The following is a 115,343-nucleotide window of genomic DNA, read 5'->3' as shown; positions in this document are numbered from 1 at the left end:
TATAGCCTCATGCGGGTATTAACCATGTGGTCCCTGTCGCTGCCACAGGTTGCCGCAACGCTGGCAGCTGCCTTAGTTGGCCTTCAGGTGGGCTTGATCACAGCTCAAGTCTTTAACGCTGTCATTGTTTTGATGTTGGTAACTTCGTTATTAGGATCGATAAGCACTAGCCAGTTCGCTAGTCGCTTGCCGCTTCCTCAGCGGATCTCGGGTTCTAGCAGTGACTGGGAAGCATGGTTACAGCCGCTGTCCTCTGCAGAAAGTCCGTTTGCTGTAGTAGTACCAGTCTCAAATCCGCTAACTCAGCGTTATCTCATCGAGATGGCAGCGTTGATTGCCCATCGCGAGAATGGGTATATCGTGCCGTTGACGATCGCTCCTGCTCGCGTACACATGGACGATCCTACGCTCTCAGTCACCCTTGCCAATAGTCAAAGGCTCTTACAGACGGCTGAGGAGATTAGCCTCCACTGTGGCGTCAAAGTCGTAACCCAGACCCGCATCGACGATGATATTGCTGAGGGTATTAGCCGCACCGCACGAGAACAGAATGCTCAATTAATTGTCATGGGCTGGAGTTCGACCGAGGGTTTACGGGCAAGACTGTTTGGAACGTTGATCGACAGTGTTTTTTGGTCGACTCACTGTCCGGTAGCTGTCACTCGCTTACGAAAAGCGCCGGTTGATATGCGGCGAATCCTGATTCCGGTGAAGGTACTGACCCCGCAAACCATTCGGACGATTCGCTTTGGACAATTGTTTGCCGATACCCACGCAGCTTCAATTACCTTGCTGCACGTGAGCGATCGCCGTAGTCAGCCCGAGGAGCTTAAACAGTTCAAAAGCGCGCTTAGGGCGATCGTTAAAGAGGGACCAGCCGTGGAGCACGCTATCAAATGCGTGCGTCATGACGATCCAGGTGCCGTCATTCTCAAAGCAGCCCGCCATGTAGATTTGACGATCTTGCGGTCCATGCGCCGTCGAACTGCGGGTGGTCTTGCTGTCAGCGATGTCACCCATCAAGTGATAGACGGTTTAACCGGATCTGTTGTTCTGTTTGGAGAACCCCATTCGTAAATCCAAATCTAAAATCTGGTGAGGCTACAGGTCTGTCCCATAGCGCTTAGGAAATAACTAGTGGTCTATCACCATTAACGCTCAAATGCTTTATTAGAATGGGTTTCAGCCCTTAGCTGATCAATTAAGAATGGGCGTAGCAATGCTCATATTTCAAGGCTTCTAGAACTATAGCGACATGCATTTGAGTCAAGCACACCCCATTCCCTATTCCCTACTTCCTTAAGACACTGAGATGGACTTGATCAAGCTGCACAGGGCTGGAATCAATGGAGGCGACTTAGGGAACGTGAGATTCGCCTGGGCCAACAATGCCGACTTTATGACGAAACATAAGTTCACCACCGTACCAACCACTAGCCATCAGTAATCCCGCGACGACCCAGGACAGTGTTAAGCCTATCGGTAAGATATTGGCTTCAGGGCTGGCTAGTCGCAAGAAGAAGTTACCGATGCTCAAGACCAGCACTATGACGTTTAAAATCATGTGTGCCCATCCTGCTTGACGACTGCGAGACCGGGGAATCCGAACAAAATCAAACATGCCTGTGATGGCAGCCCCGGCCCCAGATAACAAACCGACTCCAAGTAACCAAATAGATGCCTGCGCCCAGAATTCTCCTTTAGTCAGCCAATACCCAAGATCGGTCCCTGCTGCCCCACTTAAAAAAGCGATCGGGAAAATGACAATGACTGGATGAATGGGATGACCCAAGATAGCGACAGAGCTAGTAATACCTGTCCCGTGGTATTCCGTTGAGCGACTATCAATGACGAACGGGATGTTGGGATGAGGAACATCGGCGCCTTGTCGGTTTTGTTGAGATTCTTGCGTTTCCATAATGCCTCTTGGGGATTGAGTTGGCCCTTTCTGTGTTCAGAACCAGTAGCGCGTCATGAGAGGTGTGTCCTTAAAGACTCTACTGACGCCAGACAAGCGCTAACTTGACTCGACTCAGGATAGCTGCGCCATTTCAAGATCAGAAGACAAGGGCGTCAACTCAAGAACGCTTGTTTGCACTACGGCTTAGTCTATTTAGCCAGCCTCAAACTCATACCTATCCAAAGCAGTAGAGTGGCTAGACAGTTAGGGAGATTTTGAGCTACCGCAAGAAGGGTGCTATAGCCTTCTCTATCCGGACAAGACGTGGCTATGTGCTAGCAGACTACGGCAGAAATAAGCTCACCATTCAAAACACTACGCTATACATCACTGCAACAGGATAGCCACTTCAAGAAGTTACCCTAAAGCATGATGTACGAGGACTTTGTAGAAAAGGATGGTGGGGTTAGTTCTGCGTAAATGTTCTCAACCTGAGACACGTTGGTTGTTAAGGTATAGCGTTCTAAAGCCCGTTGGCGAGCTTTTTGTCCTAAAACTCGGGCCATTTCAGGGTGATCTCGCAAGATAGGCAGGATCGTTTGTAGCTGGTGGCTTACGCGCTGAGTATCAATCACAATACCGGCACCATCTTCCAGCACTTCACCGTCTGCTCCAGCATCAGTGGCGATGCAGGCAGTGCCACAGGACATCGCTTCTAACAAGGACAGCGAAAGACCTTCGACCAGAGATGGGAGTAGGAACGCATCTGCCCCCCGCAAAATATCGATTCGGCGGGCTTCGTCTTTCACAAAGCCCAGCCAGTGAATGGAACTGTCGCCGCCATAAAAAAGCCGCAGTGCCGACTCCAAAGGACCATTGCCCACGATCGCCAATTTGCAGTCTGACCCCATCTTTGCGTGGCGCCACGCTTTAAGCAGTGCTTCCACGTTTTTTTCTGGTGATAGCCGTCCCTGATAGACAAAGAGCTGTCGGGCTTGCAATGTGGATTTGATTGCCGAGGGACCGGGAGAATACTTGTTGACGTCTACACCATTAGGGATGACAGCAAGCGTTTTAGGGGGGACACCTAGGCGAATCAGCAAATCGCGCTGTAGCTTTGAAAAAACGATGACGCGATCGCACTGAGCCAGCATAGGCGCATACATCTGATAGGTAACGTGCTGAGTGCCTGAACTCAACGTTCTCAGTTTGCGATCAAAGGCTGGATGAAAGGTCACGACCAACGGTAATTTGAGCTGTGCACACAGGCTAGGTAACCGGAAATCCAAGGGGGATAGGGTTAATGATGCATGAACAATATCAGGTTTCAACTGTGCCAGAGCGTCGACTAACCGCTTGCCAGATTTAAAGGAAGGAATTGTAAGAATCTGAGACTTGAACAGAAAAGGGAGTGTTACTTCATGACAGTGATGCCAAGAAAAACCCCGAACCTTGCCTAGTGTCGAAGGAACGTTCTGACTTGATTGGCCTCGGTCAAAGTGGACAAACGTAACTTGATGACCACGCTCTATCAGTGCCTGAGTGATTTCTTGACCGTAGGTAACATTTCCACAAAAGGGAGATTTTTTGCCAAGCCATGCTACATGCATCTACTGGGAAGAAGCCTCTTTATCCGCAGATTAAGGGCGACTGACCATATTCACCTAGAAATTAGGCGCGATCGCCCTCTTGCTTAGCGAGAGAAGCGTTTATCGTACTGTCATCACCCGTATCGGAACTATACCAGGTCAGTAGACCTCCCGTGACGACAACTCCGCCGAGAATACTTAAAACGACAGATAGCCCCAACCAACTTTCTGCCACGCTAGCAAGCGCCAGCGGCAAGCTCAGGGCAATATTGACCACATTGTTCTGTAGCCCAAAGACCTTACCGCGCATTTCTGCGGGCGTTTCTTCTTGAATAGTAGTCTGCATAGGAATGCCAATTGCGGCTGCAAAGAACCCCAACAAAGCTATTAGTCCGAGTGTAGGCCAGAGCTGTTGAGTCACAAATGCCATAGCTATCAGCACTCCTGCCATACCGGTGGATCCCAGAAGACTCAAACGACGACGGTTTATCCGCTGACCAAACTGTCCGATAAAGGCAGCTCCGACTGCCATGCCGACACCGCCAGCTGCGAGTAAAAAGCCAAACTGGGATGACTTGAGCGATGGCATGACTTCAGCTAATCGGACTGCCAGTACTGCTAAAGCCGCAAATACTGAGAACAGAACGACAAGCTGCACAATAGCGTTGCGGACAGCAGGTTTTTGATTGAGATATCGTACCCCTTCTTTAATGTCTTCCCAAGGGTGCGGAGGCTCATGTTCTGGCACAATGTCGTTGCCAACCCGGACTACCATGAGCAACAAGCCCGCCACCAGATAACCACCTCCTACCAAGAACGATTTGCCCCAACCAGACCCGCCATCGACTGTCGCCAGTAAGGAATCTGCCAATGCCAGCAGCGGCTCTCCGATCGCGAAACCGATGATGACAGACGCCATCATTGTGGTGGTATAGAGAGAATTGGCTGATAGCAAGCGCGACATTTTGACGATGAGCGGAATCATGGCCTGCTCTGCAGGTGCAAAAAACTGCGTCAGGGTAGACACTGCAAAAGTCACCGCTAGCAGCAAGCCAAAGCCGACCGGAATGTTGCCAATTGTTCCCCAATCTTGAGAAGCCCAGAGAAGAAAGGGCAATGCGATGACAAGGACACCCCGGAGCAGATTGGTGAGCACTAAAACAGCTTGTTTGCTCCAGCGGTCAACATATACGCCTGCTAATGAGCCGAACAAAACAGCAGGAATGGTAAATGCCACCATCACTGCCGACACCCAGCCGCTAATAGAGCGGTCAGGCGTGTCGAACTGACTCCCGATGATCGCAATCATCAAGACGAGGTAGACCTTATCGGCCAGCTGTGAGAAAACCTGACCACTCCACAGCACCAAAAAATTGCGGTTCTTCAAAACTGGCAAAAATCCAGTTGGAGCAGGGGTCGCTGCTGCCGTTCCCTCTTGTGAAACGGTTTTTGCCTTTTGATGTGGGGTATCCTCCCCGTTTAGGTCCTCTGCCAATGAGTCAGTCTCAGGCTCGCGTAACATTGTCTAAAGGCCACTTATATACAGTGCAAAGTTAACGGTAAAAAAGCCGATATAAGCTAATGAAACAGAATAGGTAACAAAACAAAAAGCGCTGTCAGCCTCGTGCTGTTGTTTCATCTTGGTGTACAGACTGCTAGACAGCGTGTTCCAAACGCTAGTCCTTAGAAGGTGCCGCTGCTGGAAAACACGTATCTATCAGAGCTGCTGAACGGATGGGACGGTCAAAATGATACTCAGCATATCGACGCAAAATACGTTCGATACGCTGCCACACAAACTGCATAGATTCAGCATCATCAACTGGTCTAAAGGCAGACCGTTGAGTAATCAGCTCTGAGTCTTCTAAATATCTCAACAATACCAGCTCTTTTGCACTAAGCAGAATTGGCTTGGGAGGCTTTTGGGGCGATCGCCCTCTCTCCCTCGTGGTATCGTAACCGCCTTTCACAGCGTAGCGTCCTTCCGGCGTTTTTGCTCTTAGTGAAGCTGTTGCAGCGGGCTCTAAGTGCGCCAAACTGACAATGCCACCCGAAGTAATACTAAATCCAGTTTTCCAGTCTGGGTTAGCTGAGTCAGGCTCAATCTCAACTTCACTGACATTACACCGTGCCAACTCCGGAGCAACTCCAGCTAGTGTCAGAAGGTGAAAAATGCCGTGGCTTAGGCAAGGCAAAATAGCCTCTTGAGGCGCTTTCTCTAACTGCTGTAGCTGTTCCACCAAGAGAGTAAACAGTTTTTCTTGAGGCTGTTCGCTTAAGGCCTGACAAAGCACTAGTTCGGCTAAATATTGGCTGGCAGTTAATCGAGCCAAGTCTGCTGACAATCCTGGAAAGGAGGTGATGGTCTCTGCCTGCACCAGCTTGTCTAACCGCTTGCCTCGGATAATAAAGACTTCGTTGACGACAAACTGACTACTGCGTCCCCCCAAGCGAGACTTATGCTTTCGCGCTCCTGGGACAATCACTCGGATAAGACCATGTTCAACGGTCAATATCGTTAACAGGCGGTCCGTTTCGCCCATCGGCATGCTTTTGAGATTAATTCCAGTGTCTTTATAGGAACGGCTCATGCAAAGAGAGAAGGGTGAGCTGTGACTGCTAGCGCCTTAACTAATAACGCAAGTAGACCTTGTAATGGGATTGAAAAATCTTGACAGCTGGTGAATTGTGCGATCACCCATAGCTCTGCCGGCGGTAGGCACAATCTTTCAGCAAGCCCATGACGAGAATTGAACTCGTGACCTCACCCTTACCAAGGGTGTGCTCTACCGCTGAGCTACATGGGCGAAGCGTGGTGGGCCGAGCTGGATTCGAACCAGCGTAGGCATAGCCAGCGGATTTACAGTCCGCCCCCATTAACCACTCGGGCATCGACCCGCCATCCACGGGCACTTATAGTAACACACTGTGACCACTGCCCGGAGAAATTTCCGCGAAATTTGGAAATTCAGATGAACCACTAAGGCGGTGTAGCCAATTGATCGACAGCACCTGCCATCCCAACAGTCGAACCCTACGTCGGGGAGTTGGCGGCCTCAACCTTTCAAAGACAGGCAAAGAAGACCTTCACCTCTAGTCATCAGTGATAGCTGTCGCGCTTTTCAATTTGCTTTCTGATGGTATTGAGGTCGATATAACGATCAGTTGCATTCCTCAGCTCACGGGCAATCATCCCATCAGTGGACACAACGGTGATATGAGTATTTTTTGATCGCAATAGCTCGATCGCTCTTTCAAAATCTCCATCGCCGCTGAACAAGACGACGCGATCGTACTGCTCAACCGTGTTGAACATGTCCACGACAATCTCAATATCTAGATTGGCTTTCTGAGAATAGCGACCTGAGTTATCGTCGTAATACTCTTTGAGAATTTTGGTGCGTACGGTGTACCCTAAGCTGATAAGCGCGTCCCGAAAACCTCGCTGATCTTGGGGATCTTTTAGCCCCGTATACCAAAACGCATTGACTAAACTCAGTCCACCGTCTTCAGAGGTGAAGTGCTCAATTACTCGCCTGGGATCAAAAAACCAGCCGTTCTTTTGTTGGGCATAAAACATATTATTGCCATCAACAAATATAGAAAGACGTTGCGTTGCGACGGATATAGGCATAACGTTTCAAATTTCAATTAACAGGGAAGTTTCACACGTCTTCGATCTTTAAATTGGAGACAGCTTGGGCAGCTCAAAATAAAGACACCCAAGGAACAGCCTCCACTCTGGAAATAGCTGAATAGAGCAGTGTAGCACTGAGTAAGCTACAGCCCACTTAACAGAACTCTACTGCAACCACAAGACAATCTAACGGTTAAGAGGGATAGCTATCCCGCAGTGATGAAGCTAAAAAGATAAGCTTCTAACGGGTGAATCCAGATAGTTTAAACAAAATCTATAGGGGTACGAACATAACCAAAGAAATAGTTCAAATAATGAATCAATATAGCGAACAACCAAGAGAGCAGATATTCATCCCTTAATTATAGTCACTTACTGTAGAATTCAGCGTCATCCAAAGGTAGCGCTTTTATTTGAAAGATTATTAGCTATGCGAAACTGATAAATTTATACGAGGTTTTCGTTAGTGACGAGGGTACTGAGGGCACCAATAATGTCTACACCATCAAGATTCGACAGTTCCTTCCACAACAGATAACAGTTAACCTAAGCACTTCGAAGCAGATGACTCAGCTATACAAATTAGTTCTTCTTGAAACCTAGCGACAAAAACGATTCGTTGAGGGACAGCATCGGTTCTTATGAATTGATACAGCCGTTTCCACCGTAAGCCAGGTCTACTGGCTTACCTGATCCCAGAAATGACATGATTAGCCTCTAAAAAAAAGGTTTCATAAAACATTAAGAATTACTTCAGCTTATGTTGCGGTGGCTACCGTTTTGTTGTGTTAAATTACGAAACTGAGACATTGAAGCTTTGCTGGTGATCTCGCTCAAGGTCTGGATATGTCAACAAGGGGATAGGGGTTGCCTGCGATGGATCTCACGACAGTTTTGGGGTTAGTTGCTGGTTCGCTGACAACAATCGCTTATTTTCCGCAGGTCTTGAAGACGTGGCGATCGCGCTCAGCGGAGGGGATGTCATGGAGTATGCTGATTGTCCTCTGTGCGGGCATTGCCCTCTGGCTAATTTATGGTTTGTATGCCCACGATGCTCCTGTCATTTTGGCGAACCTCTTCACGCTGATATTCTCTTCGACTATTCTTGTGATGAAGGTCTGGTATGAGGTCGTGCCTCATTGGAACGTCAAAGCGCAGGTAGTGACGCTCAATTCAGCATCCTCGGAAACATTGATAATGCCGGAAGCTCCCATGCAAGAATGGTGCTTGGAAACCGACATTGCGTTCATCCCGCCTGAGCCGGAGCAGACTTCGCCCGCTGCTTAAAGCTTTCGAAATCGACGAGGGTAGAGTTCGCTGCCGCATTCCAGATTTCTTGAATCACCGTTTTGAGGGGAGGGAGAACCAGCAGCACGAGTTGTCCAAGTCCTTCGCCGTCGCGATCAGCGACTTTCATGACCTGAGGCATATCAGACCAATCTGGCATCACTAAAAAGACTTCATTGGGAGTCGCAACCAAATGCTTGTCGTGCAAGGTGATATCCAGCCCATGCTCATCTAGAAAACTCACTAATTTACGGACCATTTGCAAAGAAATTTGCTTGCGTAAATTAGCGATGGTGCGAATTTCAAGGAGTTGTTCCCAGGTGTAGATAACAGTGGGTTTCTTAGAGTTGCCATATTTTTTCGGCACTACAACGCTGGTGCGGTCGAGGTAAGCCAACCGACTTGACGTGATCTGCGTTAGAGCTAATGTTTCTTGACGAGTGAAACCGTCCATTCCGAAGTACTGTGAATCGCATTTTTGTTAGCAGGCTGAATCAGGGTGATCGCTATAGGTATTCACAAGGGTTCAACCAGCTTGCTCCCTTACTCTAGCGCACGTACACTTTTGTAAACGTTGTGCTACCTTATAAACGTTTTCCCTCAGGACACTGTTTGTACCTCCACAGATAGCGTAAACTTTGTTCTATCTTTTTATCAAAGCCCTAGATGTGACTTATGATTGTTGCTCACTTGGGGTGTAAGTAAGTTAGCCTCACTCGTCTAGCGCTCATATTTCTGTTGTTTGCACTCGCTCTTACAAGGTTGGTCTCATGGTTCAAGAAATTCCTCGTATTCGGTTTCAAGGTACATTTCCTGAAACGGCTCCTACTGCCTATCCAGTGTTTTATCGCACGTACAGTCGGAAAGATGAGACGGCAAACGGTGAGCGAGAAACCTGGCAGCAAGTCTGCGATCGCACACTTGCCGGTTTGACTGAACTTGGAAAGCTAACCGAAGAGGAGCAGCGACTGATTTCTCGCTGCATGCGAGAAATTAAAGCATTACCATCGGGGCGCTGGCTCTGGGTTGGCGGCACCGACTGGAGCAAACGCCCTGAGAATTTTTCAGGAGCCTATAACTGTACCAGTACCAATGTGGTTGATTGGCGTGCCTTTGGCTTAATGATGGATTTAGCCATGATGGGATGCGGTACGGGAGCTGTGCTAGAGCCAAAGTACATCAACCAGTTGCCGATGATTCGTAATCGCCTTGCTGTGAAGCAGGAAGGCACAATTGGCACAACCCCTATCGACCAACGCCGAGAAGAAACTGCCGTTGAAATTAACCATAATCAGGTCTGCATTCGGGTGGGTGACAGTCGCCAAGGCTGGGTAAAGTCATATCAGACCATTCTGGAACTTGCAAGCAACGATCGCTTTACGGATGACGTCGAGATTACGGTTGATCTCAGTGATGTTCGTCCAGCAGGGGAAAAGCTTAAAGGATTTGGTGGTGTGGCCAACCCGGTCAAATTGCCAACGCTTTATGAGCGCTGTGCCAAGATTCTCAATAAAGCGATCGGGCGTCAGCTCACTTCTGTTGAATGCTGTCTGCTCATTGATGAAGCAGCAGCCTGCGTGGTTGCCGGAAACATTAGGCGCAGCGCGGGAATGAGACAGTTCGCTAGCGACGATACCCTAGCTGCTGGAGCTAAAGAGAATCTTTGGCAGCAGGATGAAGCAGGTAACTGGCGCATTGATCCTGAACGCGATGCGCTTCGTATGGCTAATCACACCCGAGTTTTTCATCATCGGCCAACTTTAGAGGAAACAACGGCTGCCGTTCGCAAACAGTTTTACTCTGGCGAGGGCGCAATTCAATGGGCCAGAGAAGCTGAGCGTCGGGCCGGAGGTGAAGGACGCTACGGTCTAAATCCCTGTGTTACCGCCGATACGTGGGTGCATACCGAACATGGGGCGCGCAAAGTGAAGAGCTTGATTGGATTGCAGCATGGCACATATGTCAATGGAGAGCTGTTCAGCACTACAGAAGCTGGTTTCTTCCACAGTGGTGACAAGCCTGTAGTGAAGTTAACCACTAAGGAGGGCTACGAGTTACGGCTGACGAAAAACCACAAGCTACTGAAAGTTACTTCCCAGACCCAAAAGGCTCAATACACCGAGTGGGTTGAAGCGGGTGAGTTGAAGCCAGGCGATCACGTTTTAGTGCACAATCATCGTGATCTGACTCCATGGGATGGGGAAGGAACGTTTGAGGAAGGCTGGTTGCTAGGAAATTTACTCGGTGATGGTAGCTTAGCGAAAACCCAATGGAGTGATACTGCTGTCCTTCGCTATTGGGAAGATTCTCAAGTGGAAATGAGCCAGTATGCGGTTCAGCTCTTGCAGACTACAGTTGGGTATGAACCTACTCGACCAGAAGCTTGCTACCACGAACAACACAAGCATCGAGTTGTCACTTCCAGTGGTTTAGCAAAATTGGCTGCTCAGTTTGGTGTTCGTCCAAGGCATAAAGACATCACTGATACGATAGAGCAAGGTAGCTATGGATTCTATCAAGGCTTCCTACGAGGCCTCTTTGATGCGGATGGTAGTGTTCAAGGGGGTCAAAGGAAGGGAGTCAGTGTACGGTTGGCTCAAAGTAATTTAGAAACCTTGAAAGCTGTTCAGCGCATGTTAGCTCGATTGGGTGTTCTTTCGACGATATATCAGGAACGCCGACCATCTGGCTATCGGATGCTACCAAACAGTGATCGCGAACCAGCGCCTTACTACTGTCAAGCTCAACACGAACTGATCATTAGTAATGACAATCTCAGCTACTTCGAGCAGATAATCGGTTTTCAGGAGCCTGCTAAAGCAGCAAAACTCGAAACGGCTTTAAGCGGCTATCGTCGCCAGATGAATCGAGAGCGGTTTGCCGTGACGGTTGAGTCTATTACCCCTAACGGTATTGAAGCCGTCTATGATTGCACGGTGCCAGGACCAGCTTGTTTTGATGCTAACGGATTAGTGGCTCATAATTGCGGTGAAATTATCGGACAAGATTTCCACTGTAATTTAGCCGAAATTCATCTAAACCAGCTTGATCCCAACAACGATCGCGATCAGAAAGATGCCTTCACCGCTGGAGCACTGGCCGTTGCGAGTCTGCTCAACCATGAATTTATCGAACCCCGCTATCGCCAGTCTCGCGAAGATGATCCCATTGTGGGCGTTTCCTTTACCGGTCTGTTCGACTTCTTTGTCAAAGCTTTTGGCGTGGAGTGGCTGAAATGGTGGGAAGCAGGTCGTCCCAATACGATGCAGGGACTAGAATTCAAGGCTCAGGAACAAGCTTACTTGAGCCGTTGGAAAGCGATCGTCCACGAGACCGTATGGGATTACTGCGATCGCCACAATCTCCAGCGACCTAACCGCTGCACCACTGTTCAGCCAGCGGGTACCAAATCCCTCCTCACGGGAGCAAGTCCGGGCTGGCATCCTCCCAAAGCGCAGCGCTACATCCGCCGCATCACGTTTCGCAAGAACGATCCGGTTGCCTTAGCCTGCATTGATTATGGCTATTCCGTCGTTCCTTCTCAATCTGACAAGGACGAAAATGGCAATCTACTCACCGATCCATTTGACCCGCGCTGTACCGAGTGGCTGGTGGAGATGCCCGTGGAGGTATCTTGGGCCAACTTGCCGGGCGCCGATGAGATCGCGATCGAGCAGTTCACAGCTCTAGCTCAGTTCGATTTCTACATGCAGGTGCAGACGCACTACACAGCCCACAACACGTCTGCCACGATCGAGCTGCGAGAAAACGAGATCGACGGCCTGAGTCAGCGTATTTCTGATGCCATTCAAAACGACGAAGGCTACATCTCCGCTGCCCTCCTCGCTCGCTTTGATAACCTACAAACCTTCCCTCGCCTGCCCTTTGAACCCATCGACAAAGTTGCCTATGACGACTTAGTCCAGCAGGTGAGCGAACGCCGTACCATTGACGATTTTCATACTGCGTTGTCGAGAAGCGATCGCGGCGATCTCATCGAAGCAGGCCCCGCAGGATGTGACTCTGATAAATGCTTACTGCCGGAAAAGAAGCCTGACTAGATCTAAGCAAACTCTGGCATCGCAACCACCCCTGACTTTCTCGGACCAGGGGTGGTGCTTTCAATTATGGATAGGAGCATCTTTGGCTCAATTTTGTTTTGTGGTTATTCTTTGGGGCGCTATGGCCGTGATGCCTGAAATCCTCACAAAATCCTGTGTATTGAAGGTCAATAGATTGGTTATTCCATGGGTCAACATAGCAGCTGCAATCCGAACATCATGGGCTCGCTTTCCTCTAACGTTTTGACCCGTAACAAGTTCAAGCCAAATTTGAAATGTTTGTGGAGTCTCTTCCAGCAAATGGAAAGTTTCGCATAGAGCATTCACGAATTCACGAGTCTGTGAGGGAGGAAATCCTAATCCGTTTACTTGCGGCGAACGAGTTGCCACAACCCAGAACTCAGCCAAAATCTGTGCTGTGAAAACGCAATCATGTCCCGAGCGTAGTAGCTGAGCAACTGCTGTAGTCGTCAGCAAGTGGCGATCATCCAGAGTGTTGCAAAATCGCAAGACAATGTTCGTATCAAGAAAGTAAATTGACATCAATCATATAAGGCGGCTCGGTCAAAGGCTTCATCGGGTAAGCTGTGGCCGACTTTAGGCAAGTTTGAGATCCACGTTAAGAATGTCTCAGCTTTTTCTTGGGGTGTTTGTTCAGAATAGTAGTTATTCCAAGGTTGCTCCATATCTCCCTCTAACGAATGGACAAATCTAGCGACTAGCTGTAGTTGAGTATCATCAAGATGCTCAAGCTTTTGTTTGAGTTCTTCTAAGTGCATGATGACTGTCCTCTGAACGCTTTTGCTGAAGTTTTAGTGTACTGAATGAGGAGGTTGTAGAGTTTGGACAACTGGGCTGCTCAAACAAGGTTTAAGCTATGAAGAGAATGAATAGTGATCGGAGATCGCCTATTAAGCCAAGACGTGTCCGGAGTCTTTATCGAACAAGTGAAATCTATCGCAGTCTAAACTTAAGCGCACGACTTCGCCAGGAGTGTAGCGCGATCGCGGATCAACTCGGGCAAGAAACTCTTGACCATCTGCTAGAGATAGGTAGACGATGATCTCATGGCCCATCATTTCTATGACGGAGATGGTAGCGTCGATTTCGTAGGGGTTGATGCCAGGGGGCGAAAACTCAGGATTGTAGATTTTCTCAGGGCGGATACCGAAGATAAGAGGCTGACCGATGTGTGGTTCATACCGCGATCGCTCCTCACGAGGAACAGGAACTCGTAAAGCACCCGCCATCACAAACACATCCTCGCCCTCGGGTTTCAGGGTGGCGTCAAAGAAGTTCATGGCAGGACTTCCCATGAACCCGGCAACAAAAACGTTGTTAGGGTGCTCGTAGAGATTTTGCGGCGTATCAACCTGCTGCAGGATGCCCTTGTTCATAACAGCGATGCGGCTACCCATCGTCATCGCTTCAACTTGGTCATGGGTGACATAGATGAAAGTGGTGCCCAATTTTTTGTGCAGGCGACTCAGTTCGGCTCGGGCCTGCACTCGCAGCTTGGCATCTAAGTTTGACAGCGGTTCATCCATCAGAAAAGCAGCCGGATTGCGGACAATCGCTCGTCCCACAGCTACCCTTTGTCGCTGTCCCCCTGAAAGCTGTTTGGGTTTGCGGTCCAGCAACTCTTCAATCCCTAACTGAGCTGCCGCTGCCTGTACCCGCTGTTGAATCTCCTCTTTGGGGGTGCCCTGAAGGTTTAGGCTAAAGGCCATATTGTCAAACACGCTCATGTGGGGATACAGCGCATAGGACTGGAAAACCATAGCAATGTCCCGCTCCCGAGGAGACATCTCGTTGACCCGCTTGCCGTTGATATAAATGCTGCCCTGGCTGATGCTCTCCAAGCCTGCCAGCATTCGCAAAGAGGTCGTTTTGCCACAGCCCGAGGGACCTACCAATACCAAAAACTCGTCCTCGCCGATATCAAGATTGAGGTCTTTGACTGCGACGAAGCCGTTGTCGTACTGTTTCGTTACTTGTTCAAATACGATGTGTGCCATTATCCCTTCACCGAACCTGCCAACAATCCCCGGACAAAGTACCGCTGCAAGGCAAAGAAGACTAATAGTGGCACAATCATTGAGATAAATGCTCCAGCGGTGAGCAAATGCCAGTCTTGACCCCGATCGCCCACCAAATTTCTTAAGACCAGGGTTACAGGAGCGACATCCTGGTTTCCACCCAAATACACCAACGCCACCAGCAAATCATTCCACACCCAAAGAAACTGAAATACGGCAAAGGACGCGATCGCTGGCGTGGAAAGTGGGACAACAACCTGGGTAAAAATCTTCAGATGGGAAGCACCATCGACTGCCGCTGCTTCGATGAGATCGCGAGGCAGTGTTCCGATGTAGTTTCGCAATAGGTAAATGCCCAAAGGAAGACCATATCCCGTATGAGCCAACCAGACTCCCAAAAATGTGCCCGCCAGTCCTAAGACGTTGTACACCCGCAGCACAGGAATCAAGGTCATCTGCAGCGGCACCACCAGCAGCCCCACAATCGTGACGAAAAGCAACTGCCGTCCAGGAAACTCCATCCAAGCAAGGGCATAGGCTGCAAACGTCGCGATCGCAATAGGCATGACTGTAGCAGGAATGGTGATAATTAAACTGTTGAGAAACGCCTGTCCCATTCCCTGTCCCAGCAGGACATCAGCATAGTTACCCAGATGGAATTGACTGAGGTTCAGAGGTGGGGCAAATACAGTCCACCATCCCGTCTGAGACAAGGCATCGCGGTCGCGAAAGGAGCTAATCAGAAGTCCTGCTGTTGGGATGGTCCAGAGAACCGCAATAGCAATTACCGCAGCGTGTACTGGAGCAGCCGTGAGCCAGCTTTCCATACGATCTAAAAAGCTGCGGGATTGAGGCGATCGCTTTTTGGGAAGTGCTGTCATCGGGTGAGTTCCTGCTGACGAAAACGTTGAATGTTAGCTACCATCACCGGGATGACTGCAAGTAGAAGAATAACGGCGATCGCGCTACCGCGTCCAAAGTTGCGAAAGTTGAACATCTCTTTGATCATGCGGCTAGCAATTACATCGGTATCTAGGTTGCCGCCAGTCATGACAAATACAATATCGAATACCTTGAGCACCAATACGATGATCGTGGTTGAAACGACCACAATCGTAGAGCTGATCATAGGGATTGTAATCCGCCAAAAGATCTGAATTTCGTTCGCCCCATCGATGCGAGCGGCTTCAATGACATCTTTGGGAATGCCTTTTACCGCTGAAGATAGCAGCACCATCGCAAATCCAGTTTGCAGCCAAATCATAATGGCGATCAGCGCAAAATTATTGACGGCTTTATTGACCAGCCACCCTACGGGCTCAAATCCTAAGGCAACCGCGATCGCATTCAACAATCCAATCTGCTCTACGCCGGGCGGCTGATAGGCATACATGAACCGCCAGATAACGCTGGCCCCCACAAAGGAAATTGCCATCGGCAGAAAGATCAGCCCTTTTGCCAGTGGTTCGTAAGGTACTCGGTCTACCAGCACGGCAATGATTAGACCTAGGCCGACACTAATACCAGTCACCAGCACTAGCCACAAAATATTGTTGCGGAAGGCCACCAGCATATCGGAATTGGTGAACGCGAAGATGTAGTTATCCAGTCCTACAAAGGTCTCTGACCGCTGCCCCATAAAGCTAAGAATGAGGGTGCGAATTGTGGGCAAAATTAGAAAAGCGGTCAGCACTAACAGGGCTGGAGTGATGTAGACCCAAGGCAAGACACGTGACCGCGCTTTGAAGGGCAATCGATTGACAAGGATATTTGCTAAATAAAACAGCGCTATCACACCACCAGAACCAAGAATGATTGCGGCGATCGCGCTCAAAAGTCTTACTGCGTTAGAAGTATCCATAGAGACACACTAGCCCTGCACACAGAACAGCTTCAATATTTCCCTAGATGGAAATCGAGAATTGAGCTTACTCAACAGGCACTCTTGTAAGGTGTACTCTCATAGCACACCCCTTTGTAGGCATAAGTGCGTTTGCTGAGTTGTTCTGACTGTACTTTACATGACTCTACAGGATTCGCTCATCTCAAAGACACTGCTTTCGGCAGCGCCAATTCTGGATCCGACATGACAGGTATAGCCGTTGCCGGTCCCATTAGAACAAGACAGCGAATGGCTATACGAAAGGTTCGATTCGTCCTTTGCCTGCGACCATATCAGCAATTATTCTGTTTGTTCAAACTGCAACAAGTTTTTGAGTTCTTGTACAGAAGTGTCATTGCTCCAAACCCTAGCTCCCATATATAAAGAGCCACATAGGATAGCTAGACCTAGCAGTAGCTTGCTGTAGTTAACCAAAGTTCGAACGGTAGAACCAGTGTAGACACGCATTTCAAAATCCCTCCATCTGCTTTAAGCAATGGATAAATGAGTTATTTGACAAAATACGGGCGACTAGACAGGGGCTTGATAGCAAAAGGCAGCAAGGAAAACTAAATCCCTGTTACACATGGGTTTCAGAAGATCGAAGTTGTCTTAACCCAAGCTGCGATTTGCTCTATTCACTGTCGGTAGATGGCAGAGAATGTCGCACCAAAATTAGGGCCTGATAGCGGATTTCGCTTTTAAGAGTTGATAATCCTGCTTTTTTAAGTATGAATGTCGATTTTGAGAGTGCGATCGCTCCTAAAAACCTTTAAAAATACTTCACTGAATACCCGCGACTACGTGAAGTCGAGATAAGCATCCCTGCTGATCTATTTCAATTTATTGACAAATCGAGATAGGAAAGAGGGTTTCTATCGCGTTTGGAAGATGTTCTGAACCATCTGCTTATCGCTTTGAGAAACTGCATTATCGAGTTCCAAAATCTCCCCGCCATCGAGCCGCCAGCCCAAAGCACCGGTGTTTTGTTGAGCCTGCGCAACGGTTTTAGCCCCGGGGATCGGGATGAATCCCTTGCAAATGCACCAGTTGAGAGCGACCTGAGCCAGTGTTTTTTCACGGTAACGGGCGATCGCCATCAAGGTATTCAGAATCGGCTGTACCCCTGGCAATAGCTGTCGAAACAGAAATCCACGTAAGCCAGAAGGTAACTTCTTTCCCACCTGATATTTGCCTGTGAGAATGCCCAGCGCTAGGGGACTGTAGGCAATCAAACGAATGCCGAATTCGTCGCAAACGTCTTTAATGCCCAACTCAGTCACGGGATAGGTTGAGAGTAGGGAATATTGCACTTGCAGGAGCGTAATGGGGATGCCGCGATCGCGAAATTTGGGATAGATTTTTTGCAACCGTCGCGGCCCAAAGTTCGACAGTCCAATTCCTTTAACCAGCCTGCGCTCATAGAGATCTGCTAGGCCATCCAACAGCGCTCCCTCTTGCCAAGGAGCGTAGTTTGCCGTGGACCAGTGCAGTTGGGCGATATCGACATTGCGACTCAATCGTGCCGCAGACGCCTGACACGCTTTGACCATTGAGTTGCGAGTCAATCGCCATGGATAAGCTGCTAGCTTCGTCGCCAGACAAATCTTATGCTCGTTCGTCCCCTTGTAAGCGTTGGCAAATTCTCCTAATAGGCTCTCGCTACGCCCGTTGAGCCGCCCGGTCCCATAGGAATCGCCTGTATCAAACAGCGTCACGCCTTGATCGACGCAGTGGTTGAACACAGCCTGTAGCTGCACATCCATGTCTGGCGTGTAGCCCCATAGCAGTCGGTTACCCCAGGCCCAGGTACCGCAACCCATCTCAGGTAGGGCGATCGCATCTGCTGGAGTCTGTGACTGTATTTCAACCATTCACTTGCCGCTACGAATGTCTAGAGGCCAACTAATGTCTGACCTTTTTGACCGTAACACTTTATTGCTGTGGATTTGGCTCAAGACGGTGGACGATGCTGGTCTAAAGATTGGGATAATAAGGTGCTTGCTCTTCAGACAGGACAGGGATTGTGGCGAAATGGTGTGTGGTGGTGGGAACAATCTCGCAGGGTTACCGGGTGGCATCGGGACTAACGGCCAATAGTCCTTACCCACAGGGAACTTTAGCAATGCAGCTGCCGCATTTCTTATCGCGAGGATTTGATTTACGCCCTTATTTTCTGGGCACGCTCAACGTTGCGATCGCTCCCAAGCACTTCCAGATGGTCAATCCTGAAATCACGCTGGAATTGGTATCGTGGACACCAGCTCATGGACCAGAAACCTTCTCGTTTTCCCGCTGCCAGCTTACCTGGAAAAGTCGAACGTTTGAGGGATGGATCTACTATCCGCATCCTGAAACCAAACCTTTGCACTTTCAGAAACCTGATTTAGTCGAAGTGCTGATGCCTAAAATTGAGGGACTTCAGTATGGTGATCGCGTGCAGCTAGCAGTTCTGACCAACGAAATTCAGCTCATTGACTCTGAAGATCAGTAACCTCGTTTTTCTTCTGGAACGACATAATATAGCTTCAGCCATCACCCAATAGCATTCGGGTGCTTAGCCTATAGCTTAATGGTTCGCTGTCTTGTTCTGACGGAACTGGCGATCTCTATTAAGCAAGAAGGTATGTTATCCAAGCTTTCTAAAATCCGCGCTCTAAAATCGAGAATCGACGTGCTTGACTAAAAAGCGATCAAGCTGATTGGCAAAGGCTTCGCGATCGCGCTGGCTGAGGGGCGGTGGTCCGCCCGTCTCAACGCCACTGGTGCGTAGTTCATCCATAAAGTTTCGTAGAGAAAGGCGCTGACGAATGTTGACTGCGTCATAAAACTCACCACGAGGACTAAGAACATATCCACCTTGGGCGATCGCGGCTGCCGCTAGCGGAATGTCAGCCGTGATGATGAGGTCGTCGGCATTTAGATGCTGCACGATGTAGTTGTCGGCAACATCTAAACCTGCCCTCACCTGAACGGCGTCGATATAGGACGATGCTGGAATTTGCATTTCCTGATTGGCAACCAGCGTGGTTTTCACTTCGACCCGTCGAGCGGCTCGAAAAATGATCTCCTTGATGACCTTGGGGCAGGCATCGGCATCGACCCAAATTTGCATCTTATTTGTCCCTAGTCCTTGAGGTGGAGTCATTAACTCCAGGTTCGACCTTCAGAATAACCATCATTGATGTAGTGCCGTGTTGCTGCGATAAAATCGTTGCCGAAAGCAGCACGGACATCACTGTGACTATTCAAGTAGGCAGCCGGATCGAACAGATTGACGTCTCGATTTTCACCGATACCATGATTTAGGTAGTGCTGGGTTGCCCCTTCCAAGTCATATTTGAAGGCGTTGATCAGGTCGCCGTGAGAGGCGATATAGATATCTTCGGCGAAAGTATCTATGGCTCTATTTTCCCAATACCCTGACTCAACGTAGTGCTTTCGAGCAGCGTCGGGATTATTGCCAAAGGCCGTCAGGAGATCCCTATGGGAGGCTAGATATTGGGATGCAGAGAAAGCATTCAGGCTTCGACCTTCAGCGTAGCCATGAAGAATGTAGTGTCGGGTAGCTGCCTCAATATTGCTGCCGAAAGCTTGGATCAAATCGGGGTTAGAGGCTAGATAAGCCCATTCGTCAAACCGATCTACCTCTCTTCCCTCTTGGCTGCCATGGTTGTTGTAATGATCGGTGAGGGCGGCTACGTTGTCTCCTAGCCCCACAATCAAGTCCGAATAAGACGCTCCATATTGAAGAGGATCAAAGTTTGAGGGTGTTCCGAAGCCAGCAGGTGTGCCCGTTGGGTCAGCTTCTTCACCAAACCAGATCACCGCGTAATCGTCGTATATGCCAACGCCCAAGGCATTCCAGTCGTTATCGTTCCAATTATTCAAATTCAGGATAACGGCATTGTGAGGGGCGCTGTTTCTCCAACCGTTAAATGCACCTTCTGCCGTGGCACCCGCACTAGAGAAAAACGCATTTTCAAATCCTATTCCGGGATACCCCGTATTGAATCTCTGAGGGGCATTCCACATGGAAGAGTAGGTCGATGGATCACCAGAGTTGTAGGGAGCGTCACTCCAACCATGAGTCAGCGTGCCAATGTTTTCAGCTAAATCCCAAACATGCCGATTTGCGACAATACTTAAGGCTTTCGAAGCTGGAATAGAGGGCAATCCATTTTGATTTCTGTATTCGTTAATTAGGTCATATAGCTCGATTTCCTCACTACTAAAGCCGTCTCCAGGGAGGTTTGAGTAAATATCAACCATCGCTATTATCTGTTGTGTTTTCTTGAATCAGTGGCTGTCGTAACGATTGGCAAGTCCATCAAATGCCAGCCAATATAAAGACAGTATTCTTAGGTAGATGTTCCAAGAGTAGATACTCTGAAAACTGTAGCTAAACGGCAAAAGATGAAGTACGGTAGACGATCAGTTTGTCGACCGCAGTATTTTGAGTAATCCTCGCTTTCTTAAGCCCTATGAACATAGCTTTAGCGGGCGATCGCAGTAACCCTAAAGTGTATTTTCTCCAAGAAAATGAACTGCTTTAAAGCAACCGCTGTGTATTATTAAAACCTGGCAATTTATCCTAACCAATAGGCAATTAAATTGTAGAAAAGGGGAGTGTTGAACTGTTAAAAGTTCACATAGCTCGCAAGATATTTAAGTATTAGCTGATTTAAAGTAAAGGTAAGCTAAACATCCGGATACGGCATCGGAAAGATTGCGGTAAAACCACTGTGTCCTGCTCAAGTTTTGAACTGCTGGGTATAAAACTGGGCGTAGCGCTGACCATAGCTCAGAAGTTCATCATGAGTACCAGATTCGACAATAGTTCCTTTTTCTAAAAAGAGGATCCTATCTGCTTCACGAACTGTGCTGAGGCGATGAGCGATCACAAACACGGTGCGGTTTTTCATAGCTCTGTCCAATGCGTCCTGGACGAGCGCTTCTGACTCAGAATCCAGGGCTGACGTCGCTTCATCTAGAATGAGGATGCGGGGGTCAAAATAGAGCGCTCGGGCGATCGCAACTCGCTGCCGCTGTCCACCGGACAGATTGACGCCGCGTTCACCTACCCAAGTGTGATAGCCCTGAGAGAACTGGCTGATGAATCCATGAGCATTGGCGATTTTTGCAGCCTCTTCAATCCGCTCAAGACTAGGGTTGATTTCACCGTAGGCGATGTTCTGAGCAATATTGCCGGAGAACAGGGTAATGTCTTGAGGAACAAGGCCGATCTGTCGTCTTAGACTATCTAACGTCACTTCTCGGATATTGATACCGTCGATTAGAACCTGTCCGTCTGTCGGGTCGAAAAACCGCATCAGCAGATTGACAAGAGTCGTTTTTCCAGCTCCTGAAGATCCCACAAGTGCAATGACTTCGCCTGGATGAACCCTCAGATCCAGATGTTGCAGAACGGGCTTGCTGGGTTCGTAGGCAAAAGAAACATTGCTGTATTCTACTCGGCCTGTCACGGCAGGAAGCGGGCAGGCGTTCGGCTGGTCCACTAGCGTTGGAATGACACCTGTCAGCTCAAATATCCGCTCAACGGATGCCTCCGTTTGCTTGAACTCGTTGTAGTGTTGGGTCACCAGGTCAATGGGATGAAGCAAGAGCGCGATCGCTGCTAAAAAGCTCACAAAAGCCTGGGGCGTAAGGTTGCCTTGAGAAATCTGCCAGCCTCCCAAAAAGAACAACAGCATGATGCTGATGGCTTCTAAAAACCCCACTGCTGGATACTGAATAGCTTTGAGCTGTTCAGCTCGATAGCGGGCATTGCGGTTGTGGACGGCCTGTTGATTGAAGCGCTGTTTCTCGAAAGCTTGAGCGGCAAATGCTTGGACAAGCCGCATGTTGCCAAACACCTCTGTCAATAGAGCAGATAGGCTGGATATTTGGCTTTGGCTTTGACGCGACAGCTTGAGCAGGCGATTTCCAAATTCTCCGATTAGCCAGGCCATCAGCGGAGCCAAAACAAATCCCGCCAGTGTTAGCTGCCAATTGAGATACAGCATGTAGAGGGGAATTGCAATAAGCTGAAGCACGCATGAGACAAACTGCTGCGTCATTTTGTGCATAACTTCGCTGATGCGATCAATATCCTCTGTCAGGCGATAGCTCAAATCTCCTGTTTTAGCCTGCTCGTAGTAATCCAATCCCAGTCTATGAAGATGCGCATAGACAGCCTTGCGTAGATCCAGCGCTACGTCCAGGGATGCGCGGATCATGATGATGTTTTCCCAATATTGGAAAACGCTGCGAACCAGAAAAACGACTGCTCCCAGTCCTAGCCAGTATCCGATTAGTCGAACATTACCCTGACCGATGTAAAGCGCGACCTGTCCAGCCATGTAGGGCAGCACAAGCGTTGAAAGTACGTAGCCTAAAATGCAGGCAAATCCTAGGATGAATCGGCTGAGATGGGGTCGGACAAACGGAATGAGTTGCCGATAACTGGATCGCTTCTGAGGGGCAGCTAGGGTCACGGCGTTATCGTTCCTCTCTTCTGTTTCATAGCATTAGCAGATACCCGCATAGGCTCAACCTGCAAATGGTCCAAAATAAGCTGAGCAATCCGCTTGGAAGCACCTGGAATGCCTAATCGTGCCCGCCCATTATCGACACAGGCGGAGAGGTAGGCTTTGTCGTAAAGCGTTTTTTGCAAACATTGGGCAGCCTCCTTCAAGGTCTCATGATTTGCGGGACCGGTGCCAATTGTCTGTGCTGAAAGCCCTAACAGTCGATCCTGAGCTTCCGCAAAAGCATAGTTGAATTGGGGACCTTCACCGGGTATTTGAATGACGGGTTTACCGATCGCCACCGCCTGATCCACCGCCAAACCTGCCATGCCAATCACCAAAGTTGTGTGGTAAACGATGTCGTTGAAGGCATCGTCGTAACACAAAATTTCAGCGATCGTCCCATCTTCCAACTGCCGCCACAGCCGTCCTGTCTTATAGTTCCAGTTGACTTCTGCCGCTAAGGCTCCAATTTCAGCCATCAGGGCAGGAACAAGAGCTGCTCTGAACTGAACATCGTGACCGATGAGCCGAACAGATTCTTCGACAAACTGGATCTGGAGCTTGAAGTTGCGGACGGCTTCTGGCATTCGTGAGCCTGGCAGCAAAGCCACCATCGGAACTTCAGGCTTGAGGGACAGGTCTTTACCATGCGGTAACAGCCAGTCCAAAGAAGGAATGCCGCCATAGTGAACCTTGTCAAACCCCTGCTTTGCCAAATCCTCTGCGGTATAAGGATCGCGGGTGACAATGGCTTGACAGCGAGACGATCTGACCACAAAGCGCATGACAAAATCGGTCTGCAAACGCCCTTCATACAGCGCTGATAGACAGGAGATGAAAGAGATGAAGGGACGTCCAGTAAGGTAAGCACAGGTCTGGCCGACGGAGTCTCCAGTGGCGTGAACCAAATCGTACTGAGGCCCGTAGTGCCGAATGGCTCTGAATTGTCGCCAAGTTAGCCCCAAAAGCCCGGCTCGAATATCTCTGACCAACAACCAGCGGTTGACGTAGGTAAAACCACCAGACGGCAAGACTTTTGTCGGTCCCAAGATGGGGACACCTAAGCGACGATAGGCGTTGCCCTCACCCACAATTGGGATCGCTGCAATCTCGACATCGGGGGCAAGTTCTCTCAACGTACGAATAACGTAAGCAGAGTGATTATCTTCCCCGTGACCATTACTGATAAATAAGACCCGCTTAGGCATGGGTGCCAGCAGTCCAACTAAAGCGCAGATGCCAGTTTAACATCCCACTTAAGCCACATTTAATGAAATATGGCGCTGGTCGTTTTGGCAGGATGCTGAGTGTCGCTCTTGCTCTGATGCTGGATGCAGCATCGAAACAGATTATAGTCTTGCTGGCATTGAATTGGTGACTGCTGTATTGACAGGGAGGCGATCGCTCTGCTTGGTATAGGTTGCATTGTTCTAGAGGGGTAATTGAACCGATCAGATCTTTTGCCGAACTTCAGAGTCCTAATTGAATGAAGTCTTCATGAATTTTAAGTCTGACGAAGCCTAGAGAAGACTGTATAAGGACGAGTAAAGCCTTTTAAAGATATTCTTGAGCAGATTTCCAGGATTGACTCTTGTGTTCCCACACTGACGATCACCGGGAATTGAACCCAATGTCGAAAAAACTCACAATCTTGCCGTCAATGGCCTGATAACTGCTATAAAGTTTCTGCAAATGTCACAAGCAAACGGATATACAGGATTGAACATTTCAACATCCCATTGTTCTTTCTGCTTGTCGCCTACCTTGAAAGGGCGATGGCTATTTTGGATAATGATGAGCGTCACTGTGTTTGCTGGCGTTGAGCTATGGGTTGGGTTGATGAGTCACAGCCTGACTTTGCGAGCAGATTCTGGCCACATGCTCACCGATGGAGCGGCTATTGGACTCGCCCTGACAGCAACTTGGATTGCCCGACGATCGCCCGCTCCTACCCAGGGGAATCACCGTATTGAACTGCTGGCTGCCCTAATCAACAGCTTGGCTTTACTCGCAATGGCAGCTTGGATCAGCCGTGAAGCGTTGTCCCACTGGCACGGAGAAACGACTGAAATTCTTAGTACGCCGATGCTAATTACGGCCCTCCTTGGCTTATTGGTCAATGCCCTCAATCTTTACTGGTTGCATGGTGACATTCGGCAGGACTTAAATTTGCGAGGGATTTTCCTGCACATCCTGGCTGATTTATTAGGGTCGGTAGGGGCGATGTTAGCCGCGATCGCAGTGACGTTCTTGCAGTGGGCCTGGGCCGATACGGTCATTGGAGCGATTGTCGCAGTGGCGATCGCTGTGAGTGCACTACCCCTACTGTGGCAGACGCTGCATGCACTCTTTCGCCGCCCACAGGCAACTTTATTGCCTCAGGAGACGCTACAACAGCATGGATGGTTTGAAGTTGGAGAAACGAAGCTTTCAAGTTTGATAGACCCGTAAAACTGCCGTTAATCTGCCGAGCACAGATTATGTCGGGTAGGCTTCATACCGAGTAGCCGGTCACTTCAGGCATTCAAATAAAGCACCTTAAATCTTTTGGTAATTTTCTAAGGGCCTGGTGTTCATCGTCACAGTCTGCTCTGCAATATGGATTTAGCTCAGGGTCTAAAGGGTACTTGAACTGCCTTTGCAGCAGGGGCTATCGCTCCAAGCATCGAGGAGACTGTCACGGCGATCGCAGCGTTTGACACATTAGATATAGGCTGAGATGTTCTCATAGACGGGTTGCGACCAGAGTTTCAGCCTGATCTTTTGGGCATCCTGACTACAAAAACAAGAATTGAAGTTATCGCCAAAGGCAGAACGTCAAAGTCAAAGACGGAAGGATGAAACATGTCCTTGTCCAGTTTGGGTTTCCACGTTTTCAATTGCCTCGGCTACGAGGGCTGTTGTTATGACTGCTGAGTTCAAATATGAGTGAGCAGAAAGGCTACTGACCCTCGCGATGGATTCTTTTTCAAAAGTTTGTATGCGTTTAAGTAAATTACGCCATTCAGCTTGTTGACTACAGCAGAGGTATTTACCTAAGCGATGGGTTTGTGTTTCCTTATGTCACTGAAGGCTTATGACTATGAGCGATCGCCTATTCAATCTATCTGTTGCGGCTCTGGCCGTGCTAGGACTGTCCGCTTGCAATAGTTCTGGCACGAGCTCAGAGGCGGATTCACCTAATTTCCCAGGATTTGAAGTGAACGTACTGGTTGGCAGTGCGCTCCATGATTTTTGTGATCAAACTGCTGAAAGGTTCAACAATCAATCCCCTTCGTTAGAGTCTGGCGAACAGTTCTATATCGTTTGTGACGCCGCAGGCAGCGGTGATGTCGTCAACCAAGTTCTCAATCAAACTCAGCTACTACAATCTGGTGCAATTTCAGAGAATGATGCTGGGCTGCCGTCCTTGATCTCTGTCGATGGCGAAATCTACCATAGCCAGCTGATCTATCAAATGCAGCAAATTGCTCCCGGACAAAACTATATTCCTCAAATCACAGACGCCCCACTGGTGGCCTACAGCCCGATGGTTTTTATGACCAGAGAGGATTTGGCTTCCAGCTTGGAATCGGTTGACGATTTGTTTATTGCCTTGACAGAGGCTGAAACTCATCAGGACTTAAATGCTGCCAGTCCCCCTCAAAATATCTACTACGTCCATACCGCTCCAACTCGATCAAACTCAGGCTTACAGACGCTGGTGGCACAATTTGCGTCTGTTACAGGCAAACGTCCTGGAGAGCTAACTGCTCAAGATGTTGCTGATCATCAAGCCGATATTCAAAAGATTCAAGAAAAAATTACTCGGTATGGAACTTCGACTAGTTCCCTAGCTGAGGCGATGGTGCAAAATGGTCCATTCTGGGCGTCGATCGGATCCGTCTATGAGTCTTCTGTCATTGCTGCGAACACCCAACTACAGCCGGGGCAGCCGAAATACGTGGCTGTTTATCCTCAAGCAACATTCACTTCAAATATGAGAGGGATTTTGCTTGATATACCTTGGGTCAACGATCAAGAGCGTGCTGCTGCTACCGAATTTTTGGATTATCTGCAAGAACCAGAAGCCCAGGCAATAGCGACCGAGCTAGGATTGCGGCCTGGAAGTCCCGGAGTGGCTCTCAGCAGTAAATTTAGTCCTGAATTTGGAGTTGACCCTAACGCCAGCTATGACTCTTATCGTCCTCCAGAGGCTGCCGTTGTGGAGACGATGATTAAGGCTTGGACTGAGTTTGCTAAGAAGCCTTCGCTGGTGGTCATTGTGGTAGATTCCTCTGGATCAATGTCAGGCAATAAACTACCGTCTGTACAGAACACGCTCCAGACTTACATCGACACGTTGGGTCCCCAAGATCAGATTGCTTTGGTCGACTTTGATGATCAGATTCGGCCTCCAGTCATGGTTGATGGCTCCCCAGAGGGATTGCAGCGGGGGTACGAGTTTATCAACAGCTTGCGTCCTAGAGGGGGAACTCGTCTCTATGATGCTTCTTTAGATGCGCGAGATTGGTTACGCAACAATTTGCGGGAGGGGGCTATCAATGCGGTCTTAGTCCTTACGGATGGTGAGGACTCTGGCTCCAATGTACAGCTTAATAATCTCCTGACTGGGCTGAAAGAGTCCGATTTTTCAACCGATGAGCGAATTGCTTTTTTCACGATTGGATACGGTAATGAGGGTGACTTCAACCCAGACATTCTGAACCAAATTGCTGAATCCACCGGCGGCTACTACGCTAAAGGCGACCCGGATACGATCGCCCGCCTCATGCAAGATATTCAACTGGAGTTTTAAGAGGGAGACTTGTGAAACTCGCTAACCCACTTGCTTATCCCCTTGCAGTGCTAGCTGGTGGCCTTTTTCTAGTTGTTGGAGTGCGACTAATACGGCTACCTAATATGATTGCCTTACCAGGAGCAGTCGCGATCGCGATCGCGGGTTCAGCTTTTCTCAAAGAAAAAGAACCAGAGACGTTGGGTTTAGACAACCCCAATCTTGAACAGGAACTGCTTCAGGCAAAGCAGCGGGCAGCACAGCTTGCTGTTCAAGCCAACGACTTGCAGGCTGAGTCTATTAAGCTGCTGACGGAGACCAGCCAGGTTGAACTATTAGGTATTGTTCAATACGCCTGCGATCGCACTCGCGAACTTCCCGACAAGCTGGATGACTTAGCTCAGCGTCTACATCGGCGCGGCTCTCTCTTGGCGGTTGATGATTTAGAAAAGCAACTTAAGGAAGCCCAACACAAGCAGCGGACAAGTTCCGGGGTGGCCCAAGCTCAGTGGCAGCGACTGGCCGATAGCCTGGAGCGCAACATTGAATTAGCAAAACAAGGGCAAGATGCCCGTGAAGCGCAGGTGGTCAGCCTGTCCACGTTGATTGTGGATGCTGGCGGCGTCCTGCAACAGTTGCAGAACAAGCTGCGCTCTGCTGATCTTGGCAGTACGGACCAAACAGATGAACTGAGAGCACTGGGACTAGAGCTGAACAACATGCAGGAAAGTATGGATGTGCTGATGACGGGAAGCTGAAGGCACAAGTGCTTAAAGGATTGGAATAGAGACAAGTTAGCGTATTAGAGGATTGAAGATACCGCCGATGAAAAAGACATCTCGCATGGTCGTCTCAACCGCGATCGCGATCGGTTCTCTCGGGCTAGCTTATGCCCCGCTGCCCGGCGTTAGTCAAACGCTAACAGTGGTTAGTGGTTCAGAATTGCAGGAGCCACTAGCGGTCTTAGAAGAGCGGTTTGAGGCGGCAAATCCCAACATCGATCTCAAAATTGAGATTCAGGGATCACAAGACATGGTGAATAACTATGTGGATGACCAAAACGATTTCACACCGACCGTTCTGATTCCTGCGAACGGGCAATTGCTGGATGAGCTAGCACAGCGGTGGACAGCTCAGTCGGGTGAGGATCCGTTTTATGATGCTCCTCAGCCCGTTGCTAAAACGATGCTGGTTGCAGTTGTCTGGCCTGAGCGGGGACAGGCATTATTTCCTGACAATCAGTTTCGCTGGTCTCGTCTGGAGGAAGCGGTGAGCCAAGGTAACTGGTCCGATCTGGGCGGCAATGCCGAGTGGGGGAGTTTTGACTTTGTGACGACGGATCCGGAGCGCTCTAATAGTGGTCAGCTCACACTGACGCTTTGGTCTCAAGCAAAACTGGGTTCTCAATCCCTTACCTTGGCTAATTTGAATACCTCGCCTATTGAAAATTTGTTTGGCTTGGTCAAGCAGTCAGTTTATCAACCCCCTCGCTCAACCGATATTCTGCTGCAAGAATTTATTGCGCGGGGACCCAATGACGCCGATATCGCCATGGTTTATGAGAGTGTTGCCCTATTGCGTTGGGACCAAGCTGCCCAAAGGCAGGGGAAGCCGTATCAGATCTACTATTTGGATCCGACCATTGAAACGATTTCAACAGCTGCGATCGCTCGCCGTGATGTCAGCGCAGCAGAGGCCAGGAATGGGCGTCAGTTTATTGACTTCCTACTTGCTCCAGAGCAACAAGCCGTTTTTGTAGAGCATGGATTTCGACCAGCCAACGCTGACGTCGATCTGCAAGCCAATTCAAACAGTCCTTGGCAGCAAGGTATTCCAGGCGTTGAACTCCAGCCATCAGTAGAGACGACTCAGCCTCCAGATCGCGAGGTGGTGACTGAGGTCATTCGCCTGTGGCAGCGATCGAATTAATCAAATTAAGGGTGAAGCAAGCTTAGGGTTGGTTGAGACGAGCCGTATTAGGAGGAGGATAGACGGCTTCGGCTACCATGCCCGGCTGTCCTAATTGCTTAGACGTTCCTTCATTAAAGGACACTATGACACCGCCTGCATTGCCTGCTCGGATCCTCAGCTGCTCCTCAGCTGTCCAGATTTTAGAATCCCCTTCCTTTAAGATTCCTTCAAAAGCAACTTCCCCGTCCGCAGTGACACGCAACCAAGATTGCCCCTGCAATTCCACAGCAACCCGTACAGGTGACCCTGCTACCTCAGGAGGCAACTCCGTGCCTGACTGCTGAGAGTTGTTTGGCGGGTTCTCGCTGTCAGTACCAGGCCCCGCTTCCGGCATAGTGGCATCTTCAGCAATTTCCCCTTCCAAGACGGGTAGCGTACTGGTTTGATAGGACATCCGCTGCAGTGTGTAAGACAGGGCGCTAATGGCAACCCCAATCAACACGACGTAGGTCAAATAGAGGTGAACCGGACGTAGCTGAGGTGTAACAGGAATGCGCCAGAAAGAGCGAGAGGGACGCCTATCAGCGGGCGTAAAGTATTGGATGGCAAGTGCTTCGCCATCTAGTCCTAAACTGTCGCCGTAGCGAAGAATCAGCCCGCGCGTATAGACCGGTTCTGGAAGCTGATCAATGTTGGCCGTTTCGATGGCTTGCAGAAGGCTAGAACGAATTAACGTTTTGGCAGCTAGATCTTTGTGAGACAGGCCCTGTGCCTCACGAGTTTCTTGCAGAATCCGCCCTATGTGAACCAACTGTTCTTGGTGGAGTCGGTTGATGTCTGATAACTTTTTCTTCATCAATCCTTTCGAAGATGCAAAGTCAGTAGAGTTCAGGAATAGTTGAGCAAAGACTAAGGCAGTTTTCGATTGAGCCTTCTATTATTTATCATCATTTGTCCATCCCTGTCCGTCGGTTGCCCGTCTTAGCTCGGTGAGTTCTTGCTCTGTCACTGGGCGCGCTTGACCTAACTCCAGATTGTCCAGGCAAATAGGACCGATGGAAACTCGGTGGAGACTTTTGACCGGATACCCCAAATAATCGGCAGTACGGCGTATTTGCCGATTCCGTCCCTCCCACAGAGTAATGGCCAATTCAGTTTGCTTGGCACCAGTAGAAATGACGTCCACCTTGGCAGGTAGAGTTTGATAATTTCCGATGGTTAAACCTTGCTTCCACAGACCGATACTAGCAGGACTCGGTCTGCCTGCTACAACAACTCGATAGGTTTTTGGGATGTGATGCCGAGGGTGTGTCAATCGATAGGTCAATGCTCCGTCGTTGGTTAATAGAAGTGCTCCTGTTGAATTGTAGTCGAGGCGTCCGACTGGGTGTATTCCTACACCTCGACGGACGTGTCGAGGGAGAAGATCCAGTACCGTTCGCCGACCTTGGGGGTCTTGACAAGTTGAGATCACGCGTAGTGGTTTATTCAACAGGAAGTAGTAGTATTCAGGTTGTTTTTGAACAGAAAGTTTTTGTCCATCCAGTTGAATGCTGTCAATGGCTGGGTTCGCTTTTTGCCCTAGCTCGGCAACCTTGCCATTGACTGAAACTCGCCCTGCATGGATCAGCTCCTCAGCGCGGCGTCGAGAGGCTATTCCCCATCTTGACAACAGCTTTTGCAGTCTCTCCTCCATAATGATTCATTTTGCTCTTACGCCGTTTCTATCTCAGTCTAAAAGCTATCAGAACAGACCTATACGCCTTTCAAAGTCAGTTTGGGTTAAGGAAAACCCTATTACTTTCCTCTCTATGAAGGATGAATGAGGTAGGGTTTAGGTCCTCCAAAAAACTAACCCTGTGAGAGTCTACAAGTTTAGCCATTTAAGCGAATGCACTTAGTGGATCACCTGCTTTACACGTATAGCTGTCTTGTCCTACGGAACTGATGGTGGCTATGCCGAGGAATAGAAAACAAATTGTTTTTATAAAGGCAGCTTATAGACAATAATTTGCTAACACTCTAGATACTAGAGCATACCGAGCGTTTAGGCGATCGCACATAAAAGACCATCAATTTTAAGCGATTCCATTACTACTAGCCTTCATACGTTTTTCAAATTTCTCCTAAAGTACAGTCTCTATAATGGGAATCATTTAAAGCAACTGCATAGTTTAGGATCCCGTAGTCCCATTTACTTAATAATTACGTAAAGCATCTACAGATAGGGCAGCAATAGTCTGCCTCACACTATTGCTATCGGTTAAATCACCTGCTTTGATTCCGTTTGCATAAGTCCCAGCCTTAATTTTATTACATCTAGGAAAAGCTCATGTCCCGCGTAGATGGAGTGTTTAGCAAATCTCTTTTCGCAAGCTTTCAGTCTCACCAGCTGAATAAAGCGTTTACTTCGGAAGCTGCTCCCTGGAAGTGGATGCCGCTGATTGTTCCGATCGCGATCGCCTTTATCCTGCGTCTTTACCAAATTTCTGCAGAAAGCGTGTGGATTGATGAGCTCAATAGCTATGAAGATGCCATTTTGATGGAGTCTGGCAATCTAGGGATCCGTCCCTTGTATTACCTGCTTCTTAGGGTCTGGATGTTGGGTGGCAAGAGCGATGCTTGGCTGAGAGGGTTTTCAGTGCTGCTCGATTTGGGAGCGATCGCAGTTGCCTACCTGCTCTGTCAGTATGCAATCAGTCGTCGGGCAGCCTGTCTAACGGCTTTGATGATGGCGTTGTCACCACTTTTGATCAATCATGCCCAAGAGATCCGTATGTATCCACTCATCACGCTGCTGACGGTGAGTGGCACACTGATGCTAGCCTACGCGCTAGAGCGACCTACCAAGGGTCTCATAGCCCTCTGGGCTGTACTGCGACTGGCGGCGATGTTCACCAGTCCACTCATGATCATTATGTTCTTGCCAGATTGCGTGCTGTACGGTTTGAAGTACTGGCGCAGGTGGCCTCAGCTCAGACTGTTTTTTTATGGTCTGTTATTTGTGGGAGTTGGCTGGGCACCGCTCGTCCTTAGGGAAGTTTTTTCAGCTACGGAGAACTATGTTGCTGAACATTCTGAGTACGAAAGCTTCAGCGTCCCTATCACGCAGATTTTTGCCAAATTAACGACCTTTACGGTTTATTGGCCTTTAGTCGGGCTGGAGAATATACCGAATCCTGTCCCTCAGCTGTTCTACAAAGCTTTTACACTGCTGCTGGTGGGCCTTTTGATCTTTGCGATTATCAAAATTAGGCCATCCCTAGACAACAAGGTGCTTTGGATTGGAGCTTGGGCTTTGTTGCCGACCCTGGCCCAATTTTTTGGGTCTGAGCTGTTCCTGTCAGGCACTCTTTTTAGAGCCCGGTATTTCTTGTATACCGTTCCTTATCTAATGATGCTCTTAGCCTATGGTTTTGACCAAATTCGAGCTTGGAAGCCTTTAATCGCAGGGTTAGTAGCTGCGCTTTACTTGGTTGCGGTAGGCGGTGGCCTCGCTCAGTATTACACCCAAATTTACAGAAACGATTGGCAAGGGGCCGCTGAGGTTATTGAAGCTCAGGAACAGTCTGGAGACGCGATCATCAACTTCACGATGATGGCCGATTACAACTTCCCTCGTTACTACAAAGGGGACTTAACGGTATCGTCTATTCACTTGCCCCGAACCTTATCACGGTGCGTTATTGCGGAACCTTCGGCAACGGAAACAAGCGAAGCGATTACCGCTTGTCTACAAGACCGAGGCGATCTGGTGCAGGAGTCCGTAGTGGATTTACCTGAAGCTGATCGTTTGTGGTTGGTGTGCTATGTCGGCTGTCGCGAAAGCGAAGATTATGATCGAATTACCGAGGCGGTTCTGGGTGAGAATTTCCAGGAAACGTCTTTTCAGCGCTTCGATGCCCTCACCAAACACGACTTTGAAGCTGTTGAACTGCATCTGCTTGAGAGCGAGGCCGGTTAGATGGCTGGAAAGGATTCTGCAACAAAAGGCCTGGATAAGACACTAAAGATCACAGGAATTACACTGCCAGAAATTCCTGAATAACGGCATTGCTGAGTTCAGATGTTGCTCCAGAGGCAACAATTCCGCCTTTTTGCATGGCGTAATAGAAATCAGCTTGGCGAACGAAGTGTAGGTGTTGTTCAACTAGCAGTACAGAAATGCCAGTTGTTTGAATGATGCGGCGAACGGCAGACTCAATATCCAAAATGATGGATGGCTGAATGCCTTCGGTCGGTTCATCCAGGACGAGGAGTTTTGGTCGACTCATCAGGGCACGGGCGATCGCTAGCTGCTGTTGTTGTCCTCCACTAAGGTCGCCTCCCATCCGGCTCAGCATAGTTTTGAGGACGGGGAAAAGCTCGAAGATTTCGTCGGGAATCGTCGTTGACTTTTTGCCGCGATCGCCAAGTGCCTCTTGTCCAATAATCAAGTTCTCTTTAACGGTTAGACGAGGAATAATCTCACGGCCTTGGGGAACGTAGCCAATGCCCATTCGAGCTCGCTTGTCGGCAGAGAATTTGAGAATAGGCTGCCCTTCATAGTGGATATTCCCCGTACGAGGAGACAGTAAGCCCATGACATTGTTTAAAAGGGTCGTCTTACCGACGCCGTTACGGCCAATCAGACAAACCATTTTTCCTTTGGGTACTGTCATATCTACATCACGCAGGATATGACTTTCTCCATAAAAGAAATTGAGTCCAGAAATTTTGAGCATCGGCACCGTAGCGGCGGTGGAATCAACGGGGGAGGCGATCGCTTGAGTCATGCTTAAAAGGTCTCCACAGTAGTGGCTTCTAGTCGATTCACGATGTCAGGTGGCAGATTCAGCAAAGAGACAAGCTGTTGATATGAGGCCGCTTCTGCTTTGTTGATGCCATTAGAGCGAATGACTTCATAGCTCAATAGGAGTGTCTGCTCCCTCTGAGCATCCGATGTCAATTGAGGGACGAGCTCCTCCAGAGGAATCTTTTTGGCCAACAAATTACTGAGTTCTTCTTTCAACGGAGCTTGTTCTTCCGGTGTGTGGGCAAACTTCCGGCTCAGCTGATCTAAAATCAGGCTTTGCTCGGCCGAATCAAACGAACCGTCTGCCCAGGCCATCGTAGCGGTGATTCTCAGCAGCAGTAGTTGCTCTGGAGTAATACTGGTTTCTTGGCCGAGATAAACCTCAATTACGCGCGGATCGTTTTGTACCTCATCCATCGTGCCTTCGCAGAGCACCGAACCTTCATGCAGTACGGTGACCTGCCGAGCAATCTGTCTCACAAACTCCATGTCGTGCTCAATCACGATGATGGAATGGCTCTCAGCTAGAGACATCAGCAGATTACCCGTTTGTTCGGTTTCTTCGTCGGTTAGTCCGGCAACGGGTTCATCAACCAGAAGTAAGTCGGGGGACTGAGCGACTAACATGCCGATTTCGAGCCATTGCTTCTCTCCGTGAGAAAGTAGCTCGGCAGGCATATCAGCTTTGTGGTCTAGACCGATGGTCTCTAATAGTCCCCCGACCGTTCGTTTCTCAGCTGTGGGAGTCTTCTTAAAAAGAGTCGCGAAGACATTCTTGTTGCGATTACAGGACAGTTCCAGATTTTCTCGGGGAGTGAGATTGAGATAAACACGCGGGGTTTGAAACTTACGACCAATGCCGAAACGAGCAATCGTATGTTCGGCGTGTTTTTTCAAGTTTTTGCCTTTGAAGCGGGCTTGGCCGCTTGTCGGCTGAACTTTGCCCGTAATGACATCTAAGAAGGTGGTTTTGCCAGCACCGTTAGGGCCGATGATGACGCGCAGTTCACCCGCATTCATCGAGAAGTTGAGGTCATTAAGGGCTTTGAATCCGTCAAAACTAACGGTGACGTTTTCGATTTCAAGAAGAGCCGTCATGGAGATTGGGTCAGATAGGTGAGTGTTTATAGCAGAAAACAGAAGGCAAAAGTTGAGTCAGTTCCTAGTTTGATGGAGGCTTAGCGTTTTCAATTGTGCTCGCTAAAAGTAGAGGAGAAAAATTTCACTATTTGGGTCGCATCATCCTTCCTGCGGCATCTCGCTGATAGACAAGGCCGAGGGATCGCGCTAAAGGGTGTCCCTTTCCTTTTGAATGTCGGGATCGAGTTCAACTTGGGGATAGGTGAGCAAAGATTCTGGTTTACCCAACCGCGATCGCCCAAGGCTCTGTTTACGGAGCCAACCCACAATGCCGTCTGGCAGAGCAGTGACGACCAGCAGAAACAAAGCTCCTTGGAAGAAGAGCCAAACCTCTGGAAAGCTTTCACTGAGAAGCGCCCGTGCCCAGTTAACAAGTAGGGCACCGAGGATGGCACCGACCAGTGTGGCTCGTCCTCCCACCGCCACCCAAATCACCATCTCAATAGAGAAAGCGATGTCCATAAACTGGGGAGACACAATGCCGGATTGCACCGTATACAGAGCGCCAGCAATACCTGCGATCGCGCCTGATACGGCGAACACCAATACCTTAAAACCCGTGGGATCATACCCCGAGAAACGAACTCGGTTTTCGTCGTCTCGAATGGCAACCAGCAGGCGACCAAAGCGCCCACTTGTTAACCAGCGGCACAGCAAATACATGAGCACCAGCATGGCCACGGTAGTCAGATAAAACACCATTTGCATGGACCCACTGCCCACTTGTTGCCCTAGAAAAATACTGGTGTCTGTCTTCAATCCGTTAGTGCCATTAATCCACTTCTGCTGACCGTTAAACAGGTTGAAAAACACAACCAGCGCAGCTTGAGTCAGGATGGAAAAGTAAACTCCTCGAATTCGATTTCGAAAGACTAGATAGCCCAACAGGCCAGCAATGAGGGCTGGGATTGTAAAAATGGCAATGAGGGTAAACGGCAATGAGTAAAACGGTTTCCAGAACCATGGAAGTTCCGATACGCCGTAGAGACCAAAGAATTCGGGAATCTGACCTTCGCTTAAGCTGTTGAGCTGAAGGAACATGGCAAAGGCATAGCCCCCCAAGGCAAAGAAAATGCCGTGACCCAAACTCAAGAGACCTGTAAAGCCCCAGATTAAGTCGATCCCCAAAGCTACGATCGCAAGCGATAAAAACCGCCCTAAAAGACCTAGTCGAAAACCACTCAAAAGCAGCGGCATGACAACGACGAGCAACACCACAAAGGCGACAATAGCAGCAATTTCCAAAGTGCGCCGACGAGATTTCTGCGCCTGTGCTTCTTTACGAGGTTGAACGGGTGCTTCTATAACCATAGCTGTTGTTTACGCCTCCACCGTCCGACCTTTTTGCGGAAACATCCCGGCAGGTTTCCATTGCAAAAAGGCGATGATTAAGGCAAAGACCATGACTTTTGCCATGCTGGTGGTCGCGAAAAATGTAAAGAAGTCTACAACGGGCTGAAGTCCTTCGGTAGGAGGCAGTAAGAGCGCTAGGGTTCCAGACCCCAGCAAATAAGTGATGATGCCAATAACCAGCGCTGCCACAATGCTGCCAACGAGTTTTCCGACACCGCCAACCACCACCACCATGAAGGCGTCCACAATATAGTTGCCGCCTAGATTAGGGCCAACGGATCCCAACAGCGTAACTGCGCAGCCAGCGATACCAGCCAATCCAGACCCTAGGGCAAAGGTCAGGGCATCGACTCGATCAGTTGGAATTCCGAGGCAAGCACTCATTGTCCGGTTTTGGGTGACGGATCGAATGCGAAGCCCCCAAGCCGTACCGTTCAGAAACCAATAGACCCCAATGAGACAAATTACTGTCAAGGCAATGATGAAAAGTCGAGCGTAGGGAAACTGAAGAGTGGTGCCAATGGAAAGCCCTCCTCGCAGCCAGCTCGGAGCGGTGACATCCACATTGCGAGCACTAAACCAAGCTTTACTCAATGCTGCACCGCCATTTTGATTCAGCAGCAGTCCCGTGATAAGCGCGATCGCGCTCGACAGCATGAGAATGACTGGGTTAGCCACCCGACGCATTCGTTCCCAATTGGACTGCTGTTGTAAAACCCAGCGTCCCCCAAAGAACAGAACGCAAAAAACGATTAGTCCAGCGATCATGGCCCAGTTCACGCTGCGCACAAACTGCCGCAGGATTAAACTAACGCCCCACGTCGCCAGGAGTGTTTCCAGGGGACGACCATAGAGATGGCGAATAACGCCGCGTTCTAGCGCCAGCCCCACTAAAGCAGCTACCAGAAACGATAGCGGTAGCGCCGCAAAAATATAGAACTCCAAGGCTCCGCTACCTATTGCCTTGGCTCCGTTTTGGACCACATAGGTTGTATAAGCCCCTAGCATCATCAGCTCTCCGTGAGCCAAGTTGATGACTCCCATCAGGCCAAATACGATTGCCAACCCCAGCGCTACGATCAGTAGCACGGCTCCAATGCTGATCCCATTAAATAAGCCGTTAATCAGTCCTTCAATCACGCCATTACCTGTGTTTTTTTGAAATGTGCTCTGAGCGATCGCTTGCCCCAACGGTGTATCCAACAGCCCATAGCTTATGAATCCAAATGATTCACTGGTCTATATCAGCGAGGTCCCTTTGTCTTACCAAAGAGGTCGTACCATACCGCCGCCAGCGTTTGTTCTACAGTCTTCCGTATAGGTACAAAACACTGTCATATCGGCTACTGAAAAAGATCGGATTTGCCACCCAAGAAAAAAGGAGAACAGAAACCTGCCTATTGTTGGCGCAGTTCCGCTCTCCCCTTCGTCAGGTTGCGTCTCGGTCAAACTCATCCATATTTGAGCCGTGATTGAATCGCTCAAGCCAGCTAACCGATTACGTTCTAAGCTCCTTCAACTTCGTACTTACCGCCCTTCTCGGGGTCAGACCAGTCGCAGGCGAAACCCTTTGTATCGGGGACATATTGGTTCCAAGGAACGGGATCAACGGGACCATCCGTCTCAGAAAGGATGTTGAACAGGCCGTCATCCCGAACCTGACCAATCCGAACTGTCTTGGAGATATGGTGATTCGGATTCATGGTGACTGTCCCCTCAGGGGCTGCGAAGGTCTGACCATAAGCAGCCTCTCGAACAGCCGCAATATCAGTGCTACCAGCTTGCTCAACCGCTTGCTTCCAGAGGTAGACCATGATGTAGGCCGCCTCCATGGGATCATTCGTCACGCGATCTTCACCGTATTCAGCCTTAAAGTCAGCGACCCACTTTTCGTTCTCGGGGGACTCAACAGTCTGGAAGTAATTCCAAGCTGCCAAGTGATCAATGAGGAATTCTTCACCAATCTGGCGCACTTCCTCTTCCGCAATACTGACCGACATCACGGGGTATTTGTCTGGAGTCATCCCAGCACCCTGTAGCTGCTTGAAGAAGGCAACGTTGCTATCACCGTTCAAGCTGTTGAAGATAACGCCACCATCGGGCAAAGCAGCCCTAATCTTCGTGATGATTGGGGTGACCTCAGTGTTACCTAGGGGCAGATAGTCTTCGCCAACTGTTTCTCCGCCTTTAGCAGCCAGCTGCTCTTTGATGATGGTGTTTGCCGTACGAGGGAAAACGTAGTCTGAACCCACTAGGAAGAACTGAGTTCCTCGGTTCTCAAGCAGCCAATCTACAGCAGGCTCAATTTGCTGGTTAGGAGCGGCTCCTGTGTAGAAAATGTTCTTCGAGCACTCTTGCCCTTCGTACTGTACGGGGTACCAAAGCATGTGATCTTTGGACTCGAATACCGGCAGTACAGCCTTACGGCTTGCCGATGTCCAGCAGCCGAAGACGGTTGCCACTTGGTCTTGATCGATCAGCTTCTCAGCTTTCTCTGCAAACGTCGGCCAGTCAGAAGCGCCGTCTTCCTCAACCGCTTCAATCTGCCTACCTAAAACGCCGCCAGCCTCATTAATTTCCTTGATTGCTAGCTTTTCAGCGTCAACGACGGTAGTCTCACTAATCGCCATTGTTCCGCTGAGGGAGTGGAGAATACCCACTTTGATAGTGTCGCCACTATCGGCCGCTGCAACCTCTTCCCCCCCGTCCTCAGCGGGTTCGGTAGTCGCTGCTTCATCGGAAGGAGAACCGCAAGCCTTAAGCAGCATTGCTGTGCCCATTGTTGCTGATCCATACAGCAAAAACTTCCGTCTTCCAAATCGATTTGTCATTCGTGCGTTGCTCCTGACCTAAAGGTTCGTTTGCAGCGATACAGGTGTGAAGCAACCCTTCAAGGTGCAGCTAGGTACACTAGCCGATCGTACATCCACATCCGTCTCAGACTTCGGGCAGATGACACGATTCCACTTTCGTCTACTGCAATCGTACGTGATACTAAAGTTAGGGCAGGGAAGGGATTTGTATCAAGTGATACAAAATTGTTTTTTTAGGGTAAACTTTTCTACATTTATCAAGGGAAAGCCTGTTGAATGTTCAATGGTTGTGGGGATGAGTATGGGCGTGCGCAAATTCTTTGTCTGCGATCGCGACCGCAGGACTAGGTCCCAGCTTATATTGATGATTGATTAGATCAATGAGGGTATGTAGCCCCTCTTGAGTTTTGAGATTTGTGAAGATGAAGGGGCGATCGCCTCGCATTTTTTGCGCATCCCGTCGCATCACATTCAGGTCCGCTCCCACGTAAGGGGCTAAGTCGATCTTATTGATAATCAACACGTCAGACTTCATGATCCCCGGTCCACCTTTGCGCGGAATCTTATCACCGGCGGCGACATCGATAACATAAATAGTCATCTCTACCAACTCAGGGCTGAAAGTTGCCGCCAGATTGTCGCCACCGCTCTCCACAAATACCAAGTCAGGAGAGAATTGGTTAACCAAGCTCGCGATCGCCTCCAAATTAATCGAGGCATCGTCTCGGATCGCTGAGTGGGGACAGCCTCCCGTTTCGACACCAATGATGCGATCGCGTTCTAGAGCCTCACTTCGAACCAAAAACTGCGCGTCTTCTTGTGTATAGATGTCGTTAGTAACGACAGCAAGACTATAGTCCTCGCGCATGACTTTGCAGAGGGCATCAATCAGCGCAGTCTTACCAGAACCTACGGGGCCTGCAACACCAACTCGAAAGGGTTTCACCACAAGATCACCTCAAGGTTAATAAGTCGTCCTGATTTGAAGGGCATTATAGCGATCCCCATCAAGGACTGGAGTCAAGATTCATCAACAGCCACGAGACCTAATACGGTCAATAACCTACACGGGGATCATTCAATATGGAAACCGTTGACCTAGAGAGGCAGCCGATTCAGTTTAGGTGTGTCTAGCGTGGAAAGGGGTTAGCGAAGCCCCTAGTGCACCGTCAAGCTCGAAATTGTGAGTCAATCCAGATTTTGCAGTTGAGTTGAGACTGACTGTTTTGGCCCCCATCTCCCATTCTGGGGGAGCCAATCCTCGGAAGTCCCCCAGGATGGGGATTGAGAGGGCGGATCACGCTATTGGCTGAACCAAGAGATCAGAGCAACGTATGTCTGTCGCAACACGTGCAGGGATAACCCACTCACAATTGCAAAATTGGCCGCCCCCTAGTCTCTAGCTTCGAAACAACCGGCTATATAGGGTCTCGTGTTGCATACAGGCAAGAGAAACCCCCCAGCTGCAAGCCATGAAATCATCCTCAGTCATCTTTTCAATATCGGTGTGGGCTTGACTAATGGGGATCGCTAACTGTCGCAGCCGCCGCTGTCCTTCCGTCTGTCCCAATGGAACTGCACGCACTGCAGCGCTAACTAAATTAGCTGCCCAACTGTGAAGATAAGCCAAGCTCACCTCAGCCAAAGGAATTTTCCAAGCCTCGGCGACTAAGCCATAGGCGATCGCAAAATTGCAGTTCCCTTCATGAACTGATGCTGGAAATGCGCTAGCTCTTTCAGGTTCCAGATCAGCAAACAGTCGCAGCAGCGATCGCCCCATCTGCCAACTCTGCGATCGCAATTCCTCCGCATCTCGAAAAGCAGATATCCATTGATTCCAATAATCGATGGGTTCAACCTGCGATTGATCCGCAAGTTCGTAGACTCGACGCATCACAGCGGTCTCTATCCGAATACTGCCCCACATCAACTCTTGAGAAAGCCATTGCAACAGATCTTCTCCGGCAGAGACAGTTCCCTGTGAGGTAAGTGATTCAATCCCCTCAGAGTAGCTGTAGGCCCCAATCGGTAACGCTGGACTGGCCAGTTGCAGCAGGGTCAAGAGATTGTGATCAGTCGCTGGGATATTGGTCATTAAAATAGACAGCTGTGGCCTTCTATTTACCCGTACCTAAATACGGCGGGTAATGGACTTACCGTGCGTATCAGTCCCGCAAGTTTGCAGGAGATTGAGCTTATGGGCAAGCTGCTGCATAGAGGGTGTCTTTTTAGGACAAGGTCGCCAAGTTTTAGGGTTATCGTAAGCGTAGTAGACCTCGATCCCATCAATTCCATGACGCGCAGCTTCGACCACTAATTCCTCAGGCGATCGTCGATAGCGGCAAGGATGAGCTAACACTGCAATTCCCCCAGATCGTTGAATGGCTCTGATAACGGCTTCAGCTTTCTGTTCAGGACCTCTAGGTGAATGACCCTTAATGTAAGGACGAATTGCTTTGTGGTGAGGCCTAAAGGCGTAACCCAAAATATGAACTTCGACGCCGTTCAACAGAGATGTAATCTCAACGCCGGTCCACAATCTAGGTAGCTTATTGACCTTTTTTCCACCCCCCTTGGAGCGGATAGAAGCAGGGTTTTTCCATTGCCAGTCTTCTAGATATTGCTTCGCAAGGCGATAGCCATTGACGGTGTGATGGTCAGTAATTGCGAACTCCTGAAGTCCTAGCTGAATAGCCTGTTCGATTAGGGTCTCTGGGGATAACTGTCCGTCAGAGTGAAAAGTGTGCATGTGGAAGTTTAATCTTCCAGGACAACTCGACTCATCAACTGTTTTGAAGACTCCCCGAAGTTCCAGCGCATCTCTCGCCGATGCTCCAGTTGGAACGCCTGCTGTGGCGGGGACCTGTACCATGATCTTTCTTCTTAACCACCTTTCCTTCTACTTTTCTTTATCTAATATAACTGTCTCAAAAAGTTTAAGAACACTATTTTTTATGCTATGGAAAATGAAAAATCGCTGACTCAGATGCCCAAAACTCTTGATGTAAAAGGAATCTACTGCGATCGCGGCATAACTCAACTTTGCCCTCTCGACTCAATAACCGTACGTACTCCAATAGATTGAGGCCATCTGAAAACTTTCTGAAGATTTGGTGAAGGTCTTAACATATCCGTAATTTTGCTGACCTCCATCGACGGGCAGCAAATTACGGGTGAAGCCAAATTGATTAATGTCTGACCCAGATTTTCATGTCAGGCATTAAGACCGTTCTGTTGATAAAGCTTCTCTTCAAACGGTGATATCAGACGCGACCCACTCTCTGTTAGGTGCCTCTCGATCCTATTTTGATGAAAAAGACTCTTGAATTCAAAGTCTCCACATCAATGGGATAAACCTGAAAAAGCGTTCAAAGTAGAGCTTGTGCTGTCATATTCTTCAGCAATATTTGGGAGTGGATATCAACAGTGATACGATAACAGACGGTGTTTTTAACCGAAGCTATTCTCATTAAGGAAAACTGGTGATGTACAAAATAACGCGCCGTTCATTCTTGGTCACAGGTGGAGCCGCAATGGCTCTTGCCGCTGCCCAAGTTAAGCGTCCTCGCCTCGGCTATGCCCAAACGGGTTCAATTAATCTATATTCGTCGCGCCATTACAATACCGATGACGCCTTGTACGAAGGTTTCACAGAGCAGACTGGAATCGGTGTAAACCTGATTGAGGGCAGCGCGGATGAATTACTAGAACGTATCCTCAATGAAGGTAGCAATAGCCCTGCGGACATCTTCATGACAGTGGATGCTGGGCGTCTCTGGAGAGCAGCCGAAGAAGGTGTCTTCGCACCCATCGATTCTCCTGATTTGGAAGCAAAAATTCCCGAAAACCTGCGTCACCCGGACGGATTGTGGTTTGGCTTTTCTAAACGAGCCAGGGTGATTATGTACAACCGCGATCGCGTCAACCCCTCTGAGCTATCGACTTACGAGGATTTAGCAAGTTCCCAGTGGGATGGTCGAGTTCTGGTGCGATCCTCGGGCAACATCTACAACCAATCCCTCATAGCTGGCATGATCGAGACTTTGGGTGAAGAGGCTACTCAAGAGTGGGCAGAGGGACTGGTTGCTAATTTTGCTCGGCCTCCTGAAGGCAACGATACGGCTCAGATTAAGGCCGTTGCTGCTGGGTTAGGAGATGTGGCGATCGCGAATAGCTACTATCTTGTTCGCCTAGGCAAGTCTGACGATCCTGCTGATCAGGAAGTCTTCAGCAAGGTCGGTGCTTTCTTCCCCAATCAGTCTGGTCGGGGCACCCACGTCAACATCAGCGGTGCAGGGATGTTGAGTACTGCCCCCAACCGTGAAGGTGCAGTAGCTTTCTTAGAATATTTGGCGACCCCTACGGCTCAGAAGTTCTTTGCTGAAGGCAACAACGAATACCCTGTTGTCGAAGGCACAGATCTAGATCCAATGCTGAAGGAAATGGGCGACTTCGTTGAGGATGATGTAGACGTTGAAGCCTATGGCAAATATGCCCAAGACGCGGTTCAGCTGATGGATCGTGCTGGTTGGGAGTAGTCCCGAACGTCAGCAACTTCTGAACCTTAACGGTGGTGTAAGGCAGACACTGTCGCCTTACCTAATACATTGAACTGGCGCAGCGTATATGTGGAGAGGTGCGGTTATCGCATCTCTCCATTCCTTTATTAGGCTAAGGGCTGTAATGACTTAGTTTGAGGAACACCCGACAGCAGATCTTCACTAGCGGTAATGATGTGATGCTGGTTAACCCAGACTAAAGATGCTTGCTGCACACCTGCCTGATTCAGGGTGACCAAAGAAAAATTTCGCTGGCAAGTCATTTCGGTTTGAACAATGCGCGGCACGCAAGCCGCATTTAAATAAACCGTTTCAGCGGCGTCAATACTCAACCGTTGGCGTTGAATGTCTTTGCGGTGACGGAGGCTATGGTGCATGTGCCCAAAGGTGACAAGCGGGACAGTCTTGCCCATTTCACGAGCGTATGCGATCGCCGCTGCCAAATCAGGATCTCCAAAATCGCCGCCGGTCGGTTTCCAGTCGCGTCCACAGGGGGATTCTGGCAGTGCACCCAACCCTGCTGGACCACAATGACCAATGAAAATAACCGTGTTGAAAGTTGCCTCATCAACGGCTTGCTTGATCCGTGCGGTGGAATCTTCAAAATTGTAGATACCGTAGCGATCGCGATAGAAAGACTTGTGTTTCCACTTATGGCCGCCCCAGCTAAAAGGGCGTCCGCCCACCACAGTCAAACGCAGTTCAGGAAAATCAAGCTTGCCATAGCCCACATGAGCCTCGCCTAAAAGATCGATTTGCAGTTGTACTCGGTCTTCGATTTCGCGGTTGTAAGGACATTTTTTTCGTCCCCAAGATGTCGCACTGTACCAAGCGTCATGATTGCCAAAAATAGCCGCTTTGGGTAAGGAAAGCTCAGCGATGGAGCGCACTACCCCTACAGCTTCATTCCCAAAATCGCCGACGAATAGAACCAGATCAACTCCCAAAGCCTGAAGCGCGGCCTTATCTTCTTCATCCCATTGATCATGAACATCGCCAATTACCGCAATCTGCAACGTTCTGGTCTGCGTCGAAGTGTCGCTCATTGATCTCCTAATTCTGATGCCATTTATTCAGGATAAAGGTTTGGCGCAGTTAAAGGCATGACAGACAATATCGCTACAGTGGTGTGACTTATAGCGGCCTGCACTTGAGGCAAGCACACCCTATTCCTTAAGACACTGAAATGTGCTTAACCAAGCTGCATAGGGCTGCTGCATAAGGCCATAGAACAGTCAGAGGCTTAAAGCTATCGCTTTAGCCAGAGATGGTTCACTGCCTTGTCTTGATGGAACTAGCGACGGCGATACTACTGAATAAAGGATTGAGTCTGCCTTCTACTTGCCGCTTTCCGCCTTTTGCTATATCTCTACGAATGCTCTCGAATTGCACTAAACTCATCCTGTCACCCCTTACAGAATGAGTCTTATGGCAGCGCAATCAACAATTCCAGTGGTCGTCAATGGAGCTTGCGGCAAGATGGGGCGTGAGGTGATTAAGGCGATCGCGGCTACCGAAGATATCACCTTAGTTGGAGCCATTGACAAAAATCCTGCTGTTCAAGGACAAGATATTGGTGAATTAGCCGGCTGTGGCCCTGTCGAAATTCCGATCACATCAGATCTCGAAGCTGCCCTGGTGATGGCCCAGAGTGAGGGTACAGCCGTCATGGTGGATTTCACCCATCCCGATACGGTCTACAATTCGGTGCGAGCGGCGATCGCTTACGGAGTTCGCCCCGTTGTTGGGACCACAGGACTCAGCCCTGAACAAATCAAGGATCTAGCTGAGTTTGCGGACAAAGCCAGCATTGGCTGTCTGATCATTCCTAATTTTTCCATTGGCATTGTTCTCATGCAGCAAGCTGCGCAACAGGCTGCCCAATATTTTGAGCATGTCGAGATCATTGAACTGCATCACAATCAAAAAGCGGATGCCCCTAGCGGTACAGCTATTCAAACTGCCCAGATGCTGTCTGAGCCGAATAAATCCTTTAATCCTGCTCAGGTTGAGGAAACTGAGAAAATGGCTGGTGCTCGTGGAACGACTACGGCAGACGGCATTCACATCCACAGTGTGCGCTTGCCGGGCTTGATTGCCCATCAAGAGGTCATCTTTGGCGCATCCGGGCAAATCTACACGTTGCGCCACGATACGAGCGATCGCGCTTGCTACATGCCAGGTGTACTGCTGGCGATTCGCCGAGTCATGCCCCTGAAGTCTTTAATTTATGGACTGGATAAGATTTTGTAGCGGTCCAGCCACTAGAAGAGGAAATAGCCTGACCCTAAAGCCCCCAAGGGTCAGACTTTCACCTGTAAGGACGCTAATCGCAGAATGCCGTTCTACCCTAAATTGCCCCCAAAGAGTAGCTCGACTAGCCCTGCATGCGTTCTCCAGAATTGTTTCTATTCTGCGCTGTAGTTTCTATCCTGACTTCGCAAAAACCACGCAAACATAGAGAGATTTGATTTGAAGATCCCTTTAAGCAATCCGTGGATTTACGTCTACATTTTCGAGGTGTAGAGGGTAGGTGATAGAAAACAATGGATTAGAACAAGCGTTTCTGCATCACTCCTCGGCTCATTCACCCTCCCCTATTGAGCTATGGTGAAAACGTTGTACTTGCCTACACTGCTTGGTCATGACCACCGTTCCTTTGAGTTGGGAAGAACTTGATGCCTTTGCGACTTTTCAGACTGATCAGGTGAATGGTCCCACAAACGCTCAGTCTCGTCTGCGGCTGTTTGGGCAGGATGAATCTCAGGTGCGGGTAACCCTGTATCGAGACAATCATGCTTGGTGCCCCTACTGTCAGAAAGTTTGGCTGTGGCTGGAAGAAAAGCAAATTCCTTACCGCATCGAAAAGATAACGATGTTTTGCTATGGCAAGAAGGAGCAGTGGTATAAGCGCAAAGTCCCTTCGGGAATGCTGCCAGCTTTAGAGTTAGATGGCCGCTTAATGACCGAAAGCGACGATATTTTGATGGCGTTGGAGCAGGCGTTCGGTCCATTAGCATTTGGTATGGAGGACCGTAAGGTGCTGCCCCTTCGCAAACTGGAGCGTCTGCTGTTCAGAGCATGGTGTGCTTGGCTATGTTATCCATCGCGATCGCAACGTGAGGAGCAGCGTAATCGTGACCAATTTGCTCGGGTTGTGGCTGATGTGGAAAACGCTCTTAGTCTGACCCCAGGGCCTTACCTTTTAGAAACCTTCAGCACTGCCGATGTTGTTTTCACACCCTATGTTGAGCGGATGAACGCTAGCCTTTATTACTACAAAGGCTACTCGATGCGGGAGGAAAATCCTCAACTATCAGACTGGTTTGACGGATTGGAGAACCGTTTGACCTATCGAGGAACTCAGAGCGACTTTCATACCCACGTCCATGATTTGCCGCCTCAGATGGGAGGCTGTTACGAGAACGGTACGCCTGAGGCCCAGCGGAATCAAAGGCGGGTCGATCAGGGTCCCTGGTTTGGTTTACCAGATGTGACTTATCCAGAACCGGAGACCTCTCGTGTAGAGGCGCTACAGCGGGTCCTCAAGCACCGTGTCAACATCATTCGGGTCAATCCAGCAGACGATGCTGCATTCGATACGGCTCTGCGCTGTGCGTTAACTCAGATGATGACGGGTGAGGCTTGCACACCGCCTGATGGAACGGATCGAGGGTTGAGATATTTGCGCGATCGCATCAATGTTCCCCGGGATATGTCAATTTATGCGGCTAAGCGACTGCGGACAGCACTCGAAGAAACGGCTGCTTTGGCAGGAGATGCTCAAGGCCCAGCAATTCCCGTGCAGCATCGTCGCGACCAGGATCCTTTGAATTTTGTGCCAGTCTGACATGACAGGGCACGATGTATACCTGTTGCACTTTCACACCGCTATATATCTCTCCAAACAAAGGTGCCGCTCACTGAAGGATAGCGACTATTCTAGGACTCCGGAGGAATTTGGTCAGCGTAGGGCGCAGGGACAACAATATAGCCCAAGCTAGCGTCTCCTAATACCCAATTTCGTTCTAATCCCCACCACCACCAATGTGCTCCGGCATAGGCGCAGGTCAGGCTATCTAATTGGTCTTCAGCCACTTTGAGGGCTTTGCCACCCGTTGGAATGTCAGGCAAGTCGGTGTCTTCCAGCCGAAGTGGCGGGGTGAGCTTTGGGAAAGTAGAAAGCTGTAAGCTGCGGAGTTGTGCGAGAGCCTGCCGGCGATCGGCAATGCGGCCTTTTTTGTACTTCAAAATTTTGTTCAGCCGAAAGAGATGAATGGTTGCGGGATGTGGAAAAAGCTCAATTTGATATCTGCCTGCTTGTCGGGGTGTGATATTGGCGGCATGCTTAAAACCGTGAGCCTCCAACGCTAAGCCAAACTGAATTAGGTCGTTGGCAAAGGGGCGACCTTGATTGGCGGGATAACAACCTGCGTCGTATTTGCCAAAGTAGCGGTGTGCTAGGCGATCGCATAGTCTCATCCCAGTTTTATTAGGGATAAGCGTCGGTGCGTCTACAGCAACCAGTGCAGGCTGATCATCACCCACCCAATGCTCTATCCAGTCGATAACATCCTTTCGGGTATCACAAATATCAAACTGATGTAGCTTCAATCCGTTTTCTAGCGCTTGCAAACAGCAAACCCCGCTCTTCCCGGACTGCCACCCTAAATCAATGCCCAAAAAATACATACTGATCAATCTACAAAATCAAGCTTGACAGACCACTAGACTAGTGCACTCAGTACATCCAGATGCACTAGCACCTCGCCAAATGGCTGGTCCTTTTGTCCTACAGAACTGGCAACGGCTATGCATAATGACGGTGCTTCATGTCGGTCCTGTACTTGTTTGATTTCAAATTTGAAGTTGCCCCACCTCGTCGCGTCTTAGGTTTTGCGAACGAACTCGGTAGATTGTCCCGTGCTCAGTTAAATTGATCAGATACGGAGGCAGTTCTCAGCAGAATTTCCTTCACGGATTATCTCTCGAAGCTCCCAAGCGGATACACGCTATATGGTTACGCTGCTACTACTTCTGGTTGCGATCGCACTCCTCGTCTGGGGATTTGTTCGCGCTCGCCCCTATGGCAAGATCGGCATTTTTGCTTGGCTCCAGTCAGTCGTCTTGATGTTGCCCTGGCTATTATTTTTCGGTTTATTCTCACTGGGCATCTACTTCAACCTAGTCGGTGTTTTGTTTATGGTGCTGGTATCAGCTGGTATCTACATCTACCTTGGGCGCCGCTTGCGAGCGATGGCTCCCGATACGGTGACTGCTCAGCGACTGGAAACCCTTTTGACGGGGGATAAAACGAAAGATCAGGAGACCGTTTCAGCAACTGATAATCTGTCTCAGACGCCAGATGCTGCTGCTGAATCAATGCCTTCAGATAGCGCTGCCCCTGATGCTCAAGACACAGCCCAACCGAATGACAGCGTCAAAGAGTTGACTATCTCGGCAGATGATCAAGCTGCGTTGGAGGGGATTTTTGGAGTTGATACGTTTTTTAGAACTGAAACGGTTCAATATGCTCAGGGGGCAATCTTTAAGGGCAATCTGCGAGGTGAACCTGAAGAGACCTTAGCAAAACTGACGGAACTGGCTGAAGAGCGTCTAGAAGGGCGGTATCGGCTCTTTTTAATTGAGGATGCTAAAACTAAGCCTGTTGTGGTCGCGTTACCAAAGAGTGCAGATCCTAAACCACTCACACCCTTTCAGAAAGGAACAGCAGTTGTTTTGGCATTAGCGACTCTGTTGACCTGTTTGGAAGCTAGCGGCATCCTGATGGGATTTGATTTACTAGCAACACCTGAACAGTGGAAGACAGCCCTGCCCTTTGCAATTGGCATCTTTGTGATTCTAGCTATTCACGAAGTCGGTCACTGGATTGCCGCACAGCGTCACGACGTGAAACTTAGCTGGCCCTTTTTTATCCCCACTTGGGAGATCGGTTCGTTTGGCGCACTCACTCGAATACAGTCGGTACTGCCCAATCGTTCAGTCCTGTTTGATATTGCTTTGGCAGGACCTGCTGCTGGTGGGCTGCTGTCTTTCGGCATGTTGGTACTAGGTTTGGTGATTTCTCATCCAGGAAGTCCGTTCCAACTGCCGGTTGAATTTTTCCAAGGGTCTGTTTTGGTAGGCACTTTGGCAAGAGTCGTTCTGGGCTCAGCGCTGACAGAACCCTTGGTGGATATTCACCCTTTGGTATTAGTGGGGTGGTTAGGGCTGATTATCACGGCGCTTAATCTTTTACCAGCGGGCCAGCTGGATGGCGGGCGTATCGTGCAATCCATCTACGGGCGCAAAATCGCAGGCCGTGCCACTGTGATTACTTTGATCATCTTGACGGTAGCTTCTTTCGCCAATCCTTTGGCTTTGTACTGGGCAGTCCTTATTTTGTTTTTGCAGCGGGAACAGGAGCGTCCTGCGATGAATGAGTTGATAGAACCGGACGATGCCAGAGCTGCTTTAGGGCTACTAGCGCTGTTCCTGACGCTGGCAACGTTGTTACCGCTCACACCTTCTTTGGCGGGTCGTTTGGGCATCGGTTGAAGCATTGAATATCTCTGAAGCATTGAATATCTCTATAGTTCACTTAGCTCTGTTGAGATACAGCTTTAGCCATAGAGACTGGTGCACCAAACGGCATTCATGCGCTTAGTCCATGGTTAGATAGCTCGCTGACTTGTTCTAGCGGAACTGGACGACGGCTATAACTGCAGCGGTTCAGGGTCGGTTATTGCGACTTATGTCGTCCTTAGTTAAGAGATAAGGTATGCGGGTTAGCACTCGTTACTGATGAGTGCTAGTGTTTCATTTGCAGAGAACAAAGAGACGGGACATGGCGAAACTAGTCATTTTTGATGAGGCGTCGCGACAGGCCCTGGAAAAAGGGGTAAATGCCCTTGCCGATGCGGTAAAGATTACGCTCGGGCCTAAGGGTCGCAATGTTGTTTTAGAGAAGAAATTCGGTGCTCCTCAGATCGTGAATGACGGAATCACGATCGCTAAGGAAATTGATCTTGACAATCCCTACGAGAACACAGGAGCCCGTTTAATTCAAGAAGTAGCTTCCAAGACCAAAGATTTGGCGGGTGATGGAACCACAACTGCTACCGTCTTGGCTCAAGCTTTGATTCGCGAGGGGCTAAAGAACGTCGCTGCGGGAGCAAATCCGGTGAGCTTGCGTCGAGGTATCGATAAGGCCGTAGCGCACATTGTGGGAGAGATTGAAGCAGCTGCTAAACCCGTTGAGGGTAATGCGATCGCTCAGGTAGCGACGGTCTCAGCTGGAAGCGATGAAGAAGTCGGTCAGATGATTTCTGAAGCGATGGACAAAGTCACCAAAGACGGTGTGATTACCGTTGAGGAGTCCAAATCGCTGACGACTGAACTAGAAGTCGTTGAAGGGATGCAGTTTGACCGAGGCTACATGTCTCCTTATTTTGTAACCGATCAAGAACGAATGGTTACGGAATTAGAAGGTGCCCACATCTTGATCACGGATAAGAAGATCAGTTCTGTTCAAGACCTGGTCGGCGTTCTAGAACGTATTGCTCAGGCTGGAGCACCCTTGCTCATCGTGGCTGAAGATATTGAAGGTGAAGCATTAGCAACCTTGGTTGTCAACAAGGCGCGGGGTGTTTTGAACGTCGCGGCTGTTAAAGCACCTAGCTTCGGCGATCGTCGTAAAGCCATGCTGCAAGACATCGCTGTGCTGACAGGTGGTCAAGTCATTTCTGAAGATGTGGGACTAAGCCTAGAAGCAGCGACCCTTGACATGTTGGGGACAGCCCGCAAAGTCACCATTACCAAAGACACGACTACGCTTGTGTCCGATACGGGTAATGAAGCTGACGTTCAGGCTCGCATTGGTCAAATTCGTCAAGAATTAGACCGTACTGACTCTGACTACGACAAGGAAAAACTCTCCGAACGTCTGGCAAAATTAGCAGGGGGCGTTGCTGTCATCAAAGTGGGTGCAGCGACTGAGACCGAGCTTAAAGACCGTAAGCTTCGCATCGAAGATGCTTTGAGTGCGACCAAAGCAGCGGTCGAGGAAGGCATTGTTCCTGGTGGTGGGGCAACACTCCTGCATTTGTCTTCCAAGCTAGAGGGCATCAAGTCATCTCTATCTGAGCCTGAAGAGCAAGTCGGAGTTGATATTGTTATCAGAGCGCTGGAAGCTCCATTGCGTCAGATTGTTGACAATTCCGGGGGTGAAGGTAGCGTGATTGTCGAGAAGGTGCGTGAACTCGACTTCACTATGGGCTATAACGCTTTGACGAATGACTTTGAGGACCTCATTGCCAGCGGCATTATTGATCCCGCTAAAGTTGTTCGCTCGGCGTTACAAGATGCAGCCTCCGTTGCTGGAATGGTGCTGACGACTGAGGCATTAGTTGTCGAAAAACCTGAACCCCCTGCACCTGCTGGTGCCGATGCTGGTATGGGCGGCATGGGCGGCATGGGTGGCATGGGTGGTATGGGCGGCATGGGCGGCATGGGCGGCATGGGCATGATGTAGTCCTTACCGCTATTGAGGCTCGTGTAGCTTCAGGTATAGCCGTTGCTAGTTCCGCTAGGACAAGACGGCGAGCCCTTTGGCTATGAGTTAACACTCATATAGTTTGGTGCATAAGCCTAGATGGCTAAAGCTATATCTACGCGAGCCGCCAGTTCACATGCTCCCGTCAAAAGCCTTCGGTCCAACTGTCTGAAGGATTCTCTGACTCTGACCATGCGTGGTTGGAGTCATCTTTTTTAGGGAGCTTAGCTGTAGGGTAGGTTTCTTCAACCCAAATTTGAGTACGGAGCGGACCATACTGCAACCGTAAGGCGGCGTCAATCCGTTCTCCCACAATATGGGCAACGCCTAAAAAATCAGGATGAATAACCACATGCAGCTCGACCCAAACCTGACGCCCAACTAGGCCCCGAGAACGAATGCGAACGCAGCGAGTTACGCCCTCTACTTGAGTGACAATGTGTGCTACGGCTTCAGGCGCGATCGCCATTGGTCGCACGAGTGCTGGTAATTGGTCGTACAGCACCTTCCATAGGCTCCGGATAACAAAGAGAGTGAGTAAAAATGCGAGACAGGGATCGACCCACGTCTGCTGCTGCCAGATGGCGATGATGCCAGCCAAAGTAACTCCAGACAACCAGGCATCTCCTAAAACATGCTGGCTGTGAAGGACAAGCGCTAGACTGCCCAGGTTTCGACTACGAGAATAGGCGTATACCGCAACCATGAGAGAAAGAACAATGGCAGCGACAATGAGATAGACAACTGAGCGATCAATCATCGCTTTGAAGGGATCAGGCTGCCTAGAGAAAGCATTGATGGCCTGTTGTAGCGCTGCTAATAGCAGGCTTAGTCCTGTGAATCCTAAAAACGAGACAATTCCCAGCGTGCTGGCGACTTCTGCCCGTCCGTGTCCCCAAACTTCACGACCCAAGGGTCGCTGAGGAGAGGCCACTGCAATTAAACTTAAGCCCGTGCTAAAGGCATCGACGAAGGTATGTAGAGCCTCAGCCAAGAGCAATAGTGATTGTGTGATCCAGCCTGCGATCGCTTCAATACCGAGCACCAATAAGGTCACCCATAGCCAGGTCAGCAGCAGTCGATAGCAATTGCGACGATCGCGGTCTACAGCAGAAATCACTATGCACTCTACTCCAAGTTTTGATCTATCGGTAGGCAGCAAGCCTTAGGGTACTCCGAGGTGAGTAAAATTTCGAGCCGGGGTTTACAGACCTCTGTCGTCATCTTGCGCTTTCTCAATGACCTTTAAAGCAAATTACTAATTAACTGTATCTCCGTAGTCTCCTCAGCTTTGCCAGTGTTCAGAGTATCGTTGAAAGGGCAAGGGGCGATCGTCCTGAATCTTTCTGCGGTTATAGACGACATAGTAAATAACGAGAAACTTATAAACTACTGAAACTACGGATGAGCAATAACGGCATGGTTATTAAAGCAACGATCAGGTCTGCGTGCTTGAGCGCTGTCGTTTTAAGCGGTCTTCTAGGATGTGGTCGAGCCAATCAGGTAGAAATCGAACAGGGGGACCTGGCAACCTACGAATGCAATGATGGGGCGGTATTGATAGTCAGGCTAAATGAATCGCAGGCGATCGCTGACTTGCCAGAGCAGCCCAATATTTCCTTGCTGCCAATAGAGTCAGAGTTTGGCGAAAAATATACTGACGGGGTGACGACGCTACAAATTCAAGGCCAAGTCGCCTCGGTTGAGAAAAATGGGATAATGCAACATTCTAGCTGTAAGGCTACCACCGAGCCAGAACCCCAGGCTCAAAACGTATTTGCAACTCTCGAACGCGACAAGAACCTGCCTTACGCTGAACGCTGTGAAATCTATGCCGCCGGCTCGAATGACCCCTTCATCGTTCCTTGTCATTTCATCCAGCAGCAAGGATACATTTACATTGCTCGTGCTGATGGCGTTGCTTACCAACTCGAACCAACCGGCACTCAAACCGGTATCTATATTGACGCAGTTGGCAACGAAGCTTACCGTCAAGCAGGATTAGGAGACCAAGGCCAGATTTACAAACTGGCGGAAGAAACCGTCTACGTGTATTGGAATACCGCTGATAATGACGATTCGACCTCAGCCATTACAGTCACCTTTGCGGATGATACTGAGGCGGGATTAGCTAGCTTTATTCCTCAAACAGCCATTCAAGTTTTGGATGCAGAAACCATTGCGATGCGCATTGTCGATGAGGAGTTTGAGTTTGATGGTCTTCTAGAACTAGGAGAAACGGGGTTTATGGGGCAAGTTGACGGTATTACTGTGCTGTTTGACCCTAAGGCTAGCAGTGTAACTGTTGATAGTAATGATGCAACCGAAGCGCTTTATGAGTACTCAGTTGGTCCCCTGGATTTAGAGTCACTGGCGGAAGATACGCCTGAAGGGGAAACGCCTGAAGGGGAAACGTCTGAAGCAGCAACACCTGAAGAGGAGACAGCTGAAGCAGAATAGTCTGATTCGACAGAGTAGTGCAGTCCAACGGGGGCGCGATCGCGCTCACGTCATTCCCTAGCCCCTGCTTCCATTTAGCAAGTGGACCAAGGGAGTCGAAGTCCCTCTCTCAAACTTAGGCAAGAGAATTAAGGTTGAGAGCTAAGAGGCGACGGTTCCCTATTCTAAGCAAATCTCAATTCTGTTGTCGTTATTGTTCTGCCTTCAGCCGTAGCTCGGGTTATTAGAGGAATCAGCCTTGATATCACGCAAATCTGTGATGCTCAAAAGACTCAAATTCAGCATCAATACGGGGATCACCTATATATGATTAGATGTATTGGGAATCCTGGAGTCGTGGACGAGGGATGGTTACATGGGAAATACGTACGAGCGTGTATTGCTAAAGTTAAGCGGTGAAGCCCTAATGGGCAATCTTTCTTACGGTATTGATCCGGCTGTTGTGCAGTCAATCGCTGAAGAAATTAGTGAAGTTGTTAAAAATGAAATTCAAATTGCCATCGTCGTCGGCGGTGGCAATATTTTTAGGGGGATTAAAGGCTCAGCCGCTGGGATGGACCGCGCTACGGCTGACTACATTGGCATGTTGGCAACCGTCATGAATGCAATGACACTGCAAGATGCGATCGAGCAAAATGGTATTCCAACCCGCGTCCAAACCGCTATCACGATGCAGGAAGTTGCAGAGCCTTACATTCGACGCCGAGCAATTCGCCACCTGGAGAAAAATCGAGTCGTCATTTTTGGAGCAGGATCAGGCAATCCTTTCTTCACAACAGACACCACAGCAGCCCTACGAGCAGCCGAAATCGGAGCAGATGTCGTCTTCAAGGGAACAAAAGTAGACGGGATTTATGACTCCGATCCCAAAATTAATCCTGATGCCAGACGCTTTAAAAGCCTCACCTATGGTCATGTATTAACACATGATCTAAAAGTTATGGATGGCACAGCGATCGCCCTGTGCAAAGATAACAACATCCCTATCATGGTATTTGACCTATCGGTCCCCGGTAATATCCGTCGGGCAGTGATGGGTGAATCTATTGGCACAATCGTGGGAGATTCCTGTGAAGTTAGCTGACTTAAGCGATATCGAAGAAGCAATGCAGAATGCTGTTGACGCAACCAAGCGGGCATTCAACACTATCCGTACTGGACGAGCCAACACGTCCCTGCTGGATAAAATTATGGTGGACTATTACGGTAGCCCAACGCCTTTGAAGTCACTGGCCAACATCAGCACCCCTGACGCCAGCACGCTGATGATTCAACCTTTTGATCCCAGTTCGTTGAGTGCGATCGAAAAGTCGATTTCAATGTCTGACATTGGCTTGGTACCCAACAATGACGGCAAGCTTATTCGCCTGAATATTCCTCCTCTGACTAGCGAACGCCGCCAAGAATTCGTCAAGGTTGCCAGCAAGTACGCCGAAGAAGGGCGAGTATCTGTGCGAAACGTTCGTCGAGACGGCATCGATCTGTTTCGCAAGCAGGAAAAGGACAGCGAAATTTCTGAAGACGAATCTCGCGATTTACAAGAGAGCGTTCAGTCCTTGACGGACAAGTACGTTGCCCAAATTGACGAAGCTCTAAAGGCCAAAGAAAAAGACATCATGACTGTCTAACACGCCATCAATCGGGCAAAGCATAAGGGCCATCTCTGCTCATCTGCTCCGGCATCAGAGTAGGCCGTTCTAGCCAAGAGTGTGAGCTGTGTCGTAGTTGACATAGCCCATTGGGTGATTTGCAGAAGCCGGTGTCAAACGGAGTGTAGGCCTTACTTGCAGAAAGACTCAGCACTTGCAAGTGTTTCTTTAGGTGGTATTGATACTGAGCCAACCTACATTTTTAACAGCGCTATGCGAGCAAGGTGGGCATGGCCCACCTTGAGCCGATTGAGCGATCGCCCTGATTTTCCACAGAACAGCCTCTCCTCCTTTTTAAGCCACTCCAGCAAAGAGTTCTTCATAGGGTTTTTCAGTGGCGTTTTCCTCAGCCACAATCTCCACAATCTTATTTTTGCCCTCTGGATTGGTAAGAGCAGCCACACACGTTTCTGCCACTTTTAACCGGGGGATGTTGCCTTCAAATAAAGTATCTGCCGGAGCCATTACTAGCGCTCGATCATCAGTATCGTCGCTCTTGAGTCCTCCAGGACGGACAATCGTGTAAGGCACTCCACTCTTGATGAGATAGTCTTCAGCCTGTTTCTTCCACCACAGCACCAGCCAAAATAGATTCAACGGGTGCAGGAATCGAGAGACACAGAGCGAGGACACGATGACGAAATGGTCAATCCCTTGAGCTTTGGCGACATCCACCAGATTTTTAGTGCCTTCATAGTCAACTTTATAAGGTCCTGTGGGATCAAAGCTGGGGCGTGCACCTGTGGCACATAATAAGACTGTGCAATCTGCGATCGCTGACTCAATGCTGGTCCGATCAAGGACATCTCCAACAGCAAACTCGATAGAGTTGGGGAGTATTTCTTGGGCAGTTTGCAAATCGCGTACCAAGACCCTAACTGGGATGCCTTTACTCACTAATACTCGAACAATGCGTCGCCCTGTTTCGCCTGTTGCACCCACAACTAATGCTTTCATCGTGCCTCCATTTCCAACTCAAACAGAAAATGCCTATCGTAAAGATAGATGAAAAGTTATGTCTACGACGTCGAACCGTATCGGTTGATTCAACGTTGAGGACGAACTCCTTCATAGGCTAACGATACTCCTGTAATTCTTGTTGAAGAAAGACTGACTCCTTTGCAGAAAGCAACTTTTCTCCGTATATTTTCGACTGATAGAGAGAGTTCGGCTAAGCTAGGCTCTTAAGTAATTGACGCGGCTTCCTCTACCGTTAGAGGACACACGACAGTCCGTCAGCTAGAATAATTGCTGGCGAGTCTTGAGTTATGATCAGCTGCTGATTCTTGCCTTTAGGCATTGACGTAGCACATTAGTGATGAGTGGCTAACGCATCTATGCAAACACCGATTTCTAACCATCAATCCAATGAGCTGCCTAACCAAGCTTTTGGGGCTGTTTCTGGTTTGGTGAATGCTAATGATGGCGACCCCAGAAATGAGCAGATGGATGACACCTGTTCGACTCCTTTTGTTTTCCGAGGTGAGTATGCCGGACGTATGGACATGTCTGCTGATCGGCAGACTGTTACCCGCTACTTAGACGATCATCAGGCTTGGTTCTTGCGGTGTGCTCATCCGATGACGGCGGTTCCCCTTGGGGATAACGGCTACGACCTGACGGTGGGGAATTTTGGCGCGCTGGGCTATGATGTCGAACCTAAAATCGGTCTACACTTGTTGCCTCAAGATCATGGCATTTATCGCATTGAAACGATTCCTGTGCCCGGCTACGAACCTCCCGGCTATGATGTTGATTTCAAAGCGTCTTTGCAGCTCAATGAAACGACAGTCAAGTCAGGAGATTCATCCTATATAATTACGCAGGTTGACTGGGAGTTGGACTTAAAAGTCTGCGTTAACTTTCCCCGATTTATCAATGCCCTTCCTAAGCGTCTCATCCAGCGAACGGGCGACCACTTATTAAGTCAAATTGTGCGCCAGGTTTCTCGTTGCCTAACGCACAAAGTCCAAGAAGATTTTCACGAGACCTTACAGCTTCCGCTTCCTGATAGCTATCGCAAGCGTAGTCATCACTTCTTCGACAGGTTTTCAAAGAAGGACTGATACGGTTAATTCGTAAGCTGCTGTCTCGAACTATTCCGAACTAGCGTAGTCTGGAAATAGACCAAGAACTGATAAAGCACATTGAGAATGAATGCGCTGCAGGCGTCACCAACTCCCTCAAAAGACGATATTCAGGCTTTATTTGATCGGATTGCGCCAGTCTATGATGACTTCAACCAACAGTTGAGTCTGGGGCTGCATCGCATTTGGAAGCAGATGACCGTTGATTGGAGTCAGGCTGCCCCCGGAGACACCTGTTTAGATATCTGTTGCGGTAGCGGTGACTTGGCTTTATTGCTGGCTCAACGGGTTGGACAGAGCGGGCACGTTTACGGCCTTGATTTTTCGCCAGCTCAATTGGCGATCGCTCACCAAAAAGCTGCCCACTATTCAGGTATTGCTACTTTGCACTGGGTCGAAGGGGATGCGCTTAATTTGCCTTTTGAAGACAACCGGTTTGATGCTGTCACTATGGCTTATGGCCTACGCAACCTGATCGACATACCGCAGGGATTGAAAGAAGTTCGTCGAGTCCTGAGCAATCATGGCAAAGCCGCAATTCTAGATTTTCATCGACCTCAGAGTGCACTGATGAGTCGCTTTCAGCAGTGGTATTTAGACACAGTTGTGGTGTCTGCTGCCGAGCGGTGCGGTCTGACTGATGAGTATGCCTACATCAACCCCAGCATAGAAAGATTTCCAGTGGGGAGCCAGCAAGTTCAGCTTGCCTACGAAGTTGGGTTTGTAGAAGCGATTCACTACTCCATTGCAGGCGGAATGATGGGCGTTCTGGTGCTCACTTAATAGACGTTAGCCAGAGATCTATCGGCTGTCACTTCACCCATCCCTCCTTTTACCCATACGATCTTTTGGCAGTTTTGTTATGATGGCTCGGCATATCGCCGTCGGTGCGATCGCTTCTGATTTTTAAAATGGCTTGGTCTGACGCTTGGTTGTTACTAGCTCCGCCTTTGGTGGGTGGAGTCATCGGATATTTTACAAACGATCTAGCCATCAAGATGCTGTTTCGCCCGTATCGTCCGTACTATCTCTTCAAACGGCGATTGCCTCTAACACCGGGACTTATTCCCAGCAATCAGGCCCGTTTGGCGCAGCGAGTTGCCGATACCATTATGGGATCACTCTTGACGCCTGCAGAGCTTGAAAACTTGGCTCGTCGTCTATTGCAGACGGAGCGAACCCAACAAGCAATCAAGTGGCTTTTAGAACTGGCGCTTGATCAAATTCAGTCAAGGAATCAGGCCCGGACAGCTGAGATTGTCGGAAAGGTATTGCAAGATTTATTTGGTACCTCTCTGCCTCGCTTACTACGAGTTTGGGCACGACGCGATGATTTTCTACAGGCACAACTGGATCAGATTTTTGATCAGGTGCTGTTGGAGTTTCAATTCTCGCCTGAACAGGCACAGCAGTTGTCTAGCTGGCTGCTAATCTCCGTCATTCCTCCAGACAGGATTCGGCGGCTTCTGATTGATTTTTTGACAGACCGTAATATTCAAATTATCGATGAGATTTTTCGGTCTAAAACCAGCGGCACCTATTGGGTAGTCGCCAATCTGTTTGGTGTACGTAACGCGCTGACGCGATTGCGGGCGTTTTGCTTAGATGAGCGAGAGACCAGTAATGTCCGCATTGCTGAGCTGATCGAAGCGCTAAACCTGAATGCGCGACTGCAAGAAGCGTTTCAACAGCTTACATTGCAGAGTTTGCCCGTTTCAGCTGTCCGAGAGTTGCGTCAGACCATTCGAGAAACAGTTCGCAACTACATCAAAACGTTAGGACCGGAACTGTTGAAAGGCTTGAGTTCCACAATTAATTGGCAAACGCTGGCAACGCAGTTGCTTAATCGTCTACGGAACTCAAGTGTCATTACGGATTCTCTCGATCCCGTCAGCGAGGAGTTAGCGTTGATCTTGGAGCGATATCTAGAGAAAGATTTGGAATCACTCGTTGCACAGGTCATTCCTATTCTCAACATCGATCAGGTGATTATCGAGCGAGTCAGTGCCACTAATCCACAGGAACTAGAGCTTGCTGTTCAAGGAATCGTTCGCAATGAACTGCAGGCGATCGTGAACCTTGGCGGTGCACTGGGCTTTCTCATTGGTGGATTACAGGCAGCCTTTTATTACTTCCGCTAGATACTCTCGGGTTGTTTACTTCCGGAGGTTTAGGAACAACTCTATTTATGCAGCGTTTGTGTGGTCGGCGTCGCAGACCTTGCCTGAGAGCGTCCGTTGGTTGCTGAATCTATTTGAAATTTAGTAGTAACCAACTTTTGAAAAGTTTCAAAATCAGATTGGCAATTGTCGAGAATAGTCTTTAGCTGACCTAAACGCGCTTCTGGCGTCTCTTCATCGAGAGTATAGGCAAAGGTGCCTGCGAACATGACTGTCATGACTGGCTCATGATTAGGTCTTTTGAGTTGAGCTTCGGTGATGGTGACCCTGAGTTCAGAATCCTTCAGCGGGTAGATGAGCTTAAGGGAGGCTCTCATGGGCTTAGACAGGGGTTGTTTCCAAGGTCCCTCAGCTAGAAGAGTATTTGTGATGTATTTGCGAGCACCATCAGGCTGCGTCTCAAAGGGTAAAAAACATTTGGGCTGAATACTGACAGCTTGGTACTCAAGATTAGTAAGCGTCTTAGCGTATTTATAGGCAATCTCTGCAATAGTAATGGGCGCGGTGGTATCTGCTTCGATCGCCTGAGCAAAGTTGATAGAGCCGGGCTGGGCAACAAAAGTAATATCGTTTTGAAAGACGATGCGGCTACCTTGGCTATTAACAATCGGTGGAATTGCCAACTCCCAATCTGCAGGAACAATGCCAGTCCCAACTAGAAAATCTGGTGTGAGAAGGGCCGGGTTGTGGTTTGGCACAGCGAGAGCAATTGACAGATCTTGAATTAGAGGGGGAGTTGCCATAGTTGAGGCCGTTTGTAGATAGGTATTGCTTTATCCCCCTTTTCATCCAAAAATTTCGTCAATCCGTAAAGTTTGCGATCGCCCCTTCCCCAGAATCATCTCGCAAGAAAAAACATTCTGTTATCAAGAGCCTTTTTGATTTGCTGAGCGAAATCGACCGGCAAAGAAATCACGCTGCTGTCGATGCTTCGTCTGGCGACCACTCACACGCTTTCGCCACATGCGGAAGCTGCTTGGTTTCATCTCTCGTCGCATCAGGGTAATAACGTCTTTTTCTTTAAGGCCAAACTGAAGTTCGATCGCGTCGAAAGGAGTGCGATCCTCCCAAGCCATCTCGATAATGCGATTACGATCAGCACTGCTCAGTTCTGGCAAAGATTTTCCCACTATCAGTTCCTCATCCAACTTTCTGTTGTCTTGCTCTATGGCGACCCTTTTCATCCTAACGAGTTGGTGACGAACGAGATTGTGAAACCCAAGAACAGGTAAGGTTTATTAGGGATTTTATTGATGGGGGCGATCGTGTCGGCAACTTTTTTCGAGCTAGACCCTGGGCTGCAATCAGTCTTAGACGCAACGCTGGAGGGGGTCTGGGCTGAGTTTCCACGGTTAGCACGAAACCAAATTGCAGCTACCTGGATGGTATATACTCCGCCCTTTCCTGTGAATACGGGAGGGGCTATTAGTGCCCCCGATTTTTGGCAGCAGAAACCTCAAGGTGCCAGTTACCGAGGTGTAGAACTGGTTTATCCTGCTAGCGTGGTGAAACTCTTTTATCTTGTCGCGGCTCACGAATGGATGGAGCGTGAGATGGTCACGACGACGCCCGAGTTTGAACGGGCGCTGAAAGATATGATTGTAGATTCCAGTAACGATGCGACAGGGTTTGTTGTTGATGTGCTGACCGGAACAACTAGCGGACCAGAACTTCCCGCAGGTCCCTTCGAAACTTGGAAATCTCAGCGGAATATCGTGAATCGGTATTTGCAGTCGCTTCAATGGCCTGAGCTGGAGACGATCAACGTTAACCAGAAAACGTGGTGTGATGGTCCCTATGGCCGAGAGCGCCTGTTCTTAGGCGATACCTACGAAAATCGTAATGTGCTGACGACAGAAGCTACGGCAAGGTTACTGCACAGTATTGTCGGGGGCGTTGCTGTGACGGGTGCGCGATCGCAATCCATGATGACATTGATGCGGCGATCGCTTGATCCCGACCTTTTGGCAGCTGATCCAGAAAATCAGGTTGCGGGTTTTTTGGGGGCAGGTTTACCGTTGAAAGCCATGCTTTGGTCAAAAGCGGGATTGACGAGTAAAGTCAGACACGATGCCGCTTATGTGGAACTGCCGAACTATCCCCCTTTTCAGCTAGTGGTGTTCACCGAAGGCGAGGACCACAGTAAAAACGAGGCCCTGTTGCCCTTCTTTGCTCAAACACTCCTGGCACGTTGGGCAGAGGCAAACACTAAAGAGGTCACTGGTGAATAAACGAGTGTTCCAGTGTGATGTCCCCGGGTGAACTGTCAATCCTGCTGCTAGGGACGAGATTTAACAATGGTAAAATCTGTGTGATTTTTTTACAGTTGCTTTAAGAGGTGATGGCAAGCTCGACAGGCCAAACATAGGGTGCTTGCGGCTCAAAGTCTCTCTAACAGAGCTGTTTTCAAATCTACATGGTGATTGAGGAGTGATTGTAGACATGGCTTTATTTCAGCGCATTTCTTTGTTAACAAGTGGTGCTGTAGCTATATTGATTGCGGTCCCGGCTCAGGCTGAAGAAGCCTTGACTCAGGTTGATATTGCAGCTGACATGCCTGATGTCTTAGCTGTTTCGTTGGAAGCCAAAGCTTCCGAAACGACCCTTGAGGTGAATCCATCAAAAGACGCCGAGGCGATCGCGGTCGCGGAGCTTGAATCGGACGTAACCGCCGAAGAAAATGTCCTATCTGAGAAGGTTGCGACACAAGAGGAAACGACTCGACAAACCTTAGGCGAGTTCTTGGCTGAGTCTGATGAAGTCATCTCGAATGAGTCAGTCGAGGCTGTCCCCGTTGAGCAGGTTGCTGTTGTCAGCGAGCCTGTTGCGACGTCTGCCGACTCTTTCTTTAGTGAAACTATCCCTGCCGAGGTTCCTGAAGTCACTACAGAAAGTCGAGAGGTTGCCCAAGAGGATAGTCAAGAAGTAGCCCAGGTGACGCGACCCCTTTACCGAGGCGTATCTCCTTTCTATGTGGGGATTGGTGGCAATATCGGTATCATTGACAGCGATAAGAGTGCCGTTGGCGACTTTGGCTTTAACGTGATTAGTAAAGTCTCTTTAGGACCTCGCTTCTCGGTGCGCCCAACATTGCAGTTCTCTGAAGATCATTTCAACGTTACTTTGCCTGTGACGTACAACTTTAATCCTCTTGAAGTGCGTGATTTCAGTATCTATCCCTTTTTGGGTGGCGGCATTGATATTGGAGATGATGTCGGGTTACTGGTGAATGGCGGCGTCGATATTCCCATCTCACGCCAATTCACCCTCAACAGTCAGGTAAATTGGCGTGTTTCTGAGGAAACTGGCCTGGGAGTTTCTCTCGGCGTTGGCTACAATTTCCCCGTTTTCTTTGAATAAACGAGCGTTTGTTCGAGAGCACATTGAATGCTGATGAGAACCGAGTGGGCTATGCTCGCTCGGTTCTATGCTGAGAAGTGTTGCCTATTAGGGCAATGGAGCGCACCGTAAAAGCTCAGGGGATCAATGCTCTCCTAATCCTTCTGGGCATGCTTGAGGTAGGTGCATTTTCGGCTTGCTTATGACTGCGTCCTCACCGCCCAATATGGCGATCGCCCAAGCTCGTCTCCAGAAAATTTGGGGATATTCTCACTTCCGTCCGCCTCAAGATACGGTCATTCATTCTTTGCTACAGCGTCAAGATGCCCTGATTATTCTGCCAACTGGAGGCGGCAAGTCCCTCTGTTTTCAACTGCCAGCGTTGCTGCAAACCGGGTTGACCTTAGTGGTTTCCCCACTAGTGGCTCTGATGGAAAATCAGGTGCAGGATCTTCGCGATCGCCGTTTGCCTGCGGCTACTTTGCACAGTGAACGTCCTAAAAGAGAGCGATGGCGGGTTCTCAAAGCGCTCAAGCATCAGCAACTCCGACTCTTATATCTGTCTCCAGAGACGCTGCTGAGCGAATCTATTTGGCAAGAGCTGATATGCCCTGACTTGAAACTAAACGGTCTTGTTTTAGATGAAGCTCACTGTCTGGTGCAATGGGGAGAAACCTTTCGTCCTGCTTATCGCAGGTTGGGGATCGCCCGGCAGGCCCTTCAGCAAGGTAGGGCTACAGCGATCCCTATTGCGGCTTTTACCGCAACTGCTGATCCCATCGCCCAGCAGATTATTCGTCAGACGTTGAGGTTGCGATCGCCAACAGTCGTTCGGCTCAGTCCTTACCGTGCCAACCTACACCTGTCTGTGCAAACCGTGTGGACGCCACGAGGCCGACAGGAAAGATTGCTGAAATTCGTCCGGCAACATCCCCATCAAACAGGGCTGATATATGTGCGCACCCGTCGAGATAGCGAGGGCCTTGCTGATTGGCTGCGGCAGCAGGGGTATCGAGCCACTAATTATCATGCTGGTTTGACAGCCTGCGATCGCCGTCAGCGAGAACAGGACTGGATTCAAAATCGAGTTCAAATCGTGGTTGCCACAAATGCGTTTGGTATGGGGGTGAATAAACCCGATTTAAGGTGGGTGGTCCACTACCATGTTCCTAGTTTGCTAACCGAGTACGTGCAGGAAATTGGCCGAGCTGGCCGAGACGGTAAACCTGCTCAGGCTATGGCTCTCGTGAGCGAACGGACAGGATGGTTTGACCCAACCGATAAGCAGCGATCGCTGTTTTTTCAGACCCAAGCCCAAAAAATTCAGCAAAAGGCTATTCAGATTAGTCGACAAATTCCACCCTACGGAAGTTTGGATCAGGTGGAGCAGCAGTTCAAAGACGGCGCGATCGCGCTCTCCTATCTGCATAGTCAGGAACGTTTGGAGTGGACGGATCCCTTTCACTATCGCCTGCGATCCCACACATCTATTCGCAAGCCTCATGCAGGGCAATCAGACAGCACCATGCCAGCTTTTCTACAGTCTGCTAACTGTCGCTGGCAAACCATTGTCCAGCAGTTTGGTTTTCGGCAAGCGGCACAGCAGCTAGGTCAATGCGGCCATTGCGACAACTGCCGTTAACCGTATACCGCAAAAGGCTGTAGCTTACTTCTGCTTCCTACCTTCAGCGATACAATGGGCGATGCTGAGCAAGAACGTGTCATGGAAGTCATTCCCGCGATTGATTTGTTGGAGGGGCGCTGTGTTCGTCTGTATCAAGGCGATTATGACCAGTCCCAAGTGTTTGACGAGAATCCAGTCGAGGTGGCTCGTCGTTGGGCGGACGAAGGGGCAACTCGACTTCATTTGGTGGATTTAGACGGAGCCAAAGCTGGGAAGCCTGAAAACTGGCAGGCGATCGCCGCGATTGCAGAAGCTGTAACGATCCCCATTGAAGTTGGTGGGGGATTGCGCGATCGCGATCGGGTTGCAGCGCTATTCGATTTGGGCGTCCAGTATGCCATTTTGGGAACTGCCGCCGTCGAAAACCCTAGTTTGGTCAGCACCCTGAGCACGGAATTTCCGGGAAGAATTATTGTGGGAATTGATGCTCGTGATGGCCGGGTTGCCACTCGTGGCTGGCTGGAAACGTCTGATGTAGAGGCGATTGCCCTTGCTCAGGACATGGTACAGCGAGGAGCCGCCGCTATTATTTACACCGACATCAAGCGTGATGGCACACTCAAGGGACCTAATATGGCTGCTCTGCGATCGCTCGCCGAAGTCATACCAATTCCTGTCATTGCTTCGGGGGGGATCAGCTCTGTCACTGATCTTCTCAGCCTACTAACGCTGGAAAGACTGGGTGTGACGGGAGTTATTGTTGGCAAGGCTCTTTACACCGGTGATGTGGTTTTGAAAGAGGCTTTGCGAGCGATCGGTCCGGGACGATGGCAAGATGTCCCAACTGATCTAGGCTCTTCGTTTGCTTAAAGACCGCAACAATTGACTGGCACTGTGCCATCCCCCCAATGTATTCTGCACGAGCGTTATCGGCAGTCATTGAGGGGAATAAAGAGCATCACATGTTTTTCTGAGCCTTTAAAGTCTCAATTTCCTGACGAAGCGTCAACAGTTCTTGGGTCAATGCATCCAGTTCTACCTGTACAGATGCATCAGCAACAGGACTTGCATAGGTATCGACTGTAGCCTCAGAGGCTGGAGTGGGTGCAAATGGATTCGGCATTTGACTCATTTGACCCATCATAGAGTCAACGACGGCACGGGCCTCTCGCTCAGTGTCAGTCCCCTTAGCCTCTAACTCTTGAGTTAACAGGTCGAAATCGTTTCCAATTGCGGAAAACTTTGCTTGCGATCCCTGAGGATCTTGAATTGCCTCGACGAGGGAAGCGGTTGCGCCAAGAGTGACGCGAAAACTTTTTTGAATTGCTTCAGTAAGCGTTTCTGGGTTCATTAGAAATCGTCGAACCTCTTTAACCTGCTAGTACTCAATCAGGAATTACGCAACTCTGTCTCGAAAATCATTTCAAGTGGCTTTGAGTTGGTCGCCCCAAAAACCTGGAGCAAGACTCTAAAGCCAAGTGTTGGCTGCGTAGATCCCGCTATTGACGCATTTATCTTAGCGTGGAGTGGTCGATGGCAGCTTGATGTTCGATATATCAGAATTCGGTGTCAATCCTGGAACAGCGTTGGGATTAAGGTCAATCATTTCTTTGATAATTCTAGGCTGGCTAAGACGAGATACCGTGTCGATCAGTGTTTTGTGACGAATTATGATCTTTGATGCGTAAACAATTTAACGATAAGTTCTAGCTAACTTAACTGGGCTGTGATGGTTTCTTCCAGCAAAAGCGACAAAGCTACGAATTTGTAGGCTTTTGGAGAGCCGCAGGACTTTCAAAAAATCCTTGATCAGATATTTTGTACTATCTAATATCTATCTCTAGGAGGACGAAGAGATCCGTTTTTTGTTTGGGAGGAGTGGTAGGTAATTTGTTTATAAGGCTACAATCGTGTGAGACAGGTCACAAATACTGAGGACAAGTATTGGCCTGTGGTTTAAGCAAAAGGTTTTCGAAAGCTTAAATACTCATCCATGTCTCAGATACGGTTGTCTATTACACTTTTTTGACATCCTCCCCTGAGGTGATGACAGAAACAGGGTGTTAAGCTGAACAGACCTTTTTGACTTTTGACAAAGCATCACGCACGAAGGAGCACGAGGAACGCGGCATGACTCAAGCGAAAGAACTGCTCGGCGCAATTAAGCCAGAGAGCGAGCTGGAACTCTTGATTGAAGGAGACGGGGGTTCATCCAAATTTGACGATTCAGACGAATCTTCGGGGGATAAAGCTTCAGCAAAAGCAGCAAAAGGAAAAAGCACTCGCCGGGGTCAAGCTAAGAAAAAGCACTATACCGAAGACTCTATCCGCCTTTATCTTCAGGAAATTGGGCGAATTCGCTTGTTGCGTGCAGAGGAAGAAATTGAGTTAGCTCGTAAGATTGCTGATTTGCTAGAGCTGGAGCGAATCCGTGATGACTTGATGGACGGGCTTGACCACGAGCCAACCGATGCTGAATGGGCCGAGGCTGTCGATATGCCTCTGCCGGCATTCCAGAAGCGGCTTTTCCTGGGGCGCCGGGCGAAGGACAAAATGGTTCAATCGAACCTCCGTCTGGTCGTCTCGATTGCCAAAAAGTATATGAATCGCGGCTTGTCTTTTCAGGATTTGATTCAGGAAGGAAGCCTAGGCTTAATTCGAGCTGCGGAGAAATTTGACCACGAGAAAGGATACAAGTTTTCTACCTACGCTACTTGGTGGATTCGGCAGGCAATTACCCGTGCGATCGCAGACCAGTCGCGTACCATTCGTCTCCCTGTTCACCTTTACGAAACCATCTCTCGCATTAAGAAGACCACCAAGCTTCTATCTCAGGAATTGGGTCGCAAACCTACTGAAGAAGAGATTGCGACTCGCATGGAAATGACGATTGAGAAGCTGCGCTTTATCGCTAAGTCTGCACAGCTCCCCATTTCCCTAGAGACGCCGATTGGTAAGGAAGAAGATTCTCGCTTGGGTGACTTCATTGAATCGGATGGTGAGACGCCTGAAGATGAAGTTTCTAAGAGCCTGCTGCGGGAAGACCTGGAAGGTGTTCTTGGGACTCTAAGCCCTCGTGAACGTGACGTTCTTCGCCTGCGCTATGGGCTAGATGATGGCCGGATGAAGACCTTGGAAGAAATCGGTCAAACCTTCAACGTCACTCGTGAGCGGATTCGTCAGATCGAAGCAAAGGCGCTGCGTAAACTGCGTCATCCCAACCGCAACAGCGTTTTGAAGGAATACATCCGCTAGGAATCAGTTTTTGTGGGTGACTTTTAGGAAATGAGGCTCTGGGCGTAATGTCCCAGAGCTTTTTTGGTTGAGTTGGTTTTTGAGGAGCTATAGCTTTAGTCATCTAGGTCTGTGCACCCAGCGCATTCAGGTGCTTAGCTCATCGCCCAATGGCTCGCCGTCTTGTCTTCACGAAATTGGCGGCGGCTACATAGCCAAGAGCAAAGTTTTGTACCTTAAGAGAAGCTGTTTTTGACATTGAGCTATCTCAGAATGATGCATGGTGATCTTCCTGCCCATCGCTTTTTCCCGTATCTTACCTGGCCAATGGTTGAGGCGATGCCAGATAAAGACAATGTTGTTATCGTTCAACCGATTGGGGCGATTGAACAGCATGGTCCCCATTTGCCATTGATTGTGGATGCGGCGATCGCAACGACGGTTGTTGGTAAGGCGCTTACCCTTTTGCCAGAAACGATTCCAGCCTATGCTTTACCACCGCTTTGCTATGGCAAATCCAATGAGCATTGGCATTTTCCAGGCACTATCACGCTCTCAGCTCAAACGCTACGACAGGTATTGATGGAATCAGCAGAAAGTTTTTATCGGGCTGGATTCCGTAAGTTGGTGTGGGTTAACGGGCATGGCGGACAGCCTCAGGTTCTGGATATGGCTGCGCGAGATTTGCATCAAATGCATTCTGATCTTAGTGTGTTTCCGCTCTTTGTCTGGAACGTTCCCAACCCAGCAGCCGAGATGCTGACACCGAAAGAACTTGAATTGGGTATCCATGCTGGCGACGCAGAAACTAGCCTAATGTTGTCGATTTTGCCTGATCAGGTCTGCATGGACAAAGCTATCTGCGAATACCCGCAGGGTCTCCCCCAAAACAGCCTTCTCAGCATGGAGGGAGCGCTTCCGTTTGCTTGGGTGACTCGGGATTTGACTCGCAGTGGCGTTTTGGGTGATGCAACAGTGGCAACTCGGCAAAAGGGCGATCGCCTCTTAGCAGCATTGGCACAGGGATGGGTTGAGGTGATTCAAGAGGTCCATCGCTTTCAACAGCCTAGCGCATGGACTAAAGGGAAAGAGGGGGGAGATTGAGAACTTCGCGTTCTCAGTCTGTCGGTCTTCTAATGCTGCAATTTCACAGGATTTGTCTGCTTGGAGACACGAATTTTTTACACAGTTTGGTTTAGATTGAAGATAGTTTGAAACAAAGGTACTCCATCTAGGCGATTCAATTGGGGTGCAAAAATAATGGGTTTGTCGTGAGACATTTAGTGAGGCCCCCATGCAGGAATCTATTCAAAAGTCCTGCCAACTTAGAGAAGCGAGAATTGAGGCTTTATATGTCAGTCTGTCTGAGGTCAAAAACGCTGACGAAAAGCTGAAGATTCTGCAGGAAATCGAAACGGTTACTGGCGTGAAGCTGATTTACGGTCAGTCATCAATTGATATTTGAACGCGAAGCTGTTTAAAGAAGGTCAATAGCCAAAAGGGTGTTCGTTTTTCCTGACACCTATCAATGAAAGCTATAAAGATATTTTCTATTCAGCAAAGCTATCCTCAAAATCATCCACAATTTCTGTTGTGAACCTAAGTTTGTTTCAGAAGATCAAATATTCTAAAGGTCACTTGTACTTAAGATCGCGCGTACTGCTATTTTAGAGAAAGAGTATAACTGTTTCGTGCATGATCCCCAGGCAGTTAGCGCTTCGCAACTTTTTGAGTTACCGAGAAGCGAATTTAAACTTCGATGGTCTCCAGGTGGCCTGTGTTTCTGGTCCTAACGGGGCTGGTAAATCATCTTTGCTTGAGGCCATTGGCTGGGCCATTTGGGGACAAAGTCGAACTGTGGCTGAGGATGACGTGGTTCATCTGGGCGCGTTGGAAACTCAAGTCAATTTTACTTTTGAGCACCAGCAGCAGATTTATCGAGTCGTGCGATCGCGACGACGCAATCAGGGGGCTTCCCTAGAGTTTCAGGTGCAGACAGAGCAAGGATTTCGCCCTTTGACCCAGCGGGGAATACGGGCCACGCAACAGCTTATTATTCAAACGCTGCGCCTGGATTACGAAACGTTCGTTAATTCTGCCTATTTACGTCAGGGGCGCGCTGATGAGTTTATGCTGAAGCGCCCCAGCGAACGCAAGCAAATTTTGGCTGATTTACTTAAGCTCGGTCAGTATGACGATCTGACTGAGAAAGCCAAGGAACGTACGCGAGAGGCCAAAGCTCAGACATCTGTTTTAGAAACCTCGCTGATAGCGCTGGAGGAACAAGTTGATCAGCGGAGTGCGATCGCTCAGGATGCTAAGGCGCTGGAAGACCGTCTGATAACGCTTCAGAATGAGCACGACCAGGATCAACAGTTACTGTCCCATTTGCAACAGCAGCGGCAGCAACGGCACCACGTCATTCAGGCTCAGGTATTGCTCCAGCAGCAGATTGTCCACGTGACTGCTGACCAAAAACGATTGCGAGATGAACAGCAGAAACTGAAGCAGCATATTCAGGACCTAGAGCAAGTTGTCGCCCAGACTGAGGCCATTGAAAGCGGATTGGCAAAACTGCGCTCTCTGGAAGCTAAAGATGAAGCGCTTTCAGGCAAGTTTCAGCAGCAGCAAACGCTTCAACAGCAGCGCGATCACCTCTATCAGTCGCATCAAGTGCAAGCGCAAGCGTTACACAGCCGATTACAGCAACGTCAGCACGATCTGGCGAGTTTGGACAAACAACTGTCTGAGTTGAGGCCAATTCTTGAGAAAGAACCTCAGACGGAAAAAGCAGCCTTGGCGTTGGTCTCGGCTCGCGATCGCCTCAAAGCGTTAGATCAACTGCAACTTCAAGTGAGTCCCTTACGACAACGGCAACAGATATTGCAGCGGCAGCTTGATCAAACCCAGGCAACTCTTGCTGCACGACTTTCAGCCCTAAACCATTCGGAACTACAGCTTCAGGCGCAGCAGGCACAACAGCCACAGCTTCAGCGAGCTGTTTTAGAAGTCGGTCATACTCTAGAAACGCTAACAGCAAAACGGGCTTATCAAGAGCAGGTGAGAGAGAAGGGGATAGAACGGCGGCATTTTATGGAACGGCTGCAAGCGGAGCAGCGGAGCTACGAAGTGCAATTGGGACAAATTGATCAAAAGCTTCAGTTGTTGAACCAGCCTGATGCGCCCTGCCCGGTCTGCGATCGCCCTCTCTATCAGCATAATTGGGAAACTGTGTTGGAGAAGCATCACCAGGAACAGGAGGATCTTCAGCGCCAGATTTGGGTGATTCGTGAGCAACTAGCGGTTTCTGAACGTGAAATTCAGGTTCTGCGACAGGAGTATCGCGAACTGGAGGAAGCGCTGGCTCACTACGGAGATGTCTTGGAACAGCGAGGTCATTTGATGGCTAAGCTCAACTCCAGCGAATCAGTTGCTAAACAGTTGCAGTCAGTTGCAGAGGAGCGATCGCACCTGGAACGCTGTTTGCGGGAACGCAGTTACGCTCAGGAGGTGCAAGCTGAACTACTACAAATTGAGAAGCAGCTAATTCAGCTGGCCTATGACGAACGGGACCATGCTCTGGCTAGAGGGCAGGTGGATCGTTTGCGCTGGGCTGAGATTCGTCAAGCTGAGATTCGTCAAGCAGCCCAGAAAACGGCACAGCTCTCCGCAAAACGGCCCGAGTTTGTTCAAGAGATGGCTAACTTAGAGGCTGAAATAGCGGCTCAAGCCAGGTCTGAGACAGTGCAGAAAATGCTTGACTTGGATGCTCAACTGACGGCCTTGGGCTATAGCTTGGAAGAGCATCAGCAGACCCGCATTCAATTTAAGGCAGCTCAGCGCTGGGCCTTACGGTTCCAAAAACTGGAGCAGGCTCGACAAGAAAAGCCGCCCCTTGAAGCGCAGCTAGAATCGGTCATTCAAAAACTCCAGAAAGTCGAGCAGCAACACGTTTCCTTGACTAATCAAGCTGAAGAATTGGCCGAGCAAATTAAGGCCTATCCAGATTGCCAATCTGATATTGAGCAGGTGCAAAGCCGGATGAACGATCGCCAGCAGCAGCGGGAACAGATTCTCTCGCAAAAGGGGGCGCTTCAGCAGCAGCTATCCCATTTGGAACAAGTGCAGGCGCAATTGACTCAGCAACGACAAACGCTGCATCAGACTCAGCGGAGCTTGCGAGTGCATCATGAATTGGCGATCGCCTTTGGGCGCAATGGCCTACAAGCCCTTCTGATTGAACACATTTTGCCGCAGCTAGAGGCTGAAACGAACCATATTTTGGGACGGCTCAGTGCTCACCAACTTCACGTTCGTTTCGTAACTCAACGTGCTGGGCGTAGTCGTCAAAGCAAGCTGATTGACACGCTTGATATTGTTATTGCAGATGCTCAGGGCACTCGCCCGTACGAAACCTATTCTGGTGGTGAGGCATTTCGAGTTAATTTCGCCATTCGATTAGCGCTAGCCCGTCTTCTTGCTCAGCGCTCGGGAACGCCGTTACAAATGCTGATTATTGATGAGGGATTTGGTACCCAAGATCGAGAAGGGTGCGATCGCCTGGTTGGTGCCATTAATGCGATCGCCGCAGATTTTGCCTGCATCCTTGCGGTTACTCACATTCCCCATTTTCGTGAAGCTTTCGACACCCGCATTGATGTCCTCAAAACGCCAGACGGTTCTCAGCTCACTATCTCTGTGTGAGGGGATGTGTTTCAGGTGAGGCAGTCCTAATGGGTAGGGAGTCAGAGGGCAGGGTTCAGAATAGAGTCCTGTGTAGGTTGGTTAAGTCCATCTCAGTGTCTTAGGGAGCAGGGAACAGGAAATGGGGCGTGCTTGATTTAAATGCATGCCGCTATATTCTCGATTTTTTATCGTTGCCAAACTCGTGGCAAGGCTTTCAGCGGTTCTGCATAGCGAGGACGCAGTTGTTTCCAAACGGTTGTGAACCAGCGTCGAGCTTGGTTGGTGGAGTGTCCCCGGTAACGACACAGCAGGCCCTTTTGTAGACGGGTCACTCCAACTTCGCTTTGAGCAATGAGTTGAGGATTGGGCAGCGTCTCCCAAGCGGCTCTGGCAGCGTCGATCCAATCTGCCTCGGCATGGGTTCCTATCCAGGCCATCGTTGCAATGACGGGACACTCTTTGAGTGCATGGGGACTTCGCCACAGGTTCTCGCTACCGACTAGGCGTTGGGGATCAATCCAAATTGGTGTGCCATCCTGCCAAACTTCAAAGCGAGATCGCACTTCTCCTCTATAGAATCGTTCTCCTCTGGCCGTGCGCCCTAGCCGCAAGATGTCCCATCCCAACCAATGAGCATCTACTGCCAGGTCCACACGCCAAGATTGGTGATATTGTGCTCCTTCAAAGATGATCGCTTCTTGGGGCAGCCACTCCAGACAGGCTCCTGAACTGACGTAGATTGTGCCGTTGACTTGAGCAGGCTGAGGGTGTCTACTATAAATTTTGGCAGCGGCAGCCGTGGTGATCAAAGCATGGGTTTCTTCTGCAAGGCGAATGTTGTAAGTCAGGCGATCGCCTCCCACCATTCCTCCTGCTGTGTGCAACAGGACGGATTGACAAACACGCGATCCGTCTTGATAAAAGGGACGCTGAACCTTGAGGGGAGACTGCGTTTGAACTTCAGGTAGCGTGCGATCGCCCTGTTTATGAAACGTCAGAGCCGCTTTGCCCTGCCAAAATCGATCTGCTGCTGAGGGGGAAGTCCTGTCACCGTCGAGAGTTGTTAGCGCCAAAGCCCGCACCTATGTCTGCATGGGTGACAGAATAGCTGAAGTCGCCTATGCGCGGTAGTCAATCACAGATTTTCTTTTAAGAGACCTTACTCAGAGTTCACTAGATTCCTGCCAAAGCGCTGTGATTTGACGAAGACTACAAAAATCTCCGTTCCCTAAAATCAAGTGATCGAGAATCGGGATACCCAAAATTTTGGCCGCTTCTAGCAGTTGTTGTGTCAGGTGGATGTCCTCTTGACTGGGGTCTAAGCTACCGGATGGATGGTTATGGGCGATGATGACGCGGGTTGCGCCCTGCCGAATGATTTCTTTAAAAATGTCGCGAGGATGGGCTAGCGTTTCTGTCGCTGTCCCAATGGTGATGACTTTCGTCCCTAAGATGCGATGTTTGATATCAAGAAACAGGACGGCAAACCGTTCCTGAGACTGCCACATTAATTCGTGGCTGAGGGCGGCAGCGGCCACGCTGGGATCATCAACGACGGTCTGCTCGGGAGGACGAGCCTGCAATACCCGTTTACCGAGTTCGATCGCCGCCAGAATACTGGTTGCTTTGGCCGGCCCGACTCCGGAGATATTCATCAGCTCACGAGCAGAAACATCCCGCATCATACTCATGGCGTCTCGCTGGTTCTGGCCCAGCGATTGCAAAATGTATTGTCCTAAACCGACTGCCGATAGCTTCCCAGGCCCCTGCCCTGTCCCTAGCAAAATCGCCAGTAACTCCGCTGTCGCCAAGCTTTTCGCGCCTTGTGCTAGTAGCCGCTCGCGGGGGCGATCGCTAGACGGCATGTCGGTTACACGCACTTGGTAGGTCATCGTAGAGGCACCAGGACAGGCAGGGTTAAAGAGCAAATGTTGATTGCCTTTAGTAAGCCCAATCTGAGGGAGAAATAGCCGCGCAACTGTTGGGCACCCTGGTTTGGCAACGCAATTGCTAGGATTACAGCTTCCGCGACCAGGATGCCCTAAACGCTGTTCAACGATTGCTTGAACCAGTTCTTGAAAATGGCACAGCGATCGTCTCCATCGCCCCAATTCTCCCAGGCCTTAAGGAGATTTCTGAAAATAGAAAACCCGGCTATGGTGTATTACGCTGCGCTAATGACACTCCACCAGCGGTAATGCTGTCCCAAAAATCCCCTTAAGATGTACCGTTGGCACGCCTTTAGAGAACGAATTGATGAAGATCAAGAACGCTAGCTATCTGTTCTAAGACGAGGCCTGTTGCAAGGTAACGGTGGGCTGCTCTAGCCTGAATTTGCTGAGAATGGTTTCTGTCATTTGAGAGGGAGTGAGACCGAGTGTCGCCTTTGATTGATCAGGGGTTGCGTGGTCTACTAATACGTCTGGCACACCCAACCGAACGACTTTCGCAGAGATCTGGGCATCCAGTAGCGCTTCGGCAACACCCGTACCAAATCCACCCATAATGCAGCCTTCTTCCATAGTGACAACGCGGCCAATTTGTTGTGCTAGGGGCAAGATTAGCTCGTCATCGATGGGTTTCGCGAATCGAGCATTGACCACTGTTGCTTGAACACCATGTTCGCTCAAGATTTCAGCCGTTTGCATTGCCGGATAGACCATGGAACCGTAGCCTAAAATCAACAGGTCATCGCCTCGCCGCAGCACTTCAGCTTTGCCGATAGGCAGTTCTTCCCAGCCTTCTTCCATCAACGGAGCACCGACCCCGTTACCACGGGGATAACGGACCGAGATCGGGCCGTCAGTGTAGTTGATTCCCGTGACAATCATGCGCTGTAGTTCGGCTTCGTCTTTAGGTGCCATGATGACCATGTTGGGAATGCACCGGAGATAGGCGATGTCATACATTCCCTGGTGCGTTGGGCCATCAGCTCCCACAATGCCTGCTCGGTCTAGACAGAAAAAGACGGGCAGCTTTTGAATGCAGACATCGTGAATGATTTGGTCAAAGGCCCGCTGTAAGAAGGTGGAATAGATTGCAGCAACGGGACGCATCCCTTCAGCGGCGAGTCCGGCAGCAAGAGTGACCGCGTGCTGCTCGGCAATACCGACGTCGATGTACTGCTTGGGCAGTTTCTGACACAGGGTCGTTAGCCCGGTTCCCGTTGCCATTGCAGCGGTGATGCCTACCACTTTGGGATTGTCTTCAGCCAGCTTGGTCAAGGTTGTGCCGAAAACCTTGGCATACTTGGGGGGCTTGGGTTTGTTAGATGGCTTAGCTTTGCCTGTTGCTAAATCAAAGGGATTTTGAGCGTGATAGCCGACTTGGTCTTCTTCGGCGATCGCATAGCCCTTTCCTTTCACCGTGACGACATGAACCAGCACTGGGCCTTCAATCTTATGAGCTTCTTTGAAGGTGTGGGTTAGTTCAGCCAAATTATGACCATCTACGGGGCCCATGTAGGTGAAGCCCAATTCTTCAAAAACAGCTCCCACTTTGGGAACAGCTAGCCGCTTCATCCCCTCTTTGACACGGCTCAGTTCAGGAGTCAAAGACTCACCAAAGGGCAGATGTTTGAATTGCTCCTCCAGATTGTCTGTGAGGAACTGCATGGGTGGGCTGAGTCGAATCTTGTTGAGGTATCGAGGAATTGCGCCAACATTGGGCGAAATCGACATCTCGTTGTCATTGAGAACAACGAGTAAGCGAGTATTTGGCAGGTGTCCAGCATGATTGATGGCCTCCAGTGCCATCCCTCCAGTGAGTGCACCGTCGCCAATAATAGCAGCCACCTTATAGTCATCCCCTTGAAGGTCACGAGCTAGAGCCATACCCAGAGCAGCTGAGATGCTGGTGGAAGCGTGTCCAGCTCCAAAGTGATCAAACTTGTTTTCGGAGCGCTTGAGATAGCCGGCAACACCATCTTTTTGGCGTAGGGTGTGGAAGTCGTGGTAGCGTCCGGTGATGAGTTTATGAGGATACGCTTGATGGCCTACGTCCCAAACCACTTTGTCAAAGTCCAAATCGAGGGTTTGATAAAGTGCTAGGGTCAATTCGACGACGCCCAAACCAGGACCTAAGTGGCCCCCACTGGTGGCAACGGTTTCCAGATGCTTTTCTCGGATCTGACGAGCGATCTGTTCGAGTTGATGAATCGTCAAACCGTGAAGTTGGTTCGGGTGGGTTACGTCACTTAAATGCATATCGAGATACCCTCAGGTTTACGTAGGTAACGTTTGAGCTATCTTCTACTGTAGAACGATTGTCCCGTTGCTCTCATTCCTGAAAGGCTGGATTATGTAGGAATATCGTTAGGGGTTCTATAGAGAAGACTTCAGAACAATCGTAAATCGGTCTTAATTTTTCTTGTCAGCGCTTATTGCACCGTTAACCAACTGATATAACCGTTTATCTTCTGTCATGATTCATTTTTCTCGGTTTCCTAAACTTCTCCAGTGGCCTGCGATACCGTTTGCCGCAATTGGCTTTGCGGCGGCGGCTGCATTGCCTTTGATGTCAGCACCTGCCCATGCCATCAATGATGTGAATTACGAAGGCTGCACGGATGAGCTAATCGATGCCGGAATCGCTGCTGATACTGCTGCGGTCGCTTGCGCCCTTTCCTTAGAACCTTCTCAGGTCTCCAGTTGCGTGACGAACGTCCTGTCAGTGGCGTCAGTTGTGCCCGAAGATGCGCTGACAGCATGTAGTCGCGATCGCCGTCCTGATGAGGTTGCGACCTGTGTAAGTAGTATTCATCAAACGCTGGCGGTCGATGACTCCCAGGAAGTTCTTCTTCACTGTCATCGCAGTCTTTTGCCACAGCGCTATTCTGCTTGTGTTGTTGGTGTGGCTGATGCAGCTGGCTATGCTACGGATGAAGCGCTGGCACGATGCATTGCTGCGGGCTATCAGCCTGTCGACGTTGCACCAACCTACATCCCGGTCAATTAACGTCCAGTTTGGGTTAAGACAAAACCCCAATCAACATAAAGGTAGGGTAGACATACGCCTACCCTACCTATTGCTTACCTTACTTATGAGGGTGGTTGAACACGGTCAGAATAGACGACCTAGCCCAGAACAGCGAGGCTACCACCAATTGCAGAGACGATCGCAGAGACGGCGGCTGTCGAGAAAATCCACCAAGCGGCTGCTTCAGCTGCCTTGCGAGTATCTTCGACCTGCTGCTGTGCTTGATGTTTCAGTGCCTGAACCCGGTTTTCAACCTCTTGCTCTAACCGCTCTGCCTTACGAATAGCGCTGTCGCGCGCCGACTCCACTTGACCAATAATGCGGTGCGCATCAGTTTCTGAGATGGAGTCATGGGAACTCATGACAGCAATTAAGGTATCGCGATCGAACTGAGAGAAGCGCTGTTTCAAGGCTTCGAGACCCGACTGCGGATCATCAAACAGCGTTCTAAGATCTCGACGAATACCGTCGTAATTGAGTTCAGGACGATCCAAAGAATCCAGGTAAGCCTGAATGCGAGCCAGCACACTGCGGATCATGCCCTTCACTTGCTCTTGAACATTGCGAATCTGAGCCAGAATTTCATCCCGGACAGCAAAGACTTGATCAACGGCGGCCTCGGCTTCCTGCTGAGTCATGTCAGGACGCTGAGCTAACAGCGCAACCGCAGTACTGCGGTCCATTTGAGCTAATCGCTGTTGTATGCGACGTCCACCAGCCCGAGGATCGTTCATCAAGATTTGCAAATCACGCTTGATGCCTTCGGGATGAAGCTCAGCCTTGTCAGTATTCCGTAAGTAATCTTCCAACGATTGCTCAAAGGACATGACTTGAGCCTTGGCCCGACGAGCCAGTCGCTGAGGAGATTTGAGGATGCTGCGGATCGTTTCAAGAATGTCATCAATGATCTGATTGACTTCTTCCTCGCTCAGGTCGTCCCGCTGACTAAGCAGCTGAACCAAAGTATCCCGGTCCATCGCAGCTAGACGCGCTCTCATCGCCCGAGTTCCAGCCTTAGGATCATTCAGCAGCAGATTGATATCACGCTGAATGCCCTCGGGATTAAGTTCGGGCTTGCCGGTCCGACGCAGGTAATCCGAGATCGCGCTAGTCGCCTCATCATACTTAGCTTGAGCTTGAGCCGACAGCTTACCAGGTGCATTCACAACCTGCTGATAGTTAGACTCAACATCTCGTGCAATGCGACGCACTTCAGTCTCACTCAAATCCTCTCGCTGACCCAATAGCCGAATCAACGTTTCGCGATCGAACTGAGAAAAGCGCTGTCTCAGCCTTTGAACCCCAACATCCGGCTCATTCAGCAAAATCTTCAGGTCACGCTTGATACCTTCGGGATTCAACTCAGGCTTGCCCGTATTCCGCAGGTGATCTTGGACACTCTGCCATTGCTCTTGAGCACGCATCTTAGCCCGGTCTTGAAGGTTGTGGGCATTTTGCAGCGTCTCGTTTTTGATTTGTTCAAACTGAGCTGCAAGCAGCTGAATCTCACCTTCATTGAGATCATTACGAGTTCTTAGATGGCGAGCAAAGAAATCATAAGTCAGTTCAGAAAAGCGAACCTGCAAATCATCAAAACTAGCATCGTCATCTTCAACAAGTGCATGGAATGCTTGCTTGCCCATATCTGACATCAACTCAGCTTTGGGCGTCGTGCGTAAGAAGACCTCCACCTGAGATTTCAGAGCTTTTGCTTGCTCAAATCGATCAATATCAATCACTTCCTTGAGTACCTGAACCCGCACGGCTTCCAGCACATTAGAAGTGCGCTCAATTTCACTGGGTGTCAGTAGGCCACGATCGCTCAACAGCGTTTCAAAGTAATCGCGGTTTAACCGATCAAGCTCCTGTCGCAAGAGACCCGTATCCGCGTTGGCGTCATAGAGAACTTCTCTAAACTCAGTTCGCAAACGCTCTGGCTTCATCTGCCAAGGATAGGTGTTCAGCAAATAGCTTTCGACATCCGCTTTAACAACACTGTAGCGCTCTTCGTCACTGCCCAGCTGTTGAGCAACGCTGCTGCCCTGATCGACCAGCTGATTTTTGACCTGCTTCACTTTGTTGGTGACGGTCTCAACGTCGAGTTCTGACAAATCAGTGCTGCCCATCACGGCTCCCATGAGGGCGTTGAAGCCTTGGGACACAATACCAGGGGTCTGCTGCTGAGATTGTCCTTGCTTACGATACTCATCCAAAAACTGATCCAGGCGATCGCTCAGGCGGTCAGCAATCTTATCGCCAGGACGAGCACTCTGAACGTATTCAACCAGTTCAGCTAGAGGCTGCCGACCCGACGAGCCACTCAGCTCTCGCTGCCAAATACGGTGCAGGCGCTTGGCCACCCGACGAGCTTCCTCACGAGAAAGATCGGTACGTCGGCTAACCAGCTTTTCAAATGCTGCTTGATCAACTTGGTCCAGAATTTCGGGAGTCGCTGTTGAGGACAGATTGGACGTTTTAATGAGACGCTCAAATTCTGCCTCCAGACTTTCTGTTTCTAGCTGAGGCGATCGCAAGGTGACAACATAGTCTTGAACTGAGTCAAGAAGATTGGTGTTGTCAATCCCCTGGACCACCTCTTTGCGAACCGCTGCTGCAACCGCTTCAGCCGTTTCATAAACCTGATTGCTAGCAGCCTTGGCCCCAAAGGCAGCCGTTGCGGTGCCAACCAAGGAGTTGAAGCTAGAGGTTGCTGTACGAACAACGGAACCGATGAGCGAACCTACAGTCGTAGAACTAACCCAGAACAAGAGGGAGAAATAGGTGCCCCAGATGACAAGTCCTGTGATAGCGCCTAACAAAGCACTGTTATAAAGACTGAGTTTGACAGCTAACCAGCAGGCAAAAAACAGCGCCAAACTAACCGTAATCAGAGTCCAAATCCCAACGGCTACGCTAATTTTGCCTATTCCAGAGCCGCTGGAAGACTTGCTGGATGAGGATGAGGACGAAGAGGAATGCCCAACGTAGGAAATGCCCGCTGCGACGGACAGATTAGTCAACAGCAGCTGAAATCCAAACGCTAGGACCAAACCCGACAGCAAAGCAATAAAAAATTGCGGCCCCGAAAAAATCAGGGCAGCTTCCTCAGGGGTATCAATTCCAGGATCCTCTAGCTGAGCTAACACACTCAGCAGCTGACCCATAAAAAGTAGGTTCATGGTGGTTTCCTTGATTCGTAACAGCTAAAGGGGTGCTTAGAGAACTGTTTATGGGAAAGCGCAGCCCATGTTGCTAGTTATTGTGGCTCCACTGTCTCGAAAGTCCACATTCCGAAACATTGTCTACGCTCTAAAACCTTGTTGGGGTAAAGCGGCCCGATACCAACGCTTGCGCGTACAGCTACAAGCGCTAAAGCCTCACTAACCCAGCAAGATTGCTCTGCACAACTGCCCAGTACAACAGACTTTTGATGGAAATACGTCTTCCGAAGAAGGCCGAAACCCGCATTTAGGCGAATGCAAAGTAAAGAGTTGCGACATCCAGAGCACCAATTGTATTTTCAGCCTCACGGCCTGAAAACCCCGCATTAAAACGGATGATGTCAAAGTCAGGAATAGCGTTCATAGCGATTAGGTTCTAAGCACCAACCATTTCTAATAAACCGATTTCTTGAGATTGAAACATCTAGCTTGGGGCGTACTCCGAAGGTAGAGTTCCTCGCTATGAAAGCGTCTAAAGATAGAGACACGTGAGTGTTTTACAAACGTTCCAAATACTTCAGAATCAAGTTGTCATCTATATAAACAATTAGATTACCTGATCAGCAATTTAAATTGATTTCTAATCTGTTTTGCAATTCATTTGACGGCAAGATTTCCATCCAAAGCGCGCATCGTGCTGAAGTTAATAAAATTGGACAGATTGAATGTTCGGTGCAGCGATCGCGTATGGTTTGAGGTGCAAGAACGCTGGTTGCCAGCATCTTTAGCACCGCAATTTTATATCACCGCTATGTCTCAACCGACGATCGAATCTATCCTAAATGAGAAGCGCTTGTTTGAGCCGCCTGCTGACTTTGCTGCTGACGCCCGTATCAAGAGCATGGCAGAGTACGAAGCGCTTTATCAGAAAGCGGCAGCTGATCCGGCTGCCTTTTGGGCAGAACTGGCTGAGAACGAACTGCACTGGTTTGAGAAATGGGACACTGTACTGGACTGGCAGCCCCCTTTTGCAAAATGGTTTAGCGGCGGCAAAATCAACATTTCTTACAACTGTTTAGATCGTCATTTGACCACTTGGCGACGCAACAAAGCAGCCCTCATTTGGGAAGGGGAACCGGGTGATTCTCGCACGCTGACTTATGCGGAATTGCATCGCGAAGTATGTCAGATGGCGAATGTTTTGAAGGACTTGGGCGTGCAAAAAGGCGATCGCGTTGGCCTTTACATGCCGATGATTCCTGAAGCGGCGATCGCCATGCTGGCCTGTGCCCGCATTGGTGCTCCTCATACTGTTGTTTTTGGTGGGTTTAGTGCCGATGCGCTGCGCGATCGGCTCAATGATGCCGAAGCTAAAGTCGTCATCACGGCAGATGGTGGGTTTCGCAAAGATAAGATTATTCCGCTTAAAGCCGCAGTAGACAAGGCGCTGGAGAGTAATGCTGCCCCCAGCGTACAAAACGTCCTGGTCATCCAACGCACGAAAGAAAAAATTCCGATGGTGCCCGGTCGCGACCACTGGTGGCACGATTTGCAAAAGACAGCATCGGGCCACTGTCCGGCTGAGGTGATGGACGCCGAAGACATGCTGTTCATCCTCTATACCAGCGGCACCACAGGCAAACCCAAAGGTGTTGTCCACACGACAGGCGGCTATAACCTGTACACTCACATGACCTATCAGTGGACCTTTGACCACCGCGATACGGATGTCTACTGGTGTACTGCCGACGTGGGGTGGATTACAGGCCACAGCTATATCGTCTATGGGCCTCTATCGAACGGGGCGACTAGCCTCATGTACGAAGGCGTCCCCCGTCCATCTAATCCCGGCTGTTTTTGGGATGTTGTAGAGAAATATGGTGTCAACATCTTCTACACTGCGCCGACCGCGATTCGAGCCTTTATCAAAATGGGAGAGCACGAACCTAAAGCCCGCGACCTGTCCTCTCTACGGATTCTAGGAACAGTAGGCGAACCCATCAATCCTGAGGCATGGATGTGGTATCACGAAGTGATCGGAGGCGGCAAGTGTCCCATTGTAGACACTTGGTGGCAGACGGAAACAGGCGGTTTTATGCTGACACCGTTACCCGGTGCAACGCCCACGAAGCCGGGTTCGGCAACAAAGCCATTCCCTGGCATTTTGGCCGATGTGGTCAATCTTGAGGGGCAACCCGTTGGTGATAACGAGGGCGGCTACTTGGTGATCAAGCACCCCTGGCCGAGTATGATGCGGACCGTTTACGGAGATGACGATCGCTTCCGCCGCACTTATTGGGAGCATATTCAGCCCCAAGATGGAAACTACCTGTACTTTGCAGGAGACGGCGCTCGTCGCGACGAAGACGGCTATTTTTGGGTTATGGGTCGTGTGGATGATGTCCTCAGCGTCTCTGGTCACCGCCTGGGAACGATGGAAATCGAGTCCGCGTTGGTCTCTCATCCAGCCGTCGCTGAAGCAGCCGTCGTAGGCCGGAGAAACGAGATTACTGGAGAGGAGGTATTCGCCTTTGTAACGTTGGAAGGGACTCAGAAACCTAGCGACGACTTGAAGAAGACCCTAAAACAGCACGTTGTGGAAGAGATTGGCGCGATCGCTCGCCCCGCCGATATTCGCTTTGCCGATGCTCTGCCTAAAACTCGGTCTGGCAAGATCATCCGACGCTTTTTGCGGAATCTTGCTAGCGGAGAGGCGATCGCGGGCGACGCCACCACAATGGAAGATCAAAGTGTCCTTGAAAAGCTTCGTGAAGGGGCTTAGTATAAGCTGCTGTTTCGGCTAAAAGGGGATGCAGCATAGGCATCCCCCTTTTAGTCAGAGCTTCGCAGTCCAACCCTGATCACCAACTAAGCCGTAAAACTAAGCCGTAAAACTAAGACGTACACGATGCTGCTCCAAGCATTGCTTCGCAAAAAGCTTGCTCATCAGCGCTAATTTCCGTTTCGTCTACATCACGCCGCAGTACTCTGCCGTTGTGCCCAGTTAGGAAGCGGGGTAAATCGCTATACTCGATCACCTCCATTGTTTGAATGTCGTAGGTGGTGTAGCGAGTTGGGTCAGGCGCATCAAAGTCCACATCTAATACGGTGAGTACTTTCCGGGGTGGTAAGTCACTGTCAATCAAAGGGCGGGGTCCTGATCCGATGACGCCCATGTGTAAGAGCTGAAGATTGCCGCGATGGCCTGGATAATAGGCATGATGATGCCCACTGATGTAAGTGTGAACGTCATACTTTTCCAACATGGCTTGAAGCTGGTCAGCATTGTCCATGACTTCGCCAGGTTCGTCGCGGCCTACAGCAACGGCGTACAGCGGCAAGTGTCCTAACAGAATTCGCATGCGAGCGTTCTGAGCCGCTTCACTTGCCAGTGCCTCTTCTACCCAAGCCAGCTTGTCCTCTGGGATTTGACTAGAGGAAGCATCCCAAGACACGAAAAAGATATCGCCGTGACGAAAGGCGTAATAGAAGGGGAACTCGAAGCGATCAACAAAATCCACCCCCGGATCGTGTTCAGGAGCTTGCCAATAAGCAGTTGCCAAATCGCGCTCCTGCTGGAACAAATGAACATCGTTAATGCCCAATGCGCTGGAAGCATCGTGATTGCCGATGGTGAACCCATAAGGCAAACCCGCTGCTCGCAAGGGAGCCATAACATGGTCATCAAAAGCGGTCCACATCGCCTGAATCTGGTCAGGGGTGAGGGTCAGATCCTGTCCCGCTACCATATCGCCGCTACACACCACTAAGTCCGGATTCCAAAAGGGAATCAGGGCCATCGTCTTGTCAATTTCAGGATCGTAGTCTGTAGAGCCGTAGACGCCATTCAGATCGCTCATCACCACCATGCGGAGGTCTCCACGGGGTGGATCGACTAGCTCCTGACCCAGACTGGCCAGCATCTGCTGAGTTGCCTGAGGTAGCGCCTGGGGTGTTGGGTCTGGTTCTGGAGCAGCGGCTGTCGTTTCAACCGTCTCTGTTTGCTCTATCGAACTGTCCGCAGGGGATGAAGTCGTGGTCGATGACTGTAGTGCAGTCTGTGTGCAAGCGATGCAGAAGCTTGCGATCACTCCCAACATTACCCCAGTTAAAAATCGCTTCCAGCGCATATCTCCCCACAGATAGTCCAAAATCTACGGCCTACTTTACCGCAACAGAATGGTTGTGCAACAACCCAGGGACGATTTCATTAAAGGAAACAAGAAGATCAAGGGTAGATTCATGTTCCAGTGTTTGAGTTATCAAACCTTAGCGACGGCAAAAGGCAGGAAACCAAAGGTAAAAGGTCAAGGTTAGCCAGAAAAAGCGAATCTCTTTCCAGTCTAAAACTTCCTGCTGCTAAAGGGCTTAAGCCAAATGAGTGCAGCGCTTAAATTCGGGACTTGGATGAATAGAAATCAATTTCAAATAATTGACTGCCGAAAACTTCAAGGGCTTGATTTTTTCGATTACTTTAATTTCAAGGAAATGTCAATATTCCGTTAGGAATAAATTTCTGCTTGATGGCTTTTTTGCGCCTAACCAAAAGTTGAAGTTGCTTCATAGAGATGGAGAAGATGTCAATGTGCTCTCCGTATTTGAAATTTAATTTGTGAAAATGTTGTCAAAAAAAACACAGAATTTGTGTCAGTTTTGGAAGAATATGAGCGAAATGGTTAAGTTCTATTTTTACGATGAAACCTTTATGCTTACTGACAGTATTAATATTGGCAGTCTATTCTGCACTATTCTTTGGGGTTGATCAGCTTCAGGGTTTACCGTGGGCAGATGAGTCATCTTTTTTCGAGACGAGTCGACAGTTTAGTCACTCATTGTTGCCTTCATTAGAGCAAATCCGTAACTACGATCAACTTAATACTCCGCTACCATTCGTCTTCTATGGAAAACTACAGCAAATATTCCCTGGGGAACTTTTTTGGGGTCGTTTAGCCAATTTCGTATTGTCAATAGCGATCGCCCTTATCATAGGCTGGCCGGGAAATAGAGACGGTATGACACCCATTAAGGCACTGTTTGGGCTTTTTCTCTGTCCATACTTTCTTTGGTTCAGCACGCTTTACTACACAGACATCATCGCAATTTTTTTTGTTCTGCTTGGGGTTAGTTTTTATCTGCGGCATCGAGCCTTAAGCAGTGGGTTGAGCTTCATATTAGCGATCGCATCACGGCAATACATGCTAGCCTTTCCACTTGCCATTTCGGCTTATGAACTATTCAATGCAGTCAAAAAACGTCGGCAGCTGAATACAAGCTTTTTCAGTAGCTCTGTCGCCGCTTCGACGATCCTAGTTTGGCTTCTAATTTTTAACGGATTTGCTCCTGCTGCCGCCTTTGAGCATCGTTCAGTTCCCCCGGTACAGCAGGATTTACAAAGCTTGAACCCAGAGCAACTGTTGCAGTTCTGGAATATCTCCGCTTTCCTAGATCGCTTGGCAATTGACAGCAGCCTGTATTTTCTAGCCTGTATAGGTTTTTTTTACGTCCTTCCCGAATGTTTTCTATTTCCGCAAAAATTTAGGAAGCAACCTTTTTGTCGTTCCAAAGCTGTCATTGCAGCCATCCTGCTTTTTCTGTTAATTGTGTTTACGCCAACGAATTGCAAAGGCGTCGTCTGGGAAATCGCTCAGGCTATGCCTGTTAAGCAGCTCGCCAATGTGCTGTTTTATGGATTAGCTTTATTAACTTGTTGGCGTTTCTATTCTGTCAATCTGACTTTTTGGATGGTTCTATTCAATGCTGGCATCATGCTCAAAGCCTTTCCATGGGACAAGTATGCTCTGCCCTTAATCGTGATTCTTTGGTTTCTCAAGGCCAAAGAACCCGCTCATATCGTAGAAATTAGGCCAGAACAATCTCAAAGCAACTCATCTGCAGAGCAACTCGTTAGCCAATCTTGATGATGTGTCAAGCCTGCTGGAAGCAGGCAACACATCAATCGGCGCAGTAATGAGTGACTTTGTATAGATTTGCTCAAAAATCAAACGTCAGACCACCGTCTACCAAGACTCCCTCATCTCGGGCAAACACATCCTCAACCCGTAAATAGACTTTGGGGCCTACAGGTCGGCCAGTACCAACTGTCTGAGGAATACGCTCTCCTGCTTCATTTAGAACAAACTCAGAAGTTTCCACCTCCATAGGTTGACCAGAGGCATCTGTTACGGCTGCCATTACCGGATTGCCATCCTCATCCAGTACCAGTTGGGTTTGATAAATCGGGGTTAGCGTGCCGTCTTGATCATAGCTATAGGCTGGACGGTGTTCTTCTCCAAAAGGGTTAATCACTGCTTCAACACGCCAACCTGTAGTTTCTCTGGTGTTTTCACGCCCTAAAACGGTTGCCTGAGCAAACAACTCTGCTCGTACAGTATTCGCCGCAGGCGTCCAAGGAGTCTGTCCTAAATTCAGCACACCACCTACTGCCAATTCACCGATGACCGGGGAAAAGTTTGGGTAGGCGTCTTTGTCAACAGTAATTTGCTGATCAACCAAACGAACACTGTCTTCTACGAGCACAGCATCGGTGGACGTTTCTGTTATCGAACTTGCCAGATATTCAGTCCCCAGTTGTACCGAGGTATCTACGACGGTGGGAGATTCTAAAAATTCTGAGACAGGTGACGTTATAACAGGCGCGTTGAGCTGTACGTCGATATTACTCAAGATACCGTCAGCATCGATATCAAAAGTGGTTCGCCCGGTTTGCAGTCTTGTTTCACTGGTGCGGTTAATGAGCTCTGTCGTCCGGGTTTCGACCTGCGTTTGAGGAGTCGCAAACACGTTGGTCGTTACTTGCCGAGAGGTTACATCAACTTGGCCCTGCAATGTAGACGTGGTAGTTGTAACGCTATCTCGCTGATTGCCTAGCCCTACTGCGAGTGCACCTCGGACATAGAGACCGCCTGCTACTGTTGTGGTGAAGTAACCTGTTTGACCTGGATCTGCCGGGATTATAGTGTCTGGGGTTGAGAGCTGGTTTCCAACACGGGCATCAACGGCATCCGGCTGAGTGACATCGAACGTGCTGATCAGGGGTCCTCCTGGTACCTGACGATAGCTTCCGCGAATGCCATTGAAGCGTTCAGTTGAGAAATTCTTTCCTGCTAGCGTATCCTCGACGGCATAGACGTCTAGAAGCTCTTGTCTAAAGTTCTCAGGATACTGGTTCGCGGCAATGATCTGGTAGCCGCCATCCAGAATTTGATACCCATTCGCAGACTGGTTAAGAACAGCGTAAGACTGTCCTAGCTGTAGATTTTGGTCGGCCTGTTGAGGAACCAAGGCATAAATCACCTGACGGGCTGAACCTGCGGTCAGCGTGAAGGGTTCAGTTAGGTATCCCTGCTGATTCCACTGCGGAACAAATTCCAAAGTGCCATCGTTCTTGACGACAATTAATCCGCCTACGTTACGCAGGTAGGCAGAGTCCCCCGATCCCACTTGATCAGGTTCAGGAGGCGCAATGATGATGGTCTGATTGTCCGGTAAATCGAACACGCCATCGATGGAAGAAAGGCGATCGCCCGGCACTGTCTGTTCAGGTGTCGGAGGGACAAACCCAACTAAACGAGTGTTATTGATCAGTCCTGTGGGCTGGAGGAGAGTTGGCCCATCAAGATCAGGATTAACCAGCGTCTGACCATACATATCAATCGCTGCTCGGTGAGTGGGAGCCAAAAATTGAGTTAGGCCAAGGGTGACATTAATACCCGCTCGATTGTCTTCGACCGTAGGGTCAACCTGGAGGCTGCCAGTCAGCAAGGTGGGTGGACTATCCGGATTGCTGACCAGCGGAGGCAACTGTCCGACTAAACTAGCGCCATCGCTGCCCAGGCGCACTTGGGCCGCATCCGTATATTGGCTATAAACAAGCTGCTCATCGTCAGCTGTGCTAATACCAGCAGCATGAGGTAAGAGATGAGGAGCGATCAAATCGTTCTCGATGTAACCAAACTCTCGTTCTTCTTCAACCTCAGTAAATGTTTGCTCTACGCGCATGGAACGTTCATCCACAATTTGCTCTTCGCGCAGCAGTGGCATCAAAGGCGTTTCAACGATCTCTGTACGATAAGTAACGGTGTCTGAAACGGCTTGAACCTCTTGAAAGACACGAGTGGCGCCCTGCCCGCCAGACAACTCAAAATAATTGCCATCGTCAAAATCCAAGTCGCCTCCACCAGGTAAGTCTTCCACAGCCAATTCACCAGTGGTTGTGAAGTAAACACCGGATTCGCGGGGTTGACCACCATCACGCTGAATGTTCAAGACTCGCAGTTCGACGGTATCTTCAGTCCCATACACGGCGGTGATTTGAGCAACTCTAGGCAGCGCTTGTCCATCAGGACCAATACGTACAATATCACCCCGCACAAATCCTCGTTCTACCGTCTTAACGCTACCGTCTGGACCATAAACAGCAACTTGAATACCTTCGCCATAGCCGTGATCGCCAGGAATATATTGCAGTTCAAATTGAGTTGAGAGTCGGAGGGATTCTTCACGAATTTCGAACCCTGGCAGTAGTGGCTGTAGCTGTCGATTAATGCTATCGGCATCGGTTCTAAACTCGATAGAGTTGGGGGCGAGTTGGTCACGACGAACAGGTTGAGCAACGCCTTCTTCACGCTGCTGAATCAAACTGCGAGGCATGGGAATATTCGATGAATTTCGGTTGGGACCTGTTGATAAGTCGAAGGCATTACTATCAACTTGAACGGATCCGTCGCTATCAACCTGAATGGTTGGCATGGCGTGAGCGATCGCAGCATTGACTACGACAAGACTAGTAGAAGCCAGCACGACGGTGGACAGGGTAGAAGTACCCTGAAAAACAGCGGAAGTGACAATTTTCATGACTAGAAATCTGTTCGGGGGCGTTACAGGAACTGATTTACCAAGTCACCCTGATATTAGATTGGCATGCTTATGAAGCGACAGCCTGTTTTAAGCAGAGCATTACGAAGCAGTATGTAGATGTAGGAAGTACTACGGCTTGAGGCGGAAAATATCCGACACACGGGAGAGCAGCCATATCAGGAAAAAGTGCAAACAGGGAAGCAATACAGATGGTCTTGCCAAAAAAACATATTACATCTGTATCATCGGATAATTAGTCCGTAGAAAGATACCGTAACGCAATATGCTTTGAATTTCGAGAAAAGGTTATGACTGATTTGTAGCTGGCATACTTGCACATCCCTACATCTAACACGCGACCAGCACAGGTACTCAGCAGAAAATTTTGATGCGTTTCGACAGATGCTTGGTGACATTCCTCACATTTTGCTTTGGCAGCTACTGGTCTGCCAATTTTGCAATTGTGAGTGAGCTATCCCTACAAGTTCTGACGCTAGTCATCATGATTGTGACCTGTTCCCCTAAACGTACTTTAGTGGGTGCTCCTGGTGCCCTCGGCAAAGAGGATTCGACATAGCGTTCGAGACGCCATGATTCGCGTTCAATAGGGGGGGCGATCGCTGTTGAAGTTTAGGATGTTCCGCTAGCAGGATTAGGAAAAATTTCAATGCAGGAATCCCTAGGGCTAGCGATAGGCAAGGTCAAACTAGCCGATGTTGAGGTGGTTCTAGGCGTCATCGACGAGATCATGACGGTCGATGGCAAACAGGAAATTACGAAATTCGGTGGCTGGAGAGCTTATTACAATCAGCTGATATGACGTAAGACAACTTGGAACAGGAGCAGCTCTGGACTTAGCCAAACGGGGTCACCACATCTTCAGCTACTACATAGGCCGTTGCATGGTGCCCGATCGCGACATCGTATCCGCCAGTAAACTCTCCAAATGACGGCAGGGTCAGGCGATTCAGCTGCTTCTCCCAGTAAAAGCAGGGCAATCGCAGGCGATCGCTGCCGCGCCCAATCCGCACACAAGGATGAATATGCCCGCAAATATTGACGCCAGACGACATCGGCAACGGTTCGTGGCTCAGCACCCAAGGCCCAAAATCAATCGGTGTTGTGTAGCAGGTCACCGAGAGCTGAGATAAGAAATCCAGCAGGCCGCGATCGTGGTTGCCCAGAATCAGATGAGCCTCCAGCTGCGTTTCCGCTAAAAACTTAAGCCAGCTATCAATCACTTCGTCAACCATGCCGACCTTCGCGTGAAACAGATCCCCGAGGATGAAAAGCTGCTGTGCACCTGTGCGATCGCAAGCCTGCCGCAACCGATTCAACGTCGCCTGATTCACCTGGCTTGAAATCGGAATGCCAAACCGCTGAAAGGTTTCCGACTTGCCCAAATGCACATCCGAGATTAGAAGCGCCTTTTGGTCAGGCAGATGAGCCGCTTTTTCAGGCAGCAATTCCAAGGACTGGTCGTGAATGACTAGCGTTTCCATAGCGATCGCAAAACGTCGTCTTTCACTGTGCCACAGCCTGTTGTTTTTAGGGATCAAAAGCGTATTCTGAAACAACACTCGACACGACGGCACCATGTCACAGACGATTCCAGTGCTGACCTTGACGGACTTTGTAAACGGGTCCGCGATTCAGCAGCGACAGTTCGTTCAAGAATTGGGCGAGGCTCTAGAGCAGGTTGGGTTTCTGGCCCTAACCAACCACGGCATCAGCGCGGAGTTGATCCAAGCTGCCTATGCCGCTGCCAACATACTGTTTTCCCTACCCGACCCGGTTAAGGCCGCTTATGAAGACCTGACATTGAAGGGCCAGAGGGGATTCACCGCCTTTGGACGAGAACATGCCAAATCATCTCCCCATCCTGACCTCAAAGAGTTTTGGCACATCGGACGGGAAACGGCGGTTCCTGGCAATCTCTGGCCTGAGGAAGTGCCTGCTTTTCGACCAGCCATGCTGACGCTGTTTGAACAGTTGGAGCAGTGCGCGAACGTGCTGTTAGAAGCCTGTGCCCTCTATCTGGACTTGCCCAGAGACTTTTTGCGAAACGCGACGATTGATAGCCCCACACTCTTGCGGGTGCTGCACTATCCCCCGATTCCAGCGGCAGCCTCTCCCGCCAGCATTCGCGCCGCTGCCCACGAAGACATCAATCTGCTCACAATCCTTTGTGAGGCAACGACTCCCGGACTGGAGTTGTTGCAGAACGATGGTACTTGGCTGCCGATCGCCGCCATTCCAGGACAGCTCATCGTTGACACGGGCGATATGCTGCAAAATCTAACCAACGGGCTGTTCAAAAGTACGACTCATCGGGTAACGAATCCAGAGAACGATCGCGATCGACGATTTTCTCTGCCCTTTTTCATTCATCCTCGCCCCGAAACGGATCTGTCCCCCTTGCCAACCTGCGTTGCTCGTACAGGCGGCCAGGCAAAATTTCCCAGCCAGACCGCAGGAGAATATCTCACCCAACGCTTAAGCGAAATTGGCTTGGGGTAAGTGATCGGGAGAATTGAAGAGCACATCCTGTAGAAACAATTTCGATGGTCGTTACGGTATGGGGATCCTGATGCTAGGTTACGATCTGGAACTAACAATAAGACGTCTCTAGAGCAGCAACACTATGACAACTTTGAACCTGACGATTCCTGATATGGCTTGCTCAGCTTGCGCTGACACCATTACAAAATCAGTGCACGCACTGGATGCTGCAGCAGTAGTGAACGCGAATACCGAAACAAAAGCGGTCACCATCTCAACCACGTCAGATCCAACCCAGGTGAAGCAGGCGATCGCGGATGCAGGCTACACCGTCGAAGCCGGCTAATAGCAATAAAATCCTGTCCCGCAATTACGACCAAGAAAAGCTTGTGCCGAAGTTTGCCATCCTTCCAGTTATAAGAAACCCACCTCAACCTCTCTCCACCAACCAATAACCAATAACCAATAACTGATAACCAATAACCAATAACCAATAACCAATAACCAATAACTGATAACTAATCATCACCAACTCTCTCCACCAACCACCAACTCTCTCTCCACCAACCACTAACCACTAACTACCAACCACCAACTCCCTCCCCCTTTGAAGCCAAACCCAATTTCCTTCCAACGAATGATGTAGGCAAATTCTGCGATTCATTACTGTGAGGGGTAAGTCAAGCCTTTTTGAATCCTCATGAAGGAGGCTTTACCGTCAATTGACCGCATAGGTTGTCAACATCGACATTGAAGAAATGGCGCAATCTCTATCAGACTCGTCGCATGATGACAATTCTCTCCAGTTAACGCGATGGAAGCATCGCTGGACGCAGAGTGTCACGCTCGTCATCTTGGTGAATTTGCTGCTCGTTATCTTTAATCTGACGTACTTACCGCTTCGCTCTGTCTACGCCACTTATTTTCCTCACCTCGTCAGAGTTTATGATCCGGTCAAAGGTGTTATCGCTAATCCAGTTACCGAAGCTTATCTGGACGAAATAGCGGAATTGCGATCGCATATTCGTCAAACCGGTTTGGCGAGTGAACAGACGCAGCGATCGCTAGCCAACTTACAGCAGCAAAGCACTGCGCTAATCGAAAACAATTTGTTCCAGAACGAACAGCAGGCATTTGCATTGGCTCAGCTAGAGCGGCGCATACAGCAGCTGACGGGGGCCAATTCCACCCGGGCAGCCTTTGAAGCCTTTTGGCAGGCAGAGTACATTCAGCAGAATGGTTGGCAAACAGTAGATGCCTTTCTGCAAACTCGAATCGAGCCGCTATTAGCGCAGAGCTATTACCGCGAAACTCTGCCATTGGGATCTCCAACTGACCATTTTTGGCGTATTGATCTACCATTCATTCTTTTTTTCGGCCTAGAACTGCTGATACGTACGTGGATGATCAGCCGTCACAACCCACGTGCTAGTTGGGGGAAAACTTTGCTGAGACACTGGTATGAATTGCCCTTGATTCTACCGTTTTGGCGTTTGTTGAGGATCATTCCTGCGATCGTTCATCTGCAACGCAGTCACTTCGTCAACGTTGCCAAGCTGCTAGGTCAAGTCACTCACGAACCCGCAGCCTATGCCTGCGATCGCCTAGCTCAATACATTATTCTTCGACTCATTAATCAAGGGCAAATCTTTATCCGTCAGGGAGCCATCTTAGACGTGTGGCGAAAGCCGGATGATTACACCCTCGTCGACAATGTGGATAAGGACCCTGACAAAGTTGACCAGGTGTCTGATCGTCTCTTACGCCTAGTTGTAATGCGGGTAATGCCGACCGTCAGACCTGATCTTGAGAAGCTGCTGCGCCATAGCTTGCAGCGAGCGCTGATTGGTAGCGACTTGTACGATGGTTTACGCCAGCTCCCCGGTTTCATGGGACTGCCGGAGGAAGCCCTGGACGGTATTGCCAGTTATCTGTCTGAGGCAACCTGCGAAATCTTAGCTAGCTCATACGCCGATGACGAAGGTCGACTTCTACTTGACCAGCTCAGCCACGATTTTCGCCATGCATTAGCCTACGAACTCCGCACACGGGCAAACTCGGACGAAGTTAGAATCCTTTTAGCCGATCTTCTAGAAGAATTTAAGGTTAACTATATTCAGAAGCCCCGCATGGAAGACCCGGAAGTTATGCTGCAAGAAGTAGAGCTATTGCAGCAAAAAGCTTAGTTGAACTTTTGACCTAAGCTACTTTGAAATAATAATGGGACGAATTCGGGAAAAAGCGTGCGATCGCTGTCAGACCACAACTTCCGTACTGTATCGAGTGCAGAGTGATGAGTCGGGGACTTGGCAGTTTGTGTGCGATCGCTGTTTGCCAGCCCTCAAAAATGACAATCCTCACTACACCTACGGCGGCACGTGGAAAGCACGTAAACGCCATTGATGGCAAATTATTGATTAGAAGCAGTTGTTTCGATCTTTGACAAACGTAAAAATCGGTTAATGACTTACAGCTGCTTCTCGAATATCAGCGTATCGTCAAACGTGGTGTTGTGAACTAGCGCTTTTATGCAACTATCGCCCCAAGAAAAGGACAAACTGCTGATTTTTACGGCTGCTCTGTTGGCTGAGCGACGTAAAGATAAGGGCCTCAAATTGAACCATCCTGAAACGGTTGCCTATCTCTCCGCCGCGATCTTAGAGGGAGCCAGAGAGGGACGTACTGTAGCAGACTTGATGCACTATGGCACGACGCTGCTCACTCGCGATCAGGTCATGGAGGGCGTCCCGGAGATGGTTGATGAAGTGCAAGTCGAGGCAACTTTTCCAGACGGCACCAAACTGGTAACGGTGCACAATCCCATCCCCTAGTACATCCTCCGATTCCCTATCTTTTCTACCGTTCCACCGTCTTTACTTTCCCTAAAATCTTCAAGGAGACCGTAATGATTCCAGGAGAACTGTTACCTGCCGATGGCGACATCGAATTGAATGCCGGACGTGAGACTGTGACCGTGACCGTTGCCAACTCTGGCGATCGCCCCATTCAAGTTGGCTCACACTTCCATTTCTTTGAAGTTAACAGCGCTTTGCAATTTGACCGCGAGCAAACCAAAGGAATGCGACTCGACATCCCGGCAGGAACCGCTGTACGGTTTGAGCCAGGCGATGAGCGAGAGGTAACACTGGTTCCCCTCGTCGGCAGCCGTCAAGTGTACGGATTGAATGCTCTTGTCAACGGCCCGTTGGATAGTTAGCACAGACGTAACCTGCGGACTTAGGGTGATTCACACAGCAATCCTAGACCGGTTAATCCAAACACAAGTCCCACCGCCTGTGAGAAGGGTCGGGGGAACTTCCAAGAGAATAAGCTTTCTTCTCTTGTCATCCTTTAAGGTCAAAAGTTATCAATATCATGGAGATGACCAATTAAATTTTGCATGGCAGCCATGAGAGCATTGCCACCCAAGATATAGGACGAATTTGCCACGATTGATTCCAATTGGGTGTTGCCAGCCAGCAGTCCAATCCCCAAAGTGGTCTGAAGGGTTCCCATGGCGAGGTCTCGTCGTCGTCGTTTCTTCTGTTTGCGGCTTAAAGGAATTGACTCCCAATATTCATGGGGAATAATCAGACTTAGTCTTAGAAAAATAGTTTTCAACTCGTCGCTGTTTGCAATAGGTTCGTCTTTGTCAGGCGTGTTCATAAAATGGGTCGTCAGCTTTTCAAGCGCTTTGCGTTTTACTGCAAGCGGATGAACGGTCCTCAGTTCCACGGTGACTAAAGACTCTGCGTCTTCGGTAAGCGTTTCACGAACATCTTCAGCTGAGAAGGTGTCTAGTGAGGTTGCTGACTGAATCAGATCATCGATTTCCTCAATAACGCTCTCTTTAGATAGATGGGCAAGTACTTTTCGCCTAGCCCGCTCTAGCTGTCGCGATCGCTCTTGAGGAGTTTTTCCTTTTTTCTTGAGCTGCCGAACTGATTTTCGCCACTCCTTCAGCGCTATCAGCAGCTCAGAAATATCCGACATGCCAAAAGACTCCGCTAAAAAGGGTTCATGAACTGTTTGCCGTTGGCAACGAACAATTCGCTGGTAGACGCAATGGCTAGAAACAAACGCAGCCTGTTTCACTTGTTCCTGCCATCACCTGATACCCCATATTGAGCAAAGCTTGTCATACTCGGGGCTGCCATCATTTAGCGCTCAAATGCTTTATTTTGAGAATGTTTCAGCCCCTAGCTGACAAATTGAGAACGAACGCAGCAAGGCTTGTGCCATAAGGCTTCTAGAATTGATTGATGATGCGCCCTAGAACCTGAACCAACTATGCATACAGATCAGCTACATACTCTCCGTAGCCGTTATAGATTATCGTAGGTTGTCGTTCCCAATCAAAGGGATTGGAATTGCTACCTACGATTTTTTCAGTGGCTTGAGACCAGCGGGGATGAGGAACCTCTGGTTCTACATTGGCTTCAAATTTGTATTCACTCGGAGCCAGCGTATTCCAATAGGTCGCCGGTTGTTCTGTTAGGAAGTCAATCTTGACAATGGATTTGCCGCCTTTGAAACCATACTTCCAGGGAACCACCATGCGAATTGGCGCACCATGTTGCTTGGGCAGGGTTCGACCATAGATACCGACGGCGAAAAATGCAAGTTCGTTCGCCATTTCTTCAATTCTTAATCCTTCGACATAGGGCCAAGGCAAATTCATGGCAAAGCCCCAAGCGGGACCGGGTGTAATTTCTGAATCGTAGAAAGAAGTAAAGCTGACAAATTTGGCGTCGCTGGTCGGTTCTACGTCGTCCATCAACGCTTTCATGGGAAAGCCAATCCAAGGAACAACCATTGCCCAGGCTTCAACGCATCGAAAGCGGTAGATACGTTCTTCTAAAGGAAAACGCTGGGTCAAATCATCCAAGTCGTATTTTTTGGGATTCTTGACCCGTCCACCGACTTCTACTGTCCAAGGATCCGTGGGTAGTTTTTGCGCATTAGGCCAAATGTTTTTGGTCCCCCCAAACTCATAAAAATTGTTGTAAGTGCTCGCGTACTGCTGTTCTGTGACTGCGCGACCCGCATCTTGAAAGTCCGGATTGGGTATCACGTTGTCGAGTGGATTACCTAAGGTTTGACGGAGTTCAGGAGCCATTGCGTTGGGACGCTGACATGCGCTCAAAGATACCGCAGACGCACCAATTCCTGCTCCAACTAGCGTTTTGATGAATTTACGACGGTTCCAATAGGCCCACTCCGGCGTAATGATGTTTTCCGATAGGTGCCAAGGTTTAGGGGTTCGTATAAAGCTCATAGGGCGATCGCACGTAAGCCACTTCCCTCTGATTGTTACACTTTTCCTACAATGAGCGGGGAAAAAGCCATGTTCTACCTTGGCTGTGCAGTGTGGGCCTTCAAAGACTGGGTCGGAGATTTTTATCCGACTGGAACGCGACCGGGAGATTTTTTGAAACTGTATGGCGATCGCCTAACAACCGTCGAAGGCAATACGACCTTCTATTCCATCCCAGAACCGACGACCGTTGATCGCTGGGCCGCACAGACTCCTGAGACATTTCGCTTTTGTCCTAAAATTCCTCGACTGTATTCTCACGGCGGTGAACTCATGCCGCATTTGTCAGAGTCATTGACATTCTTAAAGACAATGCAGCGTCTGAAGTCGCGATTAGGGCCAGTCTTTCTCCAGTTGCCGCCCAGCTACAGTCCAGCAGCACTATCAGACCTGACCCAATTCCTCACAGCTTGGCCGCGACAGGACGCCCCTATCGCAGTTGAGGTCCGCCATTTGGAGTGGTTTCAACCTGCCCATGCGGATCGTTTGAACACCCTGCTGAAACGGCTGGGTGTTGGTCGTGTTCTGTTGGATACGCGCACGATGTATGACGGTCAAGAGGAAGGGTTGCCCGATCCGCAATTGGCCTCGGAGCGGCGCAAACCGAACGTCCCGCTACAGCCGATAGTCACAGCAGACTTTTCAATCGTGCGGTATATCAGCCATCCCGATTTGAACTTCAATGAGCCTTACATCCTGAAGTGGATACCCTGTTTACAGGCTTGGCTAGAGCAAGGTAAAACGGTTTATCTCTTCATTCACTGTCCAGATGAAGCGCGATCACCTGCGATCGCGCGCTATTTTTACGAGACGCTTAAGCTCGCTTATCCAGACCTGTCGTCGCTACCGTGGGATGCTCTGGAGAAGCCAGCCGCGCAGCTCAGCCTATTTTGAAGCGGCTATCGCTCGAACTTTGAAGGCTGACAACACCAGCAAAATGATCGAAACGCCGAGCGCAGTCATCCAGATAGGCGGAATATCCGTATGGCGAATGGCGATCGCTATGTAGGCCCAAACAAAGACCAACGTGAAAGGAATGTCTCGACGAGTTTGAATCACAAAAAGTGCGATCGCTGCACTGACTAAAATCATGATCACAGTCCAGGGTGCGTCACCGAGTCCGCCATGCCAACCTAATGTGTAGAGGGCCGAGGCTACGTTGACGACTGTCGCGACCGAGATCCATCCTAGATAAATGCTGAAGGGATAGCGAACAAACCAGCGCCGCTGGCGATTAGCCGTTGTCCTATCTTGTCGCAGCGTTAGATAGACGCCAATCAGCGGAAATAGAATGGCTAACATCGCGAGAATGGATAGCCAAAAGAACTTCAGAGTAAAAAGATAAATCCAGAAAATTTGAGCGATGCAGGCGGTAATCAGCAATCCATCTACGCGACGGATGGTTTCGTCTTGCCGCTGATGGCGACCCAATTGATAAATGCCGTACGCAATCAGTCCTAAATAGATCAGGCCCCAGATAGCAAAGGCATAGTTAGCGGGGGTGATCAACACTCCCGACAGAACTGTATTGGCGATCTCACCGACATTCTCGCCGCCTGGAGGATAAAAGTTAGAAAGCGTGTTGATAGTGAGAGTCCCGATAATCGCAAGAAGCGTGGCGATCGCGAGTCCCCAGCCTGACGATGTATTTTGCTGACGTGTATCCATACGGCCCATACCTCGTGTGCTCGGAGCATGGTCATGACCATGCTCCTTCGATTAAGTGGCGATCGCTACACCATTGCAGGGATCTGAATGCCACTTAAAATACCTTCCTGTTGAGCCATGTACAGCATGAGATCAACGACTCGACAGGAATAGCCCCATTCGTTGTCGTACCAAGAGACAACTTTGAAGAAATTAGAATTCAGTTCCATGCCGGCACCTGCATCAAAGGTGCTGGAGTGGGGATCCGTGACAAAGTCAGTTGAGACCACTGGCTCTTCGGTGTATCCCAAAACGCCCTTCATGGGGCCTTCAGATGCTGCTTTCATCGCCGCACAAATCTCGTCGTAGCTTGTAGCTTTGTCCGTTCTAAAGGTGAGATCGACGACGGAAACATCGGGTGTAGGCACCCGGAAGGCCATACCTGTCAGCTTGCCCTTGAGTTCTGGCAGAACTAGCGTAACGGCTTTGGCAGCTCCAGTAGAGGCTGGGATAATGTTCTGTCCTGCCGAGCGACCGCCTCGGAGATCTTTTTTGCTGGGACCATCCACCGTGGGCTGAGTGGCTGTGGAAGCGTGAACGGTAGTCATCAGACCTTCTGCGAGACCAAAGTTGTCTTGGATAACTTTCGCGATCGGTGCTAGGCAGTTTGTGGTGCAGCTGGCATTGGAGACAATCTGATCGGTTTCAGGGGAATAGGTTTCGTGATTGACGCCAATTAACAGCGTCGGAATCGCATCTGGATCTTTGGTCGGAGCTGAGAGAATAACGCGCTTCGCTCCGGCGTCTAAATGCTGCTTAGCACCGTCGTATTTTGTGAAAAGTCCAGTGGACTCCACTACATAATCTGCACCTAAATCACTCCAAGGCAGCTCAGAAGGATTGCGGACGGCCATAGTGGGAATGAACTTGCCGTCTACCTCAATGCCGTTTTCTTTAGCGACAACAGTACCTTGATAGCGTCCGTGAGTTGAGTCGTATTTCAAGAGGTAAGCCAGGTTCTCAGCGGGAACCAGGTCGTTAATGCCAACAAATTCAATATTAGGGTTCTTGATGGCAGACCGAAATACCAAACGACCAATGCGACCAAAACCGTTAATTCCGACTTTTAAGGTTGCCATAACGTAGAGAGTGTCCTTTGAAATAGGTGTGCAAAGGTCAAGCAGAGTCAGGCCTATAAACCTAAAACGCCTTTCATTGCCCTTCATGAAATCACGCCGAATCTAAAGAGCGGTGATCCCTTGCTTTTCTTTCAAGGTTGGTTGGACAGAAATTTACGAAGTGTGAACAACACTTCTATCAATACACATTCTGAAGGGAATGACCTCTCTCTTGAGAGCGATCGCCAGACTGATAGAGCCGTTGCAAGTTCCGCTCGTCAAGACGGCGAACCATCTGATAACACGTTTAGCACCCAAATGCTGTTGGGTGCTAAACCTACCTGGCTAACGCTATGAAAGCCTCAATATGTAGGTCAGAAGTCTTCTCAAGTGGACGTCAGCAAAAAGGAGGTCCCCGAAGGAACCTCTCAAACAATGCCATTCAATCCGGCTAATAATCAGGCGTGAATGCTAGCTATGGCATCTATGCCAAAGGAGCCATCTTCACGGCACTGGTTGTCAGCAGATCTTGAAGCTCTTCAGCATCCACTGTTTCCTTCTCAACCAGCATGCCTGCTAAGCGATCTAGCACTGCACGGTTCTCAACTAGAACCTGCTTGGCGCGGGCATAAGCCTGATCAACCAGTTGACGAACTTCGGAGTCGATGATGGATGCAGTCTCCTCAGAGAAGTCACGCTCTGCGGTGATGTCGCGACCCAAGAACATATTCCCTTGTTGACGACCCAGGGCAACAGGACCTAATTTACCGCTCATCCCAAAGCGAGTGATCATCTGGCGGGCAACACGAGCAACCTGCTGAAGGTCATTGGATGCGCCTGTGGTCACCTCTTCGTTGCCATAGACGATTTCTTCAGCAATACGGCCACCTAGAGCAACGGCCATCTGGTTCTGCAAGTAAGCGCGAGAATACAAACCAGACTCTAAGCGCTCTTCGCTGGGTGTGAACCAAGTCAAGCCACCAGCTCGACCGCGAGGAATGATGCTGATCTTTTGAACGGGATCATAGTCCGGCATGAGTGCGCCGACCAAAGCATGACCTGCTTCGTGGTAAGCAACAAGCTCTTTCCGCTTTTCACTCATCACGCGATCTTTCTTCTCAGGACCCGCCAGGACGCGATCAATGGCGTCGTTGACTTCGTCCATTGAGATTTCAGTCAAGTTGCGACGAGCCGCTAAAATGGCTGCTTCGTTCAGCAAGTTCGATAGATCGGCGCCCGTGAACCCAGGCGTGCGACGAGCAATCTTATCTAAGTCAACGTCCTTCGCAAATGTCTTGCCACGGGCGTGTACCTGGAGAATCTCGGAACGACCAGCAAAATCAGGTCGGTCAACCACAACTTGACGATCAAAACGACCTGGACGCAGTAGTGCAGAATCGAGCACGTCAGGGCGGTTAGTTGCAGCAATGATGATGATTCCAGTGTTGCCCTCGAAACCATCCATCTCAGTCAGCAACTGGTTCAGGGTTTGCTCACGCTCATCATTGCCGCCGCCTAGACCGGCACCCCGTTGACGACCAACTGCGTCGATCTCGTCAATAAAGACAATACAAGGAGCGTTGTTTTTCGCTTGCTCGAACAAGTCGCGAACACGAGACGCGCCGACACCGACAAACATCTCAACAAATTCAGAACCCGAAATCGAGAAGAAAGGAACACCTGCTTCTCCAGCAACAGCTCGTGCTAGCAAGGTTTTACCCGTTCCAGGAGGACCCACTAGCAATACACCTTTAGGGATCTTGGCTCCAACGGCAGTAAAGCGGTCAGCATTCTTCAAGAAGTCAACAACTTCAGTCAGCTCTAGCTTGGCCTGCTCAATACCCGCAACATCGCCAAAGGTAACCTGAGTCTGAGGCTCCATTTGGACACGGGCCTTAGACTTCCCAAAGTTCATGGCCTGGTTGCCAGGGCCACTTTGCGCTCTGCGAAGGACAAAGAACAAAACAACTAGCAGCAGTACTGGAATGAGTAAAGTGCTAAACAGTCTGACAACAACGCTGTCATCGTTTTGAGGGAAAACAACAATGTCAACGTTGTTGTCTTCCAGGGTCTTGAATAAATCAGGGTCGCTGGGGAGATTCACAGTGACTTGACTGCTGCCGCTGGGATCAGTAAAGCGGGCACGGGTGCGGTCAGCGCTGATGCTTACTCGTTCGATGCGATTGTTTTCAACAGCATCGAGGAAGCGACTGTAGCGCCAAGACTGAGTTTCTTGACCTGAATTATCGAAAATTGCCGTTGCTAAGGCGATGACGACTACGACAAGTAGTGCGTAAAGCCCCGCATTTCTCCACCGCTTATTCACGGAGTCATGCCTCCAAACACATCAGTAAAGGGGTTGCTTCTTCTATCTTGCGACTTTTTGAAGCCAAAGTCTTGAATTTTGGGTTCGCTATAAAACAGCAAAGTTTACGGAAAGAACAAGTATTAAATAATGTTAACCGATTTTCAGAATATCAGTCAGTGATAGACTGCCAGGCCTGAATCAATTGAGCGGATTTTCTATGATCTGGATTGTAGTTCACAGATGAAGCTCCTTGCAGGACGGTGTGGATTGGCGCGACTTCTACAACGCTATTGGTATACGCCAAGAACGTGAAGCGTCGAACGATCGCAGCTGTCCACGGCTGGATACAGACAGGCTGATGCTGAGCTTGTAACCCTTGCAGAATGCGCGATCGCATTACTCCGGGCAGAATTCCAATCGCTAACGGCGGCGTCCACCATTGCCCCTCAGACCAACCCCATAAATTGCCTGTGCTTGATTCTAACCAATGGCCTTCCGCGTCGATCAGGATGGCTTCTTGGGCACTTACACCTTTGGCCGCCTGCAATGCTAGCCAACAGCCCAAATAGTTGCCCGTTTTGTGCCCTGGCAACACACGGCTATAGCTGGCATCGGCCACCCAAGCCGTGATGCCGTCCTGTTGTAAGACGGCCAAATGGGTAGGCAGCGATCGCCCCATAATCCACTCTCGTCCATCGGGAAATATCGTCACTCGCAGCACAGGGTAAGTCTCAGCCAAAATCTCTGCGCCTTGGCGTATGCGTCCCCAATCAGGAAGACGCCACTGAAAAGCCGCTAGCGATCGCGCTGTTCTATCGATATGCTGCTGCCATGCTGTCCAAGGATGGTCGAGCGCCTTGTTATACACGCGCAAAGTCGTGAAAATTGTTGCCCCATAGAGCAGTCCCGGATCGTGAAGGGGCAAATTGATCGTGGACCCTGTGTGTAATTGCCCGTTATACCAATAGGGCATGTCCGTCTTTGCCAAAGCCTCCATATCCTGTTCCTCAAATGTCTTCCTATGCTCCTCTACCTTTGAGGGTTTATGTCCAGCTTTATGGGTCTTTTATTGATCCCCTGGCTATTTCAAACCTCGAATTCTCCAAAATATCGTCGTTAAGATAGCAAACAGTAAACCGTGCGCCACTTTATTACGGGCTATCTCGCTACGCTGCAAGGAAGTAGTGGCGGCACATTAGCAAAGGGGATTTCATGCTACCGGACGGCCTTAAGAACGTGAAGGGACTCTTGCTGGACCTCAATGGCGTCTTCTACGTTGCAAATCGGACGCTACCAGGAGCACAGGAGGCGATCGCCGCACTTCAGCGCAGCGGATTTCCCTATCGCTACGTGACTAACAACACCACTCAGTCCACTGACTCCATGAGTTTGAGCCTCCAGGAAATGGGGCTATCGGTAGAGCCGTCTCAAATTATGACAGCGGCTTATGCAGCAGTGCTGCATCTGCGTCAAATGGACAATCCTAAGATCTATCCGCTCATTACAGACGATGCCAAACAAGACTTTGCCGAATTCACATGGTCTGATACCGATGCTGACGTGATTGTTATTGGCGATATTGGTGACGACTGGAACTATCGCCTGATGAATCGGGCTTTCCGACTCGTCATGAAAGGTGCACAGATGATTGCGCTGCATCGAGGTAAATATTGGCAGTGGGAGGCCGGTATTCAGCTTGACATTGGGGCATTTGTCACTGGTTTGGAATACGCTACCGACCAAACTGCGATCATTGCGGGAAAGCCCAACCCTTTCTTTTACAAAATGGCGCTAGGGGATCTGGGCTTGGCGGCGGCAGACGTAGCCATGATTGGGGACGATATTGAAGCGGATGTCAAGGGTGCTCAAAACATTGGTCTCAAAGGTGTTTTGGCAAAAACGGGGAAATACCGACCTGAGTTAATCGTCAAGGCTGAAGCTAGCCCTGATGAAGAAATTACAGGAATTGGAGCGATCGCAGACTGGTTTAGCTAACCTTCGGTATCTTTTTGAAAGCTATTGCCTCAGTAAAGCTACAGAAGCGATTACTAACGAACAATACATCCGCTCTATGCTGATTCTGCGCTTACCGTGTAAAACGCAAGCGCTACCCTGGTAAACAGACTCAATTTCAGTCCTTTCAGTTCATCTATTGCCCGCACTCAAAGTCCTCCAAGGAATCTTGTTATGTCGAACATCTATCGCTTTGATACCGAAACACCTAAGCACAAATCCTTTGAGTTGCCAGGGGCACGTCCTCACTACACGCCCGATCGCCCCGGTCAAGTTGACCATATTGCTCTCGACTTGATGCTGGATATCCCTCAGAAGCGCTACAAAGGGACTTGTAGAATTAACCTAACGCCTGTCCGCAGTGGCATTGAGCATTTGGTGCTAGATGCTGTTAACCTGCGCATTGATTCTGTGATGGTCGGCAACTTGTCTCAGTCATTCGATCATGATGGTGAGCAACTTCATGTCGCCCTCAGCAATCCCACAACTGCGGGCAAAACGATTGAATTGGCGATCGCTTACCACAGTGATAATCCCCAACGAGGACTTTATTTTGTAGCACCGACTGAGGCGCAACCAGGCAAGCCTATCCAAGTATGGACACAAGGAGAAGACGAAGATTCTCGGTATTGGTTTCCCTGCTTCGATTATCCTGGTCAGCTGGCCACAAGTGAAATTCGGGTTCGGGTACCTAAGCCCTATCAGGCTATTTCCAATGGAGAACTGGTTGAAACATCAGAAGAAGGTGACTCCAAAATTTTCCACTGGGTGCAAAAGCAAGTGCACCCCTCTTATTTAATGACCCTAGCCGTGGGTGACTTTGATGAAATTCGCGATGAGTGGGACGGAATTCCCGTCACCTACTACGCGCAAAAGGGGCGTGGAGAGGATGCTCAGCGAACGATGGGTAAGACTCCTGAAATGTTGCAGTTTTTCAGCGATCGCTTTGGCTATCGCTATGCCTTCCCAAAATACGCCCAGGTCTGCATCAAAGACTTCACCTTTGGCGGCATGGAAAACACGTCCTGCACGCTGCTCACGGATCGCTGCCTATTGGACGAACGAGCCGCTTTAGACAACATAAACTCTGAAATGTTGGTAGCCCACGAGCTGGCTCACCAATGGTTTGGAGACTTGCTGGTCATTAACCACTGGTCTCATGCCTGGGTCAAAGAAGGCATGGCAACTTACTCAGAAGTGCTGTGGACCCACGACCAGTATGGTGCAGACGAAGCCGCTTACTATCGACTAGGTGAAATGCAGAGCTATTTGTCCGAAGACAAGAGCCGCTATCGCCGTCCCATGGTGACCAACATCTATCGGGAACCGATTGAACTCTACGATCGCCACATCTATGAAAAGGGTGCTTGTGTCTATCACATGATTCGCACTGAACTAGGCGATGAGCTGTTCTGGCAGGCAATTCACGGCTTCGTTAACAGGTTCGCGCACAAGACTGTCGAAACTCTTGACCTGATTCGCACCATCGAAGAAACAACTGGGCGCAATCTACGCTTCCTATTCGATCAGTATGTGTATCGGGGTGGTCATCCGGACTTCACGGTGGCCTACCGATGGGACGCTGAAAGCCATTTGGCAAAGGTGACGGTGACGCAGACTCAAGCCAAAGCAGGCGACAAAAGCAGCCAGAGCGGTTTGTTTGATTTGCGAATTCCCATCGGGTTTGGCTATGTGGAGGGCGATCACGTCACGGTGCAACCCACCACGATCCGTATTCACGAGCAGGAACAAGCTCTCTATTTCTCACTGCCGCAAAAACCTGACTTCATTAGTTTTGACGTTGGCAATCACTACACTAAAACTGTGAAACTTGAGTATCCCTTACCGGAACTCAAGGCTCAGCTCAAGCATGACCCTGACCCGATATCACGGGTGTTTGCGGCTGAGGCGATCGCTCAAAAAGGGGGTCTTGAGGCTGTTCAAGCACTGGCCGAGGCCCTAACTCAGGATTCTTTTTGGGGAATTCGAGCCGAAGCCGCCCAGCGCCTAGCTGAACTCAAGCTTGACCAGGCAACGGCAGCCCTCTTACAAGGTTTACAAGACACCCATCCTAAAGTTCGTCGGGCGGTTGTCACTGCACTCGGCACGATCAAGACCCCAGAAAGCTATCAAGCATTATCAGAACTCGTTCAAGCGGGAGATGCCAGCTACTATGTCGAGTCTACAGCGGCTCAATCATTAGGCGATGTCGGTGCGACAAAACTTCCTGGTATTCCCGATACGTCTGAAACTTTGGTACTTCTCCAGACGCTGCTTAAAGAGCGGGCAGGCTGGAACGAGGTCGTTCGCTCCGGAGCACTCAGCGGTGTCAGCCGGTTCAAAACCTCTGAAGCAGCTTTGGAAATAATTGTCCAATACACTGAGCCAACGGTTCCATCCATGCTGCGTTTAGGGGCTGTTCGGGCTTTGGGCAAGATTTCTACCGGACAAACTAAAGCCAACGTCGAGCGCATTCTGGAACAGCTAGAAGCTATCTCACGGGAACCTCAGTTCACTACGCAAATGACTGTTATCTCCGCCCTCGGCATGATGGAAACCGCTGGTGCTGTGGGTGTTTTACAGGGCATTGCTGATCATATTGACGATGGTCGGGTACGGCGGCGGGCTGAAGAAGCCGTACAGCGCGTGCAAAAGAAACTTGAGAAGGATGCTGCGATCGAAAAACTTCAGCAAGATTTAGAGGAAGTCAAAAAGTCGAACCGAGAGCTGAAAAGCCGCTTAGAAGAGTTAGAGGCGAAAGGGAAGTAGGAGGCTAGAAGCAGATGATACAAGTCGCCGTTAGATTCTCGTTGCCATGTATTGAGGCAAGGCTCGCTATGTATCTGATGCCCAAACAACTGCGCCTGTTGGCGAGAAACGTATGACTTTTCGTGCTCTCGACTGGCAGGCATTTCAACAAATTCGAACATTGTTGACCGAGCGGTCCCACGCTCGGTTTACCTACGATGACGGAATTTTGGAAATCACCACGCCGTTAGAAGGCCATGAGCGATTTGCTCGATTGATTGAACTCTTCATCCGCATCTTGGTTGTCGAAATGGGTCTAAAGATGAAATCCATGGGGTCTACAACGCTTGAACGGCAGGATCTTTTCAAAAGTGCTGAACCTGACAATGGTTACTACATTCAAAACTATCCTTTAGTTGCTGACCATGAGGTCAATCTAGCGCTTGATCCGCCTCCAGATCTCGTGGTTGAGGTCGATAGCACTCACACAGATATCAACAAAAACAGTCTTTACGCCAGTATGGGAGTCCCTGAGTTCTGGCGTTTTGATGGCCGCGAGTGGACGATTTTGTGTTTATCAGATAATCAATATTTTGAGCGCGATCGCTCCCCGACCTTCCCGGTTGTGACAAAAACAGACTTCTATCGCTTCTTGGAGATAGCTTTAAGCGATGAAGTTGCCGCTGAGGTGGAATTTCGTCAGTGGGTACGCAATCAGCAAGTCGATTCTGAAAATTCGCTGTGACTAGCATCAATTATTCATGGTGCTGCGCAACACTCTCAACAAGAACAATAGGATTGTCAGATCCCCGTTTTTTTGGGGATCTGAGCGCTAATTTTTAGAGCAACTGGGACTACGACTCGACCCAATTTTTAGCTCGATCAACTGCCTTTTTCCACATAACATAGTTATCTTGCGCGTGAGTGGCGGCGGCTCCCGGTTCAAACACCTGATCGATACCTCGACTATCAACCAGCGACCGATAGTCTTTCCAAATGCCAGCCGCTAGTCCAGCTGCAAAAGCGGCTCCCTGAGCCGTTGTATCTTGCACAGCGGGACGCTCAATGGGAATACCTAATACGTCTGCCTGAAACTGCATCAGGAAGTCGTTTTGACAAGCTCCACCATCGACCTTGAGCTGTTTGATAGCCGTTTCGCTGCTGGAATTGATGACGTCTACAACTTCTTTGACCTCATAGGCGATCGCCTCCAGCACGGCCCGCACCATGTGTTCCCGCTTGACGCCGCCCGTGATGCCCATAAACGAACCGCGAGCGTTCATGTCCCAATGAGGTGCTCCCAAACCACTCAGCGCTGGAACAAAATAGACACCGCCATTGGTCCCAATTCTTTTTGCCAACGGCTCGGTATCGGCAGCATGGTTGATGACCCGAATGCCGTCCCGCAACCACTGGATACAAGCTCCTGCCGTAAACATCGCACCTTCGATCGCATAGCCAAATTTAGACTGATTGCCATTGGCCTCCGACCAAGCAATGGTTGACAGTAGCTCATGGTTGGTCCGAGCAATCTCGTTGCCCGTATGAGCGACAAGGAAGGCACCTGTGCCATAGGTACATTTGAGTGCGCCTGGGCGATCGCATCCGTGGCCAAAAAGCGCTGCTTGCTGGTCTCCCAACACAGACATGATAGGGACTTCGACCCCTAAGAATTCAGGATCGGTATAGCCGAACAAACCTAGGCTAGGCTTGACTTCAGGCATAATTTGGGCGGGAATGCCAAACATATCCAATAGCACCGGATCCCAGTCATGCTCTGCCAGATTAAGCAACATGGTTCGACTCGCGTTGCTATGGTCAGTGGCATGAACCTTACCTCCGGTTATATTCCATAGCACCCAACTATCCACGGTGCCGGCTAGGGTTTTTTCTAAGTAAATGGGGGGATCAGAATAGCCTTTAACGTGGTCTAGTAGCCATGCCAGCTTCGTGGCGGAAAAGTAGGCATCCAGTACAAGACCTGTGCGATCGTAAATTTCATCAGCTTTTCCCTGTGCCCTCAAGCGGTTACACATAGGCGCTGTACGTCGATCCTGCCAAACAATTGCATTATGGTGCGGTCGTCCGGTTTCCTTGTCCCAAAGCAGACAAGTCTCTCGCTGCACCGTGAGACCAATTGCGGCCAGATCTTTAGCCTGAATTTTGCTCTTCTCCAGAACGCCCTTGGCAGCCCATCGAATGTCATCCCAGATTTCCCTAGCATCATGTTCTAACCAGCCGGGTTCAGGATAATACTGAGTCAGTTCTTTATAGGATTGGGCAACAACCTGCCCGTCCTTATCAAAAATAATCGCACGGTTACCCGTAGTGCCCAAGTCGAGGGCCATGATATAAGAGGCTGTCATGACTTTTCACTAGTAATCTTCATAACAGGACTATTGCCTGTACCTATCAGCTTTCAACGGAAGCCCTAACTTCAACCAGGAATTTAACATTGCTTCAGATCTCACCACCTTTCTACAGCAGGATCGAGATTTAAACGTCTAGAAAATGCTTCTTTCGGTCGAGATAGCTACTGGATGTCTACTTCCTGAGAGGGTTAGAAGCATCAAGCGTCACTCTGTAATGTGTAAATGATTTTGATAAATGTTACAGAGAAATTTATGGCGAACAAAGGCACTGACCAGAATTTCAACGCTGGGAATCCTCAAGAAGCTGAACCTGGCAAGGGCGCTAGTGGGCAGCAGTGGGCTGTTCAGACCGCTCAGAGAACTGATGTGAATGACCCTGAAGCGGAAATTCCTTCCAACGTTGATGTGGAGCAAAACAAAGCTCAGATTGAGGCGGTAGCTGAGCAGGAAGAAGGAAAGCTGCCCACTACTCATGGCTATGTAATTGATGAGTCCGGCAACCTCGACAACTTTGCAGTTGAGCCGCCAATGCAAGTAGTTGAAGACTAGGCGATCGCTTCCATTCACCTAAGTCAAACGTAGAAACTAGAGAGGTATTATGCCAATTGCGATTCGAGACGATGCAGTTTACGTCATTTTGAAGAAGATTAACGACGCGAACCAGGGTCAACCAGCGGAAGATATTAGTTTTTCAAAGACTGATTTCGTTGGCATGGATATGGATAAGTCGGACCTGTTGGGTCATTTGGACTATCTGAATCAAAAGCAATACATCGAAGCTGAATTCAGCGGCAACGCTTATGGCAATCAGGAGGATGTTCCGAGTGTTGTCAATCCTGATGAGGTGAACCTCCGAGTTGCTAATACTTATGGTGCTGAGGACGGTCCCCTACCTCATTTAGTAGCCTTTGAACGAGCAGAGTTGACTGAGAAAGGGCGTGAAATGCTGGCGGATATGAATGCCAATCCGCCCAAAAATATGGACAGTGGGCCGAAGGTACCGCTTCCCAATCAGCATATGTCTTTCATTGAGAAGGTTATGACTAAGGGGGCTTTGACAGATCCTTACGATGCCCGAGACATTATTGAGGTTGTCTTTCGCGTCATGCGCGACGTTATGACTACGGCAGAGGCTGATCGGATCGAAGCGGAACTGGGCAAAGAAGATGTTGTTGACGACGCAAAGGACAAGTCTTTACACGTTGAGGTCGCTGATCTTTGGCACGACACGAACCCAATCGTTGGCTTTTTGAGCCGCCTAAGACCTCCTCTCAAAGGCCAAGCTCCCTTCGGTATTGACTCAGACTTGTTTTTGTCACGAGTGGATAACGAGGGCGCTGTGCCACCGACGACTAATAGCGCAATCGTTACACGCGCTGTTTTCTCTGCGACTAAAGATGAATTGTCGAAGGAGCGCATCGAGGAAATTGCCAATTGGTTACCGGAAGGTAAGGTCAAGGCTCTTTGGCAAGAGGCTTAGACCGTATGGCATTTCCGTAGGAAGGGTTATTTATAGGGCGAGATCGGTCTTTCCAAGAGCTTGGACCCGCCCTATTAGTCCTTTCCTAGAGGAGAAGGCACGGATTTTTGTACTCGAATTGACGTTACTAAATTTGGCCAAAGATCCATAAGAATCAATTAGCTTTGGCGTTCTCTTTGAATGGCATAGTGGGTGCTGACTGTCCTACTTCTTGCAGAAGCATCATTGGTCCTATCTGCTGTAGCCGTCTCAAATCATCTTCATCTTTGACTAATAGCCACCCACCGTAACCTAGGCTGTTGACACCGATACCTTCGTAACTGGCCCGCGATCGCCGAACTCCCATCATCCATTCACGAGTCACCAGCAGGTTGTAAGGGGCGTCCGGTTGGGCTGCTTCTAAATCGATGGTCAAGTCGGCCATGATCTGGCGGTAAGTCTCCAACAGTGACGCAGCAATTGTGCTTAAGTTGTCAGGATGCCAAGGCACTGACAGCAATCGTACGCTGTGCCAAAAGGGAAGCACGGGTAAAGTATTGGTTGCTTTCACCGTGTCGTGATGTTGTTCAATGGCAGTGGCGATTGGCAAAGTCTGACTGTTGGTGCTGAAAGGAACCAATTGCAGGTGTTTATGGTGCTGACTAGCTCCAGCGTCCGTACCGCCGTTGTAAAACCCTAATCCTTCAATCTCAGTTAGACAATAGGCGAGAGCCTCAAAGTCTTCTCCGGTTAACCAGGCCTGCTGAGAGACATATTCGCGAGTCACCATTAACAGATGGTGATCAACGACATTAAATTTGTTAAGTAAGCAAACATGGGACGCTGACAAATCTGCCACGAACAGATTGGGGTCGTACGGCAAGAAAGGATTGAACGGTTTCGAAGAAGATTTTGGTTCTTGGGCCTGCTTCGCCTTCTCTTTTCGGGCAATACTGTCCACTATCCTGACTAAAAAGATCAGAAAATTTTCGGTAAGCTCGCAGTTGTGAGTTGAGATCGGCTCAAGTGCTCCACTCTCTAATGCCTGTTGAGTTGTTTGAAGCACCAGTTGCCAGAGTGAATCAGAAGCAGGGGAAGAAGTAGCCATACTCTTCGAAGAACATTAAAGCGATCAGCACACCAGTATAGCCATATACCTGGCAGCCGCTTGATTTTAGCTTTGCCGAGCAAAGGGTTCTTTCCGAATCATCGACCAAAAGCGGCGTGCAATCAAACCCATGAAAATGAAGTTGCCAACGGTATACCGATACCAAAGTCGTCTGGGTTCAACCAGCAATCTCCACAACCACTCTAACCCTACATAGCGTATAGCGTAAGGTGCTCTGGGAACCCGCTTTGCTAGAAAATCGAATAATCCACCAACACCAACACAGGTAATGCCTGGCAAGTCCTTAGCGTTTTCATCAATCCAAAGCTCTTGCATGGGAACGCCCATAGCAACTAAAAGTATGTGCGGTTTAGCATTCCTAATTTTTTCCAAAACAGCTTCTTTTTCGTTGGGTTCGTAATATCCGTGTTGCAGACCGACAATCCGTAAGTTGGGATACGCCTGTTTAAGATTTCGCGCGACTTCCCCTGCAACACCTGGCTTAGCGCCCAATAGATATACGGAAAGCTCTTTAGCTTCTTCCATGCCAAATAAAGCAGGAATTAAATCAGTTCCGTTCAAGTTAAATCTGATGGGTCTACCCAAAAGGCGACTTCCCCAAAGGACTCCGCTACCGTCTGGCAAGAGTAGATCTGCGCAGGTTAATGCTCTCTTAAATTCAGGTTGACGTTGACTAGTGACAACAGTATGGGCGTTGACAAAATAAATGCGACCAGACTGTCTTTTAAGACAGCGATCCAGCAATAGCCTTATTGCCTCTGCCTGGGTCATTTTCTGTAAGGGCAACTGCAAAAATTCAATAACACTACTTTTAGAAAAGGAATTGGAAATTTGGCGTGCTTGAGATGTTAGCACTGCCTTTCGAAATTCTTTGTACTCTGGAAATGCCATTGATCGAGCAACCTTCCGACTAAGATTCTGAGGAACCACAGCAGCTGAACATGCACTTCATCATTAGAAGAGAAGAGATAATATATGTTCAGAAAAAATTCAAGAATTTGTGCAGCTATTATCGAAAAGCTTGAAAGCTTCGCGTCTTACTGACAGTACAAGTAAAAAGGTAGATGCTAGAAATAAGATGCTTTAACAACAAATTAGTAGATCTACAGGACTTTTGACTTCTTTGATAAGCTTGACTTTACGATAAAAATATACAAGCTCTACTTGTATATTTTTTTAATAGCCCTCAAATAATTTCTCCGGGCAATAGCCTACGTGGCCCAACGGCAAGACTGTCGGCGTCACCGTGGTTTAAAGTTGAGAGGTCTATCAGGCCCAATGAAGACTGGTTCTTCGGGTATTCTCTTCGACAATAGTCGGCTGAGATTTTCTCAATGAAGTTTTCGTCGTAGAGGTTGCCTCAGTACTCACGAATCAGTGTATTTCTTGTTGTCTGAATACAGTATTTTCCGGACTGACTTAAGCAGAGGCTACTACGTATAAGTACGTAGACCTAGAATTCTGTTTCCTTAATATCTTCTGGATCTAAGTACAGGACAAAAGTTTCAACGTGTGGCGAAAGTCATCTTCAAAGAGTGGAGAGGGATTGAGCAAGAGCTGTCGAAGATAATCGAATCCTAAGCGAAAAAGACTCTTGGCTCGACGACCATGTTTTTTGATAGCAAT

At 49.4% G+C, this 115,343-nt stretch carries 94 protein-coding genes, 2 tRNA genes and 3 pseudogenes (1 of these 99 running past the window's edge); 46 read left to right on the top strand and 53 right to left on the bottom strand.

The window, feature by feature from the left end; translation table 11 throughout:
- On the top strand, positions 1-1,077 hold the 3' portion of the coding sequence (locus PN498_RS08985; RefSeq protein WP_272062387.1) for a cation:proton antiporter domain-containing protein. 981 nt of this gene lie to the left of the window's left edge; only the last 1,077 of its 2,058 coding nucleotides appear in the window; its start codon lies off the left edge, out of view; the stop codon is at positions 1,075-1,077.
- A 280-nt stretch (positions 1,078-1,357) separates the two neighbouring features.
- Here PN498_RS08985 and PN498_RS08980 read toward each other — a convergent pair whose 3' ends face one another.
- From PN498_RS08980 to PN498_RS08950, 7 genes are all read right to left on the bottom strand, one after another.
- Positions 1,358-1,918, bottom strand: a complete 561-nt coding sequence (locus PN498_RS08980; protein ID WP_272062386.1) for a DUF2231 domain-containing protein — start codon at positions 1,916-1,918, stop codon at positions 1,358-1,360.
- A gap of 404 nt (positions 1,919-2,322) precedes the next feature.
- Positions 2,323-3,510: a glycosyltransferase family 4 protein gene (locus PN498_RS08975; protein ID WP_272062385.1), complete on the bottom strand. Its 1,188-nt coding sequence runs from the start codon at positions 3,508-3,510 to the stop codon at positions 2,323-2,325.
- Between the two features lie 61 nt (positions 3,511-3,571).
- Complete coding sequence (locus tag PN498_RS08970; protein ID WP_272062384.1) at positions 3,572-5,011, bottom strand: MFS transporter; 1,440 nt, start codon at positions 5,009-5,011, stop codon at positions 3,572-3,574.
- A 154-nt stretch (positions 5,012-5,165) separates the two neighbouring features.
- The gene (gene recO / locus PN498_RS08965; protein WP_272062383.1) at positions 5,166-6,080 is read right to left on the bottom strand and encodes a DNA repair protein RecO; all 915 of its coding nucleotides are present in this window, start codon (positions 6,078-6,080) and stop codon (positions 5,166-5,168) included.
- A gap of 144 nt (positions 6,081-6,224) precedes the next feature.
- Positions 6,225-6,296, bottom strand: a tRNA-Thr gene (locus tag PN498_RS08960).
- A gap of 6 nt (positions 6,297-6,302) precedes the next feature.
- Positions 6,303-6,387, bottom strand: a tRNA-Tyr gene (locus tag PN498_RS08955).
- 202 nt (positions 6,388-6,589) lie between these two features.
- A complete protein-coding gene (locus PN498_RS08950) occupies positions 6,590-7,123 on the bottom strand; it encodes a LabA-like NYN domain-containing protein (protein WP_272062382.1) in 534 nt (177 codons plus the stop codon).
- Between the two features lie 879 nt (positions 7,124-8,002).
- On the opposite strand from PN498_RS08950, the gene PN498_RS08945 reads away from it, so the two are divergent.
- Positions 8,003-8,413 (top strand): SemiSWEET family sugar transporter, encoded by a 411-nt coding sequence (locus PN498_RS08945; RefSeq protein ID WP_272062381.1) that lies wholly within the window; start codon positions 8,003-8,005, stop codon positions 8,411-8,413.
- Here PN498_RS08945 and PN498_RS08940 read toward each other — a convergent pair.
- Complete coding sequence (locus tag PN498_RS08940; protein ID WP_272062380.1) at positions 8,373-8,867, bottom strand: MerR family transcriptional regulator; 495 nt, start codon at positions 8,865-8,867, stop codon at positions 8,373-8,375. The two genes, PN498_RS08945 and PN498_RS08940, sit on opposite strands and share 41 nt — an antisense overlap.
- Before the next feature lie 316 nt (positions 8,868-9,183).
- On the opposite strand from PN498_RS08940, the gene nrdJ reads away from it, so the two are divergent.
- Positions 9,184-12,474, top strand: a complete 3,291-nt coding sequence (gene nrdJ, locus PN498_RS08935; protein ID WP_272062379.1) for a ribonucleoside-triphosphate reductase, adenosylcobalamin-dependent — start codon at positions 9,184-9,186, stop codon at positions 12,472-12,474.
- 87 nt (positions 12,475-12,561) lie between these two features.
- On the opposite strand, the gene PN498_RS08930 is transcribed toward nrdJ, so the two are convergent.
- The 6 genes from PN498_RS08930 to PN498_RS08905 form a co-directional block, all read right to left on the bottom strand.
- Entirely contained in the window at positions 12,562-13,017 is a 456-nt protein-coding gene (locus PN498_RS08930; protein ID WP_272062378.1) for a type II toxin-antitoxin system VapC family toxin, read from the bottom strand.
- Positions 13,017-13,253 (bottom strand): hypothetical protein, encoded by a 237-nt coding sequence (locus PN498_RS08925; protein ID WP_272062377.1) that lies wholly within the window; start codon positions 13,251-13,253, stop codon positions 13,017-13,019. Before PN498_RS08925 ends, PN498_RS08930 begins: the two co-directional genes overlap by 1 nt.
- Positions 13,254-13,385: 132 nt before the next feature.
- The gene (locus tag PN498_RS08920; protein WP_272062376.1) at positions 13,386-14,492 is read right to left on the bottom strand and encodes an ABC transporter ATP-binding protein; all 1,107 of its coding nucleotides are present in this window, start codon (positions 14,490-14,492) and stop codon (positions 13,386-13,388) included.
- Positions 14,492-15,394 (bottom strand): carbohydrate ABC transporter permease, encoded by a 903-nt coding sequence (locus PN498_RS08915; protein WP_272062375.1) that lies wholly within the window; start codon positions 15,392-15,394, stop codon positions 14,492-14,494. The genes PN498_RS08920 and PN498_RS08915 overlap by 1 nt, the downstream gene beginning before the upstream one ends.
- Positions 15,391-16,374 (bottom strand): carbohydrate ABC transporter permease, encoded by a 984-nt coding sequence (locus PN498_RS08910; protein WP_272062374.1) that lies wholly within the window; start codon positions 16,372-16,374, stop codon positions 15,391-15,393. The genes PN498_RS08915 and PN498_RS08910 overlap by 4 nt, the downstream gene beginning before the upstream one ends.
- An 896-nt stretch (positions 16,375-17,270) precedes the next feature.
- A complete protein-coding gene (locus tag PN498_RS08905; protein ID WP_272062373.1) occupies positions 17,271-18,269 on the bottom strand; it encodes an aldo/keto reductase in 999 nt (332 codons plus the stop codon).
- Between the two features lie 152 nt (positions 18,270-18,421).
- Between PN498_RS08905 and PN498_RS08900 the strand changes: the two genes are divergently transcribed.
- Positions 18,422-18,889: a hypothetical protein gene (locus tag PN498_RS08900; protein ID WP_272062372.1), complete on the top strand. Its 468-nt coding sequence runs from the start codon at positions 18,422-18,424 to the stop codon at positions 18,887-18,889.
- A gap of 162 nt (positions 18,890-19,051) precedes the next feature.
- Here the strand turns inward: PN498_RS08900 and PN498_RS08895 are convergent, their stop codons facing one another.
- The 4 genes from PN498_RS08895 to PN498_RS08880 all read right to left on the bottom strand — a co-directional run bounded on the left by PN498_RS08895 (position 19,052) and on the right by PN498_RS08880 (position 24,136).
- Positions 19,052-19,510 carry a YaiI/YqxD family protein gene (locus tag PN498_RS08895; RefSeq protein WP_272062371.1) on the bottom strand — a complete coding sequence of 153 codons (459 nt, stop codon included), beginning with the start codon at positions 19,508-19,510 and terminating at the stop codon, positions 19,052-19,054.
- A gap of 32 nt (positions 19,511-19,542) precedes the next feature.
- A complete protein-coding gene (locus tag PN498_RS08890; RefSeq protein WP_272062370.1) occupies positions 19,543-20,667 on the bottom strand; it encodes a CAP domain-containing protein in 1,125 nt (374 codons plus the stop codon).
- Between the two features lie 482 nt (positions 20,668-21,149).
- Positions 21,150-22,892 (bottom strand): ABC transporter ATP-binding protein, encoded by a 1,743-nt coding sequence (locus PN498_RS08885; protein WP_272062369.1) that lies wholly within the window; start codon positions 22,890-22,892, stop codon positions 21,150-21,152.
- Positions 22,889-24,136: a lipid-A-disaccharide synthase-related protein gene (locus PN498_RS08880; protein WP_272062368.1), complete on the bottom strand. Its 1,248-nt coding sequence runs from the start codon at positions 24,134-24,136 to the stop codon at positions 22,889-22,891. The genes PN498_RS08885 and PN498_RS08880 overlap by 4 nt, the downstream gene beginning before the upstream one ends.
- Positions 24,137-24,620: 484 nt before the next feature.
- Here PN498_RS08880 and PN498_RS08875 point away from each other — a divergent pair, with 484 nt between their 5' ends.
- The 4 genes from PN498_RS08875 (at position 24,621) to PN498_RS08860 (ending at position 29,634) form a co-directional block, all read left to right on the top strand.
- Positions 24,621-25,379 (top strand): cation diffusion facilitator family transporter, encoded by a 759-nt coding sequence (locus tag PN498_RS08875; protein ID WP_272062367.1) that lies wholly within the window; start codon positions 24,621-24,623, stop codon positions 25,377-25,379.
- Between the two features lie 631 nt (positions 25,380-26,010).
- Positions 26,011-27,726: a VWA domain-containing protein gene (locus PN498_RS08870; RefSeq protein WP_272062366.1), complete on the top strand. Its 1,716-nt coding sequence runs from the start codon at positions 26,011-26,013 to the stop codon at positions 27,724-27,726.
- An 11-nt stretch (positions 27,727-27,737) separates the two neighbouring features.
- A complete protein-coding gene (locus tag PN498_RS08865) occupies positions 27,738-28,463 on the top strand; it encodes a hypothetical protein (RefSeq protein WP_272062365.1) in 726 nt (241 codons plus the stop codon).
- A 67-nt stretch (positions 28,464-28,530) separates the two neighbouring features.
- Positions 28,531-29,634 carry a substrate-binding domain-containing protein gene (locus PN498_RS08860; RefSeq protein WP_272062364.1) on the top strand — a complete coding sequence of 368 codons (1,104 nt, stop codon included), beginning with the start codon at positions 28,531-28,533 and terminating at the stop codon, positions 29,632-29,634.
- A gap of 22 nt (positions 29,635-29,656) precedes the next feature.
- Here the strand turns inward: PN498_RS08860 and PN498_RS08855 are convergent, their stop codons facing one another.
- Both PN498_RS08855 and PN498_RS08850 read right to left on the bottom strand, forming a co-directional pair.
- A complete protein-coding gene (locus tag PN498_RS08855) occupies positions 29,657-30,472 on the bottom strand; it encodes a helix-turn-helix domain-containing protein (protein ID WP_272062363.1) in 816 nt (271 codons plus the stop codon).
- Between the two features lie 81 nt (positions 30,473-30,553).
- A complete protein-coding gene (locus PN498_RS08850; RefSeq protein WP_272062362.1) occupies positions 30,554-31,312 on the bottom strand; it encodes a pseudouridine synthase in 759 nt (252 codons plus the stop codon).
- 636 nt (positions 31,313-31,948) lie between these two features.
- On the opposite strand from PN498_RS08850, the gene PN498_RS08845 reads away from it, so the two are divergent.
- Entirely contained in the window at positions 31,949-33,580 is a 1,632-nt protein-coding gene (locus PN498_RS08845) for a glycosyltransferase family 39 protein (RefSeq protein WP_272062361.1), read from the top strand.
- A gap of 58 nt (positions 33,581-33,638) precedes the next feature.
- On the opposite strand, the gene urtE is transcribed toward PN498_RS08845, so the two are convergent.
- The 9 genes and pseudogenes from urtE to PN498_RS08805 form a co-directional block, all read right to left on the bottom strand.
- Positions 33,639-34,340, bottom strand: a complete 702-nt coding sequence (gene urtE / locus PN498_RS08840) for an urea ABC transporter ATP-binding subunit UrtE (RefSeq protein ID WP_272062524.1) — start codon at positions 34,338-34,340, stop codon at positions 33,639-33,641.
- 53 nt (positions 34,341-34,393) lie between these two features.
- Positions 34,394-34,747 carry a DUF533 domain-containing protein gene (locus PN498_RS28480; protein WP_334312240.1) on the bottom strand — a complete coding sequence of 118 codons (354 nt, stop codon included), beginning with the start codon at positions 34,745-34,747 and terminating at the stop codon, positions 34,394-34,396.
- Positions 34,748-34,774: 27 nt separating this feature from the next.
- A pseudogene (gene urtD, locus PN498_RS08835) lies at positions 34,775-35,509 on the bottom strand (urea ABC transporter ATP-binding protein UrtD); the annotation flags it as partial.
- Between the two features lie 189 nt (positions 35,510-35,698).
- A complete protein-coding gene (urtC, locus tag PN498_RS08830; protein ID WP_272062359.1) occupies positions 35,699-36,862 on the bottom strand; it encodes an urea ABC transporter permease subunit UrtC in 1,164 nt (387 codons plus the stop codon).
- 9 nt (positions 36,863-36,871) lie between these two features.
- On the bottom strand, positions 36,872-38,041 hold the full coding sequence (gene urtB / locus PN498_RS08825) for an urea ABC transporter permease subunit UrtB (RefSeq protein WP_334312239.1): 1,170 nt from the start codon (positions 38,039-38,041) through the stop codon (positions 36,872-36,874).
- 368 nt (positions 38,042-38,409) lie between these two features.
- Positions 38,410-39,735 (bottom strand): urea ABC transporter substrate-binding protein, encoded by a 1,326-nt coding sequence (urtA, locus tag PN498_RS08820; RefSeq protein ID WP_272062358.1) that lies wholly within the window; start codon positions 39,733-39,735, stop codon positions 38,410-38,412.
- Positions 39,736-39,997: 262 nt separating this feature from the next.
- Positions 39,998-40,663 (bottom strand): urease accessory protein UreG, encoded by a 666-nt coding sequence (gene ureG, locus PN498_RS08815; protein WP_272062522.1) that lies wholly within the window; start codon positions 40,661-40,663, stop codon positions 39,998-40,000.
- Positions 40,664-41,116: 453 nt separating this feature from the next.
- Positions 41,117-41,812, bottom strand: coding sequence for an urease accessory protein UreF (locus PN498_RS08810; protein ID WP_272062357.1), 696 nt, complete (start codon positions 41,810-41,812; stop codon positions 41,117-41,119).
- A 36-nt stretch (positions 41,813-41,848) separates the two neighbouring features.
- On the bottom strand, positions 41,849-42,589 hold the full coding sequence (locus PN498_RS08805) for a PHP domain-containing protein (protein ID WP_272062356.1): 741 nt from the start codon (positions 42,587-42,589) through the stop codon (positions 41,849-41,851).
- Positions 42,590-43,202: 613 nt separating this feature from the next.
- On the opposite strand from PN498_RS08805, the gene PN498_RS08800 reads away from it, so the two are divergent.
- The gene (locus PN498_RS08800; RefSeq protein WP_272062355.1) at positions 43,203-44,255 is read left to right on the top strand and encodes a Fe(3+) ABC transporter substrate-binding protein; all 1,053 of its coding nucleotides are present in this window, start codon (positions 43,203-43,205) and stop codon (positions 44,253-44,255) included.
- A gap of 128 nt (positions 44,256-44,383) precedes the next feature.
- Here PN498_RS08800 and PN498_RS08795 read toward each other — a convergent pair whose 3' ends face one another.
- On the bottom strand, positions 44,384-45,322 hold the full coding sequence (locus PN498_RS08795; RefSeq protein ID WP_272062354.1) for a TIGR04168 family protein: 939 nt from the start codon (positions 45,320-45,322) through the stop codon (positions 44,384-44,386).
- Positions 45,323-45,704: 382 nt separating this feature from the next.
- Here PN498_RS08795 and dapB point away from each other — a divergent pair, with 382 nt between their 5' ends.
- Positions 45,705-46,529: a 4-hydroxy-tetrahydrodipicolinate reductase gene (dapB, locus tag PN498_RS08790; protein ID WP_272062353.1), complete on the top strand. Its 825-nt coding sequence runs from the start codon at positions 45,705-45,707 to the stop codon at positions 46,527-46,529.
- Between the two features lie 391 nt (positions 46,530-46,920).
- Complete coding sequence (locus tag PN498_RS08785; RefSeq protein WP_272062352.1) at positions 46,921-48,126, top strand: glutathione S-transferase family protein; 1,206 nt, start codon at positions 46,921-46,923, stop codon at positions 48,124-48,126.
- A gap of 92 nt (positions 48,127-48,218) precedes the next feature.
- Here the strand turns inward: PN498_RS08785 and PN498_RS08780 are convergent, their stop codons facing one another.
- Complete coding sequence (locus PN498_RS08780) at positions 48,219-48,968, bottom strand: DUF429 domain-containing protein (RefSeq protein WP_272062351.1); 750 nt, start codon at positions 48,966-48,968, stop codon at positions 48,219-48,221.
- A 324-nt stretch (positions 48,969-49,292) separates the two neighbouring features.
- Between PN498_RS08780 and PN498_RS08775 the strand changes: the two genes are divergently transcribed.
- Entirely contained in the window at positions 49,293-50,834 is a 1,542-nt protein-coding gene (locus PN498_RS08775; protein WP_272062350.1) for a site-2 protease family protein, read from the top strand.
- Positions 50,835-51,123: 289 nt separating this feature from the next.
- Positions 51,124-52,809 carry a chaperonin GroEL gene (gene groL / locus PN498_RS08770; protein WP_272062349.1) on the top strand — a complete coding sequence of 562 codons (1,686 nt, stop codon included), beginning with the start codon at positions 51,124-51,126 and terminating at the stop codon, positions 52,807-52,809.
- Between the two features lie 166 nt (positions 52,810-52,975).
- Here groL and PN498_RS08765 read toward each other — a convergent pair whose 3' ends face one another.
- A complete protein-coding gene (locus PN498_RS08765; protein ID WP_272062348.1) occupies positions 52,976-53,950 on the bottom strand; it encodes a cation diffusion facilitator family transporter in 975 nt (324 codons plus the stop codon).
- Positions 53,951-54,282: 332 nt separating this feature from the next.
- Between PN498_RS08765 and PN498_RS08760 the strand changes: the two genes are divergently transcribed.
- The 3 genes from PN498_RS08760 (at position 54,283) to frr (ending at position 56,918) form a co-directional block, all read left to right on the top strand.
- A complete protein-coding gene (locus PN498_RS08760) occupies positions 54,283-55,290 on the top strand; it encodes a hypothetical protein (RefSeq protein ID WP_272062347.1) in 1,008 nt (335 codons plus the stop codon).
- A 355-nt stretch (positions 55,291-55,645) separates the two neighbouring features.
- Complete coding sequence (gene pyrH, locus PN498_RS08755; RefSeq protein WP_272062346.1) at positions 55,646-56,374, top strand: UMP kinase; 729 nt, start codon at positions 55,646-55,648, stop codon at positions 56,372-56,374.
- 22 nt (positions 56,375-56,396) lie between these two features.
- Positions 56,397-56,918 (top strand): ribosome recycling factor, encoded by a 522-nt coding sequence (frr, locus tag PN498_RS08750; RefSeq protein ID WP_272062521.1) that lies wholly within the window; start codon positions 56,397-56,399, stop codon positions 56,916-56,918.
- Positions 56,919-57,233: 315 nt separating this feature from the next.
- Here the strand turns inward: frr and PN498_RS08745 are convergent, their stop codons facing one another.
- Positions 57,234-57,896, bottom strand: coding sequence for an SDR family oxidoreductase (locus tag PN498_RS08745; RefSeq protein WP_272062345.1), 663 nt, complete (start codon positions 57,894-57,896; stop codon positions 57,234-57,236).
- 380 nt (positions 57,897-58,276) lie between these two features.
- Between PN498_RS08745 and PN498_RS08740 the strand changes: the two genes are divergently transcribed.
- The 3 genes from PN498_RS08740 (at position 58,277) to PN498_RS08730 (ending at position 61,167) form a co-directional block, all read left to right on the top strand.
- Positions 58,277-59,005: a DUF1997 domain-containing protein gene (locus PN498_RS08740; protein WP_272062344.1), complete on the top strand. Its 729-nt coding sequence runs from the start codon at positions 58,277-58,279 to the stop codon at positions 59,003-59,005.
- A gap of 87 nt (positions 59,006-59,092) precedes the next feature.
- The gene (gene ubiE, locus PN498_RS08735; protein WP_272062343.1) at positions 59,093-59,809 is read left to right on the top strand and encodes a bifunctional demethylmenaquinone methyltransferase/2-methoxy-6-polyprenyl-1,4-benzoquinol methylase UbiE; all 717 of its coding nucleotides are present in this window, start codon (positions 59,093-59,095) and stop codon (positions 59,807-59,809) included.
- Between the two features lie 128 nt (positions 59,810-59,937).
- The gene (locus tag PN498_RS08730) at positions 59,938-61,167 is read left to right on the top strand and encodes a DUF445 domain-containing protein (protein WP_272062342.1); all 1,230 of its coding nucleotides are present in this window, start codon (positions 59,938-59,940) and stop codon (positions 61,165-61,167) included.
- A 41-nt stretch (positions 61,168-61,208) separates the two neighbouring features.
- On the opposite strand, the gene PN498_RS08725 is transcribed toward PN498_RS08730, so the two are convergent.
- Entirely contained in the window at positions 61,209-61,949 is a 741-nt protein-coding gene (locus tag PN498_RS08725) for a hypothetical protein (protein ID WP_272062341.1), read from the bottom strand.
- A gap of 123 nt (positions 61,950-62,072) precedes the next feature.
- Positions 62,073-62,336, bottom strand: coding sequence for a TIGR03643 family protein (locus PN498_RS08720; protein ID WP_272062340.1), 264 nt, complete (start codon positions 62,334-62,336; stop codon positions 62,073-62,075).
- A gap of 123 nt (positions 62,337-62,459) precedes the next feature.
- Between PN498_RS08720 and PN498_RS08715 the strand changes: the two genes are divergently transcribed.
- From PN498_RS08715 to hisA, 4 genes are all read left to right on the top strand, one after another.
- Positions 62,460-63,437: a serine hydrolase gene (locus tag PN498_RS08715; protein ID WP_272062339.1), complete on the top strand. Its 978-nt coding sequence runs from the start codon at positions 62,460-62,462 to the stop codon at positions 63,435-63,437.
- 211 nt (positions 63,438-63,648) lie between these two features.
- Entirely contained in the window at positions 63,649-64,566 is a 918-nt protein-coding gene (locus tag PN498_RS08710) for an outer membrane beta-barrel protein (RefSeq protein ID WP_272062338.1), read from the top strand.
- A 181-nt stretch (positions 64,567-64,747) separates the two neighbouring features.
- Complete coding sequence (locus PN498_RS08705) at positions 64,748-66,187, top strand: RecQ family ATP-dependent DNA helicase (RefSeq protein ID WP_272062337.1); 1,440 nt, start codon at positions 64,748-64,750, stop codon at positions 66,185-66,187.
- An 81-nt stretch (positions 66,188-66,268) separates the two neighbouring features.
- A complete protein-coding gene (hisA, locus tag PN498_RS08700) occupies positions 66,269-67,039 on the top strand; it encodes a 1-(5-phosphoribosyl)-5-[(5-phosphoribosylamino)methylideneamino]imidazole-4-carboxamide isomerase (RefSeq protein WP_272062336.1) in 771 nt (256 codons plus the stop codon).
- A gap of 88 nt (positions 67,040-67,127) precedes the next feature.
- On the opposite strand, the gene PN498_RS08695 is transcribed toward hisA, so the two are convergent.
- On the bottom strand, positions 67,128-67,520 hold the full coding sequence (locus tag PN498_RS08695) for a hypothetical protein (RefSeq protein WP_272062335.1): 393 nt from the start codon (positions 67,518-67,520) through the stop codon (positions 67,128-67,130).
- 731 nt (positions 67,521-68,251) lie between these two features.
- On the opposite strand from PN498_RS08695, the gene rpoD reads away from it, so the two are divergent.
- The 4 genes from rpoD to sbcC all read left to right on the top strand — a co-directional run bounded on the left by rpoD (position 68,252) and on the right by sbcC (position 74,107).
- Positions 68,252-69,424: an RNA polymerase sigma factor RpoD gene (gene rpoD / locus PN498_RS08690; RefSeq protein ID WP_334312235.1), complete on the top strand. Its 1,173-nt coding sequence runs from the start codon at positions 68,252-68,254 to the stop codon at positions 69,422-69,424.
- Positions 69,425-69,679: 255 nt separating this feature from the next.
- Positions 69,680-70,507, top strand: coding sequence for a creatininase family protein (locus tag PN498_RS08685; RefSeq protein ID WP_272062520.1), 828 nt, complete (start codon positions 69,680-69,682; stop codon positions 70,505-70,507).
- Between the two features lie 190 nt (positions 70,508-70,697).
- Complete coding sequence (locus PN498_RS08680) at positions 70,698-70,868, top strand: hypothetical protein (RefSeq protein ID WP_272062333.1); 171 nt, start codon at positions 70,698-70,700, stop codon at positions 70,866-70,868.
- A gap of 230 nt (positions 70,869-71,098) precedes the next feature.
- Positions 71,099-74,107 (top strand): exonuclease subunit SbcC, encoded by a 3,009-nt coding sequence (gene sbcC / locus PN498_RS08675; RefSeq protein ID WP_272062332.1) that lies wholly within the window; start codon positions 71,099-71,101, stop codon positions 74,105-74,107.
- 167 nt (positions 74,108-74,274) lie between these two features.
- Here sbcC and PN498_RS08670 read toward each other — a convergent pair whose 3' ends face one another.
- The 3 genes from PN498_RS08670 to dxs all read right to left on the bottom strand — a co-directional run bounded on the left by PN498_RS08670 (position 74,275) and on the right by dxs (position 78,294).
- Positions 74,275-75,162, bottom strand: coding sequence for an urease accessory protein UreD (locus PN498_RS08670; RefSeq protein WP_272062331.1), 888 nt, complete (start codon positions 75,160-75,162; stop codon positions 74,275-74,277).
- Between the two features lie 90 nt (positions 75,163-75,252).
- A complete protein-coding gene (radC, locus tag PN498_RS08665; protein ID WP_272062519.1) occupies positions 75,253-75,981 on the bottom strand; it encodes a RadC family protein in 729 nt (242 codons plus the stop codon).
- A 393-nt stretch (positions 75,982-76,374) separates the two neighbouring features.
- A complete protein-coding gene (gene dxs, locus PN498_RS08660) occupies positions 76,375-78,294 on the bottom strand; it encodes a 1-deoxy-D-xylulose-5-phosphate synthase (RefSeq protein WP_272062330.1) in 1,920 nt (639 codons plus the stop codon).
- Between the two features lie 217 nt (positions 78,295-78,511).
- Between dxs and PN498_RS08655 the strand changes: the two genes are divergently transcribed.
- Positions 78,512-79,045, top strand: coding sequence for a hypothetical protein (locus tag PN498_RS08655; RefSeq protein ID WP_272062329.1), 534 nt, complete (start codon positions 78,512-78,514; stop codon positions 79,043-79,045).
- Between the two features lie 119 nt (positions 79,046-79,164).
- Here PN498_RS08655 and PN498_RS08650 read toward each other — a convergent pair whose 3' ends face one another.
- On the bottom strand, positions 79,165-82,245 hold the full coding sequence (locus PN498_RS08650; protein WP_272062328.1) for an MFS transporter: 3,081 nt from the start codon (positions 82,243-82,245) through the stop codon (positions 79,165-79,167).
- Positions 82,246-83,038: 793 nt separating this feature from the next.
- On the opposite strand from PN498_RS08650, the gene acs reads away from it, so the two are divergent.
- Positions 83,039-85,009: an acetate--CoA ligase gene (gene acs / locus PN498_RS08645; RefSeq protein ID WP_272062327.1), complete on the top strand. Its 1,971-nt coding sequence runs from the start codon at positions 83,039-83,041 to the stop codon at positions 85,007-85,009.
- A 112-nt stretch (positions 85,010-85,121) separates the two neighbouring features.
- Here acs and PN498_RS08640 read toward each other — a convergent pair whose 3' ends face one another.
- Positions 85,122-86,378: a metallophosphoesterase family protein gene (locus PN498_RS08640; protein ID WP_272062326.1), complete on the bottom strand. Its 1,257-nt coding sequence runs from the start codon at positions 86,376-86,378 to the stop codon at positions 85,122-85,124.
- An 861-nt stretch (positions 86,379-87,239) separates the two neighbouring features.
- Here PN498_RS08640 and PN498_RS08635 point away from each other — a divergent pair.
- Entirely contained in the window at positions 87,240-88,145 is a 906-nt protein-coding gene (locus PN498_RS08635; RefSeq protein ID WP_272062325.1) for a hypothetical protein, read from the top strand.
- A gap of 73 nt (positions 88,146-88,218) precedes the next feature.
- Here PN498_RS08635 and PN498_RS08630 read toward each other — a convergent pair whose 3' ends face one another.
- On the bottom strand, positions 88,219-91,101 hold the full coding sequence (locus PN498_RS08630) for a hypothetical protein (RefSeq protein ID WP_272062324.1): 2,883 nt from the start codon (positions 91,099-91,101) through the stop codon (positions 88,219-88,221).
- 391 nt (positions 91,102-91,492) lie between these two features.
- Between PN498_RS08630 and PN498_RS08625 the strand changes: the two genes are divergently transcribed.
- Positions 91,493-91,681: a hypothetical protein gene (locus tag PN498_RS08625; protein ID WP_272062323.1), complete on the top strand. Its 189-nt coding sequence runs from the start codon at positions 91,493-91,495 to the stop codon at positions 91,679-91,681.
- A 72-nt stretch (positions 91,682-91,753) separates the two neighbouring features.
- Positions 91,754-91,924, top strand: a pseudogene (locus tag PN498_RS08620) (allophanate hydrolase-related protein); the annotation flags it as partial.
- A 34-nt stretch (positions 91,925-91,958) separates the two neighbouring features.
- On the opposite strand, the gene pdeM reads toward PN498_RS08620, so the two are convergent.
- Positions 91,959-92,606: a ligase-associated DNA damage response endonuclease PdeM gene (pdeM, locus tag PN498_RS08615; RefSeq protein WP_272062321.1), complete on the bottom strand. Its 648-nt coding sequence runs from the start codon at positions 92,604-92,606 to the stop codon at positions 91,959-91,961.
- 94 nt (positions 92,607-92,700) lie between these two features.
- On the opposite strand from pdeM, the gene PN498_RS08610 reads away from it, so the two are divergent.
- From PN498_RS08610 to PN498_RS08585, 6 genes are all read left to right on the top strand, one after another.
- Positions 92,701-93,624 carry an isopenicillin N synthase family dioxygenase gene (locus PN498_RS08610; RefSeq protein WP_272062320.1) on the top strand — a complete coding sequence of 308 codons (924 nt, stop codon included), beginning with the start codon at positions 92,701-92,703 and terminating at the stop codon, positions 93,622-93,624.
- Positions 93,625-93,748: 124 nt separating this feature from the next.
- Positions 93,749-93,952, top strand: coding sequence for a heavy-metal-associated domain-containing protein (locus tag PN498_RS08605; protein ID WP_272062319.1), 204 nt, complete (start codon positions 93,749-93,751; stop codon positions 93,950-93,952).
- A gap of 412 nt (positions 93,953-94,364) precedes the next feature.
- A complete protein-coding gene (locus PN498_RS08600) occupies positions 94,365-95,792 on the top strand; it encodes a hypothetical protein (protein WP_272062318.1) in 1,428 nt (475 codons plus the stop codon).
- 34 nt (positions 95,793-95,826) lie between these two features.
- Positions 95,827-96,009 (top strand): hypothetical protein, encoded by a 183-nt coding sequence (locus PN498_RS08595; protein WP_272062317.1) that lies wholly within the window; start codon positions 95,827-95,829, stop codon positions 96,007-96,009.
- Between the two features lie 125 nt (positions 96,010-96,134).
- A complete protein-coding gene (gene ureA, locus PN498_RS08590) occupies positions 96,135-96,437 on the top strand; it encodes an urease subunit gamma (RefSeq protein WP_272062316.1) in 303 nt (100 codons plus the stop codon).
- Between the two features lie 74 nt (positions 96,438-96,511).
- Positions 96,512-96,823 carry an urease subunit beta gene (locus tag PN498_RS08585; protein ID WP_272062315.1) on the top strand — a complete coding sequence of 104 codons (312 nt, stop codon included), beginning with the start codon at positions 96,512-96,514 and terminating at the stop codon, positions 96,821-96,823.
- 140 nt (positions 96,824-96,963) lie between these two features.
- Here the strand turns inward: PN498_RS08585 and PN498_RS08580 are convergent, their stop codons facing one another.
- Both PN498_RS08580 and msrP read right to left on the bottom strand, forming a co-directional pair.
- A complete protein-coding gene (locus tag PN498_RS08580; RefSeq protein ID WP_272062314.1) occupies positions 96,964-97,701 on the bottom strand; it encodes a hypothetical protein in 738 nt (245 codons plus the stop codon).
- Between the two features lie 193 nt (positions 97,702-97,894).
- The gene (gene msrP / locus PN498_RS08575) at positions 97,895-98,884 is read right to left on the bottom strand and encodes a protein-methionine-sulfoxide reductase catalytic subunit MsrP (protein WP_272062313.1); all 990 of its coding nucleotides are present in this window, start codon (positions 98,882-98,884) and stop codon (positions 97,895-97,897) included.
- 51 nt (positions 98,885-98,935) lie between these two features.
- Here msrP and PN498_RS08570 point away from each other — a divergent pair, with 51 nt between their 5' ends.
- Complete coding sequence (locus PN498_RS08570) at positions 98,936-99,817, top strand: DUF72 domain-containing protein (protein ID WP_272062312.1); 882 nt, start codon at positions 98,936-98,938, stop codon at positions 99,815-99,817.
- Here PN498_RS08570 and PN498_RS08565 read toward each other — a convergent pair.
- Positions 99,809-100,591 (bottom strand): tryptophan-rich sensory protein, encoded by a 783-nt coding sequence (locus PN498_RS08565; protein ID WP_272062311.1) that lies wholly within the window; start codon positions 100,589-100,591, stop codon positions 99,809-99,811. The genes PN498_RS08570 and PN498_RS08565 overlap by 9 nt on opposite strands.
- A 65-nt stretch (positions 100,592-100,656) precedes the next feature.
- A complete protein-coding gene (gene gap / locus PN498_RS08560) occupies positions 100,657-101,709 on the bottom strand; it encodes a type I glyceraldehyde-3-phosphate dehydrogenase (protein WP_272062310.1) in 1,053 nt (350 codons plus the stop codon).
- Positions 101,710-101,871: 162 nt separating this feature from the next.
- Here gap and PN498_RS08555 point away from each other — a divergent pair, with 162 nt between their 5' ends.
- Positions 101,872-102,045, top strand: coding sequence for a hypothetical protein (locus tag PN498_RS08555; RefSeq protein WP_272062309.1), 174 nt, complete (start codon positions 101,872-101,874; stop codon positions 102,043-102,045).
- Positions 102,046-102,172: 127 nt separating this feature from the next.
- Here PN498_RS08555 and ftsH3 read toward each other — a convergent pair whose 3' ends face one another.
- Entirely contained in the window at positions 102,173-104,014 is a 1,842-nt protein-coding gene (gene ftsH3, locus PN498_RS08550) for an ATP-dependent zinc metalloprotease FtsH3 (protein WP_272062308.1), read from the bottom strand.
- Between the two features lie 151 nt (positions 104,015-104,165).
- The gene (locus tag PN498_RS08545; RefSeq protein WP_272062307.1) at positions 104,166-104,993 is read right to left on the bottom strand and encodes an aminotransferase class IV; all 828 of its coding nucleotides are present in this window, start codon (positions 104,991-104,993) and stop codon (positions 104,166-104,168) included.
- 215 nt (positions 104,994-105,208) lie between these two features.
- On the opposite strand from PN498_RS08545, the gene PN498_RS08540 reads away from it, so the two are divergent.
- The 3 genes from PN498_RS08540 to PN498_RS08530 all read left to right on the top strand — a co-directional run bounded on the left by PN498_RS08540 (position 105,209) and on the right by PN498_RS08530 (position 109,502).
- A complete protein-coding gene (locus tag PN498_RS08540) occupies positions 105,209-105,991 on the top strand; it encodes a TIGR01458 family HAD-type hydrolase (RefSeq protein WP_272062306.1) in 783 nt (260 codons plus the stop codon).
- A gap of 192 nt (positions 105,992-106,183) precedes the next feature.
- The gene (locus PN498_RS08535) at positions 106,184-108,778 is read left to right on the top strand and encodes a M1 family metallopeptidase (RefSeq protein WP_272062305.1); all 2,595 of its coding nucleotides are present in this window, start codon (positions 106,184-106,186) and stop codon (positions 108,776-108,778) included.
- A gap of 112 nt (positions 108,779-108,890) precedes the next feature.
- On the top strand, positions 108,891-109,502 hold the full coding sequence (locus PN498_RS08530; protein ID WP_272062304.1) for a Uma2 family endonuclease: 612 nt from the start codon (positions 108,891-108,893) through the stop codon (positions 109,500-109,502).
- Between the two features lie 109 nt (positions 109,503-109,611).
- On the opposite strand, the gene glpK is transcribed toward PN498_RS08530, so the two are convergent.
- Positions 109,612-111,123 (bottom strand): glycerol kinase GlpK, encoded by a 1,512-nt coding sequence (gene glpK, locus PN498_RS08525; RefSeq protein ID WP_272062303.1) that lies wholly within the window; start codon positions 111,121-111,123, stop codon positions 109,612-109,614.
- 258 nt (positions 111,124-111,381) lie between these two features.
- Between glpK and PN498_RS08520 the strand changes: the two genes are divergently transcribed.
- Positions 111,382-111,678, top strand: a complete 297-nt coding sequence (locus tag PN498_RS08520; protein WP_272062302.1) for a hypothetical protein — start codon at positions 111,382-111,384, stop codon at positions 111,676-111,678.
- 49 nt (positions 111,679-111,727) lie between these two features.
- A complete protein-coding gene (locus tag PN498_RS08515) occupies positions 111,728-112,609 on the top strand; it encodes a DUF2267 domain-containing protein (protein WP_272062301.1) in 882 nt (293 codons plus the stop codon).
- A 154-nt stretch (positions 112,610-112,763) separates the two neighbouring features.
- Here the strand turns inward: PN498_RS08515 and PN498_RS08510 are convergent, their stop codons facing one another.
- From PN498_RS08510 to PN498_RS08500, 3 genes and pseudogenes are all read right to left on the bottom strand, one after another.
- Complete coding sequence (locus PN498_RS08510) at positions 112,764-113,696, bottom strand: ATP adenylyltransferase family protein (RefSeq protein WP_272062300.1); 933 nt, start codon at positions 113,694-113,696, stop codon at positions 112,764-112,766.
- Between the two features lie 66 nt (positions 113,697-113,762).
- Complete coding sequence (locus PN498_RS08505) at positions 113,763-114,608, bottom strand: WecB/TagA/CpsF family glycosyltransferase (protein ID WP_272062299.1); 846 nt, start codon at positions 114,606-114,608, stop codon at positions 113,763-113,765.
- 594 nt (positions 114,609-115,202) lie between these two features.
- Positions 115,203-115,343, bottom strand: a pseudogene (locus tag PN498_RS08500) (IS4 family transposase); the annotation flags it as partial.

The organism is Oscillatoria sp. CS-180 (assembly GCF_028330965.1).
Classification (GTDB): domain Bacteria; phylum Cyanobacteriota; class Cyanobacteriia; order Phormidesmidales; family Phormidesmidaceae; genus Halomicronema.
Note: the sequence above shows the minus strand (reverse complement) of the source record. Positions and strands in the feature narration are given on the sequence as shown.

Excerpts from the sequence above, each read along its gene's own strand:
- urtC (WP_272062359.1), bottom strand. The coding sequence starts at position 36,862 with ATGGTTATAGAAGCACCCGTTCAACCTCGTAAAGAAGCACAGGCGCAG.
- PN498_RS08745 (WP_272062345.1), bottom strand. The coding sequence starts at position 57,896 with ATGAAAGCATTAGTTGTGGGTGCAACAGGCGAAACAGGGCGACGCATT.
- PN498_RS08970 (WP_272062384.1), bottom strand. The coding sequence starts at position 5,011 with ATGTTACGCGAGCCTGAGACTGACTCATTGGCAGAGGACCTAAACGGG.
- PN498_RS08910 (WP_272062374.1), bottom strand. The coding sequence starts at position 16,374 with ATGGATACTTCTAACGCAGTAAGACTTTTGAGCGCGATCGCCGCAATC.
- PN498_RS08920 (WP_272062376.1), bottom strand. The coding sequence starts at position 14,492 with ATGGCACACATCGTATTTGAACAAGTAACGAAACAGTACGACAACGGC.
- PN498_RS08925 (WP_272062377.1), bottom strand. The coding sequence starts at position 13,253 with ATGCACTTAGAAGAACTCAAACAAAAGCTTGAGCATCTTGATGATACT.
- PN498_RS08540 (WP_272062306.1), top strand. The coding sequence starts at position 105,209 with ATGCTACCGGACGGCCTTAAGAACGTGAAGGGACTCTTGCTGGACCTC.
- frr (WP_272062521.1), top strand. The coding sequence starts at position 56,397 with ATGCAGAATGCTGTTGACGCAACCAAGCGGGCATTCAACACTATCCGT.
- PN498_RS08940 (WP_272062380.1), bottom strand. The coding sequence starts at position 8,867 with ATGGACGGTTTCACTCGTCAAGAAACATTAGCTCTAACGCAGATCACG.
- PN498_RS08805 (WP_272062356.1), bottom strand. The coding sequence starts at position 42,589 with ATGGTACAGGTCCCCGCCACAGCAGGCGTTCCAACTGGAGCATCGGCG.
- PN498_RS08870 (WP_272062366.1), top strand. The coding sequence starts at position 26,011 with ATGAGCGATCGCCTATTCAATCTATCTGTTGCGGCTCTGGCCGTGCTA.
- PN498_RS08515 (WP_272062301.1), top strand. The coding sequence starts at position 111,728 with ATGCCAATTGCGATTCGAGACGATGCAGTTTACGTCATTTTGAAGAAG.
- PN498_RS08635 (WP_272062325.1), top strand. The coding sequence starts at position 87,240 with ATGACACCCATTAAGGCACTGTTTGGGCTTTTTCTCTGTCCATACTTT.
- sbcC (WP_272062332.1), top strand. The coding sequence starts at position 71,099 with ATGATCCCCAGGCAGTTAGCGCTTCGCAACTTTTTGAGTTACCGAGAA.
- PN498_RS08605 (WP_272062319.1), top strand. The coding sequence starts at position 93,749 with ATGACAACTTTGAACCTGACGATTCCTGATATGGCTTGCTCAGCTTGC.
- PN498_RS08535 (WP_272062305.1), top strand. The coding sequence starts at position 106,184 with ATGTCGAACATCTATCGCTTTGATACCGAAACACCTAAGCACAAATCC.
- PN498_RS08710 (WP_272062338.1), top strand. The coding sequence starts at position 63,649 with ATGGCTTTATTTCAGCGCATTTCTTTGTTAACAAGTGGTGCTGTAGCT.
- PN498_RS08845 (WP_272062361.1), top strand. The coding sequence starts at position 31,949 with ATGTCCCGCGTAGATGGAGTGTTTAGCAAATCTCTTTTCGCAAGCTTT.
- PN498_RS08890 (WP_272062370.1), bottom strand. The coding sequence starts at position 20,667 with ATGGTTGATATTTACTCAAACCTCCCTGGAGACGGCTTTAGTAGTGAG.
- pdeM (WP_272062321.1), bottom strand. The coding sequence starts at position 92,606 with ATGGAAACGCTAGTCATTCACGACCAGTCCTTGGAATTGCTGCCTGAA.
- PN498_RS08625 (WP_272062323.1), top strand. The coding sequence starts at position 91,493 with ATGCGTTTCGACAGATGCTTGGTGACATTCCTCACATTTTGCTTTGGC.
- PN498_RS08545 (WP_272062307.1), bottom strand. The coding sequence starts at position 104,993 with ATGGAGGCTTTGGCAAAGACGGACATGCCCTATTGGTATAACGGGCAA.
- radC (WP_272062519.1), bottom strand. The coding sequence starts at position 75,981 with ATGACCTACCAAGTGCGTGTAACCGACATGCCGTCTAGCGATCGCCCC.
- pyrH (WP_272062346.1), top strand. The coding sequence starts at position 55,646 with ATGGGAAATACGTACGAGCGTGTATTGCTAAAGTTAAGCGGTGAAGCC.
- PN498_RS08505 (WP_272062299.1), bottom strand. The coding sequence starts at position 114,608 with ATGGCATTTCCAGAGTACAAAGAATTTCGAAAGGCAGTGCTAACATCT.
- PN498_RS08570 (WP_272062312.1), top strand. The coding sequence starts at position 98,936 with ATGAGCGGGGAAAAAGCCATGTTCTACCTTGGCTGTGCAGTGTGGGCC.
- ubiE (WP_272062343.1), top strand. The coding sequence starts at position 59,093 with ATGAATGCGCTGCAGGCGTCACCAACTCCCTCAAAAGACGATATTCAG.
- PN498_RS08800 (WP_272062355.1), top strand. The coding sequence starts at position 43,203 with ATGTACAAAATAACGCGCCGTTCATTCTTGGTCACAGGTGGAGCCGCA.
- PN498_RS08860 (WP_272062364.1), top strand. The coding sequence starts at position 28,531 with ATGAAAAAGACATCTCGCATGGTCGTCTCAACCGCGATCGCGATCGGT.
- dapB (WP_272062353.1), top strand. The coding sequence starts at position 45,705 with ATGGCAGCGCAATCAACAATTCCAGTGGTCGTCAATGGAGCTTGCGGC.
- PN498_RS08565 (WP_272062311.1), bottom strand. The coding sequence starts at position 100,591 with ATGGATACACGTCAGCAAAATACATCGTCAGGCTGGGGACTCGCGATC.
- PN498_RS08930 (WP_272062378.1), bottom strand. The coding sequence starts at position 13,017 with ATGTCAATTTACTTTCTTGATACGAACATTGTCTTGCGATTTTGCAAC.
- PN498_RS08610 (WP_272062320.1), top strand. The coding sequence starts at position 92,701 with ATGTCACAGACGATTCCAGTGCTGACCTTGACGGACTTTGTAAACGGG.
- nrdJ (WP_272062379.1), top strand. The coding sequence starts at position 9,184 with ATGGTTCAAGAAATTCCTCGTATTCGGTTTCAAGGTACATTTCCTGAA.
- PN498_RS08880 (WP_272062368.1), bottom strand. The coding sequence starts at position 24,136 with ATGCCTAAGCGGGTCTTATTTATCAGTAATGGTCACGGGGAAGATAAT.
- PN498_RS08915 (WP_272062375.1), bottom strand. The coding sequence starts at position 15,394 with ATGACAGCACTTCCCAAAAAGCGATCGCCTCAATCCCGCAGCTTTTTA.
- PN498_RS08600 (WP_272062318.1), top strand. The coding sequence starts at position 94,365 with ATGGCGCAATCTCTATCAGACTCGTCGCATGATGACAATTCTCTCCAG.
- PN498_RS08630 (WP_272062324.1), bottom strand. The coding sequence starts at position 91,101 with ATGAAAATTGTCACTTCCGCTGTTTTTCAGGGTACTTCTACCCTGTCC.
- acs (WP_272062327.1), top strand. The coding sequence starts at position 83,039 with ATGTCTCAACCGACGATCGAATCTATCCTAAATGAGAAGCGCTTGTTT.
- groL (WP_272062349.1), top strand. The coding sequence starts at position 51,124 with ATGGCGAAACTAGTCATTTTTGATGAGGCGTCGCGACAGGCCCTGGAA.
- PN498_RS08850 (WP_272062362.1), bottom strand. The coding sequence starts at position 31,312 with ATGGAGGAGAGACTGCAAAAGCTGTTGTCAAGATGGGGAATAGCCTCT.
- PN498_RS08685 (WP_272062520.1), top strand. The coding sequence starts at position 69,680 with ATGCATGGTGATCTTCCTGCCCATCGCTTTTTCCCGTATCTTACCTGG.
- PN498_RS08775 (WP_272062350.1), top strand. The coding sequence starts at position 49,293 with ATGGTTACGCTGCTACTACTTCTGGTTGCGATCGCACTCCTCGTCTGG.
- PN498_RS08530 (WP_272062304.1), top strand. The coding sequence starts at position 108,891 with ATGACTTTTCGTGCTCTCGACTGGCAGGCATTTCAACAAATTCGAACA.
- urtA (WP_272062358.1), bottom strand. The coding sequence starts at position 39,735 with ATGACAAATCGATTTGGAAGACGGAAGTTTTTGCTGTATGGATCAGCA.
- PN498_RS08895 (WP_272062371.1), bottom strand. The coding sequence starts at position 19,510 with ATGCAAATTTGGGTCGATGCCGATGCCTGCCCCAAGGTCATCAAGGAG.
- PN498_RS08875 (WP_272062367.1), top strand. The coding sequence starts at position 24,621 with ATGTCACAAGCAAACGGATATACAGGATTGAACATTTCAACATCCCAT.
- hisA (WP_272062336.1), top strand. The coding sequence starts at position 66,269 with ATGGAAGTCATTCCCGCGATTGATTTGTTGGAGGGGCGCTGTGTTCGT.
- PN498_RS08950 (WP_272062382.1), bottom strand. The coding sequence starts at position 7,123 with ATGCCTATATCCGTCGCAACGCAACGTCTTTCTATATTTGTTGATGGC.
- ureA (WP_272062316.1), top strand. The coding sequence starts at position 96,135 with ATGCAACTATCGCCCCAAGAAAAGGACAAACTGCTGATTTTTACGGCT.
- PN498_RS08680 (WP_272062333.1), top strand. The coding sequence starts at position 70,698 with ATGCAGGAATCTATTCAAAAGTCCTGCCAACTTAGAGAAGCGAGAATT.
- PN498_RS08905 (WP_272062373.1), bottom strand. The coding sequence starts at position 18,269 with ATGGTTGAAATACAGTCACAGACTCCAGCAGATGCGATCGCCCTACCT.
- PN498_RS08585 (WP_272062315.1), top strand. The coding sequence starts at position 96,512 with ATGATTCCAGGAGAACTGTTACCTGCCGATGGCGACATCGAATTGAAT.
- msrP (WP_272062313.1), bottom strand. The coding sequence starts at position 98,884 with ATGAGCTTTATACGAACCCCTAAACCTTGGCACCTATCGGAAAACATC.
- PN498_RS08980 (WP_272062386.1), bottom strand. The coding sequence starts at position 1,918 with ATGGAAACGCAAGAATCTCAACAAAACCGACAAGGCGCCGATGTTCCT.
- PN498_RS08715 (WP_272062339.1), top strand. The coding sequence starts at position 62,460 with ATGGGGGCGATCGTGTCGGCAACTTTTTTCGAGCTAGACCCTGGGCTG.
- PN498_RS08785 (WP_272062352.1), top strand. The coding sequence starts at position 46,921 with ATGACCACCGTTCCTTTGAGTTGGGAAGAACTTGATGCCTTTGCGACT.
- PN498_RS08855 (WP_272062363.1), bottom strand. The coding sequence starts at position 30,472 with ATGAAGAAAAAGTTATCAGACATCAACCGACTCCACCAAGAACAGTTG.
- PN498_RS08810 (WP_272062357.1), bottom strand. The coding sequence starts at position 41,812 with ATGACCAATATCCCAGCGACTGATCACAATCTCTTGACCCTGCTGCAA.
- urtE (WP_272062524.1), bottom strand. The coding sequence starts at position 34,340 with ATGCTCAAAATTTCTGGACTCAATTTCTTTTATGGAGAAAGTCATATC.
- PN498_RS08780 (WP_272062351.1), bottom strand. The coding sequence starts at position 48,968 with ATGTATTTTTTGGGCATTGATTTAGGGTGGCAGTCCGGGAAGAGCGGG.
- PN498_RS08725 (WP_272062341.1), bottom strand. The coding sequence starts at position 61,949 with ATGGCAACTCCCCCTCTAATTCAAGATCTGTCAATTGCTCTCGCTGTG.
- PN498_RS08945 (WP_272062381.1), top strand. The coding sequence starts at position 8,003 with ATGGATCTCACGACAGTTTTGGGGTTAGTTGCTGGTTCGCTGACAACA.
- glpK (WP_272062303.1), bottom strand. The coding sequence starts at position 111,123 with ATGACAGCCTCTTATATCATGGCCCTCGACTTGGGCACTACGGGTAAC.
- PN498_RS08740 (WP_272062344.1), top strand. The coding sequence starts at position 58,277 with ATGCAAACACCGATTTCTAACCATCAATCCAATGAGCTGCCTAACCAA.
- PN498_RS08695 (WP_272062335.1), bottom strand. The coding sequence starts at position 67,520 with ATGAACCCAGAAACGCTTACTGAAGCAATTCAAAAAAGTTTTCGCGTC.
- PN498_RS08650 (WP_272062328.1), bottom strand. The coding sequence starts at position 82,245 with ATGAACCTACTTTTTATGGGTCAGCTGCTGAGTGTGTTAGCTCAGCTA.
- PN498_RS08730 (WP_272062342.1), top strand. The coding sequence starts at position 59,938 with ATGGCTTGGTCTGACGCTTGGTTGTTACTAGCTCCGCCTTTGGTGGGT.
- PN498_RS08795 (WP_272062354.1), bottom strand. The coding sequence starts at position 45,322 with ATGAGCGACACTTCGACGCAGACCAGAACGTTGCAGATTGCGGTAATT.
- dxs (WP_272062330.1), bottom strand. The coding sequence starts at position 78,294 with ATGCATTTAAGTGACGTAACCCACCCGAACCAACTTCACGGTTTGACG.
- recO (WP_272062383.1), bottom strand. The coding sequence starts at position 6,080 with ATGAGCCGTTCCTATAAAGACACTGGAATTAATCTCAAAAGCATGCCG.
- PN498_RS08520 (WP_272062302.1), top strand. The coding sequence starts at position 111,382 with ATGGCGAACAAAGGCACTGACCAGAATTTCAACGCTGGGAATCCTCAA.
- PN498_RS08975 (WP_272062385.1), bottom strand. The coding sequence starts at position 3,510 with ATGCATGTAGCATGGCTTGGCAAAAAATCTCCCTTTTGTGGAAATGTT.
- PN498_RS08655 (WP_272062329.1), top strand. The coding sequence starts at position 78,512 with ATGATTCATTTTTCTCGGTTTCCTAAACTTCTCCAGTGGCCTGCGATA.
- PN498_RS08510 (WP_272062300.1), bottom strand. The coding sequence starts at position 113,696 with ATGGCTACTTCTTCCCCTGCTTCTGATTCACTCTGGCAACTGGTGCTT.
- gap (WP_272062310.1), bottom strand. The coding sequence starts at position 101,709 with ATGGCAACCTTAAAAGTCGGAATTAACGGTTTTGGTCGCATTGGTCGT.
- PN498_RS08705 (WP_272062337.1), top strand. The coding sequence starts at position 64,748 with ATGACTGCGTCCTCACCGCCCAATATGGCGATCGCCCAAGCTCGTCTC.
- PN498_RS08595 (WP_272062317.1), top strand. The coding sequence starts at position 95,827 with ATGGGACGAATTCGGGAAAAAGCGTGCGATCGCTGTCAGACCACAACT.